This window comes from Nostoc cycadae WK-1 (assembly GCF_002897135.1).
In the GTDB taxonomy this organism is placed as follows: Bacteria; Cyanobacteriota; Cyanobacteriia; order Cyanobacteriales; family Nostocaceae; genus Nostoc_B.
On sequence record NZ_DF978441.1, the window covers coordinates 1 to 101,346 of the forward strand.

The following is a 101,346-nucleotide window of genomic DNA, read 5'->3' on the forward strand; positions in this document are numbered from 1 at the left end:
ACCTGTAAATTTTTCCACCGACTTACTTAATATGGGAACTCCCCGCACAGCAAAAAATCGATAGCTACCATCAGCCACTCGCACACGATGTTCCAGCTTATAAGGACTTTTCCATTCCTTAGCCTGATTCCATAAAAACTGAGAAAAATCCCGGTCTTCAGGATGAATTGCATTCAGCCATCCCCATTTTTCAATTTCTTCCTGACTTTGCCCGGTTAAAGTTACCCAAGAAGAATATTCTTTGGGAAATCCCCTTGCATCAGCTAACCAAACTGCTTGAGATGTCGCAATTACCAATGAACGATAGCGTTTTTCACTGTTTTCTAAAGCCAGTTCTGCTAATTTGCGGCGCGTGATGTCTTGAAAGAAAATTGATAACCCTTCTCGACTGGGATAAATTCGATTTTCAAACCAACGCTTCCACGGTGGATAATACTCTTCCATCTCAATTACCTTCTGTTCTGCCACAGCTTGGTAATAAGCATAATAAAACTTTTGTCCTACACCTTCGGGGAACTCTTCCCAGATATTTTTACCAATCAAGTCTTCAGGACGACGATTGAAAATTTGTCCTGCCCTTTGGTTAACGTAGGTATAACACCAATTCACATCTAAAGCGACAAAAGCATCAGTGACAGTTTCTAGAATATTTACTAGTTTTGCTTTTGCTGCTTGCTGTTCTAAAAGAATAGCTTCTGCTGACAAAACTTTATTAATCCGAATTTGCTCTTGCAGTAGCAAATAAACCACTACTATCAAAAAAAAACTCAAGCCATATCCTAACGCTACTACAAAAATAATTTGACTAAAACTATCATCTGTATTGGCTATCCGCTGCTGTAATAAAGTTTTTTCTTCACTTTCCATTGCTTGAGTGAGATTTTTAAGTTGTGCGTCTATATTAAAAGCCATATTAGTTTGATCAATTTCCACGGCTTTTGACAAACCTTGTTTCTCAAAAATATCAATGGATTTCTGTAATAAATCAAATTTATATATGAGTCTGGTTTCCAGTTGCTGAATCTGGGCTTGTTGCTTAGAGTTGTCCCTAGTTAAATTCCTGATTAATTGAATTTGTTGAGTTACCTTTTGCTTTTCCTGCTCATAAACTATTTTATAAACTGCCTTTTTTGTAAAAATGTAATTACTACGGGCATTTTCTACATTACTCAAACCAAGATGCAGATGATCTAAGGCTTCTATAACTTGATGAGTATGAATTACCCATTGCTTTTCTTGTGTTAACCTCTGGAAGCTGGTAAAAGATGTTATCCCCACCCCACACAGCAGTAGTAATGCTACACCAAAACCACCTGCAACAAACTTTTCCGAAGGTTTATTCATAAGCAACTCGCAGAAGTTCAGTTGAGAACTAAATAATATATATTCTTAATAGTTAAACAGCAAAAGATATCAATCAGATGATACTTCCACTAAATGGAAAAAAACTCAAACTTTTGCTTATATTTAATATTTATTAATAGCTAAATCTCGAATTAATTAGATTATCAAAATTTATCAAAAGCAATAATTTACAAAAGCTATGCCAATTCTTGGATGACATAGTATTTTAAATAATCAATATATGCCTATTGATAGATGACAGAATTAGTTATCAATATTTTTTTAATTATTTATCATTACAAATTAGTCTCAACTATGTAGGATAGAACTTACGCAACGCCGATATTGTCATTGCGACCGGAACGAAGTGTAGGGAAGTAATCTCAGCGTCAGGGGAGATTACTTCCCTGTCGCTCGTAATGACGGAGTTACTCTATTTTTTCGTAAGTCCTGCTATAAAAATTGAGTGGGTAATCATGCTTTTGCTGGCATCACCCACTCAATTTTTACTGACTAAAAATCGTTAAATAATTTTTACCAAATTATTTAGGCTCTACACATCTGAATAAAATTAACGTGATTCAGTACCTTGATTAGGGCTACCTGCTACATCATCTTCTCCAGGTGCTTCTGGTGTAGCTGTCTTTCTCGCATCAGACTGAGAAGCATCTCCAGTTTTGCGAATATCTTCTTGTAAAGGGGTTTGATAGCCACCAGAAGCTGTAGGGGTGGTATCTTGATTGTTAGAAGATTTTTGTTTTTGTTCTTCAGCCATAACTATAAACTCCTACGTTTTATTCTTGGCTTTATTGTAGAGATATGAAGAATGTAAAGTTATCTATCTAAAATCTGGTTCTGACTAAATTTTTACTCTCTCGGAAGTACTAGAACAACCGAACTCAGGAGCTAGTCGTCAGAATTTAAACACAAACAGCCCCAGTATACTGAATGTATTCAAACAATTTATCATTACCATCTGGATGTATTTTGCGTCAGGCAACTTCGGCTGATAAGTGGTCAATTCGTTCATTAGTATTTTTAGCTAAACTTGACCCTACCCAATTACGTTGGCAACAGTTCTTTGTTGTTGAATGTGAAGGTAATTTAATTGCTTGTGGACAATTACGTAATTTTGTAGGTGTACAAGAACTAGGTAGTTTAGTTGTTACACCCACTTGGAGAGGACGTGGTTTAGGCAGTTTGCTGACGCAGCATCTCATAAGTCAAGCAACAGAACCACTATATTTAGAATGCTTGGGTGAAAATTTATCACAGTTTTATAGTCGCTTTGGTTTTGTCACAGTTGATTTTGAAAATATTCCGCCATCTCTCAAGCATAAATTTGGTATCTCTCAATTTGCTAAACAACTGTTCAGAGTGCCTATAGTATTTATGAAATATTGCCAGGAGTGGGAAGCAAAAGGTAAAGTTTAATTAATAAACTGAGTTACACGCTGCCAAAGTTGCTCTATCAAATCAGGATCATCTGCATTAAACCACTCAATTTGCGGATATGCTCTAAACCAAGTACGTTGTCGCTTGGCAAATTGCCGTGTATGTAAAACTGTTAATTCTTTAGCTGTATTTAAAGTAATCTCACCAGCCAAATATTGCTTGATTTCCTGATATCCCAAGGTATTTAACAAAGATAAATCAGTACCATATTTTTGACAAAGATATTCAACTTCAGATACTAACCCATCAGCAATCATCTGTTCAGTTCGCTTGTGAATGCGTGCATCTAATTTATCAACATCACAATCTAAGCCAATCTGTAAAATTGGATAATCTGGTGGGTTTTCTCCTTGTTGAACAGAGATAGGAATTCCAGTTATATAAAATACTTCTAATGCGCGTAAAGTCCGCACGAGATCGTGAGGATGAATTTTATTTGCGGCAACAGGATCAACTTGTTGCAACATACCATACAGTTGATTTTGTCCCAGAGATGCTAATTGCGATCGCAATTCATCATCAGGCGCAACTCTGGGAATTTTCATTCCTTGAACTATGGAACGTATATATAAACCAGTTCCACCTACTAATAAAATTGGCTCGACACCCACCGACTCAATCAAAGCTTGTGCCTGCTCTTGATAATCTGCTACCGTCATAGTGTCTGTTGGCTTGCAGATATCTATTAAATAATGTGGCACTAATTTTTGTTCTGCTAACGTTGGTTTAGCTGTGCCAATATTAAACTCACGGTAAACTTGACGGGAATCTGCACTGAAAATCACAGAACCCAATCTTTTAGCTAAACTTAGCCCTAAACCAGACTTACCTGTTGCAGTCGCCCCACAAATAACAATTAATTTGGTCATTGGCTAATGGTCAATTGTCAATGGTCAATTGTCAATAGTTCATCTCCCTAACCCCTTTGTGTTAACATGGTATACTAGTATTTTTGTACTATATTCTCAATAGATGAGAACCGTGTTAACCTCTCAAAGAAGTATTTTTATTGAGGTTTAACAAAATCATCTTTAAAAATACTCTGCGTCCATTAGTGCTGAAAAAAGTGATTTCGGAAAAAATTAGATGATCTATCGGGAAAACTTATGGGGATACATCCCCTAGATAAACTTCTCATAGAATTGCCCTACAGTCGTCACTAAGGCTTTTGTGTTAGAATTTTGGTGTGTTTTTGCTTTTTCAGCCTTTGGGCGATTTCAACCCCACGCATCAGGAGAATTTTCATGACGAGCAGTTACAGTGCCGATCAGATTCAAGTTCTGGAAGGTCTGGAAGCCGTCCGCAAACGACCGGGGATGTACATTGGTTCTACCGGGCCGCGAGGACTCCACCATTTAGTTTATGAGGTGGTAGATAACTCTGTTGATGAAGCATTAGCAGGATACTGCACCCATATAGAAATAGAGATTAATGCAGATGGTTCTGTGAGTGTAACAGATGACGGTCGGGGTATTCCTACCGACACTCACTCGCGGACTGGGAAATCGGCTTTGGAAACCGTAATGACAGTGCTGCACGCTGGTGGTAAATTTGGCGGTGGTGGCTACAAAGTTTCTGGAGGATTACACGGGGTTGGGATTTCTGTAGTTAATGCTTTATCAGAAGTTGTCGAAGTTACAGTTTGGCGGGATAAAAAGGTTCATACCCAACGTTATGAGAGAGGTGTTCCCGTTACTGAACTGGTAGCAAAGCCTTATAAAGAAGCGAGAACCGGGACTTCCGTAACTTTCAAACCAGATACACAAATCTTTACTACTGGGATTGAGTTTGATTACATCACCCTAGCAGGCCGTTTGCGAGAATTGGCTTATCTGAATGCAGGGGTGAAAATTACTTTCACAGACAACCGTTTAGAACTCATCAAAAGCGATACACCCAAGGTTGAAACTTACGAATATCGGGGTGGTATCAAAGAATATATTGCCTACATGAACCGCGATAAGCAGCCGCTACATGAAGAAATTATTTATGTACAAGGCGAACGCAGCAATGTGCAGATAGAAGTTGCGTTGCAGTGGTGTACTGATGCTTATACAGACAACGTGCTGGGTTTTGCAAATAATATCCGCACCGTTGATGGCGGAACCCACTTAGAAGGTTTAAAGGCGGTACTGACTCGGACGTTAAATGCGATCGCCCGCAAACGCAATAAAATCAAAGAAAATGAACCTAACCTCAGCGGTGAACACGTCCGCGAAGGTTTGACAGCAGTAATTTCGGTTAAAGTACCCGATCCTGAATTTGAAGGACAAACCAAAACCAAACTCGGTAATACTGAAGTACGGGGAATCGTTGATTCTCTTGTAGGAGAAGTTTTAACTGAGTACCTGGAATTTCACCCTGGTATCGCTGATTCAATTCTCGATAAAGCTATCCAAGCATTCAAAGCCGCTGAAGCAGCACGTCACGCACGGGAGTTAGTCAGACGCAAATCTGTACTGGAATCCTCTCCTTTACCTGGTAAATTAGCAGATTGTAGTTCCCGCGATCCCAGCGAATCAGAAATTTACATTGTAGAAGGTGACTCAGCAGGTGGTAGCGCTAAACAAGGACGCGATCGCCGCACCCAAGCTATCCTGCCTCTACGTGGTAAAATCCTCAACATCGAAAAAACTGACGATTCCAAAATCTACAAAAATAACGAAATTCAGGCGTTAATTACAGCCTTGGGTTTAGGAGTCAAAGGAGAAGAATTCGACTCTACCCAACTGCGCTATCATCGCATCATCATCATGACTGACGCTGACGTTGATGGAGCGCACATCCGCACATTGCTGTTAACATTCTTCTATAGATATCAGCGATCGCTAATTGAACAAGGATTTATTTATATCGCTTGTCCTCCTTTATATAAGGTAGAACGCGGTAAGAATCATGAGTATTGTTATAGCGACAGAGAACTGCAAGAAGCCATTGCTAAGTTCCCAGCTAACGCTAACTACACCATCCAACGTTTCAAAGGTTTGGGTGAAATGATGCCAGCACAACTCTGGACAACTACAATGAATCCAGAAACCCGCACTCTCAAACAAGTAGAAATTGAAGATGCTGCCGAAGCTGATCGCATTTTCACCATTCTAATGGGCGATCGCGTTGCGCCCCGACGTGAATTTATCGAAACCTACGGTTCTAAACTCAATTTTGCCGAGCTAGATATATAATATCAAGCTAATATCAATTATCCTGATGTGCAGTAATGGTGGGTAATGGGCGATCGCTCGTTACCTTTTTTCTTTTAGGCGATCGGCTATTAACTGCATCGCTTCTAGCTAGAAACATCAAGCAAATTTTTTCTAAGTATTATTTCCTTCATCAGGAAGTTGTTTGATAAAATACATAATTATTAATTACTAAGGTGATTAGTTTTATTTTTAGTTAGTGCATAAAAGCTTTTTCTTGTCAAGCTATAAAAAATTTGGGTTTAATTCATGAATATCACTGGGGTTGGCGTTTTTCCAGAGTTAATCATTCCAAATCAATAATTTGTGTATCCAAATTTCATCCAAGCTAGAAAAGCATTTGTTATCCTTGAGGTGCCAAACTGAAGATTATCTACCTACAAAGTTGGTTAAATATTTGAGGATGTTGAAGATTACACTAAGCGACAATTTTCTGCATAAACCAGTAGTATATTTAACATATTCGTACGTAATCAGAATTAACTAATACATTCTCCACCAATGCTATAACTGCTTTATGTCCAACTTACTAGTGACTAGCACCAGAAATTTGTGGGAGCAAATATCCAAACATCTTGATGTTGCTTTAGCTAAAATTGACAATTTGTCTGTATCTAATAAACTTTTGCCCTAGGCGGGTAAATATCTAAATTATCAACTGTCAAATTCTTTATAAATTGATTAAAATATCTTTGTATACAATAGGAGCAGTTTGTCAAGATTCATAGGGTTGAAATCTCATCTGTGCGCTAATGTGTGAATAAGACCAACTCAGTTAACATTCCATTGAACGCCATCTGGCAGATTCTGCCACAACCTCAACTCCTTAGTTAAGGCGGATGGTATCAACTCAAGTTCAGTGTGTTTAGACAAGCAGTATCGCTCTTGCTGCTCTACCTAGTGAGACTTGCTGCATCACTGTTTGGGATGAGTCATTTATAAAGGAAATGTAAAAATATGCCTCTAAATACTTCTCACCCAAGTTAATATAAAACACGAGGATTCTAGGTAATTAATGTTGTAGTTAATACCTAAGATTGTGTGAAGTGGGATTAATTTCCTTTGAATGTAAAGATGAGTCCACTGTAATTTCAAAAAGGTTTATAAAAAATTTAAGGGAACACCTACCCTTTTTAATATCTTTTTGATAATAGTGGCTTCAACTTACTTAATGACTTCATGATTAACACACAAAAAGAGTGCAATTTTTGTGAAACAGGCTACAATCGGAACAGTCTTTGTAAGAAAATATGCCAACGCTCATAATTGTTTATATGGAGTGGTTAATTTTTGATCAAGACAAAGACAAGCCCTGTTTTAAACAAAGAAGTTAAAAGTTGTGTGCGACAGCAACACGCGACTGTTAATAAAGTGAGTAAGTCAGCAGTAAACGCGACTTTTCACACTTCAATAAATAACTACTCCAAAATGGAGTAAAACTACCGAAAAACTTTCAGGGAAAACAGCCTAAAACCCGATTTTCGGTTGTTAACTAGCCCTCATAAAAAGAGCGCTAAATACATCTTGAGTAATTGAAGTAATTGATTCTGCAAGGAGCATGAGGAACGCGGCATGAACCAGGCTAACAACGTACTCGAAAGCAATTTTCAGCCTGACCTAGAAATAATAAATCAGCCTGATTTTGAGGAGTTAGAAGACCTCTTAATTGAAGAAGAGGATGACTTGCTTCTCGTTGATGATGGCGAAATGGATGAATTTTTAGAGCCTCAGTCTGATGAGGACGACGCAAAGTCTGGAAAAGCCGCTAAATCGCGTCGTCGCACACAAAGCAAGAAAAAGCACTACACCGAAGATTCAATTCGTCTTTACTTGCAAGAAATCGGGCGAATTCGCTTGTTGCGGGCTGACGAAGAAATCGAATTAGCGCGAAAAATTGCAGATTTACTGGAATTAGAAAGAGTCAGAGAAAGACTCTCAGAACAGTTAGACCGCGATCCTCGTGATAGCGAATGGGCAGAAGCAGTACAATTACCATTACCTGCTTTTCGCTATCGCCTGCACGTTGGTCGCAGAGCCAAAGATAAAATGGTGCAATCGAACCTACGGCTTGTGGTTTCTATTGCCAAGAAATACATGAATCGTGGTTTGTCATTCCAAGATTTAATTCAAGAAGGTAGCCTTGGTTTGATTCGTGCGGCTGAGAAATTTGATCACGAAAAGGGATATAAATTCTCCACCTACGCTACATGGTGGATTCGTCAGGCTATTACCAGAGCGATCGCTGATCAGTCTCGTACTATCCGCCTACCAGTTCACCTTTACGAAACTATCTCCCGCATCAAGAAAACCACCAAGCTACTTTCTCAAGAAATGGGTCGCAAACCTACTGAGGAAGAAATCGCTACTCGGATGGAAATGACCATCGAGAAACTGCGGTTTATTGCTAAATCTGCACAGCTACCCATCTCATTAGAAACACCCATTGGTAAAGAAGAAGATTCTCGATTGGGTGATTTTATTGAATCTGATGGTGAAACCCCAGAAGATCAGGTTTCTAAAAATCTGTTGCGTGAAGATTTAGAAAAAGTCCTCGACAGTCTCAGCCCCCGTGAACGCGATGTTCTGAGATTGCGCTATGGCTTGGATGATGGTCGGATGAAAACCCTAGAGGAAATTGGTCAAATCTTCAACGTTACCCGTGAACGCATTCGCCAAATTGAAGCCAAAGCCCTCCGCAAATTACGTCACCCCAACCGTAACAGCGTCCTCAAGGAATATATTCGGTAGTTAATAGTTAATAGTCATAAGTTTCTGACAAATGACTATTGATCAATGACAAATAACCAAAAATAAATAACCTGGTAGTTTTTCAACGCTACCAGGTTTTTATTTTTCATATTCTTAGATAATTTACGTTACTTAAAACTTAAAGAATCCCCCAGAAATGCAGGAAGCCTTGACCAGAGAACAATTCAATCAATGCAGCAGATAAAAAGCCAATCATTGCCAAACGACCGTTCCAAATTTCTGCTTGAGGAGTAAAACCCCAACGCCAAGCGTTGCGATCTTCAACTACAGGAGCAGTGATTTTTGTGGTTGTGTTAGTCATTGTTGGAACTCCAAACAGGATTTACTAAGGTTTATTGCCCTATGTAAATTAATATAACAACTAACTTTAAAAAATGTAACGTTAAATTTTATTTTTACTATTAAAGCTTGACATATTTGAAAAAATCTAACTTTGTCTGATTTTTTGTAGTTTCAGCATAGCAATGCAGATAGTCAGCCAGAGAAACCCGACTCCGTAACCTGCAATGACATCTGTAGGCCAATGTACCCCTAAATATAGACGACTAATTCCAATAAACGCGATCGCCATAACTGTCACACTGTAAATAAATTGAGCAAATCGAGGATAGTGAGTTGCTAACAAGTAACCGAGAAATCCATATAGCACCAAAGAACCTAGAGCATGGCCACTGGGAAAACTAAAAGATGTTTCAGAAATTAACTGAGGCCAAAGTTGGGGACGAGGTTTAGTAAATAGCAACTTCAGTCCAGTATTCAGAATCAAAGCTCCCAAACAAGCGATCGCAAATATTTTTGCTTCTTGAAAGTAACGCCGCCACCAAAGTATGGCTAAACTAACAACTACAACCAGCACCACCACACTCGGATTGCCCAGGTTCGTGATTGTCAGCATCACATTGTCTAAGCTGGGGTTAGCAAACTGATGCAACCACAACAAAAAATAGGTATCAAATGCAAAAGCTTCTCGCTCTAAAACTTCTTCAAAAAGCTCTGCTAAAACAAAAAGAATAAATAGACAACTAGCTAACCCAAAAATACCAAATGAGGCAATTAAAGGAGCTAGACGAGGATGTATGTGTCGCAACCAAAAATTGGCAATTTTTCGGAGCATCTGCACTAACGTACTTCAGCAACAGCAATAATTTTTTCATCTCGGTTGAGTTGCAGGATAATTTCACCTGTAGCATCTCTACCTAAAATGGGTACTGTGTCTACATTTAGCCGGACTACACGCTCTTTATTTGTCACCAGCGCCACTTCTGGAGTAGTCGCCTTTACCATACTGGCTAAGTTGTCAGTTTTAGCTGCAAATTTCAGTGCTTGCGTGCCTAAATCACCTCGATTAGCTGCTCTTAATTGACTTGCCGCCATACGCTTGGCATATCCTTGTTGAGTAACTAATAGTAAATGATCATCTTTACCCACCGTGGCACAGCCAACCATTTGCTGATTTCTCAACAGTCGAAAAGCTTGTAAACCCATAGCTGTTCGACCCATAATTGGTAGTTGTTCGTCATTTACGGCAAAACGCAATAAACGTCCACCAGAACTAGCCAAAATTAAATGCTCACCTGGGTTAGTGGACTGGGTAAATAATAATTCATCATCGTCTTTGAGCTTGACAATCGTAATTCCGCGACGAGTCAGGTTGGTAAATTCTGCCAAAGATAAGCGCTTAATTCTGCCTTGTTTTGTCAGGAGAATCATTTGCTTAGAGTCTAAATCTTCTGGTAATAAAAAGCGACTGACTACAGGTTCTTGACTACCTTGAGCAGTAGTTGTGAGTGTAGTGATCAATGGAGTTCCCCGTGGAGAACGGCCAGTAGTTAAGGGAATATCCCCCACACGTACCGGGTAGACTTTGCCACCACTGGTAAGGATGAGTAAATCTTTGTTGGTATCGGTTAATTCAGTTTGGATGAGGAAATCATTATCGGGGAGACCATTTTCTGCTTTTGGTTTTTTCCCAGAGGTTGAAAGGCGGCGTACATAACCTCGTTGGGTAAACTCTAGAATTGCTTCTTCAGCTGGCTGTTCAAGTGGGTGATTTTCCTCCATTTCTTCTGTCTTGCGACTTTTGGCACCCTCTGCGGCTTTGCTCTTCAATTCTTCGGTAATACCGGAGAGTAATTTGGTTCGTCGAGGATCGCCATATTTGCGCTTGAGCGATCGCAAATCTTTTTTCAGTGACTTTAATAATTCGCGGCGATCGCTCAGTAAGTTTTGCAAGAGGGCAATTTGTGTAGTTAGTTGCTCAAATTCCTGCTGCAAATTCTGTTGTTCTAAACTCGTAAGCCGACGCAAAGGCATTGCTAAAATAGCATCTGCTTGTGACTCACTCAAATTTAGCTGGCTACTCAAATTAATTTTGGCTGTGCTACCATCAGCCGCTTGGCGCAAAATGCTAATTACTTCATCCACTTGAGATAAGGCTTTTAGCAACCCTTCCACTATGTGCAAGCGACTTTCAGCTTTACCCAATTCGTAACCATAGCGACGGTTTAAGGTTGCTTCTCGGAAATTTAAAAACTCTTGTAATAATTGCCGCAAACTTAATTGTCGGGGTTGTCCTTCAACAATTGCCAGCAGAATTGCCCCAAAATTACTTTGCAAAGCGGTTTGGTGATACAAATGTTGCAGCACTTCTTGGGGGTTAGTATCGCGTTTGAGTTCAATGACTACCCGCATACCTTCGCGATCGCTTTCATCTCGAATATCCGAAATTCCTTGCAAGCGACCTTGATTAACTAATTCTGCGACTTTTTCAATCCAGCCAGCCTTATTTACTTGATAAGGCAATTCCGTAATCACAATTGCAGTCCGGCGCTTACTTCCTTTCCCACCAGCAACTTCTTCAATTTGGGCAACTCCTCGCAGAACAATTCCACCTTTACCTGTGCTATAAGCCTCCCGGATACCAGTATCACCAACGATTTCGCCCCCAGTGGGAAAGTCTGGCCCAGGAATTAACTCTAATAACTTTTCATCAGATAAATCTGGCTGGTCAATTAAGGCAATTAAGCCATCAACAATTTCCCCCAAATTGTGCGGTGGAATATTTGTCGCCATACCCACAGCAATCCCTGCACAACCATTGAGTAACAAAAAGGGTAACTGTGCGGGTAATACCGTGGGTTCTTGTTGGGAATTATCAAAGTTACCGACAAATTCCACAGTTTCTTCACCGATTTCTGTCAGCATTCCCTCATGGCTAATGGATGCTAAACGAGTTTCGGTGTAGCGCATTGCTGCTGGTGGGTCATTATCAACACTACCAAAGTTGCCATGCCCTGCCAGTAAGGGATAACGACTAGAAAAGTCCTGCACCAGCCTAACTAAAGCATCATAAACGGCTTGATCCCCGTGGGGGTGGTATTTACCAAGTACATCCCCAACAACACGCGCACATTTACGATAAGGCCGATCTGGCGTTAAACCTAGTTCGTGCATGGCATACAAAATGCGGCGATGCACAGGCTTTAAGCCATCACGCACATCCGGTAATGCCCGCCCAACAATCACACTCATGGCATATTCTAAGTAAGACCGTTGCATCTCGGTGTGCAGGGCTGTTGTAATTACCTGTCCCGTTGAGAGAAGGTTTAACTGTTTTGCCATGAGTTTTTTCCCTGAAAGTTAACTACACAAAAATCTCTATAACTGAACAATGCAGCAAACACAGCATAACGGATGAAAAGGGATTCCTAACACAATCTTGTTAGTCACTGGATAAACGGCAGTAGTATTATCCTTGATGACGGGAACATACATTAATGATTAAAAAAGAGCTAGACAACTTTGCTGCTCAGTGCGTTCTCCCCTTCACCTCTATTAATAAAATTCTCATGAAAACCGTTTTAATTGTTGAAGACGATCTAATTAATGCTCGCGTTTTTTCCAAAATTTTGACTAAACGCGGTGGCTTAGATGTCAAACATACCGAAAATGTCGAAGAAGTGATTCAAATTGCTCAATCGGGGAAAGCAGATCTAATTTTAATGGATGTTTCTTTGTCTAGAAGTGTTTATCAAGGTAAGTCTGTTGATGGCATCAAAATTACCCAAATGTTGAAGTCTGATCCGCAAACAGCAAATTTACCTATAATTTTGGTGACTGCACACGCGATGGAAGGCGATCGCGAAAACTTTCTCAAGCAAAGTGGTGCTGATGGTTACATCTCCAAGCCTGTTGTTGACCACCAACAATTTGTTGACCAAATAATGGCACTTCTTCCCCATTAATCACCACTAAAAATTAACTAGACTCTCTGAGGAATATTCCCCCAAAAGTATTTTTGGGGGAATATTTGCTCTTTGCCTAGTATAGATGTACTATAAGATACGGTTTTTCGCAAGTAGTTAAAGAAGGCAAAAGTAAAAAGTGAAAAGTCAAAATTCTTTTACCTTTTGCTTTTTCCCTTCTTACAAAGTTAGGCGAAGAGCAACGCTGTGCGGGGGTTCCCCCGCACGTGACTGGCTCAACTTTGCGCTTTTGACTTTACTGTGGTGCAGGCTGTTGCTGTAGAGCTGCTTGAATACTTGGCAGTTCTAAAAATTTCTTTGTATCAGATAATAGACGTTCACCCCAAAGATTTTCCTTCAGAAAATCTACATCAGCATAGCGCTGATCGATGCGTAAAGCAGTTGCTCCCAATGTCAGACTTTGCTGACGATCGCCTTTAGTATATAGTGCCACGGCTAAGGCCAGTAAAGGTTCAGCCGCTTGTTTATCGATAGATACAGCCGTTTGCCATTGCTTAATAGCGGCATCAGCATTACCCTGTTCGTATTGAATTAAACCAATGTTATTAATTGCAGCCCAGAATTTTTTATCTTGTGCTACTGCCTGATTGTATTGGGCGATCGCCTCTGGTAATTTACCCTGCATATAATAGGCGTTACCTAAATCAAACAAAGCTTCTGGGTCATTGGGTTTCAGCTTTAAACCTGCTTGATAATTAGCAATTGCCGCATCATACTTTTTCTGTTGAAAATTAGCCGAACCCATAGCAAAAAAAACGTCTGCATTTTTGGGATTCAGCGATTGTGCCTTTTTCAAAGCAGCAAGCGCTGGCTCAAATTCCCGATTTTGTAAATGCAAACCACCCAAAAGCAGCCACACTTTATCATTTTTGGGAGCCAGTTGGCTGGCCAACCGCGCTCGTGGTAAAGCTAAATCAATCTGCTGAAATTGAGCTAGTTGGGCTGCTTCTTGTGCTAAAGTCAGCCCTTGCTTCTCCAGTTTTGCTGGATCTAATTGCAGCGTATGGGGAATTAGTGCCTGTGCATGAGCAACTTTGGGTATACTCAACAAACTACAGGCAACCAGAAACGAAATCAAATGAACGTGTTTCGGCACACTACCGCCTCTTACCCACAAATCAGTAATCTGTCAGATAGCTTAAACGATCTCTACTTTAGTCTAAAGGTAAAGTTTACAGTCGTTAGCACTAGCTGTATTCATCACCTTAGCTTAATTGAATGGAAACTGCTGTTAGCGGTAGCGGGGCGTTCAGCCCGTGCTGAGTCATCAAGAATTTTCTATTCCCCACTCCCGACTCCCTTTGTCACAAGTCTTGACATGAGCATTAACCAATAATAAATTCATCAGTGTGTAGTTACTAATTTATGGCTCGTAAACCTAAAATTACTAATCAGCAAATTTTAGAAGCTGCCCGCAAAGTTTTCCTTCAGCAAGGTTTTGGTGGTTCAACTATAGAAATTGCTCAACTAGCTGGTATTTCTGAGGCTTCAATTTTCAAGCGCTTTTCTACGAAAGAAGAATTGTTTTTTGCCGCTATGGGTCTTCCAGAAAGACCTTTGTGGATGAAAGAACTGGAAAACTTATGCGGTACAGGTAATCTCAAAGAAAATCTGATTCAGGTATGTCTTCAGATTTTAGAATTTTACAGTGAAGTACTGCCCCGCTTTATGATGCTGCGTTCCCGTGGTAGTGCTTTTCCCGAACCTTGTAACAGAAAAGAGCAGGGATTAATGCAGGATGTTAAAGTACTAACTTCTTTTCTAGAGCGAGAAATTAGCCTCAGTAGATTACGTCCTGTAAATGCCAAAATAGTTGCTCATATCTTAGTAGGAACTCTGATGAATTATGTTCTTTCGGAGCAAAAACCCTTTTCTCAAACTAGTTTTACAACTGAACCTGTTAAAGACTTTGATTTAGAACATCAACCAAAAGTTGTGTTTTCATTTGTGCAGAGTCTGGTAGAGGCAATTTGGTTAGGCATCGCACCTATTTAAATAGCAGGAAATTTTTTACTAAATAAATGTATGGATTTATGAGTTATGAAGTATCAAACTCTGGCCCTTTCCCTATTATCCGTTCCCTGTTCCCTGTTTCCTGTTACCTTTTAAAGCGATCGCCCTGTGCCGAATTCTACCTCTTAGCAGTTAACATAAAACAGCTGTTGAACTGAGTATACTGGGGCAAAATAGAAAGCATGGCAATTGAATCTAACTCTCCCAATCCACCAAGCCGAGAACCTTTAACTGAACAGGAGCCAGATGACTTCGATGGTGGCTCTAGGGATAGTCATTTAAGTCCAGAAGCACTGACAGCACAACAAGCGCTGGCGGCAATTTCCTCTTTGCAATCGTCGCAGAATGCCGCCGTGATGCAGCAAGCTCGTTCTAATATGCAGCAACGCCCTACTCATCAATTCACGGTTAAGCCCAGGGCATTAATGCTAACAATAGCGGCGATCGCTGTGATTTTTCTGGGAGTTATCGTTAATAACTGGATTTTGGGAATTATCGGCACCTTGCTAACTTTGGTATTGTCTTTAGCTATGCTATTACCTTGGTTGCAATATATTCTCAAAGAATGGTTTACACCAGAAGACAGAACCTTGTTTGTCGGCTTCTTCGGACTAATAGCAGCCATTGTGGGCTTGATCAAATTCTCTGGGATTGGCGATCGCCTACTGATGTTAGGACGCAAAATCAACTGGGAAGCCTCTGGGACTTTAGCAGAATGGTTTGGGGCATTGGGGCAAATTTTAATTGCCATCATTGCCGTTTATGTCGCGTGGCGACAATACGTTATTTCCAAAGACCTAACAATTCAACAAAATTTGCTGACAGTTCAACAAAATATCATTACTCAGCAGCAAACCATAGATTCTTATTTCCAAGGCATTTCGGACTTGGTGCTAGATGAAGAAGGCTTATTAGAAGACTGGCCACAAGAAAGAGCGATCGCCGAAGGCCGCACAGCCGCAATTTTTAGTAGTGTTGATGGCAGTGGTAAAGCCAAAATTCTCCGCTTTCTCTCCCGTTCTAAATTACTTACACCCTTAAAACGCGATCGGCGCTTAGGTCGAGCGATTCTCAATGGTATGGGTGGTTATGCAGAAGACCGTTTAGAAGGTGTACGCGTCATTGACTTAGGTGTAATGTTAGCCACCGCTGACCTTGCTGGTACAGATTTGCGTTGGACTGACTTGAGTGAAGCTAATCTTGTTCGTGCTAACCTAAGTGCCTGCGACTTAGTCAAAGCCAACCTCTCCCGCACCATTTTATATGATGCCAATCTTAGCGGTGCTGATATGAATGGAGTGCGTTTATTTTATGGTTCTGTCGAGAAAGCTTCGCCCCGTAGTCGTACAGAACCACCCAACTACGAAACTGGTGAACACACAGGGGCTGTGATTGAAAATGCCGATTTCACAAATGTTCAAAGAATGTCTGAGGCTAACCGTTACTACTGCTGTGCTTGGGGCGGAGAAACAACTAGAGCCACTATTTCCGGTGGTTGCGAAGGTATCCCCAATCTGTTGGAAAGATAATTAAGAGTCAATGTTTATTAGTTTTTCCCTTACACCCTCAAACCCTTACTCTCCCACACCCATGCCCCCCTGACCTCTTCCTCCCTTGCTCCCTAAGCCGCCTTGTCGTTCACAGACAAAACCTTGACGTTGCCAACGTTGCATATCCACATCAGTCAGTTGGGTAATATGTGAACATTGTGGTTGAATAAATTGACTGACCACCGCCCACAATAAACTGCGTGTGATGTCAAATGCTGTTTTCCACCAATATTCCCGATTAGCCGGACGACCTTTTTCTTTAACGACCTCTGGTTCTACCCAAATACCTTGCGCTCCTAAAAGAATCTGAGCCATCCATTTAGCTCTAGGGAAATGACTGGGAGAGCTAATTAACTTTACTTTATGTACTCCCCAGCGTTTCAGAATGGGAATCCCATAGTAGAAATTATCAAAAGTAGAATTCGCGCAGTTTTCTAACCAAACGTTTTGTAAATCTGCTGCCTCTCTTTGAAAAATCAGCCATATACAGGGGTCTAGAGAACCACGAGAAATTAAAATGGGAATTTGGGGATTTTGTTTTGCTTGTTGGGCAACATAGATTTCACGGCGAATACTGCCACCAAGTACAAACAAAGCATCAACCGGCTTGGAAGAAGCAGAAACTAAGGTTATAGTTGTGAAAATTAGCCAGCAACCCAAAACTAGGCATAAACCACGTAAAATTTTTTGTAGCAATTGCAACGTTTTATTTAATTTTCTCTTGTCAGAAATTGATGAATTGTGAGTAAATTTATGTCTCATGTCATAGCTGAAAAAAGCTGAGTTAAAGAATATAGAAAATGCCAGCAGTCCAGCCAACAAAATGCTATCTTATAAAATTAATATAGGGTGTAAATATGACACCGTTAAAAGTGTCACAATACTTGTATGGTGCGAGATTAGACTGCTAACTTATTTAGCAGATGTATGGTTACAACACTAATGGGAAGTAAGTCCAAATTTTTAGGGTAATTTCGAGGGGAAAATAATGAAGAAAGCTTAACTGAAAATAGATTATAAAAACTTAAAAGTCTCTGAAAAGTCTGATTGCTAAACTTTCAATAAAACAACCATTCCAGCTAATATACATGAACCAATCTGCGAAACATTACTCGCCGCTCCAACTAGCCATGATTGGTGGAGCGATCGCCACAACCGCCGCTGTATCCGTATTTGGCCCTGCTTGGACTCGCTGCGTTCGTGCCGCCCTACAAGATAGCCCTAAAACCTTAATTGACCAGGTATGGCAACTGGTAAATCGTGAGTATGTTGATGGAACTTTTAATCAACAAGATTGGCAAGCAACTAGGCAGAGCCTATTAAGTAAAGATTATTCTTCTAAGCAAGAAGCATACATAGCTATCCGCGAAGCTTTACAAAAATTGGGTGATCCGTATACCAGATTTATGGATCCCAAACAGTATGAGGCTCTTACCAATCAAACCTCTGGGGAAGTCTCAGGTATTGGTATTCGGATGGAACTGAACGAAAAAACTCAGCGCCTGACGGTTGTGGAAGCCATAGATAATTCTCCAGCATTGAAAGCAGGGATTAAAGCTGGGGACGAGATATTAGCAATTGATGGGAAACCCACTGTAAAACTGAAGGTGGATGATGCTTCCAAACTAATTCGTGGTCAAGCAGGTACTCCAATCACTTTACGTTTGGAAAGAAGCGGACAGGGTGCGTTTGACTTGAAACTGACACGGGCAACAATTGAAGTGCCAACAGTTAGTTATAACCTCAAGCAAGAAGGTAATCGCCGTGTAGGTTACATCCGCTTAAGAGAGTTTAGCGGCCACGCCGCAGATCAGATGCGTCGAGCAATTCGTGATTTGAATGGTAAGAAAGTTGATGCTTTTGTCTTAGATCTGCGTGGGAACCCTGGTGGTTTATTGCAGGCTAGTATCGAAATTGCCCGGATGTGGATGGATAATGGTGCAATAGTCCGCACAGTTGACCGTCAAGGTAGCAGTGAACAAACCAAGGCGAATCATACTTCTTTGACAAAACTCCCCTTGGCAATACTGGTAGATGGTAATTCAGCTAGTGCCAGCGAAATTTTAACAGGTGCGCTCAAAGATAATAAACGTGCAGTAGTTATTGGTAGTCAAACCTTTGGTAAAGCTTTAGTACAGTCAGTGCATGAATTATCAGATGGTTCTGGTTTAGCTGTCACTATCGCCCACTACTACACCCCATTGGGAACTGATATTAACCATAAGGGAATCGCACCAGATATCAAGATAGATTTGACAGAAGCTCAAGAGCGTCAGTTAGCATCTAACCCTAATTTAATTGGTACTCCCAGCGATCCGCAGTATGCTGGAGCGATCGCAGCTTTATCTAGCAACAGTTTCGCTCAGTCTTCTGTGATTCAAAACATCCCACCTGTGAGTGCTAGTACTGAAACTTTGAAGTTCTAGAACACCGATTCATGTATAAGGGTTTGTAACTCAATTGCTGGAGTGAGAAAAACTGCCTGATTAAATCTTTATAGGATTTTGGGATTGGGAATAATAATGAGTAATCCCATTGCCAAATTCCCTAATCTTATGAATTATCAGCCAGTTGACACAACCACCGCCGCCAGATTTTTGCCAATGGTGTCGGTGGTTGTTCCTATTTATAATGCCGAGACAGATTTATCCGCTTTGATTGCTTGTTTGTCGGCGCAAACCTACCCTAAAGACTGTGTAGAATACTTGTTGGTAGATAATAACAGTAGCGATCGCACTTTAGCCTTACTCCAAGAAACTGCGGCAAATTCAGCAATTAAAATTAGTGCTTTGAGCGAAAATCAAATTCAAAGTTCTTACGCAGCGAGGAATACAGGAATTCGCGCTGCAACTGGAGAAATTATCGCTTTTACTGATGCTGATTGTCATCCCCAACCCCAATGGCTAGAATCACTTATTCAACCTTTTGTAAATTCCGAGGTGGTAATTGTTGCTGGGGAAATTACAGCACTCCCCGGTAACAGTTTATTAGAACAATACGCTGAACTTCAGGATATCTTATCGCAAAAGCATACTTTAGCGCACCCCTTTTGCGCCTATGGACAAACTGCTAATTTAGCAATTCGCCGCACTGCTTTAGAAAAAGTCGGCTTATTTCGTCCTTATTTAACTACTGGTGGTGATGCAGATATTTGCTGGCGGATTCTACAGCAAAATCTTGGGCGTTTAGAGTTTGCACCCCAGGCGACTGTACAGCACCGCCACCGTACCACACTCAAAGAACTGGCGAGTCAATGGCGACGTTATGGACGTTCAAATCGCTATTTGCATGAATTACATGGGATAGAACTGATGCCAGAATTGAAGCTGGCAGAATATGGACATCGATTAGCACGTTGGATGTTCAAAGAATTACCCAAAAATACTGTAAAGGCGATCGCTGGTAAAGCTACTCTTGTAGATTTATTCAATACTCCCATTACTGTGTTTGTCATTCAAGCCCGGATGGCTGGGCAGAAAAACGCCAAATTACCAGAAAATGCCAAGATAATTGCTTGGTTGTAAAATGAGAGTGACTTTTACCCAATCCTTGAATAATCAAGTTCTGAGAGGATTGATTTTACTCCGTATAGAAACCGATAATCTTTGTACTGAAACTTGGACATCATCTACATTCGATCCATACCAAGAATTGTACATTTGGTTAGGGCAAATTCGAGATTTGCAACTACCTACTAAAATGATTATAAGTAAAGTAGGTTATGGAGTAGAGCTAATAGCTGAGAATTTAAGCGATTTATTTGTGCAATTTCGAGTTGAGCAGTGGATGTCTGATAGAAATACTACAACACGCCTTAATATTACGATTGAACGTTGCGAATTAATTAAGGCTTTTCATGATGGAATAATCAAATTTATTCAAGATGAATATCAATCATCAAAATGGTCGTACATTGATAATCTGAATAATACAAATTGGGGTGCTTTGCTCAAGCCAAATAATAGTTCTGGTCAAAATTGGCGAACACGTTTAGCAATGTATGGAGGAGGACATAGCAGGATTCCTGAAACCGGACGTGAAACCATATCGAACCAACTAACTCTAGAACAACAATGGTTATTAACTTTACATGATGTACTTTTATGGATAGCAAATTTAGCAGCTAACGGTCAAATTAGAGAAGTCTACGCACTTGTTAGTTTATACAAAAATGTACCAATAGATATTGCCTTAGGTGAATTAGATGCTAGTTGGTATGAGCAACGGAAAATTGAGTTATATCAACAATTATGAACTACGTGAGAACTCCATCACCAGACGAACAATTCATAATCGTAGCCGTTTAGCAAAGGCAAGACTAAAAACACTTAAGCTTGGTCAAATTATAGATGGCAGTATCAGTAAAATTAAGCCGTATGGTGTCTTCGTTGATATTGGAGGATATTATGCACTACTACATATCTCCGCAATTTCTCAACAACCTGTTGAACATCCAGAAAAGGTCTTTCAAATTGGTGACTGGATTAGAGCAATAATTATCTGGATGGATGTGGAAAAAGGGCGAGTGTCTTTATCAACTAGCGATTTAGAAACTGAACCAGGTGATATGCTAAAAGACCCGTTGATTGTGTATGAAAAAGCCGAAGAAATGGCTGCTAGATACTATCAAAATGTCTTGTCAAAGCTACAATAGTATTAAATAAAATCCTAATTTATTTCCCACATTCTTAAGGTTTGTGAGTGGCGATATATTCTCTTACCCACTGACGAAATGCTCTCAGCGTTAGCGTAGTTCCTGTAGTTTTTGCCATCTCTATAAATCGGGGAATTTCTTCAATAACTCCAAAATTGGGAAAAATCAAACTTGTCTCAGACTTAATATATTTATCCCCTTGAAGTAAATTGATTTCTAACTTGCCTTGAAAGTACCGCCAAATTTCTGGAACTTTTAATGCTTGATAGGCACTTGCTTTAGTTTTTGAAGTGATATCAATTTCAATTGCTAAATCAGGTGGAGGGTCAACGCTTAAGTCAATGCGTTCTTTACCAATCATCAATTCATAATTTTGAATGTAAAAGCAATCGTCTGGTTCGATCCCCGCAGCCATATCTTCACGCTTAAAGGTTGTTGAACCAAGAGATTCCCAGTACAAATCAAGTTCATCAAGGAGGATTTTTACTAAGTCCCCAATAATGACTTTAATTTTCTCATGCTCTGGGAGGGGAACCATAATTTCTAGTATGCCTTGGTTGTAGGCAATACGACTGTTACGATGCTCTCCTAATTCATCAAGAATTGCCTCAAATTCTTGCCAAATTACATCTTCCAGTATCACGCGCTGACCTGGCGTAAATCGAATTTGCCTGAGTCGCAGTGTAACCATACAATTGTTGATTTTTAGTACTAATATTTTAGCATTGCGTATATTTCTTAAAATTTTTGTAGTTCTTTACAAGCGATTTTTACTGGGTATAACAATCATGGCAAAATAAGGTACTTCAGCCGGGTCAACTTCATTTAATGGGACAATTCTCTGTTGTGACATTGTTGCCCGTTCAATATACAATGCCCGTGATGCTAATCCTAACTGCTCCAAAATGTCTCGCACTTTTGTAAAATGGCGGCCTAATTTCATAATTGCAGCTGCATCGGTAGTTAACAGTTGTGTGATTAATTCTTCTGCTGGTAGTGGGGCTGGTAAAACGGTGAGAATATCGTTGTAGTAGGTGAAGGGTACGCCTAAAGCGACTGGACAAGCCATGAGTGAGGAAACACCGGGAACTACTTCGGTATGGTAATGCTGAGATAAGCGTGTGAATACATACATGAAGGAACCGTAGAAAAACGGGTCTCCTTCACACAAAACTACGACATCGCGTCCAGCGGCAAGGTGTTGAGCAATTGGCTCAACTTCTTGGTCATATATAGCCTTGGCTTTTTCTGGTTCTAGGGCGCGGGGGAGGTGAAAGGGGACTTCAATTTGTTCGCCAGTTAAATACTGCGAAACGATCGCCCGCGCTATACTCTCTTTATCTGTGGCTGATTGATAGGCAATTACAGGTGCAGCCTGCAATAACCGCAGTGCTTTGACTGTCAATAGTTCGGGGTCGCCAGGGCCGACACCAACTCCATATAGACGGCCTTTGGTTGTCATAATTATTCTTCCTCCGTTGCCAAGGCGTTAACTGCGGCGGCGGCGATCGCACTTCCACCCCGCCGACCATGTAATGTCATAAATGGTACATTCCGACTATCTGCTGCTAATGCGGCTTTTGATTCGGCTGCACCCACAAATCCAACAGGGAAACCTAAAATCACCGCTGGTTTCGGCGCTCCTTGGTCTAACATTTCGAGTAACCTAAATAGGGCGGTGGGTGCATTACCAATGGCAACGACTGAGTTTTCTAAGTGCGATCGCCATAATTCTAAAGCGGCGGCTGACCTTGTATTACCCAGTTTTTGAGCGAGTTCTGGGACTTCTGGATAATTCAGGGTGCAGATAACTGCGTTATTGGCTGGTAGTCGCCGCCTCGTGACTCCTTCGGCAACCATCCGACAATCACATAAAATTGGCGCACCTGCTGTTAATGCGGCGCGTGCTGATTGCACTGCTGTGGATGAATATCCCAAGTCAGTTACAATATCCGTCATTCCACAGGCATGAATCAGACGTACAGCAACTTTTGCTACATCAATTGGCAGCACATCTAAGTTAGCTTCTGACCGAATGATAGAAAAAGAATTACGGTAGATTTCGTTAGCGTTTCGGATATATTCGGACATTTTCAATTACAAACCGCAGATTAACGCAAATTAACGCAGATTTTGGGACTCTTCAATAAATCTTTTAGTTGGGTAATACTATAACGATTGACAAATTCTAGAAAAGATTCGTCATGATTAAAGCGATAAATTTTATACACTTTGAGTATTTGTTCAATTAATGCAGGTAGTTCTGCAAAACTAACGTATTGATAAATTTTTCGACCGAATTTGGCGTGATTTTCTCTATCCCCAACATAAACGTGATAACTTTCTATATTGCGATCGCCTACGGCGGGGCGCAGCCCATCGCTCACACCTAGTAAGGTGATGTCACTGTTGTGATGTTGAGCGCAAGATTTTTCACAGCCGCTAAAGTGAATATTAATTGGGCTATCTAGCTTAACATGAGTTTCTAGGTAATCGGCTAACGCCAAAGCATGACCTTTGGTATCTGTAGCAGAAGCAGCACAACCCCGTTTACCAGAACAAGCAATTAATGAACTTTTAATATTTGTGACTGTAGAATCTAATCCGAATTCAGCTATTTTATTTTGAACATCAATAACGCTCTTTTGGTGAATATCCGTAATGAGCAAATTTTGCCAAGGTGTGAGTCGAATAGTCCCGCTACCATATTTTGCTGCTAAATCGCCCAAACGCCGTATTTGCTGACTTTCAAGCCTACCCAAAGGCAAAACTACGCCGATATAAAATAAATTTTCCTGTCGTTGGGGATGAACACCAATATGGCTGAAACATTCTTCCTTCTTTGTTTGAGAAGATGTGTTGATAAACTTCTCACAGCGTTGCCAAGAAAAATTTAACCGCTGTTCAACTTGCTGAAGATAATTTTCCCATCCCAAACTGTTTACTATTTCTCGCAAACGTGGCTTACGCTGACTATTGATATCAATATGATGTAAATAAACATCTGCTAAAGCTGCCAAAATAGACAAACATTGTTCTGGTAACAAGATAATTCCTGTATCAATGGGTGGTTTGCTTTTAATTAATCCCAGATGCAGGCGCAAGTAAACTTGAGTGTCGATTAACTCAGTAGTAAACAGAATATCATTGAGGCGATCGCTTACCGCAACTTTTCCACCGCCATCAAAGCAAACGCTAAACTTGGCTGATAGTCCTGATAGTTCAGGATGCGCTGCTATATAGTCATCCCAGTTTTTAACTAAAGGGCGAGTATCGATTAATTCATCTGGGTCGATACCTGCTGTGGGGCTAGTCATAATATTGCGGATGTGGTCTACAGCCGAATTGTGAGAACCTAAACCCAAATTTTGCAATTGCTGGAGAACTCCGCTGTTGATACCTTGACTAATTTCTCTGATTTGCAGGTTAGCGCGATTTGTGACATCAACGTAGCCACCACCGTAATTATCTGCTATGTCTGCGATCGCCTGACATTGTTGACTATTAAGTATCCCACCAGGTATTCTCAGGCGAGACAAAATGCCATCTTGAGCCGATGTAGCATAAAATAAGCCTGGACAGGCAGTAAATCCCGAAAACAAAGTCCTAACTCCTTCTCTGTGCGACGCAGAGATTAGATCATCATTGTGTCTTCTAGACACACCCGGAGTTGGCATTCTGACTTGGGATTTCCCTTCACAGCTGCGGCACAGTCCCGGAATTTCACCGGAGTTTCCCAACTCCAAGCCTTAGTAATTTACCATGAGACGGTATTTGCAATGCTCAATACTTCACATTTTTCATTAATCATCAGACTGACGCACAGAGGAATGAAAGTTTGAGAGTGTTTTTCTTACCATGAATGTAAGTTACTACCAGATGCGATCGCACTTTTGCTCAAGGTTATTTTGATTACACCTAACACTCCATTTGATTGTTGCCAAAAATTCTGTCATCAGCGATGACTGGGATATTTTTTGTATTTGACAGTCTCTGGTCACGGTAGCAACTGCTAAGATGATCGTAGTTGCCGACAGTCATTAAAATTTAATGATTGACTCTAACTATAGATAGATGTAACATTTAAGTTAATCGAAGGGGAGTAGCTACTGGCATAACTTTTTCAGTTAAAAGCCAGTTCATCTGAGTCAACATACTGGTGATAAGCCTGGTTCAGATGTCAAATGCTAAGTATTTGAAAGCGAGACCTTCACTAAGTTCACAAACAAGATGTGAGCTTGGTGAGGTCTTTTGGCTCTCTTCAAGCTCACATCGCTACGAATTTTTCAGGAGCTTGAGAGAGTGTTAACAGCTTTTACCGCAGGTTTATTATTAATTACCGTTTCTGAGCTTGGTGATAAAACTTTTTTTATTGCTGTAATTCTGGCAATGCACCATTCGCGGCGCTTGGTGTTTATTGGGGTAACAGCCGCCTTAGCAGCAATGACTATCCTCTCGGTAGTATTTGGACAAGCAGCATCTTTACTCCCAAAAATTTACATTCATTATGCGGAAATTGCTTTGTTTCTGGCCTTCGGTATGAAGCTGTTATATGACGCGAGTAAAATGGCGGCGGCGAGTTGTGATGCAGATGTTGTAGAAGAAGCAGAAGCCGCTGTGAAAAAAGCAGATGCACAGCTACCAAAGCGCAAAACCCCTTGGGCAATTTTAACAGAAGCCTTCTTATTAACATTTATGGCAGAGTGGGGTGATCGCACACAAATTGCCACCATTGCTTTAGCGGCGGGTAATAATCCAATTGGGGTAACAATTGGAGCCGTTTTAGGACATAGTATTTGTGCAGCGATCGCAGTTATCGGTGGTAAACTCATCGCCGGACGCATTTCTGAACGCCAACTTACCTTTATTGGTGGATGCTTATTTCTGATTTTTGGCGTGGTTGCGGCTGTAGAAGGAGTGTAAAGAGAAATAGGTTGACCTCTTTCCCTAGTAGGGAAGGAGGTTTTTGATTAGTGAATTGATGCTCTAGTACTTGCCAAAATTAAAGATTTTCTCAAATTAAGATAATTTTGAGCGCAAACAAGGGATAACTAAAAATAGTTCCATCTCGGTAACTATTCTTTGAATGCTTCTATGACCTATTGTCTGAGAATTGCCGACATCCCCACAAATGAACGTCCGCGTGAACGTTTGATGACTCATGGCCCCAAAATTTTAGCAACAGCGGAGTTAATTGCAATTCTTTTAGGCACTGGTCAAGGGCCAGGAAAACTCTCAGCAGTGGGTTTGGGACAATATCTTTTACAAGAATTAAGCAAACACCAACGTGACCCATTGGCAGTTTTACGAGAAGTTACCCCAGCAGAATTAATGCAAGTTCCTGGTATCGGCCCAGCAAAAGCCACCAGCATTTTAGCTGCGGTCGAACTAGGCAAACGTGCCTTTCTCTCCCGCCCTTCAGATGGCGCTGCAATTGATAGTCCAATGGCGGCGGCGGCGGCGCTTAGTCAAGATTTAATGTGGCAAACCCAAGAACGTTTTGCAGTATTGTTATTGGATGTTAAAAATCGTTTGTTAGGTACACAAGTTATTAGCATTGGTACTGCTACCGAAACCCTAGCTTCGCCACGAGAAATTTTTCGGGAAGTAATTCGTCAAGGTGCAACACGAGTAATAGTCGCCCACAACCATCCTTCTGGGAACATTGAACCTAGTCAAGAAGATATAGAATTGACTCGTCAATTATTAGCAGGAGCGCAGTTATTGGGTATTCCGTTGCTAGATCATGTAATTTTAGGTAATGGAAATCACCAAAGTTTGCGCGAAATAACAACTTTATGGAATGACTATCCTCAATTTGATTGATGTAGGGCAGGTAGAGAGTTTTGGTATTTATACAAACTTGACATCACTGCTCCCCTGCTTTATCTCGAAAAATTGTCTATTGACAACAAAATTAATCTATGTATTCGTAAAATTTGTATCTTATTGCCAGATTTTTTTCCTAGCCAAAGGCATAATAAAAGCACCCATTTCTCACTCTGGTGACTCTGCTGACTTCTCAAATCATGACAGGGAGAGGAATTGTCGATGAAATGGGGAAAATCAACACTGTTTTCAGAAGAGGTTTAGCAAGAATTATCAGATAAACCTGACACGCTCCCAAGTCAAGATTTATCAGAAAACCTTTCTGGAAATATATCCTAGACAATTGCGTCTGTAACGCTTGGATATATTAGTGCATCGAATGTTTTGATCAAGCGTATGAATTTACTAGGATATCTCCGCACATCTAAGTTGGAAGACAGATGGAAATTTCTTACCGCAACATCAATTATTCACTCAATTCTTCTTCTTTGGCAGATTTTCCAGTCCTGCAAACCGATAAGTATATCTTGCGGCTGGCCTCAACTGAAGAAGAATTAGAATCTATCTTCCGCTTGCGGTTTGAAGTCTTTAATCGGGAACTAGGTTTAGGATTTTCTAGTTCTAGCCTAACCCAGATGGATAGAGACAAGTTTGATGAAGTTTGTCATCATTTGATGCTGATTTCTCAACAGACTGGTCAAACAATTGGCACTTATCGGATGCAAACTTATCAAATGGCATCTCAAGGGTTGGGCTTTGATGCTGCTGATATGTTTAATCTCAACACAATTCCTGATAATGTGCTACAAGCATCTGTGGAAGTTGGACGTGCGTGTATTGCTAAAGAATTTCGTAACAGTCAAGCGTTACTATTGCTATGGGAAGGATTAGCTAATTATCTGATTTGGAGCCAAAATAAATATTTTTTTGGCTGTGCTTCGTTAATGACACAATCTCCTAGAGAAGCCGCTTGTACATATCATTTTTTTCAAAAAAATCATTTCACACATTCAAGTATTTTAGTTTATCCCAATTCGCAATATGGTTTAGAAATTGATCAATATTGTTTAGATAAATATGAGGTAAATATTCCGAATATTGTGCAAGCTTATTTAAGTATTGGGGCGAAAATATGTAGTTTGCCTGCGATTGATCGGCAGTTTAAAACAATTGATTTTTTAACAATTTCCAATCTAGAAAACTTCACAAGATGGCATTTACCGAAATGTTTTGCCAAAAAACCGAGTTTGCCTTGAGCAAAAAAGATTTTAGTGGAAGTTGAGTAGCGATCGCCCTCATATATTCATAATTTATCTAACTATGCAGCAGAACACAATCATTCCTAGTTGGTTGCGGTTTTTAATTATTGTTTTGCTGGTGATGTCTGTATTGTTTCGCTTTTTTAACCTAGATAGCAAAGTTTATTCCCATGATGAAACATATACATCATTGCGAATTTCTGGTTATACAGTTGCAGAAGTCAAACAGCAATTATTTAATGGTCGTGTAATTACCTCCGAAAGTTTTGCTCAGTTCCAAGGTATTAATCAACAAAAGGGACTGAGTGATACGATTATGTCGTTAGCGAAGGAAGACCCCCAGCATCCACCGCTTTATTATGCGATCGCCCGATTTTGGTTAGGAATTTTTGGCAATTCTGTTACAGCCATTAGAAGTTTATCGGCTTGTATTAGCTTATTAGTATTTCCTAGTATTTATTGGTTATGTCGGGAATTATTTGTTGTCCCATTATCATTACCTTGGCTAGCGATCGCAATTACCGCTGTCTCGCCAATTTACTTAATATATGCCACAGAAGCCCAAGAATATATTCTTTGGTTAGTCACTATTATCATCAGCAGTGCTGCACTCCTGCGAGCCTTACGTTTAGAATCAAAACCTCCAGGTAAACTACCTCCAGACCAGTTTACTATTTGGAGCCTTTATACAGTCACTTTAGTATTAAGTCTCTATACCAGTTTATGGAGTGGATTTTTGGCGATCGCACATAGTATTTATGTCATCACAATTTTCCAATTTCAGCTAAATAAAACTGTTAGAGCTTATCTATTAGCCTCCATTGTCGCTTTTTTTGCTTTTATTCCTTGGATGATCATTGGATTAGCTAAATTTTTTCAGTTTTTGCTGTCAAATCAGGGAATACAAACGCAGTTAGCACCAATACCTTTATTCCCATTTTTACTAAGGCAAATCAGTAGAATCTTTTTTGATTTAGATTTGGTATTAGATAACAATTTCAATTATTTAATCTGTGCATTTTTGGTAATTTTAATAGGATGCGCGATTTATTTACTTTGTCGCACTACGAACTATAAAGTTTGGTTATTTATTGTGATTTTGATTGTAGTACCATCACTACCATTAATCTTACCAGCCTTAATATCTGGTGAAATTAAGCTAGGTTCTGAACCATATTTTTTGCCGTCTTATTTAGGTATGCAGATTGCTGTTATTTATTTATTAGCTACACAACTTTATAATGGCAGTTTAACAAGGCGAAGAATCTGGCAAACAATTATAGCGCTATTAATTATTGGTGGACTAGTTTCTTCGCGGGTATATTATCAAGCTGAAACTTGGTGGCATAAAGGAGTAAGTTACAATAATCTCCAAGCTGCTCAAATTATTAATCGCTCTAAACGTCCATTGTTAATTAGCAATGCTGAGGGGATTAATTATGGCAATGTGTTTTCTTTAAGTTATCTTGTAGAGCCACGAGTTCGGTTTAAATTGGTCAACAATCAACTTATTCCGAATATTTCTGATACCTATAGTCAGGTTTTTTTCTTGAATATTTCTCACACTTGGCGACAGCAATTAGCAACTCAATACCAATCCCCAATAAATCTTGTTTATCGAAATGAATATTACTCACTTTGGGAATTACGTAAATCTCAAAGCTCACGTTAAAGTATAATTTGTCCGCACCATCCATTTTCAGTACATTGAAACTATATGAGTCTATAGCAATCTAATTTAATGTTTCAAAAATTAAATCTGACTGTTGTACCAGCATGGAAATTGACATAATAGTGATTTTATTGATGTAATCTGGGTAACTAATTAAGTAATCGATTATATACAAAGTTAGATAACATAAATTAGTTAATATGGTAATGTTTATCTAAGAGCAAAAATAGCTAAAATTGTCGTTAAACATACAATTTAGAAAGTATTTAACTCAATTGCGGATATTAAAGATGTACAGTAAATAACGTTAAGTGAATCTAGGGATGAGTGAAATTGCTAAATTCATGGTGATAAAAATTATGTAGGTAAGGTTATTTTTTAGTGAAAGTATTATTGGTAATATCACTAAGTCCTACTTACCTTTTATGAATTAGGTGTTATGAATTGTACAAGGTAAGCATTTTCCTGTTTGCCAATTGTGCAATTTTTAATGCGATTTAAATAGAAGAATTTGTCTTAAAATCACACCACGGGTATAAGGCAGAAGAATGGTTAACTCTTGCAACACCAGCCGGGAAATATTATGGCGACAAGTTTGGGGATTAGCGGCTTTACTAGCAGCAATCATCCTCAGTTGGATGGTATATGCTTTTTATCAACCAAAAATATTACAAGAACTAGAATTAGTTGAATTAGCTGGTTGGCTGGGAATAGTGCAAGGGTTAATCGCCGCAGTTCTTGAACCTTTGAATGGGGGAATTTCCGATCGCATCCAGCAGCGCTTGGGTAGTCGTTTACCCATGATTAGCTTTGGGGTGGTGTTAGCTGGGTTAATGTTTGTCGGTGTTTCGTTGTTAGCTGACTACAATTTACCCACAGGTATTCGTTGGATTATTCCCGTGCTGATGACGGCTTGGGTGATCGCTATGATTATATTTCGTGGCCCGGCGATCGCACTTTTAACTCAGTTTGTCCCCGCCACAGAACTACCCCAAGCAAATGCCATTCTGGTATTAGTGTTTGGTACAGTGGGAGCGATCGCCCCATTATTCAACACTTTACTTTCTAGTCTAGGTGCATCGATTACCTTTATGTTAGGCGCGATCGCTTTAGTCTTGGGCGCATATATTTTGCAAATATTCACTCCCAAACAGAATTTTGTTCCGGCTATATATCATCAAGATAAATCTGCAACTGCGCCGAATGTGTTGTTAAGCTTGATTTTTGTCATCGGTTTAGCCACAGGATTTGAAATTAACCTGTTATTTGCCATTTTTCCCCAAGAATTACAAACTCAACTCCCAGGATTGCAAGTAGAATTTATCGCCTCTGAGATACTGTTAGTCTCAGCAATTGCATCTGTACCTTTAGGAGATTGGACAGCAGATTTAGGTGCAAATAAATCGATGTTGCTGGGTCTGGGAACAATGACAGGCTTGATGGGGTTAACAATATTAAACGATAATTATATTTTGGCGATCGCCTTAATTCTGGCTTTCGGGATGAGTTTTAGTTTAGTGTTGATCAGTATGATTCCCTTCGCACTAGGCAAACTACCCACAACTCAGGCTGGTTTGGGTACAGGTTTATATTTTGGTGGTAGTGCTGGCGGAACGGCGATTGTTTCACTATTAATCAAACAACTTGGTCTAACATCTGTCGGTGCATTTTTATTGGCGGAAGTTGCTTTTTTAGTAGTAACTTTGTGTATTCTTTTGTGTAAGAAAGTTTCTCGAATCGGGACTGGGGAATAAAACATTGAAATGGCTGTCTATTATAGGTATTGGCGAAGATGGATTACAGGGTTTAAGTGCGATCGCCCGTTCTATAATTGCTCAAGCTGAGGTTATTATGGGAGGCGATCGGCATTTGGCCATGCTTCCCAGTGATGACCAGCACCAAAAAATTTCTTGGACTTCTCCTTTTACCGCATCAATCGCAGAAATTATCAGCCGTCGTGGTCAGCAAATCTGCATCTTAGCCAGCGGTGATCCTCTATGTTACGGCGTTGGTGTCACATTAACCAAACATATTCCCATCTCAGAAATCACAATTATTCCCGCACCTTCAGCTTTTAGCCTTGCTTGCGCCAAACTGGGATGGTCATTAACTGAGGTAGAGACTTTAAGTTTATGCGGTCGTCCTGCGAGTTTGCTTCAGTCTTATATTTATCCCCAAGCCAAGTTATTAATTTTGAGCGCTGGTAAGGAAACCCCGCAAATTGTGGCAGAAATCCTCAAAAGTCGGGGTTACGGTGAGAGTAAAATGATTGTCTTAGAACGTATCGGCGGGATTCACGAACGGATAATTGTCAGTACAGCCGCAGCTTGGAGTGAAACAGAAATTGCTGATTTGAATACCATCGCCGTTGATTGTATTGCTGATATTGGCGTTGTCGCTTTACCAAGATTACCAGGATTGCCAGATCATGCCTATCATCACGATGGACAATTAACCAAACGAGAAGTCAGAGCGATTACTTTATCAACCTTAGCACCCTTACCAGGAGAACTTTTGTGGGATGTCGGCGCAGGTTGTGGTTCAATTTCCATTGAATGGATGCGAAGCCATCCTCGGTGTCGAGCGATCGCCATTGAACAAAATTCATCTAGACTGCAATATATTGCCGATAATGCCACAGTTTTGGGTACACCCAACCTAGAAATTATCGCCGGAAAATCGCCATCAGCTTTACCAGGCTTACCCACCCCAGACGCTATTTTTATTGGTGGTGGAGTTACAGCAACTGGATTATTTGATATTTGCTGGTCAGCACTACCCCCTGGTGGTCGTTTAGTTGCGAACGCCGTCACCATCGAAAGTGAGCAAACCTTATTTCAATGGTACGAAAAAGTTGGTGGCAGTTTTACCCGGATTGCTATTCAAAAAGCAGAACCCATTGGTAAATTCCTCGGATGGCGTGCGATGTCTCCTGTTACCCAATGGATAGCAGTTAAATAATTTTCGATTCAACCCACCTGCGTGAGTTTTCCAGTCATTTTGCTTAAATTAACTTAATATCAATGTGATTAAAAAGCCTCACCAATTTTAAGAAAATTCACCCGAATATTACGACACATTAACGGTGTTCACATTTGGTAAATACACATAGTAATTAAAATTGCCGCGTGCTAAATTAAATTCAAGGTACAAAAAGGTTAAGTTTAAGTGAAATAAAAAACTTGAAATTAGAGCCTGTACCTCCTGCTCTAAGATTCACGCGATCGCAACTCAACTATCACATCCTATGGAAGTGTTTTCGCCTTAATTCTATTGATTTTATTGGAGGTTTTTGAACATACAGCCAGAAATGCCTGCCTATTTAGAATCAAGGATGTTGAAGTCTGAGAACAACGATTGCATTTGTCCACCTTATTTGAGTTAATTCTTCTGTTTTTTCAATCTTCTCGAACGATTGCATATTGTTTAATAAACCGCCTGTAGTTACTGATGTTGATCGGTCGTAACTTAGGCGGTTAATAGTTTTTAGCAAAGAATTAACAACAAATTACTATTGACTATTGACAAACTAGAGTAATCACCGTAACTTCCGGTGGGCAAAACAAGCGTCCTGGTCGATAAGTTCCTAAACCACGATTAACATATAACTGATTATTTGCTACTTTGTGAAATCCTTGCGCCCATTCCCAATATCTTACTACTTTAGAACAATCATCAAATAAAAATGGCACCCGTCGGCGCAGTTTTTTTGGTAATTGCTTGAGTAACTTCTTGTAATAAAAAACCGCAGGGCCAAAACCGGGAATGACAATATGACCCCCATGCGTATGACCTGATAGCTGTAAGTCAACGCGCCACTGTTCTAATATCTTGGCAGTATCAGGATTATGAGAGAGAACAATCCGGGGTGTTAGTGGGTCTAGTTGCTGCATCACAGGTACAGGATTAAACTCCCGCGACCAATAATCAGCTAAACCGACTATAGGTAATTCTTCGCCGAGAGGATAGGCGATTTCATTCCACAGAACATGAACTCCAATACTAGCGAAAGCATTTGTAACTTCTGCTTGGGAGTGGTTGTAGTGGATGTCATGATTACCAAGTACAGCATAAATCCCGCAGCGACTTTGCAGATGTTTGAGCCGCATCACCAGTTGATGAATTGGGCTAGGATCATCAGTGACATAATCACCCGTTAAGACAATTAAATCAGGTTCTACTTCATTTGTAACTGCGATCGCTTCTTGCAACATTTCTTCCGAAAGGCGCATTCCATCATAGTGAAAATCTGATAACTGTACTAATGTTGTACCTGCTAAAGATTGCGGCAGTCCGGCAATCTTAACCGTTATTTTATCTACACTTAAACGTCCCGTAAACAACCAGTGCATAGTGCAGAAACACTCCTCATAGCAGCGTTTACAGCTTATCAAATAACAAAAACCATCTTAAAAAATAGTAAAAATTTAATCACAATTTATTCTCTTTGTAGGGTAATCAATGTCACTTCTGGCGGACAAAATAGCCTTCCTGGAGAATAAGTTCCTAAACCACGATTGACATATAGCAGATTGCTTCCTACACGATGTAAACCCTGCGCCCATTCCCAATGACGGAGGACATAATTTTCTCGGCGTAATAATGGAAAGTAACGGCGGATTTTGTAGGGGATTTTTTGGACTATTTTTTTGCGATAAGCTATAACCGCCCCTAAGCCAGGAATCACGATTTGACCACCATGACTATGACCAGATAACTGCAAATCTACCCGCCATGCTTGTAATATTTCCGCCGTATCAGGGTTATGAGATAACACAATTCGGGGTATATTTGGGTCTAGTTGCTCCATTACTGACCCAGGATTGAATTCTGGTGAATAACGATCTGCGAGTCCCACTAGCGCTAATTCATTACCAAAAGGATAGACAACTTCATTCCATAAAACATGCACACCAATGTTAGTTAAAGCTTTGGTAATTTCTGTTTTTGCATGTCGGTAATATATGTCATGATTACCGAGTATGGCATAAATACCAGCTTGAGCTTGCAATTGCTTTAATTTTAAAACTAGTTGATGAATTGGTTGCGGACTAGTTGTAACATAATCACCTGTTAAGATTACTATATCTGGTTTTAGTTGGTTGCTAAATGCGATCGCCTTTTCTAACATCTCATCAGACAAAGCCACACCATCATAATGAAAATCCGACATCTGCACCAACTTCTTACCTTGTAAAGATGCAGGTAGACCCGCAATCTTAACCGTTAATTTTTCAACAGTCAACGGCCCAGATAATAACCAGTGCATAATAGTTTGAATAAACTTCAATAATAGCGTTTAAAGTCTAGCTAACAATCCGCCATTTGAAAGTTGCAGGTTAAACACTTTTGAGAAACTTGATAAATCTTGATTCAACCCTGTGTTTCTGTGTTTAGTATAAAAAATCAATTATATGAGCAAATCAAGGAATAATTGCTGACTTAGGGAAACAATTACCAAGTAAATTTAACAACAAAGTGAAAATAATCACAACATTAGTAGAGACTTTCGCTGATTTACTGATAAATGAGGGTGAAGTGCGATCGCCAGCAGATAAATACATCCGATAAGAGGTTGTTTGAAAAGTATTTTTGGTAACATCAAAGCCTCTCTCCGAAACGGAGAGAGGTTTGGAGAGGGGTTGTTGGTATACTTTACGACTTTTCAAACATCCTACAAGTTTTCTAGACAATAGAATCTCCACCTTCTTGATTAAGACTTAAGCGTAAAACTGACAGTCCTAAAATTATTAAAAATAATATCAACCCAATTGTGCAAGCATAGCTAATATCTAAATTACTAAAAGCTTGTTCGTATAAATAATAAACAATAGTTTTAGAACTATCGAGTGGCCCGCCTTGGGTCATAATATAAACTTCTTCAAAAACCTTAGTTGCAGAAATAGCCGAAATTACTGCTACTAAAGCTAAATAAGGTCTCATCAAAGGTATTGTAATATCCCAATGTTTGCGAATACCATCCGAGCCATCAATAGCTGCGGCTTCATACACATCAGCGGGGATGGATTGTAACCCAGCTAAATAAATTACCATGTAATAGCCTAATCCCTTCCAAATAGTCACAGCCATCACACTGGCTAAAGAAATGGGAACAATCCCCAAAATTTTATCTGGACTAGTTAGCCAAGGAATTCCTTCAGGGAAAATTCCCAAAGTTTTTAGCCACTGATTAAGTAAACCGTTTTCTGCATACAACCATTTCCAGGCTATACCTGCAACTACCATTGAAATTACCACTGGTGTGTAATATGCGGCTCTAAACCAACTAACGCCCCGGAGTTTTTGATTAACCAAAATTGCTAACCCTAAAGGAGCAATCACCAAAATTGGTACTACACCCACCAGATAAAGAAAAGTGTTTTCTAAAGTTTTCCAAAAAACTGCATCCTTCCACAAACGCAGGAAATTAGTAAAACCTATCAACTGTGGCGGTTGGGAAATATCTTCGTAGCTGGTGAAACTGAGGTAAAAGGCTTGCAATGCAGGCCAAAATACAGTTAACCCCAACAGCACTAAAGCAGGTAGCAAAAACAAGTACGGGGTGAGTCGTTGTTGGATGATAATCCAATCTTTAGATGTCAGTTGACTCATAACAGTATTGGTGAGACGGCAAAGCTAACTCATATTACACGAACAGATGGGGTTGGAGAGCGATCGCTCAAACATCATCTAAGTACTTTTGGGTATGTAGCTGTATTAATCACTTAAATTGATTAATTTAAAAAATAATAATATTTGTACTTATCAGAGGAACAGCATAAATTAAACCCATAGACAAAAACACAGACAGCAATCACCCACGGAGGTAAATTATGAATCCAGTAGTTAGACCAAAATCAGAGCCACATCAAATGACACCTGAAGAATTAACTCGTGGACAACACCTGGCTGATAAACTCGCATCTCAGGTAGGTTCTTGGAAATTTCTGATTTGCCAAAGTACCATTTTAGCTGGATGGGTGGGAATGAACTTAGCGCCAGGAGTTCCCCATTGGGATGAGTCGCCATTCATTATGCTCAACTTGGTTTTTTCATTCGCTTCAGCTTACACAGCACCCATAGTTTTGATGAGTCAAAACCGTCAGTCTGATACTGACCGCCGCAACGCTGAAATTGACCATCAAGTAAACTTACGCGCCGGACAAAACATCGAATTACTTCATGAAAAGTTAGATACCTTGCACTCGCAACAAATCGCTGAACTAACTCAAATCGTCAAAGAACAACAGCAAATGCTGCGAGAAATGAAAGTAAATTTAGCAGCTACTTCTAAAGAAATTAAAGATAATCGAGTCGCCTTAGCACCAGGACTGATTGTACAAATTAACGATAAATTTCCTAAAGCAACACCTGTTAAACAAGCCAGCAAACACGATAAATCAATTGTCGATAATGCCAAAGTTATTGATCAATACATTCATCGATAATCATGAATTACCAACAGTGAGAGTCTAAATTTTAAATATCTCGATCCTGTTCTAGAATAAAATCTTGACTCTGCCACTCAAACGTATAACTAGCATTATCATACAATCACATATTTGAATTGCTTCAGCAACTCAATTAACTTGCAAGGCTACAACTCCACATTTAACAAAGTAGCAACTTACCCAGTATTTGCAGACATCAATCAAGCATAACAGACACAAGCTCAATGTGTAGATAAAGGAGAAAGATAAATGAATGGAATCATGTCGGGAATTCCTACGGGAATAACAGCTTTTACCGCTACAAACTTAGATGATTTAGTCATCCTAACGCTGTTATTTTCGCAAGTAAATGCCAATTTCCGTCGTCGGCACATTGTGATTGGTCAATATCTTGGTTTTATTACATTGGTAATTGCTAGTTTAGCTGGTTTTTTAGGTGGTTTAATTTTGCCATCGCATTGGATAGGTTTTTTAGGTTTTGCACCCATCGCTATTGGCTTAAATCGTCTACTAAATCCAGATAAAGATACTTCTTCAACAACAGAATCAGAGCAAGAGTTAACTAAATCTTCGCCCTTCGCTGGCTTATTATCTCCCCAATCTTTTAGTGTGGCTGCTATTACTATTGGCAATGGTAGTGATAACATCAGTATTTATATGCCATTGTTTGCAAATGCTGATTTTTCTAGTTTACTAATTATTATTGCAGTATTTTTAGCACTCGTTGGTGTTTGGTGTTATGGAACATATAAACTTACCTGTCAACCTGCTATTTGTAATTTAATTTCTCAATATGGCAATAATATTGTTCCCTTTGTGTTAATTGGTTTAGGAGTATTCATCATTTTAGATAGTGCTTCTTTACATCCCATTGCTTTAGCATTTAGCTGTTTAGTATTGATGGGATTAGTCAAACTGTATGGCATCAACACACAGATAGAAACATCTGCCGATGTTGACTGGTAAATTTAGTTATCAATGTTTGTTAACAAATTTTGTACACTCAAGAGGATAAATATCATGAAACTACTCCGCATTGCTCTTGTTTCTTTAGTACTTTTAGTAAATTTAGTCATCGCTCCACCTTCTTGGGCTAGTAAACCAAATCTGACACAAAGTACTGATTACACCGAAGTTACCCAAGCAATTGATAACTTGGTGAAATTAAAAGAAACTCCTGCTGACTCGCAATATACACCAGAACAAATTGAACGGAAATTAGGTGATTTGAAATTACAAAAATATATTTTAGAAACAGCAAGAAATTGGGCGCAGTGTCGTAATGAAACAGGTAAAACTCTTGCTGTCTATGGACATAAACCCAAAAAAATAGCGCAAGGCAATACTCTCTACTTTTTAGGTAATGGTCAAGTTACAGATGATGATTGGGATTGTGATGGTGTTTATCTACCAGTTGGGACTAAATTACCTGGTGATATTGAAGGCTTAACAGAACCTTTGGCTATTAAAGTTGTGGATGGTACTCAATTAGTTGCAACAACTAATCCAGAAACAGGTGTGGTTGAATTTAATGTGACCCCAGCCAATGTTTTGAAAGCAGGTGATATTAATTGGTTAATGCCTAACTTGACTCAAGCTGATATTGATGCCAAAGTTCCTGATGCACCAATTGAAGATTAAAGTTAGTTGAATTTATGTGTGAATGACCATATACCCGACTTCTTTAAGAAGTCGGGTATATAAGTTTATTTATTAGCCTGAAGCATATTTAAATTTATACGGCAGAAATGGCACAAACTTGTAAACCAACTGGTGTTTGAATAATTACAGCTTCCACACCAAAAACTTGAGCGATCGCCTGTGGTGTTAAAACTTCTGCTGGTGTACCAACTCCCCAAAGTTTTCCTTGTTTTAATAAAGCAATGCGAGAACTATAACGTGCAGCTAAATTTAATTCATGTAACACTGTGACTATTGTTAATTCCTGTTGTTGATTTAAATCTTTTAGCAGTTCTAATAATTGCAATTGATAATTAATATCTAAATAAGTTGTAGGTTCATCTAATAATAAAACTTTTGGTTCTTGTGCCAATGCCAGAGCTAAAAATGCGCGTTGTCTTTCACCACCAGATAGTTGTTCGACTGGGCGATCGCGCTTATCTTCTAGCTGTGTTTTTTCAATTGCTACATCAACTTTTTGCCAATCTTGTGCTGTTAATTCCCATTGCCACCAAGGTTGATGAGGTGTTCGTCCTAAACTCACTAATTGTCTAACATTTAAGCCCACTGGCACAGTTTGTTGTTGTGGTAATAGTGCCAATTTCTGCGCTACTACATTCGGCGGTTGAGAATGAATTGCTTTACCGTCAAGCAAGACAATTCCCTGTTGTGGTGCCAGAATTCGACTTAATAATTTGAGTAATGTTGATTTACCAGAACCATTAGCACCGACTAAACTTAACCATTCTCCTGTTTGCAAGGTGAGGTTAATATTCTGCACAATTGGTTCTGCGGTATAACCACCAGTGAGATTTTGCAGTTCTAGAGGCATTTTAAGACAGACGTAAAATTCGAGAAATTAGATTTGACTTTTCTTCAACTACCGTATACACACAAGTTTTTGAGAATTGCTACCCAATAAGATAAATTAATTCTTACAGTTAATACATTAATCATGTGAGACGGCGCATTAACAATGTAACTTGATAGATCAATAATGTGAGACAACACATCAACAATGTAACTTGATACATTAATAATTTGCAGCACCGCACTAACGATGTAACTTGATACATTAATAATGTGAAGCGACGTTATTACATTGCCAATTAAGCAACTTGTGTGTACATCATAGCTTTTAGGAAAAATAGGTTGGAAGAGAGATTTGTCTTACTAAAATTAAGACTTACCCAATCCAGATGAACGACGATATAGCAACCAGATAAATAAGGGTGAACCTAACAAAGCAGTCACAGAACCGACGGGTAGTTCTACCGCCCCTAATCTAGAGAGTAAATCTGCAAAGGTGAGTAACCATGCACCCGCTAGGGCTGACAGTGGTAAAACAAAGCGGTGATCTGTACCCACTAGTAGCCGGACTCCATGCGGTACTACCAAACCAACAAAGCCAATCAAACCACTGATGCTAACTGCACCAGCGGCGAGTAAAGTTGCAACGCCACCAATTAACAAACGCGATCGCGTTAATGATACACCCAAGCCAACGGCTAAATCATCTCCTAACGCCAGCACATTCACCGACCGCGCCAGCAACCAACCGCCCAGCAACGCCACAATAATATAAGGCCCCGCAGTCGTAATTTCTTTCCATCCCCTAGCGTTTAAGCTACCCACCAACCAACTTAAGGCTACTTGAATTTGACCATCTTCGGCGAGTAACAATAATGTACTTTGTACTGCACCCAATAAAGAACTAACCGCCACACCGCCTAAAATCAACCGTTCAATGGAAATTCCCGAACCTGCACGACCGAGAAAAATCACTATAGCTGAGGTCAAAATTGCCCCAAGCCACGCGGCTAAAGGAATAGCAATGGGAAAGACGTGCAAAGTGATCATCACAATCACAATTAATCCTGCACCTGCGGAAATTCCCAAAATAAAAGGGTCAGCTAGACTGTTGCGTAACATTCCTTGCAGTAGTGCGCCAGACATTCCCAAAGCTGCACCCACAATTACAGCAGCGATGATCCGGGGAAGTCGCAAATCCCAGATAATAGTTTGGTTAGTGGGATCGCCTCGATGCAGAATCGCTGCCCACAATTGCGAAAAACTTAGGGGTACTGCGCCTTGAGACAGGGACAGCGCTAGAGTAATAATTAGCGCTGTACTAATGAGCAAAACAGCCCAGAGTATGCGGTTTTGAGTAACAGCGGCTAGTAACGGGATTTTCATTCACAGACGTTAATTTCTGGTGCAATCGCTGTTATTCTACCTTACGCACCAACTTAAACGGCGGTTGGATCTTCACTGACTTTCACAACTAACTTGCCAAAGTTTTCCCCCCGCAATAAACCAATAAAAGCACGGGGCGCATTTTCTAAACCAACTACAACATCTTCTTGATATTTCAATTGACCAGATTTTAACCAACCCGCAACATCGCTGACAAATTCATTAGCGCGGTGTTGGTAATCACTGACTAAAAAACCTTTGATTAAAGCGCGTTTAATCAACAGAGGTCTTAAATTAGGGCCAGGAGGCGCAGATGTGGCATTATATTCGGAAATTAACCCAACTAAAGGAATCCGCGCCCCCAGGTTGATTTGCTGCAACACAGTTTCTAATATCACCCCGGCGGTATTATCAAAATAAACGTCAATGCCATCAGGTGCAGCTGCTTTCAATGCTGCATCAAGTTCTTGAGTTTTACGATTAATCCCCACATCAAAACCTAATTCTTTGACTATATAATCTCGCTTGTCATCACTGCCGACAATGCCAATGACTCGACAACCTTTGATTTTGGCAATTTGACCGGCGACTGCACCTACAGCCCCAGAAGCAGCGGAAACTACGACGGTTTCACCTGCTTTGGGTTGACCGATATCCAAAAGCGCCGTGTATGCAGTTAAGCCAGGCATACCCAACACACCCAAACTATAAGATAAAGGTGCTTGGTTGGGATCAAGTTTCCGCAGTGTCTCGCCTTTAGCTACGGCGTAAGTTTGCCAACCGTTCCGACTCAGGACGAAATCTCCGGTTTGAAATTGTGGATGATTTGATTGAATAACTTGGCTGACTGTACCGCCGACAACTACTGAATTTAATTCCACATTTGCTGCATAAGACTCACCCTCGCTAATCAAACCACGCATATAAGGGTCGAGAGATAAATAAATTGTCCGGCTGAGAACTTCACCTTCACCGGGTTGAGAAATTGGTGCTTCCGCTAAGGTGAAATCACTTTCTTTTGGTTCACCGACTGGGCGGCTTTTGAGCAAGATTTGTTTGTTAATTAAATCAGACACAAGTTATTCCTTTATAAATTAAATTACTCTCTGGAGTTGTTGATCAACTCGGCAATTTCTATCCGGTTTCCACCAGGATCACGAATAAAAAAGCGATTAAATCCCGGAATTGGTGTTCCTGGCAGAATTTCTACATCATAGGCTTTTAAATGCTCGGCAAACCCATACACATCATTGACTCGAAAACAAATATGTCGTCTAGATGCTTGATTGTTAGCGTTTGCTTCTCGACTAACATGGATTTCTGTGTTTCCTAACAGATACCACCCGCCAGAATCACTCGCTTCAGGTGGATTAATTGCTTGTAATCCTAAAACTTGGCTGTAGAAAAATAATATTGCCTCCTCAACTTCAAGTGGATAAGTCATTTGTATATGATGAACTGCCTCAAGTTTCATATTCATTCTCCCGTTGGTAGAAAATTACCATTCACCTTTAAACTCGGTTAATTCTGACAAGGGGCTTGCCTTTACACGAGGTTTGTGGAATACTACTTTTAAAATACGGCAAATCGGTAAAGATTTAGTAGTATTTATCAAGAAACATCATAAAAATCTTGTCCTCAAAGGAATTGCGGACTAATCCTTAAGATGACAAACACAGGAATTCGGACTAATCAAGTTAAAGTCCCAAATGGAGATTTGCAGATTGATGCTTATCTAGCGCAACCTGCAAAAGAGGGTAAATTTCCCGCCGTCATTGTGATTCAAGAAATCTTTGGAGTCAACATCCATATTCGGGAAGTTGCGGAAAGATTGGCTAGTGAAGGGTATGTGGCGATCGCACCAGCGTTGTTTCAACGAACTGCGCCTGGTTTTGAAGCGACTTACACCCCTGATGATATTCAACGAGGTCGCGCCGCCAAGGATCAGACCAAAGCCGAAGAGATATTGAGTGATATTCAAGCGGCGATCGCCTATTTGAGAACTTTACCAAATGTCCTAGGAGATGCGATCGGTTCTATTGGTTTCTGTTTTGGTGGTCATGTTGTTTACTTAGCTGCCACCTTACCAGATATCAAAGCCACAGCTTCTTTCTACGGTGGAGGAATTCCCAACTCCACACCCGGCGGTGGAGAACCCACAATTACCAGGACTCCAGAGATTAAAAACCCAATTTATGCCTTCTTTGGGACAGAAGATAAAGGCATTCCTTTAGAACAAACCGAACTAATCGAAGCGGAATTAAACAAACACCGAATTCCCCATACAATCTTCCGCTATTCTGGTGCAGAACATGGCTTTTTTTGCAATCATCGCGCCAGCTACAATGCTGAAGCTGCTGCTGATGCGTGGAACCATGTTTTAGAACTGTTCCAAAAAAATTTGCAATTGCAGCCAGTCTAAACCTGAATCGCTTGTTCAGCATCACTTCCTACCTCCAACTCCTCCAATAACAACCTCTGCCATAAATTTGATGATTGGTAATTATTAATTACCAATCTTTACTTGTGTAGAGTTTGTCATATTTAGTTCACATTTAAATCATCCCATTAACTCATTTTTTGGGAAATTTATGAAGTCAGTTTTTACTGGCTTTGATTTATCGTGTCTACCTTTTGATTCATCTTTTTATAACCATGACCACATCTGTTAAACAACCAAAAATCAATATTTTTCAGCGTGTTTCTTTATTCATACTTCCAGGAATATTTACCATTTCAACAACCTTAGTTAGTTGTTCAGTTGATACTCCAAAAGCAGAAAATAAAACCGCAGGTTTTACAACCAAAGTTGTCCATCTGGGCTATCAAAGCTCTGGAGATTTGGTGAGGTTAAAAGGTGTAATTGAAAAACGTTTGCAGCCCTTGGGTGTTAGTGTAGATTGGGCGCAGTTTGCCGCTGGGCCACAACTAATGGAAGCAATGAATGTGGGTAGAGTTGACATTGGCTCTGTGGGGGAAACTCCACCCATATTTGCTCAAGCGGCTGGCACAGAATTAGTTTACATTGCCAGTAATAAACCTAGTACTGGTCAAGGCAGTGGAATTATCGTGCAGAATAATTCTCCAATTAAGACTTTGGCAGACTTGAAGGGTAAAAAAGTAGTTTTTCAAAAAGGTTCAGCATCACATTATTTATTACTCAAAGCCTTAGAAGAAGGCGGGTTAAAATATAGTGATATTCAACCAATTAGTTTGCCACCAACCGAAGCAAGAGCAGCATTTATTCAAGGAAAAATCGAAGCTTGGGTAACTTGGGATCCTTACTTAGCATCAGCCCAAAAAGTTGCCAATGCCAGAGTTCTGAGAGATGCCAGCGGTATTGCCACCCAAGGGGGATATTATATGGCATCACGCAAATTTGCCACTGAAAATCCAGAGTTAGTGCGAGTAATTCTCGAAGAAATTAATAATGTGGGTAAATGGGCAGAACAGAACACCGACGAAGTGGTAAAAATCACTGCGCCGCATCTCAAATTAGATCAAGACATTTTAACCACAATGATTAAACGGCGGACTTATGGTTTAAGACCAATCACGCCAGACATCATGGAAGGTCAACAAAAAATAGCTGATTTATTTGCCCAAGAAAAAGTAATTCCTCAACCCATTGATGTCAAAGCCGCAATGTTAACTAGCGAACAATATGCAGCTATAACACCAAAAACTATTAGCCAACGATAAGACTATGGAAATATTTTGGTACTTACCAACTCAGGGCGATGAGCGTTATTTAGGCACAACAATTGGCAGACGACAAGCTAATTATCCCTATATGCAGCAAATCGCCCAAGCTGTGGATAAATTAGGCTACGGCGGGATGTTAATTGGGACTGGACAAAAGCAGGATACATGGATTGTGGCTGCTTCGTTGATTCCGGTTACACAAAACCTGCGGTTTTTAGTTGCCTTTCGTCCGGCGATTATGTCACCTGCATTATCTGTGAGGATGGCTGCAACCTTTGACCAACTTTCTCACGGTCGTATTATTTTAAACGTAGTGACTGGTGGCGATTCTCAAGAATTAGCCAAAGATGGCGTTTTCTTAGATCATGATCAGCGTTATGAACTGACGGATGAATTTTTAACAATTTGGCGATCGCTCATGCAAGGCGACGAAGTAACATTCAATGGTCGTCACCTAAAAGTTGCCGGCGCGAAACTGCAATTTCCAACCGTACAGAAGCCTTACCCCACATTATATTTTGGTGGTTCTTCTGATGCAGCTTTGCAAGTTGCAGCTAAACACATTGATGTGTATTTAACCTGGGGCGAACCACCAGCCCAAGTAGCCGAAAAAATTAGTAAAGTCCGTAGATTAGCCGCTGAACAAGGGAGAACAGTCCGCTTTGGTATTCGGATGCACGTTATCGTTCGGGAAACTACTCAACAAGCTTGGGATGCAGCTAACGAACTGATCAAATATCTAGATGATGAAACAATAGCATCTGCCCAAAAACGCTTTTCCCAGTCGGAATCGGCCGGACAACGGCGGATGGCGCAGCTACACAGTGGTAGCCGCCACAACTTAGAAATTAGCCCAAATTTATGGTCTGGTGTGGGTTTAGTGCGGGGTGGTGCAGGTACAGCCTTAGTCGGAGATCCAGACACAGTAGCAGCGAGAATTCTGGAATATGCTGATTTAGGAATTGATACCTTCGTATTCTCCGGCTATCCCCATTTAGAAGAAGCTTATCGGGTGGCTGAATTACTATTTCCCCGCTTACCACTCCAAACTACTCAAATCGCCATACCACAGCAGTTACCAACACCCTTTAACGAGTTTGTCACCAAGACAGACTTACTCAAACCCCAACCTGTGTAGTTGCAGGCGATCGCACTTGTGTTTTTACCATGATGTACAAACTCCCGTTTCTCCAAAGCTGGGCAAAAACAATATTGGAAAACAGCTTGATGTCTAATGTTTAATCTCAAATTGCTCTTTACCACAACTAAGATCGGTATTTTTAATTTGCGGATCAGTGGGTTTATTTTGGCTTGGGGAATTAGTCTCACATGTAATTGTTATTGTTAATATGTCATTATTTTTCGAGTTTACATCTGGTATAACAGCGACAGCACTAACATAACTTTTCAGTCCTGATAAACTCGAAACTGCATAAAAATATGTAATTTCATGTTTTTTAGGACTATTTATAGTTTTGACAAAAAAGTTGTATTTACCCATTTTAGGTTCAATATTTGTTTGCAATTCACTTAAAGATGTAGAGAATCTTTCATGGTTTAAATAATAACTTTGTTGAGCTTGATTAAAGCTAGAGGCGGTACTCGTTCCTAATGCTTGAAACGCTTTACAACTCATGCCACAACCAAAAAACATATCATTAAATATAAAACACAGTAGTATCCCAATTCCAAGAAGAATTGCGGAACCTCCAATTAATCCTAAAAAGCATAGACCTAATATTAACCTCTGTTCAAAGTTCCGATACATAGGAATAAATATGCTAACAAAATATTAATTACTAAGTAGAACGGTGCAAATAAACAGAACTATGTAACGAAAAGTAAAGTAGCTTGAAAACCTCTACCCTCCTGCCTTGTCATAACGACAATTTTTAACACCGACCTACTTACTTTAAGATTACCCACAAACAATCCAAAGGCTATCATTACATAGCGTTAGTCAGATATATTAGGACAATTTGAAAGCTTGAATGCCAGGAATAGTAAGACTTTTTCTCTAGAAAGCTGCCTTCTGCTATATTTTATGTATTTCTAGATTCGCTATGATGCAGCATTATAGAGTGCATCCACTTTCGGCAAATAGCCCTGCGCTAAGGCGCACGCTACGCGAACAGACTGAAGTCTGGAGCTATACAAACTAAACCCGTGCAGGCGGGTTTCAGAGAGTCCGCCTTCGCGGACTTCGTTTGTGTAGCCGCGATTTCTAATCACCCGGTGTTTCTTACAAAAGTGGATGCTCCCAATTAAACAGATCACCAATGCTGATAATTCCCAGAGTCATGAGGTCAAAACAGTGGTAAATTCAACCGAGAACCGCTATATAATTTGTGATTTTTTCTCTGTTGAGAAACTGTTATGCTCAGGAAAATAAGTATAATCTCGGAATATTATTGTTAAGTTATGGAACCAGTAACCTTAACAGCCGTAGGAACTGCGATCGCTACTATAGTTTTAACTAAGGCTTTAGAAAAAACAGGCGAAAAGCTGGGAGAAGCAGCATTAGAAAAAAGTAACGAGTTAATTGCACAGCTACGCCAGAAAAATAAGCTGCCCTTGTTAGCGAATACTTCACAGGAAAACACACAGCAGGCGTTAGATTATGGTCAAGCTGTGTTGGAGTTGAAAGCAGCAGCCGATACAGATACCGAAATTGCTCAATCGGTGCGGGAAGTAGAAGCAACAATCAATCAAGATCAGTCCCAGACTGGTGAGAAAATTCAAAAATTAGCCGCAGAAATTCAAGCGCAGCCAGCAATTGTTAATAATTTTGCCAAGTTAGCAGAAAGTATCCAAGCTGAAAAAGGGTCAATGGTTGCCCAACAAATCATAATTAATAATCCACAAAACACATACAACTGACTACAGTCGCCCGAACAGGAACGGGTAAAGTCAAATCCTGAAATACCGCAAAATTTACCCTTGAGTGGGGTAGTTAAATTTGTGGGACGTGATGAAGAACTGGAAGAACTCCATAAACTATTGCAGGAAAATAACCAAGTTGCCATTGCGGCTATTTTGGGAATGGGTGGACTGGGTAAAACAGAACTCGCCTTGCAATATGCCATAAGACAGCGCGAAAACTACAAAGGGGGACTGTGCTGGTTACGCGCCAGAGAAGAAGATATTGGGTTTCAGATATTGAAGTTTGCCATAGCTAAGTTAGGACTAAAACCGCCAGAAGACCCGGATGTACTAAAGCCAGTTGATTTTTGTTGGTCACATTGGCACGATGGGAATGTTTTGGTAGTGCTGGATGATGTCAATGATTACGCCAAGGTAAAACAATATTTACCACCACAATCACCCAGGTTCAAAGTACTAATTACCACCAGGTTACAGTTAGACCTTCCCCAGTCATTACATCTACCTGTTTTCAGTGAACCCGCAGCACTGGAACTTTTACAAGAGTGGGTGGGAAGAGAAAAAGTGGCACAGGAATTAGTTGATGCAAAAGAAATTTGTCACCGTTTAGGTTATTTGCCTTTGGCGTTAAATTTGGTGGGGAGGTATGTAAAGAAGCGGAAACTCACTTTGGCAGAAATGTTGCGGCGGTTAGAAGCAAAAAAGGTAAGTCATGAGTCTTTAGCACGGGATGAAAAAGACCGCACTTGGACGCTAAATGTTGAACGGGGTGTTATTGATGCTTTTGAATTAAGTTGGGACGAATTAAGTGATAATGCCAAAGAATTAGCTGTTTTACTGAGTTTGTTTGCTCTAGCTCCTATTCCCTGGACACTGGTAGAAAGTGTAGAAACAGGTAAAGATGCTGAACAGTTGGAAGATAGCAGAGTTGAGTTAGAAGATTTGCATGTGCTTCAAGGAGAAGATAGTTATCAACTACATCAACTCATCCGGGAATTTTTTCAACTCAAGCAGGCTGAGTTTAATCGGGTTGAGGAATTTAAGCGATCGCTTTCTCAGGTAATGGTAGCAGTTGCTAAGGATATTCCTTATACTCCAACCCTTGAGCAAATTAAAAACTTCGCCCCAGTAATACCTCACATAGCTGAAGTAGCTAACAATTTCATTGAATATGTTAGTGATGATAATGTGATTATGCCTTTCATCGGTAATGCTTGGTTTTATAGTGGTCAAGGATTATATGATCAGGCTTTCCCTTGGTGTGAGGAGTGTTTAAAAGCTACTATAAAGCGTCTAGGTGAAGAACATATTTATGTTGCTACCAGCCTCTACAATTTAGGAGGACTCTACCATTCTCAAGGTCAATGCAAAGAAGCAGAACCCCTGTATCAGAAAGCTTTGGCACTCAGACAACATCTTCAGGGAGAAGAAAATCTTGATGTTGCCCAAATTCTCAACAGCCTGGGATTACTTTACACTTATCAACGTAAATACAGAGAAGCCAAATCAAATTGTTATAAAGCTTTGATAATCAGACGACACCTGCTGGGAAAAGAAAATCTTGATGTTGCCCAAAGCTTCAACAATTTAGGATTACTTTATGCTTCCCAACGTCGATATAGAAAAGCAGAACCTCTATACCAGAAAGCTTTGGCACTTAGACGACACCTGCTGGGCGAAAAACATCTTGATGTTGCCCAAAGCCTCAACAATTTGGCGTTACTTTACAAATCCCAAGGAGAATACTACAAGGCAGAACCTCGGTACCTAGAAGCGTTGGAAATACAACAAGACTTGCTTGGCAAAGAACATCATACTATTGCCACTACCCTCAACAACCTAGCTGGACTCTATGACTCCCAAGGCAGATACAGCGAAGCTGAACTATTGTATAGCCAAGCTTTAGATATTTTTGAGCGGCGTTTAGGTGCAAATCATCCTAATACTGTTAATACTCGTGATAATTTAGCAAATGTGCGCGATTATCTCTCATGAGAACACGAAATTTTACCTTCCCAATCTCATCACTCTAGCTTTTATCTCCAAGTTTCCTGTTTTGAACTCCAAGTTTCATGTTCTAAACCTGAACATTCGTGTTGCAAACGAGAATGTTCCTGTTTAAAACGAGAACCTTCCTGTTTCCAGTGAGAATGTTCCTGTTTCAAACGAGAATCTTCTAGTTCTGAGGTCGAATGATGATGTTATGAAGGTGTAGGGGGAGCATCATCAAGTAAATTTACGGACGATAAGTTGAGTATAACGGGTTTGTTTTGAGTGTGGCGATCGCTTAAAACAAACACTATGAGCGATCGCTTGTGAGAATTGAGAGATATAGCGGTAGTCAGTTTTTATTCAAAATCCCAATACCTGCATTGATTTTTCTAGTACTTCTTTAGGGCGAAAAGGTTTAGTCAGATATAAGTCAGCACCAACTTCAATTCCTTTCTGCTTATCAAATTCTTGCCCTTTTGCTGTCAACATCACGATATAAACTTCATTCATTTTGAGGTCATGTTTCACTATCTGACAAACTTCCAAACCATTCATTTTTGGCATCATTACATCAAGAAAAACTAGGTTTGGTTGTTCAGTTTTAATAGTTTCTAGTGCTTCTTCTCCATTTCTCGCAGTTAAAAGTTCTACACCTTCATCTTCTAATGCTTCTAAAGCTTGTTCTAATAAAATTACGATGTTAGGTTCATCATCAACAATGAGAATTTTTTGCGTCATATAGTCATCCGATGCGATTTTTAAAATTATTTGTAAAAGTCTTTAAGAAAAGTATGAAGGATGAAGTTGAAATTTCATCCTCCTGCCTTGTTAATATTACCGATCAGACAGCATGATAAAAAATACATTTTCTAACTCTTTTTCAAACCGGAGGGTTTTCACCAGGTCGGTTTCATGGGAAAAGATGGAATCAATAATGATCATGTCAGGTTTAGCTGAACGAGCTTTGTTAATACATTCTTGCGGATCGGAGGCTTCAATCACGCTGTATCCTTGAGTTTGCAGAACATCTGATAAGGTTTTTAAGGTTGAGGCATTTTTATCAACCACCAATACTTTTTTGCTGGAAGTACCTTGAGAAAGTAGTGAACCAATTTCATTACGGAGTTGTTCTGTATTGATGGGCTTGGTGAGATAGCGATCGATGCCAATGTGATAGCCGCGTTCTTTGTTTTCAATAATTGACAGAATGATAATGGGAATATCTGCTGTGTTGGGGTCATTTTTGAGGACGGCTGCCACATCAAAGCCGTTGATTTGGGGCATCATCACATCTAAGAGAATCAAATCAGGCCGGGCGATTTTGATTTGATGAATTGCATCCATACCGTCTTTTGCTTCTCGAACTTTGTAGCCTTCGTTTTCTAGTTGCTGCCGCAATAATTCTCGAATATTGGCATCATCATCGACTACCAGAATGGTTTTACGGTTTTCGTGAAGTACTTTGTTGGTGGTAATGACATGTTCTTTGAGTTGCTTGACCAAAGCATCTAGATTGATTTGTCCATTGCTTTTGTCATCCTTGGCGTATATGGGAATCAGGAATGAGAAGACGCTGCCTTTGCCTGGTTCACTTTCTACCCAAATTCTGCCACCATGATGTTCAACAATTTGTTTGCAAATGGGCAATCCTAACCCTGTACCTTTGGGTTTGTCGGTGAGAGTGTCGCCAACTTGGCGGAATTTCTCGAAGACTTTGGGTTGGTCTTCGGGGGCAATACCGATACCTGTATCGATGACGCTGACACATACACCGTCGTTCTGTTGTTTGACACGACAGGTAACAGTCCCGGATTGAGTGAATTTCACCGCGTTAGAAATCAAGTTAATGAGGACTTGCAACAGTCGGTTGCGATCGCCTACTATTTGCGGTACTCCCGGTTCTATCTCGCTGACTAGTTGCAGGCCATTGGTTTCAAACAATCCGGCGGTAGAAGTCGTAGCCCAATCTAGTAACTCACTCGGATCAAGTGGTTGCATTTGCCATTCCACTTTCCCGGCTTCCATTTTGGCAATGTCTAAAACATCGTTAATTAAGGATGTCAGTCGTTCTGCTTCTGAAACAATAATATTTAAATTGTCACCCACCCGCTTAATTGTTTTTTGCAACTTGCGGTCTTCGGTAATCACCATTGGGAAGACATCGGTTTCCAGCTTTTCTTTAATAATGGAGGCAAATCCTAATACTGAAGTTAAAGGTGTCCGCAGTTCGTGGGAGACTGTGGAAATGAAGTCGGTCTTCATTTTGTCCACTTCTTTTTCTGCTGTTACATCCCGAATTAAAAGTGCTGAACCAAAGCAAGTAGCAGGTTCTTCCGCTGTGGTCTGTTTAAAGATAGCGGTCGCTACAGCCTGACCAATGCGTTCCTTGACTAAGGCAATTTCGGCGGCAAATGCTTCTTGGGGATGGGATTGAGTTTGTTCAATTAGATGTGCTAAACCTGGAATTGGTAGTTCCTGATAGTTGCCTTTGAGATCTGTCGGTCTTAATCCCTGCATTGCTAAAAAAGCCGGATTGAAGTGGGTAATTTGCCCTGACATATCCACTACTAACAAACCATCTGCTAAGTTATCCAAAATTGCATTTAACCCTTGGGCTTCAGCGAGGGTATCTTTGACTGCGGCTGTCCGTTCGGCCACTCTGGCTTCCAGTTCTTGATTGAGTTGGCGTAGAGCAATTTCGGCTTGTTTCCGGGCAGTAATATCAGTATTGATTTCCAATACCGCACAGGGTTCACCAGAGGCATCCCGTTGCAATGTCCATCGGCTCTGGACAGTAATCAGTTTGTCATCATGGGTAATATGTTGGACTTCACCTTCCCAATTACCTTGCTGTAATAACTCTGCGGTGATTTCTTCTTTGGGTTTGGGAAAGATTTTTTTGAGAAATGTGTAAATGTATTGGTCTTTAACTTCCTCCCGCGTCCAATGATAGAGCCTTTCCGCGCCTTGATTCCAGTAGGAGATTTTGTCAGTCATATCGCGGACAATGATGGCATCACCGGAATGATTCAACATATCCAATAAACGTTGATTTTCGGCTTCGGCGAGTTTGCGATCGTGAATATCGGTACAAGTACCAATCCATTCCCGGATGCTACCGTCTGCGGCTAAAACCGGAGTACCACAAACTGAGAAATAGCGGTAGATGCCATCTTTACGCCGCAACCTATATTCCGTTTGGTAGATACTGCGGTTTGCCACTGCTACATTCCAAGCTACTTGTGATTGATCACGATCATCAGGATGAATTGGATCAACCCAACCCCAACCAGCAACTTCTGCTTCAGTCTGACCTGTATAAGCTATCCAAGTCAGCATTTCACTGCTAATGCCCATACCTTCGGGAGTTGCGCCCCAAACAATTTGAGAAGTAGCAGTTACTAAAGAGCGATAGCGTTCTTTCAGTCTTTGATTTTCGGCTTCTGTTAGTTTGCGATCGTGAATATCGGTACAAGTACCAATCCACTCTCGCACATTACCATCATCTTCAATTACAGGTGCGCCCCAAACCCAAAAATAGCGATAGTTGCCATCTTTGCCGCGAATACGGTATTCAATTTGATATTGACTGAGGTTAGCGACAGCAATACCCCAAGCTTCTCCGGTGTAGCCGCGATCGTCAGGATGAACGGCATCAATCCAGCCTCCGTTCTCCGCTTCCGCTAAACTTTGCCCTGTGTAGGCTATCCAGTCGGTGAGTTCAAAGCAAATTCCTTCTGGTGTACTCACCCAGATAATTTGCGTGTTAGTTTTCACCAGAGAACGATATCGTGCTTCGCTCTTTTTTAAGATTTTTTCCGATTGTTGGCGTTCTTGTTGGGCTTTTCTCAGGTCGCTAATATCCTCGACACTCGACCAGATCAGCTTTTCCCCCTGATGTTCAATCATCACTGTGGAGATTTTAACTGCAACCAAATGCCCATCTTTATGGATATACTCTTGTTCATCAGATCTGTAGCATCCAGTTTTTTCAAGGTCTGCGATGATGGTTTGCTGGACAGTAACGTAGTTTTGAGAAATAATTTGCCAGTAGTTAAGGTGGAGAGTTTCTGGAACAGTGCGCCCCAAAATAGCTGCACAGACAGGGTTGATGTCAATCAAAGTTCCATCTATGCGCCACAGTATCAGACCAACGGGACATTTTTCTAAGAGATGACGATTCAATTCGTCAAGTTGTCGGCTAGACATATTGATAGTTTCCTGATGTTAATGGTGGATTTGGGTAGGGTTAGGGCAACAAAACCAGGACAACAATGTGGTGTAAAGCTTTAATAAAATTGGATGACGTTGAAACATTTGATAAATTTCATTTGGTGAAGTTGTGTCAATATCTGGATTCTGCTGTGAAAGTCTCCGGATCAGTTGACTATGGCGAATTAGTAGTTCAGTTGGGTTGAAGATGGGGGTTGTGGATGAAATAAAGCCTTCAGCATCAGATGTATAAGCTGATGGGGGAATGCTGGCGATCGCAGCCGCAGCAGAACTTTGACTATCCTCGCCTACTTCAGGGTTTTCTACGGCAAAATTCACCGGTATCTGTATCCAGAATTCTGTGCCTTGACCTGGTTGAGAACGACATTTGAGAAGTCCTCGGTGTCTATCCACAATAATTTGATGGCTGATGGCCATACCCAAACCAGTTCCCTTACCAATCTCTTTTGTCGTGAAAAATGGATCGTAGATGCGTTGTACAATCTCTTCCGGCATTCCTGGGCCGTTGTCAGCGATGCGAATTATCACCCACTGATTGTCTAGATTTTGGGTGCGAATGGTAATGGTCGGGCATGTCATTTTTTCTATGTCATTTGTCAATGGTGATTCCTTTAAGACTAATGACTCTTCTAAAGCATCAATGGCATTGGCCAAGATGTTCATAAACACTTGGTTTAACTGTCCGGGATAGCACTCAATTAGGGGAAGTTTGGCATAGTCTTTAATAATGGCAATTTCTGGGTGATTGGTAGTCGCTTTGAGGCGATGGCGGAGAATCATCAGCGTCCCGTCAATTCCATCGTGGATGTTGACTGCTGTCATTTGGGCTTCATCGTGACGAGAGAAGTTTTTCAGGGATTTGACAATTTCTACGATGCGATCGCTCCCTAGTTTCATTGAATCTAGGAGTTTGGGCAAATCCTCTATAATAAATTCCAAATCGATATTGTCTAATTCTGATTCCAGTTCTGGAGGAGCTACAGGAAAGCATTTTTGATACTCTAGCAGCAGATGCAATAAGTCTTGTGCATACTCGGAAACACACCGCAAGTTGCCGCAAATAAAGTTAACTGGATTGTTGATTTCATGGGCAACTCCGGCAATAAGTTGTCCCAAGCTGGACATTTTTTCGCTTTGGATTAATTGAGTTTGTGCTAGTTGCAAATCTTGCAGAGCCTGTTGGAGCCTTTCTGTTTGGGCTTTAGCTTGGGCTGTTGCTTGAATGCTTTGCTCATACAGCACAGCTTTTTCAATGGCTACTGCGGTTTGAGAGGCAAAAATACTCACAAGTTTGAGATGTTCGGCTTTATATGCGTCGATTTTGTTTGAGCCAATAGCGATCGCTCCTAGTATCCGTTCTTTGGCTTGCAATGGTACGCAAATTAGCGCATCAACGTTTTTTTCCCCCCATAATCGCGGATCTGCTTGCACATCATTAACGAGTTCTGCACGACCAGATTGCACAATGCTGCCAATAATGCCTTTAGCTGATGCTATTTGACTGTGGTCAAAAAACTTGCCAAAATCGGCAATAATTTCCAAGGTAGTTGCATCAGGGCTTAAGAGCATTAGCACCCCCGCAGATGATTCAATTAATTGACTCATTTCCTGAAGCACGAGTTGGGCAATTTGTCGCGTATCCAAACTCGTCGTTAGTTGAGTCGAGATGTCCTGAAACAAATCAATTTCCTGATATCGCTCTAGTAGTTCTTTCGCTAGTTCTTTTTTCTCGACTTCTTGTTTTGCCAGCAACGAGAGCAAGGTTGCGACTGTGTTTGTCTGTTCTTCTCCAACCACCCAACCGATTTTTTCGCCTGAAACCTCGATGGGATAGCGGTTTTTGCTAGTTTGTTCTCCAATACTAATCAGTTGTGTGCCATCTATCAGTTCAATCTCAATGGCGCTGTTGATTTGGCTGGCTAAGTTCTGAAGCAAAGAGGATAAATCTTTTTTACTCAGAATTTTTCTGAGGCTAACTATGGACATACAACACCTCATCCATAGAAATTTCCTCCGCCCCTGCTACTAAGTTTTTGCTTTGTAGCTGTTGCTGTTGAATATTTTGTTCAAATTGTACATTTTCTAGGAGAATCCTACCTTGAATGGACAACCTCTTGAGAATTTCTAGGCGATCGCGTGTAAATAATTCCATAAACTGTTTGAAGACAATGGGGAATTTGTCAGCATAATGAATACCCAATAAACTAAAGTCCGACCCCCAGAATAAATCTTCCTGGTGATGAGATAGCCAGAAATTGGCACAGTTGCATCAGCGCAACTATCCATTTTTCTCGCTGCTTTGTCACAGGAAACAATTGTCATCACAGTCTAGGGATCTAATCTTGATCAATTAAGACTAGTCTTCCCAGAAATATTAGCCGTATAACTATAAATGGATGTTGGTGATTCTCTCAACGCGTCAAGCTCTGGCCTAATCACCAATGTCTAAGTTTCAATATTTATTAAGCAACTCTATGTTAAATTTATCTGTCCACTGACCAATTGCTTGACTACACTTAGAAATTAGCAACTGCATTGCTGTCCTTAAGCGTAATTATTATGAATTTATCTTTGAAGCAACTGGCTATTTATTTATCTTTACTGTTGGTTGGTGGTGGTGCAGGTCTGTTTGGTAGTCGCTATCTCTTGACGCAAAATCACTCATTTCGAGAGTTAAGAAATGTGACGGCGGCTTTACCTCCAGAATCTGTCACCCCCTTAGCCCCTAGCGGTACTATTGGAGCTACTGGTGGAGATAACGTGAATTTTATCGCCACAGCAGTGCAGAAAGTAGGCCCGGCAGTAGTACGTATTAATGCGACTAGAAAAGTGGCAAATCCTATCTCGGAAGCTTTGAAAAATCCCCTATTACGCCGCTTTTTCGGGGAAGAAGAACAAGCAATTCCCCAGGAGCGAATTGAGCGCGGTACAGGGTCAGGATTTATTTTGAGCGAAAATGGTGAATTGCTGACAAATGCCCACGTTGTAGCTGATACAGATACAGTCCAAGTTACCCTCAAAGATGGTCGAACTTTTGAGGGAAAAGTATTAGGTATTGATACGATTACAGATGTGGCGGTTGTGAAAATTCCCAGTGATAACTTGCCGACAGTGAAACTGGGCAATTCTCAAAATTTGATTCCCGGACAGTGGGCGATCGCTATTGGCAATCCTCTAGGTTTAGATAATACTGTTACCATCGGCATTATTAGCGCTACAGACCGCACTAGCGCTCAAGTTGGTGTCCCAGAGAAACGTGTGAGTTTCATCCAAACTGATGCAGCTATTAACCCAGGTAACTCTGGCGGGCCATTGCTAAATGCCCAAGGTGAAGTAATTGGCGTGAATACAGCAATTCGCGCTGATGCCCAAGGATTAGGTTTTGCCATTCCTATTGAAACCGCCGCCCGTGTTGCTAAAGAACTATTTACTAAAGGGCGGGTAGATCATCCTTTTTTGGGAATCGAAATGGCAGATTTATCTCCCACAAAAAAACAACAAATTAATCTCGAAAACAAGCTGAATATCAAGCAAAATACTGGCGTGGTGATTAAGGGAGTTCTCGATAACTCGCCAGCAAAACGGGCAGGACTGCTCCCTGGAGACGTAATTCAAAAAGTGAACGCAAAGCCCGTTAAAACAGCCGCCCAAGTGCAGAAACTAGTAGAGTCCAGCACAGTTGGAGATATCCTCGTACTTGAAATCAACCGCAGTGGCAAAATACAGACTTTAAAAGTGCAGTCAGGTATTTATCCCAAAAAATAGTCATCAGTCAATAGTTAATAGTCTCAAGTATTTTTGACTGTTGACTATTGACTATTGACCGTCAGATAAATAATCTAACTGCATTCTTTGTTCCATCTGCCGCAAGAAATACCCCGTCATCATTGCCGATGCTAATAGCCCAGCGAGATTCTCTCGATCTGTGGTAATTTGCACATTGAAGTTTTCTGCGGGAAGCATCCCCACCAGCCCTTGGACGTTTTGGGAAATGATTTGCTTAATTTCGGGGCTGACAGACTGGGCGACACGCGCTAGAACATCAGGAGACTGATGCTGCAAATATTGGAGTAACTGATTGGGGTTTTCCTCAAAGTTCTCGCTTAGAAGTTGATTCGGGTGTTCCTCGGAGTTGTCATTCAAAAAGTCAGGATCAAACACCATTGGCAGTCTTTTTTAGCTTAGTTGCTAATTCTACTCTAAACCATAGTACAAGGGTAGCGTCTTTTCCACAGGTATGGGTTTTATATCTACCTGAAAGAAGGCGTTCTAGAAAATAGTGGCAATTCCCAAAATCTTTTTCCTAGCTTCTATTCCTTAACATCTTCTAATTCATCTTCGATAGTTAGGTCTAGTTCTAGTTGTTGTTCTTGAATATCAAATGGTTGGGGAAGTTGCTCTATTTGGAAGTACTGATGAAATTTGGGTGTTACTTGTAGGGAGTAAGAACGGGATTCGTTATCTCGGCGTTTTTTGACAAAACCCAGTTCGACTAATTCAGGAACGTGTTGATAAACACCTGAACCCCGCAGGTTAATTAAATCGCTTTGCAGGATGGGACTATTGAGAGCGATCGCCGCTAATGTCCGCAATGCACCTACTCCTAATTCTACCGGAATCAGTGTTTGCACTAAGTCTTGAAAATCAGACCTCAGTTGTAGGCTATAACCATCCGTGGTTTCCACCACTTCTAAGGCGCTGTCTCTGCGGGCGTAATTGTCGATAAGTTCAATTATGCCTTCTTGGGCAGTCGCGCGATCGCAAGCGGCATACTCGGCTATTTCGCTGAGGGATAAGGGTTTACCCTTCAAGTAGAGAATCGCTTCTATTTTAGTTGCTGTCTTGGTCGCGGTGGCTGTTTTCATTGGGTATTAGTCAATAGTCAATGGTCATTAGTCATTAGTCATTAGTCATTAGTCACTTTTAACTGACAACGGATGACTGATAACTGACAATCAACAAGTGTGTGGGATTATACTTTGTTTTGTTGCTAAAGTCAAAGCAAAGCTTAATAAGTCGTAATTATCAAAAGTGGTGAGTAAAAATAAAGTACTAGCCCCTCGCTCTTTCTCGATGACTCAGGATAAATTCTGCGATCGCTAAATCTTGGGGAGTGGTAACTTTTAAATTTGTCTCTTCACCTTCCACAATCCGAACTTCTATACCGCACTTTTCAAATAAAGCCGCATCGTCTGTCACTTCCCAACCTTGACGTATACCTTCGGCGTGGCACTGTTTCAATAACTGGACATTAAATCCTTGGGGAGTCTGTGCAGCCCACAAATACTTTCGGTCAGGGGTACTTTGAATTATGCCACTGTCATCAACAACTTTAATCGTGTCTTTCACAGGTATGGCAGCAATTAAACCACTACAATGGCGAATTGCTGCCGCACAAGCATTAAGTAAATTCGGTGTAGCTAAACATCTCGCACCGTCGTGAATTAATACCTGCTCTGCCTCTGGTGGTAACGCTTGCAAACCGTTGTACACCGATTCTTGCCGGGTAGCACCGCCAATAATAAATACCACAGGTTTAGTTAGGGGCAAATCAGCAATGATGTTCTTAAAATCAGACCAATCACTAGGTTGAGAAATAATTCCAATCCATCTGATAGAACTCGCCGCTTCCGCCGCTAACAAAGTCCAAGCAATAATTGATTTTGAGTGTACTTCAAGAAAAAGTTTATTCCGGTTACTACCCATTCTTTTGCCGACACCAGCAGCAGGAATTAATAAATACACAAAATTCCTCACTTAAAAAACTAATGAAAAATAAAGGTTGAAGTAGACACAAAAAGACTTACAGCAGTCTCCAAAGATACAATTTCAGACTTCAGACTTCAGACTTCAGACTTTCGTTAAATATCCAATACCTATATTCCCCTAAAATAAGGAGCGAGTAAGCGTCAATAATTATTATGCGAGTAGTAGCCCTTGTACCTGGCGGAATTGGCGACCAAATTCTCTTCTTTCCGACTCTAGATGATCTGAAGCGTTATTATCCCAACGCCAAAATAGATGTCGTTACGGAACCCCAGTCAAAGGCTGCCTACCGGGTGAGCAAGTCTGTTCACGAGGTACTGACCTTTGATTATAAAGATCGCAACAGTCTAGCAGATTGGGGTAACTTGGTAGGCACAATTCGCGATCGCGAGTATGATGTCGCCATTGCTTTTGGGCAAAGCTGGTTAGTGGGACTGATGCTCTGGTTAACCGGGATTCCCATGCGTGTTGGCTTTCAAGGCAAAGGAGCAGCTTTTCTGACTCATACCGTGCCGTTTAATCCATCTCAGTATGTAGCGGCGGCGTATCACGAGTTGCTCAACCCATTTGGTATGAACACGCCTTTGCCAGAGTTAGCCGTAAATGTGCCAAAACCAGATATTGAATGGTCACAAAATGAACAAAAACGTCTGGGGGTAAATGAAACAGGCTACGTCTTGATTTATGGAGGTGTTGATTCAGCCTTGCGAGCTAAGGGTGCTGATAAAATTTATCCTGTTGAGAATTGGCAGCAGATTATTCAAGAGTTTCACCTGAAGCAGCCAGATATGCCTGTAGTTATGATTCAAGGTGTGGATGATGAAAAGTTTGTGCGATCGCTCCGAGCATCCTGTCCAGAAATTAAGGTGACATCGCCTGATAATGTAGGTAAGTTAACAGCCATGATTGCAGGTGCAAACTTAATGCTGTCTACCGAAAGTGCAGCATTACAGTTGAGTATTGCAGCCCAAACTTATACCATCGCTCTACTTGGCTCTTCAGATCCAGGCAAGTTGTTACCAAAAAGTGAAAAATTCCTCGCCATTAAATCCCCCACTGGGAAAGTAGCAGATATTTCACCAACAACAGTTTCTGAAAAAATTTGGGGCGGCTGATTCAATTTTGGATTTTGGATTTTGGATTTTAGATTGGGAATCGTCTTCTAAGTCTAAGTTCTGTAAATCTGTTTGTTGCGATCGTTATTTTTATTGCTATCATCAGCAATCCTACAAAATAAAATGGTGTGGTGAAAACTGACCAACTAGTGTCAGCACCACACCATTTTTATTTATCACGATTTCTACTAAATCTAGCAATTAATTCCTCTCGTGATAATTGCATCAGTAAAGGAGTGAATTCGGCTGGTGGTAACTCGAATATTTGCTCAATAATTGCTTGTAACTCATTGTCTAATGAGCCAAAGCGTACTTGTAGTAAATTTTCTACAACCAGACGCTCTCCTTGTTTAATTCCCTCTTGTCGGCCTTCTTGTCGCCCTTCTTGTCTAACTTGTTCTTTATCTTGTTGATACAACGGTGTCAGTCGCATAATTAATTCCCTGTCCTCTTCTTCTGGAGTTGGGGATATTACCAAGTTTTGCTGCAAGTTGTACAGCAATTCTAACGTTGCCTGTTTACAGACGAAAACGCAAAATTCGCCTGTAAATCATTATTTAAAACATTTCAAACAAACCGTCATCTAATTCATAACCCAGCATTTGCGCCATAGATTTGAGCCGCGATGAACTGGGGATTTCTTGTTCTTTTAACCAATCAGTCAAAACAAATATTTTGTGCATTAAAAATATTTCTAATGCTTCAGGATTATATTGAATGCCTTCTTTAGTACTGAATTGATGTGGTACAAGCATGGCGGTGTAACGAGCTAATTCCCCGGCTTTCCAATCTAGTAAAAAAGGTAGCCAGGGATATTTAGCATCTAAGCGAATAAACCATAGTCGTAACTCAGGAACTTCGGAAAGTTCGCGGGGATCTCCAGGGTCTAGAGGATAATCGAGATTAAAGCTTAATTGCTGTTCATAAGAGGCGGCTCCCTCTTTTAGCAGTGGTTCAATTACTGTTAAAGCGGGTGACAAATCTAAGTTGTTAATCGAGTCTGTATTGAGTGCGATCGCAATAGTCATAGTAATTTGTGAATGGTAATTGCTACGTCTATAAAAATTAGGAATGAGAAACTTTACTCAGCACTCAGTATTGTACTCAGTTGTGGTATCAACGCTGCAAAAGCATTGCCACGATGACTAACCGATTTTTTCACCTCTGGTGACATTTGGGCAAAGGTTAATTGCTTTTCGGGAACGTAGAACACAGGATCATAGCCGAAACCACCATCACCACGGGGTGCATAAAGAATTTCACCTCGACAAATCCCTTCGCATTGTAAAACTATTTCACCATCAGGACGGGCGATCGCTACTGCACAGGCAAATTGTGCTTGTCTGTTAATTTCGTCACCTAGTTCTTTAAGTAGCCTCGCAATCCTGTCTGCGTCGGTTTTGCCATAACGCGCCGAATATACTCCTGGTACACCATTCAAAGCATCTACCTCTAAGCCAGAATCATCAGCGATCGCCCATTCTCCTGTAGCTTTAGCAACTTCGGAGGCTTTAAGACAGGCGTTAGCTGCAAATGTATCCCCTGTTTCTTCAACTTCTAGTTCTTCTGGTTTGAGCGTTAATTCCCAACCAGAATCAGCCAGATAAGCTTGCATTTCCCGCAATTTACCTGCATTGCTTGTAGCGACTACGAGTAATTTGGTCATCATTAGTCAATGGTCAATGGTCAATGGTCAATAGTCTATAGTGTTTTCTTACTGAAGATAAACTTTTGCCTTTTTGACTATGGACTCTTGACCCTTGACTAAATTTTACTCTGCCCACTGTCTCGCCCAATCAAGGGTGTGATGTACTTGTTCGATGGTTGCGGCTTCGCAGTAGAGGCGCAAAACTGGTTCAGTACCACTAAAGCGAATCATTAACCAACTTTTGTCAGCGAGGCGGAATTTATAACCGTCGATTGTTTGACAATCAATGACAGCTTTCCCAGCAATTTCTGTTAAGGGTTGGGTTTGCAGTTGTTGCAAAAGACGCGATCGCACTTCCATACTAGCTAAGGGTAAATCGATGCGATCGTATGCAGAATTAAACCCTGTTTGTTGTTGCAAGTCAGAATAATATTCGCTCAAATCTCGCCCAGATTCGACAATCGCTTCTAAGACATACAATGCTGAAAGTAGCGCATCTCGTTCGGGAATGTGGCTACCGTAGCCGATACCACCAGATTCTTCGCCGCCCAAAAGTACTTGTGCGACTAACATTCTATCGGCGATGTATTTGTAACCGACTGGTGTTTCAAACAGTGACAGATTGTGCAGTGCTGCTACAAGGGGAATCAAGTCGGAACCACTGACTGTTTTGATGATTTCACCTGTAAAACCACGTCGCAAAGTTAAATGGTCAATTAATATCGGGATTAATATCTGCGAACTTAAGAAGTTAGCGTCTTGATCTACCGCCGCAATGCGATCGCAGTCTCCATCAAATACTAAACCAACAGTTAAACCAGATGGATTGGTTTGTTTGTGACTTTTAATAACTTCAAATAAGCCAGAAAGATATTTTGGTAATGGTTCCGGCGCACCGCCACCAAATAACGGGTCACGGTTGCTGTTGATTTCTTTGACTTGATCACCTAATAATCTTGCTAGTCCGCCAGCTGCTGCACCGTGCATCACATCAGCGAATACTGTCAGCTTACCAGAGGCGATCGCTTCTCGAATTTTGGCAATATCAACTTTCCCTTCCAGGCCTGTGGTGTAACTAGGCCAAGGGTCAAACTTTTCTAATTTTCCAGGAGTAGCCGCTTTTGGCACCCCCTCGGATAATAATGCTTCTATATCTTTAGTAACTTCTGGTGATACCGACCCACCAAAGTATCCTTTGACTTTTAAACCTAAATATGAGCCAGGATTATGACTAGCTGTAATTACTAACGCCCCCAAAGCATTGAGTTGTTTAGCAGCCCAGCTAAAAGCCGGAGTTGGGGCGAATGATTCACTCAGCAAAACATCAAATCCGACGGCGGTAACAGCATCAGCAACAGCACGAGCGAAGTCTTCCGCCATAAATCGGCGATCGTAACCGACTATAATAGTCCGGCTACCAACTGTAGAGAAATAAGTATCATATAAGACTTTAGCGGCTACTGGCGCTACCAGAGCAAGACGTTCAAAGGTGAATTCTTCACCAATTACGCCTCGCCAGCCATCTGTACCAAATTTGATTGCGTTAGCTACAACTGGCATTGGGATATCCTAACTGTCCATCTGAGGATTTTAGCACTTGTTCAGTAAATCGAGTAAAAAAAGAGTCTATTTACTAGCGCTGATTGCTGAGGAATTACTGTCGAAGTGTGAGTATCGTAATTCTCTTTATCTCTCAACCCTGACAAGCGATCGCACATCATTTTATAATTTAGCAGGAGCGATCGCCCTCAAAACACCATCATTCCAATTGAAAACACGACACTTCGAGTAAAAAGCTCAAGCGATCGCCCCTTCTATCTTGGAACACTAGGCTTCATTTTGATACGCTTTAATTTTGGTATATAAGCTGGCAACTGTTTCTTGAGCAAATAGTTTTTCTTTTAGTTGCAAATAGTCGCCTTCATTTAATTTACAAGTTGCCCAAAATTTCATCACCTTTGATGGTTCTAGGTGAGTGAGTAACACCTGCATTACTTCTTGTAAATTTTCTTGCTCATTAATAACTTTAATTTCCATTTTATACCTCTAAAATAAAATTATTGGGGTTGAGAACTGTGAGTGATAAATTTTGACATCGGTTGATTAATCTTTTGTCACAGGTGATAAAGTAATCACTTTGAGAAGCTTCGGCACACGCTACATGAAGTGCATCAATAGGTTTAACACCTTGTTGTTCTAGTTGTTCTGCCCTAATTCTAATATTTTCATCTACTAATATTCTCAATGTAGCTATTTGTAGGTATCGCTCCATTGATTGCTGATTGACGACAAAAGGGTTACGACTATTTTCATATTCTAAAACTGAAGAACTAACTAATTCTATCAATCTTGCTTCCACCATTTGTAAAATTAAGATAATCGCTTGTGTCTCTAGAAATACTTTTGGCTGTGTTTGGTCGTCAAATGGACGATTATAAATACTGGTATCTAGATAAACCCTAGTCATATAGAATTTTGTAAAATTTTCCCTTAAAATAAGCGATCGCCATCACAATTATCTCTCAACTATCACAGGCGATCGCACATCATTTTATAATTTAGCAGGAGCGATCGCCTCCACAACACCATCATTCCACCTACAAACACGAAACTTCGAGTCAAAATCTCAAGCGATCGCCTTCATACCACCATCATTCCCCCTCAGAACAGAAACATTCTCGTTTGGAACCAAAACGTCCTCACTTGAAACAAGAACGTTCTCGTTTGAAACAGGAACATTCTCACTTGAAACGAAAGCATTCTCGTTTAGAACCAGAACGTTCTCGTTGGGAACAGGAACATTCTCGTTTAAAACAAGAAACTTCGAGTTCTGAACATGAAACTTGGAGATAAAAGCTTGATTGATGAGGTTGGGAAAGTGAATTTTACTGTTGTGAATTGAGGCGATCGCGCAAATATGCTAAACCTTGACGCACATCCACAGTATTGGGATGATTCACCTCTAACCGTCGCTCTAAAATATCTAAAGCTTGAATGAGAAGGGGTTCAGCTTCGCTGTATCTGTCTTGGGAGTCGTAGAGTAATGCAAGGTTGCTAAGGCTAGTGGCGACATCTGGGTGTTCTTCTCCCAGCAGCTTGCGCCTGAGTTCCAAAGCTTGGATATACAAGGGTTCAGCTTGGTCATATCTTCCTTGAGAACGGTAGAGTAATGCCAGGTTGTTGAGGCTAGTAGCGACTAAGGGATGTGATTCACCTAGCAGTTTGCGCCAGAGTTCAAAAGCTTGGATACACAAGGGTTCAGCTTCGCTGTATCTGCCTTGGGAGCCGTAGAGTAATGCCAGGTTGTTAAGGTTATTAGCGACACTAGGATGTTCATCGCCCAGCAAGCGTTTATGGAGTTCTAAAGCTTGGAGATAGAGGGGTTCGGCTTGGTCATATCTTCCTTGAGAACGGTAGAGTTCTGCCAGATTGTTGAGGCTAGTGGCGACATCAGGATGTTCATCGCCCAGCAAGCGTTTATGGAGTTCTAAAGCTTGAAGACATAGGGGTTCAGCTTGGTCATATTTGCCTTGTGATTCGTAGAGTAATGCCAGGTTATTGAGGCTTTGGGCAATATGGGGATGATTCTCTCCTAACAAGTGTTTTCTCATTTTTAAAGCTTGGAGATATAGGGGTTCAGCTTCGCTGTATCTGCCTTGGTCATTGTAGAGTCCTGCCAGGTTGTTGAGGTTTTGAGCAATATCAGGATGATTTTCTCCCAGCAGGCTTTTATGGAGTTCTAAAGCTTGGAGATATAGGGGTTCAGCTTGGTCGTATCTGCCTTGGAAACGGTAGAGTTCTGCCAGGTTGTTGAGGCTGAGGGCAACACGGGGATGATTTTCTCCCAGTAGGCGTTGATGGAGTTCTAAAGCTTGGAGAAATAGAGGTTCAGCTTCGCTGTATCTGCCTTGGGATTTGTAGAGAGATGCCAGTGTGTTGAGGCTTTGAGCAATATCAGGATGATTATTTCCCAGTAGCCGTTTTCTCATTTCTAAAGCTTGGAAATATCGAGGTTCAGCTTGGTCGTATCTGCCTTGGAAACGGTAGAGTTCTGCCAGGTTGTTGAGGCTGAGGGCAACACGGGGATGATTTTCTCCCAGTAGGCGTTGATGGAGTTCTAAAGCTTGGAGAAATAGAGGTTCAGCTTCGCTGTATCTGCCTTGGGAATGGTACAGCAATGCCAGGTTGTTGAGGCTGAGGACAAAATGGGTATGATTGTCTCCCAGTAGGTGTTGATAGAGTTCTAAAGCTTGGAGATATAGGGGTTCGGCTTGGTCATATCTTCCTTGGGAACGGTAGAGTTCTGCCAGGTTGTTGAGGATGAGGGCGATACCGAGATGATTCTCTCCCAACAGGCGTTTATAGAGTTCTAAAGCTTGGAGATATAGGGGTTCGGCTTGGTCGTATCTGCCTTGGTTATTGTAGAGATATGCCAGATTGTTGAGGCTATTGGCGACATCGGGATGATCTTCTCCCAGTCTGTTTTGCACTGTTGATAAACACTGCATATCCCAAGGTTCGGCTTGGGTATACAAACCTTGTCCTGTATAAAATCTGCTCAAACCGAGGAAAGGCAAAAATAAATCTTCATCACTGATGTATTGAATGAGATGATTTGCTACTTCAGCAAGATGAGGTACGGTAAAGGAAATAGCGTTGATTTCCTCAAGTGTGGGAGTGTCCGAAATTTTTTCAGCAGCTGCTACCACGACTACGCAAAAACTTCGCTTAAATTCCTCTGCCTGTTCTAAAGCTGTAAGCTTATATTGAAAAAACTCCCGCAGCAGAGGATGTAATTGATAAATTCCCTCACCTTTATGCTGAAGTAAATGTAACTGTAACAACTCACGTCTGGCTTGTTTCCAATTTTGAACCTCATTATTTATTGTTATCCCCTCCACCAACTCCCAAGGAATCGGAGCTAAAGCAAATAAACTCAGAACACAGCCTAAATGTTGGGCATTTTCTCGCAACCGTCGCCAACTTAACTCAAAAGCAGCCGCAACACCCAATTCAGTCTTCATTTCTTGTGGAACTTCGACTAAAGCCTCATGCTTCAAACGCTCATTTTCCAAGTCTTGCAGCATTTCTGCTAGGGATAACTCTTCATCACCCAACAAATAACGCCCGACTAATTCTAAACCCAGTGGCAAATATCCCAACCACTTACAAAGTTTTCTCGCAACTAACGGTTCACGTCGCAGTCTTTCCCTACCAACTATCGATTTTAATAACTGCATCGCCGCGAGTGGTGTCAGCACATCTAAATCTAAACGTACTATCGGCGGTTGTAATTTCTCCCGCGTGGTAATTAACTGCTTAAACCGAGCCGGAACCGACTCTAAATAACACCTAACTTCTTCTCGATAGTTAATGACGTTATCAATTACCAGTAAAACCTCACCTTCATGCCATTTTGTGAGACAGTATTGCACTCTCGCAGCTAAATCTAAATCATCTGGGATGTTCAATAGCAGCTTATTACGAGCAAAATCCACCAGTTGCACTCCCACATCCTGCAATGCAGACAACCAGCAAATTCCGCCTTGATAAGTAACGCGGTGAGAATTGGCATATTGCAAAGCGAGTTCTGTTTTCCCGACTCCACCCATCCCCGCAATCGCCGCAATGGCTACCTGTTGATTTGACTGCAACAGCCGATGCAGGTTTTGTAATTCCCTTTCACGTCCAACAAATTCCACTACCCCACTCAAGGGAATATTTTCGTAACGGGTAGGCTTGGGTTGAGTTTTTTTACTTTTCTCACGCTGCACACCGGGTAATTCTTCTCGTCGGCGTTGCCATTCTGCATCAAATTTCTGCAAATTCCCTTCTTTGTCGCTTTTATCATGCCAAAGCGTCAGGCGAAAGTGCCAGTTTTCGGAACCCTTCTCATGTTCGCGCTCATCCTTCAGAATGCCTAAAAAATCCTCAAGTCGTTTTAATGCTTCTCGGACTTGTTCTTTAGTCAAACCACTAAGTTCCGCCAGAACTCTTAGCTGTGTTCTGACTATTACTTGCTGTGGCGTTTCCCAATTGAGAGCAATTTTATAAAGTTCACCGTCTTCTAACTCATCATTGGCATAAGCCAAAAACTTTTCTAAAAGTGTTCTTACCCGCGCTTCGACTTCTTCACCATAGCTAGGACGCGCCATAGGTTATTCTTGCCCAAATTTGCGACAAAGTTTCGGGATTCCCCAAACTTAATCTAGCATCCCCAAACTCGAACCTCAGCAGATTCACGCATTACAGCAAACAGACAACTGGTTTTGCTTTCTGTTACTACCCCAAATTTACCTTTGCTTCAGCGTTTGAGGCAAAGTACATGAAAGCTAAGAAACTGATGGCGATCGCATTTTTTCTGATTCCCCTAATTGCTGACTTGTTCATCCCAGGTTCAGGACTGGTGATTGAACTTGCATTATTAATTTGGGAATTGCTGCAAACAGAAGAAGATGATTTGAAGCGATCGCTCTAAATTTATCATTTAGACTTAGATCCCCGACTTTTTGAAAAAGTCGGGGATCTGAAGAGTTTCAGGAATTGAATCATGTTAGGCGATCGCGCTGATAAAAATTAATAATCCTTAATAGTCTGCACTACTAAGGATTTCTCAAAAATAATAATACTCACAATCCGAACCGTCTCTTAAAAATCATCTAAGAACTGACTGAGACGACTAATAACAGGGTCAACATCTTCAGGAGGTGTAGCAGCGTAGGTAGTGTTAACCATTTCCATTACTGGGACTGTTGACACTACAGGCGCTGGCGCTGGTGAAGTTGGAGGCTGATGGTGAATAATCGGCGGTCGCTCTGTCACCAAAATGGCTAGATGCGCCATTTGTTGCGTGAGTTGCACAATATGGCGTTCCATCGCCTCCAAACGATTCGATTCCTTAGCGAAAAAACGTTCCTCTAGGTCAGCCACTTGGCGTTGCAGTTCATCGATTTTCTGTTCAACCGACTCTGCGGCTATTGGTTTGGAAGCAGGTTTGACAGCTTCCGGGACACATAAAAATTGCCATAGGGCTTCTTTACAGAGGTCGCTAAAAGACTTTTCTGGTTGAGGCTCTAAATGGCTTTCTACCAGCGACAACAAGCTTTCGTCTGCAACTTCTGGGTTGAACGTGACCGATTTAACTACTTTTTTTGACCATTGGAACATTGGCTTTAAGACCTAGCAGCGCGAACGGCGGATAATTGCGCCTCTCCATAAATATACTGCCCCAAGGCGTTAGCTTGGCGAGATGGTGCAGCTAAATGGGCGTTGATTTTGGCATCTTTCAACAGACGTTGCACATCTTCCCAGAAGAATTCGCCACCGCCACCAGTAATAATCACATCAGTCACACGCTCAGGGAGCCAAGCGAGGACACGGCTGCAAATATCACGAGAAAACATTTCAATCAAGTTGGGGAGAAAATCATCAAGGTTAGCGGGCTTGCTAGAGCCTTTAGGACGATAAAAACGCTCTCCCTTGGGTTTGTTAACAGCAGAAATGAGCGCCAGAGATTGGCTGTCTGCGCCCTCAATTTCTTTAGCTACCATTTCGTAGAATTTGCTCATCCCGAAGTCTTCACTCTTAGAAGCTCCTCGTGCGAAGCGGAAATTATCTACCATCAACAAATCGATTGTTTGATGTCCAATGTCCACAATGGCTGCCGATACTTTGGTAAAGTCGGGGCTACCAGGGCCTTTTTTAGGTTGAGCTTCACACCAGAGAAGACTACCGTAGCCTTCAGGCATTACCCAAACTTTATTGATATTTAGAGAGACTGTTTCACCTCTAAAGTTCATTATGTGCGGGCCAGTCAGCTGACTGATGATTTGAGCCTTTTCTTTTTCAAACTGCTCTAAAGAGAGGAAGGGTAAACCCAACACAATGGAAATTTCGTCTTTTAGCTTGAAATAGCCAGCACAAGCCAAAACTTTAGCCAGTGCATCTTCTACCTTAGATTTACCGACTCCGAGGTTTGCGCCAAAGTCGGCGGCTAGTTGACCGATGGCAAAGCCACTGCCTTGGTATTCCATCCACAAATCCATTAAAGGATCAGTAGCACGGGCTTCAAAAATACCGCCCCGGACTTCCTCCATTGACATTTGTTTGACATTGGCGGGGATGAAAACCACGTTACCGGGTTCGCGGCTAACAGAAGTCTTGGTAGAAGTTCTGCCTAAGTCCACACTGAGAATTGATTTGCCAGAACCGCCATTAGTTTTAGCGGTAGTAGCAGTATTAATTGGGGTAGATGCTGAAACCCTGTTGAGAGGGATAGCAGCAGCATTCATTGGGGTAGCGGCGGAAGGTTGGTCTGTCATGAAAGCTCCTAGTCCTTTCTTAACTGTCAAAATTTAACTTGCTCATCTTACATACAAACATGCGAGATACCAGAAATTCTAGGTTTCGTCAAGTGTAGCTACGAATACGCCTAACGCTGAGTTAGGCGATCGCAAATTCAGCATTATTTGGCATAGTGTAGGCGAATTTTTACCAGATGTAACCCCCCAACTTTAAAACAACTTTAAATTAGGGTTGTGTATTTTAGTGTCTAGTCTTTTTTCGCCTACGCTTGAGTACCCAGACCACAAATGCCAAAACCAAGCTCCCAAGCACAATTTTTGATACTGGCGCAAGGTACTTGTCCACAAGTTCATACTGGCTACCCAACACGTATCCTGAGTATGTTAACAAACCTACCCAGGCAGCACTACCCAAGGTTGTATAAAATAAAAATGGTAGCAAAGGCATATTACTAATGCCTGCCGGCACGGAAATCAAAGTACGAACTCCCGGTACAAGACGACCAATTAACACTGCTTTGCTACCTTGAGAATCAAACCAGTGCTTTGCCTTGGTAATATCTTTGCTGGATATGGTTAACCACTTGCCGTACTGATCAGCCCACCTTTTTAAGCGCTGTTCGCCCAAAAACTTACCAGGATAGTACCATACAAGTGCGCCAGCTACAGAACCGACAACTCCGGCAAAAAAGACCCCAAAAAAATTTAACTTGTCTGGATTTGCTCTAGCGGTAAATCCCGCCAAGGGCATAATCAATTCTGAGGGAATGGGGGGAAATAAGTTCTCTACGAACATTAACAGCGCAATACCTACGTAACCCAAGGAACTGATAGTATTAGTAATCCATTCAAGCATTGAGTCTATTCCTAAAATTGCTGCACAAGTTTAATTGCCTAATCTAGGGTTAATCTTCTTAAAACTTTACTGATAATCAGTACACACTGGGAATAAAATCAGCAAGATTGTTTCCGCGATCGCCACGTTAAAAAGCACGGCAGCAGGAAGAGAATAAATCCTCCTTCAATCCGGTTTTAGTTCCCAACACTAGGAAAATCAATTTCCCCTACCATCACCTGTCACCTGTCACCTGTTACCTGTAATTACCGCCAAATTTTAGGGGCGCAATTATTACGCCCCTAAACATTTTATGTATTCAATTGAGCAGAACTGTTAGATTGTGGAAGTTAAAGATTGGACTCTGGACTCAGATTCCCAATCTAATGGGTTAAAAACTCTCTCTTCTAAAGCCATTTGCTCAATTAAGCTGGCTAATCTGAGGGCTTTGAGAGCTTGTTCACCACCAACGGAAGGTTGATTTCCACCGTGGACACAATTGACAAAATGCTCTAATTCTGCGCTTAAAGGTTGAATATTGGTGGTGTAGACTTTTTCAATCAAACCGTCTTGTCTGTAAAGTAACTGACGATTGTCAGTTAAATTGGTGGTTGTTTGTCGATGAACCAGAATTTCGTTCTTGAGAAAGTCTGCTTCTGTAAAGGAGTTTTTGCAATGGGCAACAATGCGCCGAATTTTTTTGTGAGTGACTTTGCTGGCTGTGAGAGTAGCAACAATGCCATTGGCAAATCCCAGGGTGGCTGTCACGTAATCTAAATAACCAGAGTCTAAAGCACGCGTACCGCTTGCTGTCAGTTTGACCACTGGGGAGGCGGCTAATTCTAGCATTAAGTCAATGTCGTGGATCATTAAATCCAATACGACGGAAACATCATTGGCCCGATCTGAGTAAGGACTCATCCGGTGAGCTTCCAGCGCCAGCAATTCTTCAGTTTTCAGGACTTTGCTTAGTTCCCGAAATGCAGGATTGAAGCGCTCAATATGCCCTACTTGCAAAATGCACCCAGATTCAGCCGCTGCATTGACTAGAGATTCTGCTTCCGAAATACTAGCAGCGATCGGCTTTTCGATTAAAACGTGAATTCCAGCTAATAGACAATTAATGCCGACAGCATAATGTAGGCGAGTAGGTACGGCGATGCACACTGCTTCCACATGGGGTAGCAAGTCACAATAATCTTCAAAAAAACGCCCCTTGTATTTGCTGGCGGTTTCTAAGCCTCGTTCAACATTGATATCTGCCACCCCGATTAGTTCAACATCTTTCATTGAACTCAATACGCGGGCATGATGTTGTCCCATGTTACCCACCCCGATTACGCCTACGCGAATCGGTCTTGGTTGATTGCGCTGTGTGTATGAATTTGATTCTGCCACTGACATGCTATTTTGCACTATTGTTCTCTCCTCAACCACCAAATTTAGAGACGCTGCGGCCGTTGGCATTTATACTGAACAGCCAGGTATGATCCGTCTAAAACCATCCAGATGGTAACATAGAGGCTCTGTTTATGAAGAATTTCAAAGTTTGCGATAGTTCCCGCAATCTGGCTGTCTTTTTTTATGTTCAGTTTTAAATCAATCAGTTTTTTGCTCTTTGCACAATAGCTAATGTGTTTTTTTATTAACTTTAAACATAAACTAAATTGTAAGTGAAAATTTATCAATGTCAGTTAGGCATTTGTTTAGCAGTAGATTTACCAACTTAAAACGTTGTAAATAAATAATTTTTTGGTCTGCAAACTTACAAAAAAAGCGACAATCATACCGAGATAATAGTCCAGTTTATAAACTGGTACAGTATGGAAGAAAAAAGATGAGTGAGGCTGATTTGTAATTTTTTAATATGATGATTTGGCAAGTTAAAATCTAAAAATTTGGCAGCCGAGATGAAAGCCGTAATTTTGTTGTCTGGGGGATTAGATTCTTCTACTGTACTGTATCAAGCCAAGGCTGATGGTTGTGAATGTTACGCAATTTCTTTTGATTACCAACAGAGACATCGCCGAGAGTTAAACTCAGCTAGGCACGTAGCCCAAACAGCACAGGTAGTAGAACATCAGGTAGTCAATTTTGACTTACGACAATGGGGTGGTTCAGCACTGACTGATGACAAAATCGATTTACCCGAAGCGCGTTCTTTGGCTGAAATGTCGCAAAATATTCCTGTAACTTATGTACCTGCCCGGAATACGATATTTTTAAGCTTTGCCTTGGGCTATGCAGAAGCGATCGCCGCTGAAAGAGTTTACATCGGTGTGAATGCCTTAGATTATTCCGGTTATCCTGATTGCCGCCCTGACTACATCCAAGCAATGCAGGAAGTGTTTCGCCTCGGAACCAAGCAAGGCCGAGAAGGCAACCCGACTGCGATCGTCGCCCCTTTAGTGAATCTGAAAAAAACTGAAATTATCCAGCTTGGTAATACTTTAGGTGTTCCTTGGGATTTAACTTGGTCTTGTTATAGCGGCGGTGATGTGGCTTGCGGAGTTTGTGATTCTTGTCGCTTGCGGCTGGCAGCTTTTGATGAATTGGGATTAACAGACCCAGTTCCTTATGCTTAGTGGGCAATAGGAAGTAGGGATTTAGATATTCCTTCTCCCCTGTTTCATCCCTGCGGTAAGCGTTGGACTTGAATTTGATGCAGCCTTGGCCCGAACACTGAGACTATGGTGAATTGAAGATTCTGGTATAAAAAGATTTCACCTTTGCTAGGCATTTTCTGTAATTGATAAAGTAAAAAACCGCCCAAGGTTTGATATTCCCTCATTAAAGGCAAACTGAGATTTAAAACTTCGTTGAGGTCTTCGAGATTAATCTGTGCTTGTACTAAAAAGGTGTTTTGATCCACAATCTCAATTAACAAGTCTTCGCTATTTACTGGTTCTCCTGTATTGCCAATAATTTCGCCAATCACATCCTGAATGGTCACTAAACCTACAGTCCCGCCAAATTCATCTACGACGATGACCATAGCTGGCTTTTCTTGCTGCATCATGGGCAATAGTTCACTCAAGGGCGTGTTTTCTGGAACAAATCGGGCAGGACGCATCCACGGTTGAAGATGGGATGTAAAAGTGAGTTTCTCCATAGCTAAGGGTTGCGCCAAATCCCGAAAATAAACAATGCCGCGAATGTCATCTAAAGATTCGCCAATAATGGGATAGCGGGAGTGACCTGTAGCCGTCATTTCTTGAAGTAAATTCTGGAACGTAGCATCTTTGGGTAAGCCAATAATCCCATTCCGGGGAATCATCACATCTTGGGCGGTGACATCACCAAATTCAAAGACGTTATTTAGCAGTTGACGTTCGGAATGTTCTAAGCCAGTAGATTCTCGTTCTGTGGCAATGATCATCTGTAATTCTTCTGAGGTAACTGGTGGTCTCCAGCTTTGACCTGTGTATTCAATACCAAAAATTCGTAACAAACAAAAAGTTGATTGGTTAAGAATCCAAATGAAGGGACTGAAAAAACGGACGATCGCTTTTACGGAAGGGCCTAAAAATCGCGCTAGTTGTTCGGAATAAAGCAGCGCTAAGGATTTTGGGCATAATTCCCCTAAGACAATTTGCAGATAGGCTACCAAAAAAAAGGCTATAGGAATTGACAAGGAATGAGCGATAAAGTTTGTTGTTGTGGCTGGTAAAGGCCAAGATTTCAACCATGCGTTTACCAGCACCACAATTGTACTTTCGCCAATCCATCCCAGTGCCAGACTAGAAAGGGTAATACCTAACTGTGTTGTAGATAGCAGTCGATCAATACTGCGTTGCAATGTCTCAACGGCGATCGCTTGGATATCACCAGCCTTAACTAACTGATGAATCCGCGATCGCCGCACTGTCACCATCGAAAATTCTGCTGTCACAAAAAAGGCATTGATGGCAATCAGCAGTAGTACTGATAATAATCGCAGCCCTACATCTGCCCAAGTTAAACCAGGAAAACCAATCACTGCCAAAGCTCGTGTAAATTCACTTAAAGTAAAAAGTAAAAATTAAAAAGGTAAGTCCAGCACTGCGAGAGGGTTTCCCTCCGCAGGTGACTGGCGAACCCGAAGGGCAAAAGTTTCTTTTTACTTTTACCTTTTACCTTTTTACTTTCCCATCCCTACCTTGCTACAGGAATGTCAGATACATCTAACTTGAGTTTTTGTGCAGGATAATCTGTCAGAGACAGAGATACTTTGTTCACATCATCCAGTAAAGCTGTAGGAATAATCACTGTACCGGAAAATGTCGGGCCATTGGCAGGTAATTCTGCTGGTAAACCTTCTGTACTGGCGCTCAAGGTTCTACCTTTGTCGTCTGTAACATCTAAAAAACTATACAAGAAGCGCACAGAATCTTTCCCTTTGTTCTGCATTTTTACTTTCAAAAGTAAATCACCGCCAGAATAACGCGCCGACTGCACTGCAAAACTTACACCTTCACTTTCGGCATTTACAGGAAATCCTGGTTGGGGTTTTTCTTCAACTACTTCCTGTGGTTTTTCTTGTGGCTTCTTTTTGTTGTTAATATCTTCGTCGTCGTCTAATTTTTCTGATTTGGCAGCTTTGGCCTTACCATCAATCCGAGACTTAACAATTTTTAATATTTCTTCTTCTTTTAATAACGTTACTCCTGGCTGTTGGGAGTTATTGGTCTTAGCGCTGGCGAATTTGGTGGTCGGGCGACCATCTGGGGTTGATACTCCTTTGAGAGCCAAACTTCCCAAATTAAACCCTAAAAACGCACTTACAGACCCTGCGCCCAACATCAGGATTAACAGAATCAACGTCAGTATTACAGTAGAATTTATTTTCATCGCTGATAAGCTGTTGCTGAAGAATGCTGGTCTATATTAAGAGCATTGAAGTTATGTGCCTCAATCCTTAAAAGAACTTAATCAATCATAGTGTGCATCATTTCATAATTAAATTATGTAGTATAAAAATCTGATAAACTGTGGTACAAGGGTAGACAAATAGTAAATTTGAGATAAAATTAATATTCGACCAGGGTTGGCCGAGCGGTTGAGGCAGCGAACTCATAATTCGCCCAAGGCAGGTTCAACTCCTGCACCCTGGATTTAATAAGTGCTGAGTTGAAAGATCTGAGTGATCAGTTTTATCAAGCAGAATTTAGAATTGAATAGGAGTGTGACACTTCGGAAGCTTCTAATCACTTCTTTTAACCACTCAGCATTCAGCACTCAGCACTCAGCACTCAGCACTCTAAAAGCGGAATTCTGTACCGACTTTGAGCTTGTTACTATTTAAGCGAGGAGATGCAAGTAAAGAAGTATCATAAGGATTGGGTAAATCTGGTGTACGTAGATAAGGGTCATTACCGACTTGCTGAGTCATAACATCTCGATAGAGCGTGTTCATCAATTCAGCATCACGGGCAATTTCATTTTCTGGAAAAGAATCCTTGAAACCGGAACCATTACCCAGAAAATTTTGTAGCTGACGCTTAGGAGTGTTATTTTCGTAAAAATTGCGATCGTGACGAAAGTAAGCTCGCTCAAATGCTTCATTAGCCGTTTCATAATTAGGTGTTGCCGTCTCAGCAAATGCCATAGAGGGAAAAACGAACCCTGTAGTTAAAAGCACTAAAAAACCACCAAAGGGTTTAAACTTTATACCCATCTTGCTTAACTCCTCAATTTTGAGCAAATCTTAACTTATGCTTAATTGCAGAACTCTGATGAGTTCAACCTTTGGTGTAGCACAACTGATAATCATTTGTAATGACGCATTCTACTGAAACCCTTACCCAGGCTGATATGTGGTCAGCCACTGCTGACTTAGCTACTTTGCGCCACAAGCTACTAGACTTGTTTTGCCAACTCGCCTACCAAGAAGGTGATTTTGTGCTGGCTTCAGGGCTACGTAGCACCTATTACATTAATAAAACCCAGGTGACTCTTCATCCCCAAGGTGCTTTAGCCGTTGGACGCTTATTATTTCCCTTACTACCTGCGGATACTCAAGCTGTGGCAGGTTTAACATTAGGTGCTGATCCCATTGTGACAGCAGTCAGCGTGGTTTCTGTTTATGAAAATCGACCCATCCCAGCACTAATTATTCGCAAAGAAGCCAAAGGTTACGGAACAAAAGCTTATATTGAAGGCCCCACTTTGGCAGAAGGTGCAAAAATTGTAGTTTTAGAAGATGTAGTGACAACTGGTCAGTCTGCCTTAAAAGCGGTGAATCGCCTTAAAGATGCAGGATATATCGTTGAGCAAGTAATTGGACTTGTAGATCGCAAGCAAGGAGGTGCAGAATTGTACCAATCTGTTGGTTTAAAGTTTGAAGCGCTGTTTGAAATTGCAGAAGTTCAACAACGGTATCGGGAATTAGCCGGTTAAGGTGCTAAGTTAACCGCCAAACATTGAGAAAAGCAGCTTTTGGGTGTAAAAGTATCGGGGTGTAAGAGTTTTGCATACTTACACCCCGATAATCGTTTATGAGTCTGAACAATTGCCAGGCATCACAGCATCAGGTTCATTTATACTTTTTTGTCAGGATCTGCTTGGGGTAATATCGATTTATCTTCATCTAAAGTTGGTACAGGTACACCTAGCATTCTCCTTGCAGATTCCTCTGCCAATTGTCGGTCTTGCTCATTGTCAAACTGGTTTTCATCTAACAAATATTTGTGTCTAATTGCTTCGTCTCGATTTGGTCGAGCGCCGTTTTTCCATCGGTAATTAAATGTCATAAGTTGCAATGCACTGAAATTGTGCTTGGGTTTGACTGTATTGATCCTATGTGGGTAGTTGATGGTTGCACTCTACCAGAAGTTGAAATAAATTCGCCTTTTGATTGTTAAGAATGTTCATAATTGTCATTTAAGCTTAATTCTTCTAGTAGAGGATAGGGTTAATGAGAAATGCCTATACTGCAATTACCAAGCAATGAATTAATCAGCCCATAGCTTCACAGCAGCTATGGGCTTTTTCTTGAGTTTTTACCTATATTGATTTCGGCATACCTCCAAAGAAGTTACAGCCATTCAACTACCCCTTCAGGCTACGAATAATTAATTCTGATGATAGATTGGCTGAACTTACTGAACTTGTTAATCTGTAATTGTCAGAAAAAACATTAACTACAAACAAAAAACAAATGAACATTCTTGCTTGGATTATTTTAGGTTTAATTGCTGGTGCTATTGCTAAAGCTATCTACCCTGGTCATCAAGGCGGCGGCATACTGGGAACAATTTTGTTAGGTATCATAGGTGCATTTGTTGGTGGTAGCTTAGGAGTATTCTTCAGTACGGGAAATTTTGCACTGGCGGCTCCAACTCTTAGCATTCCTGGTATTTTAGTAGCGGTTTTAGGTGCTATTGTCGCCGTCTTCTTGTGGAATTTGCTAACTCGCCGTAGTACCGTTTAATAGATGTAATTGACTTTAATTTATAGTAAACATCAGGGAGATTTTGTTAATATTTTATCCCTGAACTTATTTAAAAAATAGCGTTAGTTCACTGAGAAACTAACGCTATTATTATAGTTTTTATTGACAGGGAGTATACAAATAAGAGCAAACAGATGTTTACCTTTACAGTAAGTTCTATCTCACCAATCTAGAATCCGCTATAGTTTTTACCTAATTATTTCTTTCTGCTGTTGATAACGTTGTTTAAATTGCTGTTGTCGTTGTTTATGATCCACAATGGGTTCAGGGTAGCCAACAGCGCGACGTTCTAGAGGTGTAATTTTACCAGTTACTAAATATTCGTTATCAAGAGACCGCAATTCTGGCAACCATCGGCGGATATATTCGCCATCTGGATCAAATTTCTGCGCTTGACTGGCTGGGTTAAAAATTCGCAAGGGTTTGGGATCCATTCCACTAGAAGCACTCCATTGCCAACCGCCATTATTGGCAGATAAATCACCGTCAATTAGCTTTTGCATAAAATATTTTTCGCCTAATTGCGGACTAATTAGCAAGTCTTTTGTCAGGAAACTAGCAACAATCATCCGACAACGGTTGTGCATCCAACCGCTTTCATTTAATTGGCGCATGGCTGCATCTACTATGGGGTAGCCTGTTTTGCCTTCGCACCAAGCTTGAAAGTGTGTATCGTTAGTTTCCCAAGGAAAGTTTTTAAAGGCATCACGGTAAGCACCTTCAGCTAATTCGGGGAAACTATACATAGCGTGTTGATAAAATTCGCGCCAAGCTAGTTCTTGCTGCCAAGTGCGGATACTATTTGTTGTTTCTTCACTACGGCTATTTTCTTGCGCTTCTGTTGTAGCTTGCCAAACAGTGCGAATGCCAATTGCACCAAATTTCAACGCAGCACTCAATTGTGATGTTCCATCTGTCGCGGGAAAGTTGCGCTGTTCTTGATATTCGGTAATGGCTTTATAGGTAAATTCTGCTAATCTTGCTTGGGCGGAGGCTTCCCCTGGTGGGAGAATTAAGTCACCATCCCAGATAAATCCTAAATCTTTGGCAGTGGGTAATGGAATTGCACCTGCGTTTTGGGCAATTTCTTGTTCGCCTGGTGTTAATCCTTCTATGGTTTGTAAGGTTTCTACTGGGGGCAATTTTGGTTTGCTAATCCAATTTTTCCAAAATGGGGTGTACACAGTGTAAGGTGCATTGCTACCTGTGCGAATTTCTGCGGGAGAGTGGAGAATTTGATCCCAATTTTCGTTGAGGAATTGAATGCCTTTTTCTTTGAGTGCGTCAATTATATTGCGATCGCGTATTTGAGAATATGGTTCTACATCCCAATTCCAAAACACAGCTTTGGCATTTAAAGCTTCAGCCAAGGCGGGAATTGCCTGCATAGGATCGGCATGGAGAATCAGGAGTTGGCTACCAATTTGGGCATATCGCTCCTGTAATGCCTGTAAGCAGCCAATCATATATGTTACTCTTACAGGCGCAATATCATCACGTTCAAGAATATTGCGATCTAGACAAAATACACCCACAACTTTTGGGCTTTGACTTCTTGCCGTAGCTAGTCCAGTATTGTCAGAAATGCGTAAGTCACGGCGATGCCAAAACAGAATTAACTCAGACATTTCCTACCTATTACAGTTCACTTGTACTATGCTAAATCCTATCAGTAAGTTGCCATTATGAACTACGTAAACTAGTCGGTATGAAAAAGAGTCTAGAAAACTAGATACTAGTGATTAGAAAATAGCGTGTTTTACTCAGAACTTTCAATGCCGAAGACTAAAAGACGAAATTTCACACCTCACACTTCATCTATTTCTTTCGGGTTAATTTCACACACTAGTTCATAGACTACTGTTTTTGGTGGCTCAACAAATAAAGGCATCATTTTTTTCAAAATGTGTTGGTAAACCTCATTTTGGTTAGCTTCCATATCTTCTACACTTTCCCAAAAAATGATAGATATGCCTCTGTCAGTTCCTGGTTCTTGTAAAAGATAGGCTCCTTTGAAACCTTTTGTATATGTTAATACAGCTTCTTCATAAAGTTGTTTGGCAGCTTCAAATTTACCAGGCTTGAATTCGCCCATTGCCACATGAGTAAATTTATGTCTGAGAAAATCTTGAAAATCCATAAAATTTTTCTCCGTAAATTCAGATTTATTTCAGCTTTAAATTGTAAAATAAATTACAATTTATTGTTATATTCCTTTTTTTATCTGAAAAACTAAAATATCACTATAGAGTGCCTTAATGGCAAAAATAAGTAAAACTTAAAATTTATTGTATTTAATTTTAATCTGTCTTTTTACCTGCTTTTTGGGAATTCAATTCTCAACAATTCTCGAAATTGCTTGATTTTTGTTAATTAAGCAGTAAGTTAAAAAATTTAATATTTTCTATAGATTTATTACAGAATAGATTATGTAGCTTTTAAAACTCAATTACTTAATATGAAATTTTAAAAATGCTTGAAAACAATGGATATTGATAAGTTTAATAGTTTAAACCAAAGAATAAAAAGTTACATTTGGGAGATACCAAGCTGCAATAAACTCATAATCCAGACAATTTATTTTTTCAATCAATAGATCATCTATCCAGCATTTGACAATAAAATGAATTTGACTACCCTCAAATTAGCTAAATAGTCTGAGACTACATATCCATCAAATCTGGAAGCTATAGCTAAATTATAATTAAGAAAAAAATGCCATATTTGCAGTTAAAATTGCATAATACTCTATTAAATTTAAATAAATGATATTTAACTCTTGTTTGCTATAGCTTGCATTCTCTATCTTGTTCTGAGGTTAAGAACATAAATTTAATTGATGAATTAACTATGCCATTACAAAATCAGCTAATTAATTGGCCGACTTTATATCATCTAATTAATCATTCTCCTTTAACGATTAACCCTGATAGTTATCTAGTCGATGCTATTATCTTGATGAGCCAGAAACAATCTCAAAGTCTGTCTCTGCCTAGCTTAAATAGATATTTCAATGCTGATATCTGTAATCAGCAAAAAAATAGTTGTGTCTTAATTGTAGAAGCTGGATATTTATTAGGGATAATTACAGCAAAAGATGTAATAAATATCATTGCATCGGGAGTTGATATCACCCAAACAAAAGTGGCTGATGTAATGGTAACAGCATTAATTACTCTCAGGCAAAGTCATGCAACAGATATATTTACAGCTTGGTCACTGTTACGTCACTATCAAATTAGTTATTTGCCAATTGTAGATAACCAAGGCAAATTAACAGGTATTATTACTGATAGTATTTTAGTACAAGCTTTCAACCGGGACATAATAGTTGGTATCAAAACAGCCTGCCAGAAACCAAAAAATAATTATCGCAAAATCAATGGTATAAGTTGTTCTATCCACCATAATCTTCAGCTAGGAATAGAACAAAAATCATCTACATTTCTATCAACTCATCAAGAACTTCAAGAAACTCGTAAAAAACTTCAGATGGTAGAAGAAAAACTCCACCGAACTCAGGATGAGTTAGAAAAACTAGTGGCAGAAAACCAGCGTTTGCAGCAGAAAATATTTAAATACCAAAAGGCTGAAGCAGCTTGGCAAAATAGAGAGAAACTTTATTGTCAACAAAAAGAAGAATCATTGCGTGAGAGTGAAGCCAGACTCAGTTTAGCTTTAGAAGCTGCTCACATGGGTATTTGGGACTGGAAAATCCAAACAGATGAAACCCTTTGGTCGGCTAACATGGGTCTACTGTATGGTTTACCTAACAGGACTGCGTGTCCAACAAAGGAAGACTTTTTGGAGTTAGTTCATCCTGAAGATCGGCAAGTTTTTAGTCAGGCTGTGACAGCGACTATTCAACAAGGAGTGAAATTTGTTGTTGAATATCGTGCTGTTTGGCCAGATAGCAGCATTCACTGGCTGAATTCGACAGGTCAACTTTACTACAACGAAGACGGTCAGCCAAGTAGGTTAACGGGGACAACTAGAGATATTAGCGATCGCAAACAAGCTGAACAGAAAATTCTCGAACAAGCAGCTTTGTTGGATATTGTCACAGATGCAATTGTCGTGCAAGATTTGCAAAATCGGATTCTTTTTTGGAATCAAGGTGCTGAACATCTGTATGGTTGGTCAGAACAAGAAGCAGTAGACCAAAACGCCGATGAACTTTTATTTAAACAACCCTCACCAAAAATCTTAGCGGCGATAGAAAAAGTAATTGATAGTGGTATTTGGCAAGGTGAATTACATAAAGTTACCAAATCTGGCAAAGAAATTATTGTCGCTAGTCGTTGGACACTCATGCAGGATAGTACAGGAAAACCTAAATCTATCTTGATTGTTGACACTGATATTACCCAAAAGAAACAACTAGAAGAACAGTGTTTCCGCACGCAAAGATTAGAAAGTCTTGGGACTTTGGCTGGTGGCATCGCCCATGATTTGAACAATATTTTGACACCAATTTTAGCTGCATCTCAACTGTTACAACTAAAGTTTCCCCAAGACACAGAGCGCTATTATCAGCTAATGGCAATTATCGAAAATAATGCCAAACGTGGTGCAGATTTGGTGAAACAAGTATTATCGTTCGCGCGGGGGTTTAAAGGAGAACGCACAATTATTTTGATTAAGCACTTAATTTCGGAAATGCTGCTGATTGCCAAACAGACATTCCCGAAATCTATTGAATTTGCGATCGCCATTCCCGATAATCTGTTGGCTGTGTCTGGGGATGTTACCCAGCTGCATCAAGTGCTAATGAATTTGGTAGTTAATGCCCGTGATGCCATGCCGGATGGCGGTAAAATTGAAATTTTCGCAGAAAATAGATTGATTGATGAAGCCTACGCCCAAATGAATTTGGATGCTCAAGCTGGGCATTACATTGAGCTAACTGTAGCGGATAATGGGATGGGGATGCCGCCAGAAATATTAGATAGAATTTTCGAGCCATTTTTTACGACCAAAGACATAGGGATAGGGACAGGGTTAGGTTTGTCAACAGTTCTAGGCATTATTAAAAGTCATGGTGGTTTTATTAATGTATCTAGTAAAGTCGGTAAAGGCACGAAATTTAAATTGTTCTTACCCGCCGTAGAAGGTTGTCCAGCAATCAAAACCGAAAACTTAGCAGTACCTTTAGGGGAAGGAGAATTAATTTTAGTTGTTGATGATGAAGCAAAAATGCTAGAGATTGCTACCATCGTCTTAGAAAACTACAACTACAAAATTTTGACGGCTAGTAATGGGATTGAAGCGATCGCACTTTATGCCCAACATAAACATCAAATCAAAGCTGTGTTGATGGATATGATTATGCCGGAAATGGATGGGATAACTGCCATTCGCACCCTACAAAAAATGAATCCTCAAGTGAAAATTATTGCTTGTAGTGGGTTTAATCCCCAGGAAAAATTGACAGAAGTTGTCAATGCCAATATTCAGCTAGTTTTGCCAAAATCTTTTACTGCCAAAGATTTATTGAACAGTTTACAGTATGTATTGAGAAACCAAAATTAGGTTTTTTTAGGTATAAGTTTGACTTTTAAAAAAATCTTAGGTGCAGCCTAAACCCTGATTTTTCTAGTTCAAAAATCAACTAGAATTCTGAATAATATAACTACCCATTACTCAAGAAATAACATGGCCAAAGAAATAGAACGGAAATTTTTAGTTAAAGGCGATGCTTGGAGAAACCTAGGTGTAGGTGGAGTCTATCGTCAAGGATATATTGCTACTCAAAAAGCAGTGACAGTAAGGGTACGTATTGCTAACGACCGAGGTTATTTAACAATTAAAAGTCCTAGTGTGAATTGTTCACGGTCTGAGTTTGAGTACGAAATTCCCCTGGCTGATGCTCAAGAAATGTTAGATACATTATGCGATCGCCCATTAATTGAAAAAGTGCGATACAAGGTAAAATTAGGTGATTTAACTTGGGAAATTGATGAGTTTGATGGTGACAATAAAGGCTTGATAGTGGCAGAAGTTGAACTGAGCGATGTAAACCAACAAATTGAACTACCAGAATGGATTGGTGAAGAAGTTTCTCATGAGAGTAGGTATTTCAATAGTAATTTAGCCAGATTTCCCTTTTCAAAATGGTAAACTATATCCAATAAAGGAGGATATCTAAAAAGTATAATATATTTCTCTTGCTCCCCCTAAATCCCTTAAAAAGCTACCCATTACTCGGACTTTTCTCAACATTTACGAGAGTATTCAATTACGCTTTTTCTAATCCTGATTATTTCGTCCTTAATTCTCAATAAAACGTCAATTTTAGCGAGAATATAAAGACCGAATTTATCAAGTAGGCTTAAAAAAATTAGTGTTTAAGATGATTACATAACAATCCTAAAAGGCTTGTTAAGAAAGATGTAATTAATGGATAGCTTTTTAATGTAGGACTGTTTCATTTAACAATTTATCTCAAAGTTCCTCGAAGTAATACAAGGTATTCTCAGATAGGCATAAACATCACTCAGTTGAACAGCCTCTGGTGGTAAGTGCAGAACTACACAGCATTTATAGACAGCAGCTTGATATTCTCGCCATTGCTTACGGATAGCTGTACTTACCGCATCTTTGCCTAAATCTGTAAATTTTAGCCCAGCCCTAGCCAGCCAAACTTCGACATCAGTGGTTTCTCCAACTGGCTGGGATATAAAAGTTGAGTTATTCATAGTTTCAGTATTTTTGATGAAAAAAAAGTTAAATAAATCCTCACAATCAAATATTTGTGTCTTTTTCAATATTTAAGCTTTGAAAAGACTGTTTTAACTGTTCCCAGAGTATTTCAATTTGCTTGTAAGACTCGTCAACAGAAAGTTTTCCCGCAGTCTGAAGATTGCAAATATAGCTGACTCGTTGTGAAAATTCTTGAAAATTAGCATTAAACACCAAATTGTTCGGTGTGAATTCACCTGAATATTGGTAGTGTGGATAAATAAAATTGTGTTTGTCTATTTGAGAACGGTTATTCATAGATTATTGGTAATGAAAAAATAAGTAATATTATTGAGTTAGAAAAAAATTATTAGGCAAATTTGAGATTTTTTACCTCTATCTAACAGCATATATTGATTAAAAACCAGTTAAAAGGTATACATTCTCCTCAGTGTTGTAGGTTCAGTATATGCAGTAGATTTAAAATCTGCAATTTGGTTTAGTTGTCTAATTAATAAAATTAATTTATGTATAAACTTCTTCAAGGGACAGAATCCATACCATTTTGGATAATAAATTGGGAATTGATCTGTGCATCTAGTACAGCACAGCCTAAATAGCATCAGCTATTTTCTAGTAGAGAAAGATTCCAGCTAGTCTAGGGATATTCCTGAAACATACGTAAAATTTTTGTATTAGAAAACACATTTTCTTGCCTGTAAAACTATTTAGCAATTCTCTAAAAATGTGCGCTTAATGATTATCTCTATGGGAATTAGGGGTGTTGATTGATGAGTGTTACTATTTTGGCAGTACTGATAAATATTTTGTGCGTATGGGAATACTAAATCTGAGATTTAAGATTTGGTATTATGGTAAGTATTCCCGGATATCGGTTGAGTCAAGAACTTTACAATGGCTCTAAAACCTTGGTTTATCGGGCTATTCGAGAGACTGATGCTTCATCTGTAATTATTAAACTGCTAAAAAATCCTTATCCTAGCTTTAGCGAACTAGTGCAGTTTCGTAATCAATACACCATTGCTAAAAATCTCAACTATCCTCAAATCATCCAAACCTACAGCCTGGAAACTTATCAAAATGGCTATGGGTTAGTGATGGAAGATTTTGGAGGGATTTCTCTGCAAGAATGGAGAGCCAGGGTCAACGTAGAATTCCTTATAGAATTTTTGCAGATTGCGATCGCAATCTGCAATTGCTTAGAAATACTTTACCGAGAGCGAATTATTCATAAAGATATTAAACCCAGCAATATTTTAATTAATCCCGAAACCAAACAAGTTAAATTAATAGACTTTAGTATTGCATCTTTGTTACCGCGAGAAACTCATACTATCCTGAATCCTAATGTACTAGAAGGTACACTGGCTTATATTTCACCAGAGCAAACTGGGAGAATGAACCGGGGAATTGACTATCGGACTGATTTTTATTCTTTAGGTGTCACTTTTTACGAATTACTAACAGGCGAGTTACCTTTTCAGTTTTATGATGCAATGGAATTGCTGCATTGTCATATTGCCAAGGTAGCTCCTTTAGTACATGAAATTAATCCTCAAATCCCCGCGGTACTTTCAGAAATCGTCAACAAATTGATGGCGAAAAATGCCGAAGACCGCTATCAAAGTGCATTAGGACTAAAAACAGATTTACAAAATTGCTTATATCAATTAAAGTCAACAGGTGAAATTCATAGCTTTGCAATTGCTCAAAGAGATGTGTGCGATCGCTTTATTATTCCTGATAAACTCTATGGCAGAGAACTAGAAGTAGAAATTCTCCTCAAAGCATTTGGTAGAGTTAGTGCTGGCGCAACAGAAATGGTCTTGGTTGCTGGATTTTCTGGTATTGGTAAAACTGCTGTTGTCAACGAAGTTCATAAACCAATTGTGCGCCAACGCGGTTATTTTATCAAAGGCAAATATGACCAATTTCAAAGGAATATTCCTTTTAGTGCCTTTGTGCAAGCATTTAGAGATTTAATGGGGCAATTGTTAACCGAAAGTGATGTCCAAATTCAGCAGTGGAAAACCCAAATATTAGATGCAGTTGGCGAAAACGGACAAGTAATTATTGAAGTTATCCCTGAATTAGCCAGAATTATTGGTGAACAACCAGCAGCAGTAGAATTATTCGGGACAGCAGCCCAAAATCGCTTTAATTTATTATTTCAAAAATTCACTCAAGTTTTTACCAGTCCAGACCATCCCTTAGTGATATTTTTAGACGATTTGCAATGGGCTGATTCAGCATCATTAAATTTAATGCAAATATTAATGGCTGATACAAATTATCTTTTGTTAATTGGTGCTTACAGAGATAACGAAGTTAATCCAGGTCATCGTTTGATATTAACTTTAAATGAAATCCAAGAAAAAAAAGTACCGATTAATACAATTACTTTAGCTGCACTGGGGCAGGAAACTATAAATCAATTAGTTGCTGATACTCTAAAATGTGCCACAAACTTGGTATGGAATCTTTCTCAATTAATCTATCAAAAAACCCAAGGAAATCCGTTTTTTACAACCCAATTTCTCAAAGCATTATATCAAGATTATCTCATTAAATTTGATTTAAATTTAGGCTGTTGGCAATGCGATATTACTCAAATTGCTGCTCAAGCGATTACAGATGATGTTGTAACTTTTATGAGTTGGCAACTGCGAAAACTCCCGAAATCAACTCAACAAGTGTTACAGTTGGCGGCTTGTATTGGTAACTCTTTTGATTTAGCAACATTGGCAATTGTTTCACAGCAATCAGAAATTGAGACGGCGGCTGCTTTATGGAAAGCATTACAAGAAGGGTTGATTTTACCCATTAATAATATTTATAAATTTTATCAACAAGAGTCATTGGTTAATGGTGATTTGTCATCTGTAGAAGAACTGCAACAAACAAGCAATGACCAAGCACAAATGACCGTTTTTTATAAATTTTTACATGACCGAGTACAGCAAGCAGCCTATTGCCTAATTCCCGATGATCAAAAACAGGCGACTCATTTGCAAATTGGTAAATTACTTCAAAAACAATTTTTGGAACATGAGCAAGAAGAAAAACTGTTTGATATTGTCGGGCATTTTAATCAAGGAAAGGCATTAATCACCCAAACAAGCGATCGCCAAACCCTCGCCCAACTCAACTTAAAAGCTGGCGAAAAAGCGAAAACAGCTACTGCATACAGCGCCGCCATTGCCTATTTACAAATTGCGATCGCCCTTTTAGAGTCAGACTGCTGGCAAACCCAGTATGAATTAGCCTCAAACCTATATGTAGCAGCGGCCGAAGCCAGTTATTTAAATGGTGATTTTGATGGGATGGAAAAGTTTGCTGCATTGGTATTACAGCAAGCCAAAACCATTCTTGACAAAGTGAAAATCTATGAAATTCAAATTGCAGCGCAAACATCTAGAAGCCAAATGTTAGCGGCGATCGCGGTCGGTAGAGAAGCTCTAGGGCAATTGGGCGTAGAATTCCCCACAGAATTAGACGAATTTCATCTTCAACAAGCCTTAGCAGAGGTAAACCAGCAACTAGAGGGCAGAGAAATTACCCAACTTATTGACTTACCCCCAATGAGTGAACCTACGGCGCAAGCCGCAATGGAACTGTTAGGAATGTTATTTGCACCAGTGTTTCTGGGTAATCCGGGTTTATTACCATTGCTAGGCACAACAATGGTGCGCTTGTCCATCCAGTTTGGGAATGCTCCCGCCTCGACGGTAGGATATGTGACTCAGGGTGTAGTACTGTGTTCCTTTTTGGGCGAAGTTGAAACAGGCTACGAGTTTGGTCAATTAGCACTCTCTCTACTAGAGCAGGTGAATGCTCAAAGCCGAAAATGCTGCACTCTCACCCTGTTTGGCTGTTTCATTCAACATCGCCGACAACCACCTTTGCCAACTTTTTCCACATTGAAAGAAGCCTATAAGACGGGCATGGAAACTGGTGATTTTCTCTATGCTGGCTACAGCATAGTAATTTACGCCTTTACTTCCCTGTTCATGGGTGTAAATCTGGACACATTGATACTGGAATTTCCTACTTACAGTTCTGTCTTAGCTCAAGTGAAACAAGATTCAGCGCATATTTATTTGGATATGATGCAGCAAACAGTCGAGCAATTAAGAGAAACTGTCAGTCAACCAGATCGCTTAATCGGTAAGGTCTATGATGAAACTGTGATGCTACCGAAGCACCAAAAAGATAATGATCTCACAGGAATTGCCTTTGTTTACATTTACAAACTGCTGCTTGCTTACTCTTATGGTAATTATGCGACTGCTCTCGACTACATTACCCAAGTCCAACCCTATTTAATGGCATTATCTGGACTAATTCATATTCCCATTTTCCATTTCTACACTGCCCTCACCCATTTAGCAATCATTACCACACAACCAGAATCAGAGCAAAGTAAAATTCTCATTGAGGTAGAAACTCATCAAACAACTCTGCACCAATGGGCGCAATATGCTCCAATGAATCATCTGCATAAATGGCATTTAGTGGAGGCAGAAAAGTGTCGAGTTTGTGGTAAAAAATTAGCAGCAATAGAACATTATGATCGCGCCATTGCGCTGGCTAAAGATAACCAACTTCTCAACGAAGAAGCCTTAGCCAATGAACTAGCGGCTAAATTTTATCTTGCTTGGGGCAAACCAAAAATTGCTCAAATTTACATGATTGATGCGTATTACTGTTATGTACGTTGGGGCGCAAAAGCCAAAATAATCGATTTAGAAAGTCGCTATCCCCTACTACTGCTGACAATTCTGCACAAACAGCAAATACCTCTGAACCCAACAGAGACGATCATTTCTACATCTTTTGAGACAGTTGATAATACCAGTTTTAATCAAGCTAGTCTTTCCAACAGCCTCGATTTGTCCAGCATTCTCCAAGTTTCACAATCCCTATCCAGTGAAATTGAGTTAGAGAAATTACTCTCCACTTTACTTGATGTCATACTCAAAAATGCCGGAGCCGATAAATGTGCATTGCTCATGCCAAAAGGCAATTCTTGGTTCATTGAAGCACTTTGCCAACTAGGACAACCTACCATTGTTTTGCGATCGCTGCCCTTTGAAGATCATCAAACAGTACCCGTTAGCCTGATAAATCAGGTGAAAAATACCCATTCCTTAGCTGTAATTGACAATGCAACCATCGAAAAAACCCTAGCGGCTGATCCATATATATTGCAATATTCACCCAAGAGTCTTCTTTGTGCGCCAATTCTCCATCAAGGTAAATTGATTGGCATTTTATATTTAGAAAATAACCTGACAGTCGGAGCATTTACGCGCGATCGCCGAGAAATTTTGCATTTATTAATTTCTCAAACCGCCATCTCTTTAGAAAATGCGCGATTATACGCTCAATTAGAAGATAGAGTCAAAGAACGCACCCAAGAATTAAACCAAAAAAATGAGCAACTGCAAACAACTTTAAAAGAATTACATCGTACTCAAACACAGATGATACAAAGTGAAAAAATGTCAGCTTTGGGACAATTGGTAGCCGGTATTGCCCACGAAATTAATAACCCAATCACCTTTATACATGGAAACCTCAATTATATTCATCAATATACACAAGACCTATTGCAGATATTAAATGCCTATCAATTTCACTATCCCCATCCGCCACAATCTCTGCAAGCAGAAATAGAAAATATAGAATTTAACTTCTTAAAAGATGATTTACCTAATATTCTCAAATCAATGAATATGGGTTCCGAGCGCATTCGACAAATGGTTGTATCTTTACGCAGCTTTTCTCGCTTAGATGAATCAGAATATAAAGCTGTGAATCTGCATGAAGGCATTGATAACACCTTAGTTATGTTGCAATATAGACTGCAAGCACAGCCTGAGCGTCCAGCCATTAACATCATCAAAGAATATGGTGAGCTACCGTTAGTAGAATGCTATGCCAGAGAAATTAACCAGGTATTTATCAATTTGATTGTAAATGCGATCGATGCCTTGGAACAAAGTAATCAGGGTCGTAGTTTATCAGAAATCACCGCCAACCCAAATCAGATTCTGATTCGTACTACGAAAACACAACAAAACCAAGTAGAGATTATCATCGCCGATAACGGAATCGGTATTCCAGAACATATACAATCGCGCTTATTCGATCCTTTTTTCACTACCAAACCTGTAGGTAAAGGTACAGGCTTAGGCTTATCAATTAGCCATCAAGTTATTACTGAGAAACATAATGGTTCAATTCACCTCAATTCTATATTAGGTCAGGGAACAGAATTCATTATCACCTTACCCATCAAAGCAAATTAACATCCTCTGGTTTCGATATACTTGATTAAATAACGCTTTGCTACTTCATTGATAAAGACTTAGCAAAAAAGAATTCTTAAGTATGGACGTTTAACATCTAATTGCGATATAAAGTATTTACCCAAAAAAAAGTAACTCCAGTACAAGCAATTTTTCCACAACTTATAAGGTTGATTTCTTTGATTGCATAACTGCTATAGCAATCCTAAATTATTTGTGATGTTTTGCTTCTTCTTTTTATTCTCCTTATTAGCGTCCTTTGTGGTTCGTTAAAAAGAATATTGTTTCACAACTCACATAGGATTTTTATATCAAGGACTTAATATCAATGGGTAATTAATTTATGAATACTAAACTTCGACTAACAGTAGTTGCACCATCAGGGATTTTAGATAAAATTAGAGGCAATCAATTGCATAGCGACATTAGTGACCTGATAAATAATGGCACTAATATTATATTGATTGATATGAAAGACATTAAATTTATAGATAGTTCTGGCTTAGGGTTGTTAATGTCTATAATGCAAATGGCATCCAAGGCTAACGTCAAATTCTTTATTTGCTCTATTAATGAACAGGTTAGAATGTTATTTGAATTAACTAAAGTAAATAAATTTTTGCAAGTTTTTATTGATCAGGATGACTGTAAACGTTATATATTAACAAATTTATACCGGGTTCATCACAAGTAAGAAAAATCATTTTCACCCGCCAAAGTAAGATAAAAAATACTTGAGCGCAAAAATATTTATCAAAATAAATTAGCCCTACCTTTTTAAGTAGGGCTAATGGCTATGTTTTATCTCTTTTTTAGCGTGGTTATTTTAGCTAAACCACAAAATTAGGCGATGTTTAAATCAACGCGGACAACTAAATCGTTGAAGTCGCGATCGCCTCCTCTTGGCAAGTCTTCAAAGCCAAAGATATTATTTCCTAACAAAGCAATTTGGTCGGTTTGTCTGGTATTAGCACCTAAGACGGGGAAGTAAACCGCAGGATTTCTGGGGTTGTTATCTAAAATTGCTTCTGGTGTACCATTGGCAATAATAAATGGTGCATAGATATAACCTCCTTGTAAGGTTGCAGAGTAAGTTGTTATCCCACGGTTGGCTGTAAGATCAATCCCAGGAACGCGGTTGCTGACAGCAGCCTCGGTGTAACCAGCTTGTCCGGGTAAGATATCTGCTTGACCATCACCGTTGAGGTCAATACCACCATTCACATCGGTGACTCGATAGAAACTGGCGTAGTTTCTATAACCTGCATCTTTGCTAACGACAAAATCAGCCGTGACTAATTGTGTAACGTTACGCAAGTCGATGAGTTCGGCTTGTGATTGACCTTGTAATGCTGTACCAATTGGTAAAACTGTGTCGGTAGATTGAATGTTCACTACCAAATCTTGGAAAAGTTGACCATTTCCTGGTTGAAATTCCCAAGCGAGGGAGAATTTATCGTTACCTAAGTCGGTGATTCTTTGAGTGTTGGGATTAGCAAAGATGACGCTGTTGCTGGGGATATTACCAGCGCGAACATCATCACTCGTACCATTGCTGACTACATAGAATCTGAGGCGATCGCCTGAGTCAAATTCTAGTAATCTGGAAACATCGGCAGTGTTCAAGCCACGATTCACCGCCGAGAAAATGGTTTTTGCCCTTTCTAAAGCAGCTGCGGTGTAACCTGCTTCGCCTGGGGCGATACCATTGATTCTACCTGCGGCATCATCTACAGTAAACACACCAAGTTCATTGGTACGGTTTGCACCGCGTCTGGTGAGGTCTACTTGCAGTCTGGTTTTAGCACCACTGCCTTTGATGGTAAAGATATCACTGTTGGGAGTTTGGACGAGGGGGCGATCGCTATCGGTAATAGTAACAGTTGCAGCTGTGTTAGTTGTACCAAGGTTGTAATTATTACCATCAACCAAGCTCAAAGTCACAGTTTCATTGCCTTCGACCAAATTATCATCAATTGGTTTAACGGCAATATCCACGTAGGATCTACCAGCAGCGATGGTTGCAGTCCCGGTGAGGCTGTCGTAATCACTACCATTAATAGCAGTACCACCAACGGTGTAATTAAAGGTCAAGGCTGTATTAGTATTACCGACCCGCGAAATGCGGAAAGTTCCAGGAGTGGAATCACCTTCTGTAGTATTAGGAGTCGTGCTGGTAATGCTAACCACACTGGTAGCCAAATTTAACGGTCTGTCTAACTCCAGAAGAATTATTTCGTCGTTGTCGATGTCTCCTGGTCTACCTTGAGAGAAGGGATAGTTATTATCATTAGCAACCAAAATGGTGTTTGCATCCAACACCAAGACATTTTCAATGGTGACAAAGGGAAAGGTAAATGTTGTGCTACCGTCTCGATTCAAGTCGTTGGGGTCTTGAATATTCAGCAAATCTGCAATTTCTTGTTTTTCAACAAAGCCATTTGCATCGCGTTTTGAGAAGTCAACTTTGAAGATTTTTTTGAATTGGGCGGCGCTACCTTGGTTTTGATCCCGTTCAATTACCAGATACTCATGGTCGTTAACTACTGTGAAGTCACCAATGGAGTAACTAGGGTTATCCAAATGGTAATAACCAACCAGACCTTGATATTGTTCTGAGGCGACATCAAATTTATAAATCCGCAGTGAACCAGCAGGGTCGCCAGCCACAGTACCTTCTAATAATGGATACAAGGTTTGTCTATCTGGGCTGATGGCTAAACCTTCAAAACCCCTGGAACCACCAAGGTTAGCCACGGCTGGTTGTCCGACAAATTGGTCACGGACTGAATCACCAACACCGGGGAAGTCGGTAAAGTAGGCATCCACACCCAAATTGATGAACTGTCTGTATTCTGCCAAGGGGTCGCCGTTATAGCTTGGTGACAAGAAAAAGCTTTCACTACGGAAAGTGTAAGGATGTACCTGTAAACCTGCGGCGTGGGCATCTTGGATTAATGTTGTGGGAGTGCCGATAATGCGATCGCCATCACTAATCTGTCCATCACCATTGAGGTCATCTGGTCTGCCATCACCGTTGCGGTCTACCGTTGTAGCAGGAACAATTAAGCGTTTATCTGGGCCAATACCTGCTGCGTAAGTGGCGATCGCGGCGAGTCCTGTCGGTCTAATTAAGTCGCCATAGGTGCGAGTATCACCGCTAACCACAAAGTCATAGGGTCTACCTGCTGCACCACCAATTAACTGAATCAAAGGTATATTAATGCCAGCTGCGGGGAGGATGTCTTGCTTTAATTCCCGCAGATTACCCACCTCAAAGGATTGAATAAAGATGCGGCTGGGGTCAGTGAAATTTTCCCGAACTAATGTGTCAACCAGTAATTGACTGATATTAGTGTTGATGGGTGTACCATCAAGGCGTGTACCAACTGAGTCAAAGTAAACTGGGTGCTTAGTTTCGGGATAAATGCCAATTTTCCGCCCAGTTTCGGCTTCGACTTGCTTGACTAAATCAATGATTTCTTCAAGGGTGGGAATCTTCAACCCATCATTGTTGAATCTGGTTCCGCGCAGTTGCGGCAAACGTTCAATCGCATTGAGGGTTTTTAGTTCTGCTAGGGTAAAATCTTCGACAAAGAAGCCATTCTCCGCTACACCATCAACAACTTTTGTGGTGCGGCGATTAGCAAACTCTGGATGATTTAAGACATCGGTAGTGGCAATGATGTTAGGTTCATGACGCGCCACCAAATGCCCATCTTTGGTAACTACTAAGTCAGGTTCGATAAAATCTGCACCAAGAGCGATCGCTAATCGGTAAGATTCTAAAGTATGTTCGGGACGGGAACCACTTGCGCCACGGTGTCCAATAACTAATGGTGCATTACCACTTAAAGTATTAAACTCTTGCAAATTGCGGACATCGGGGTTTTGGGGAGACCGGACAAACTCTCCGGTTAATTGGTCACGCACTAAATCACCAGTACCGGGGAAATCGGTAAAGTAACCATCCACACCCAAATTGATAAACTGGCGAAACTCTGCTTGAGGATCACCGTTGTAATCTGATGCCAAAAACCCGCCTTCGTTGCGGAATGTGTATGGATGCACTAACAAGCCTGCATCATGGGCATCATTTACCAAGGAGGTTGGGGCTGTTAAGGTTTTATCTGCGTCATTAACTAATCCATCACCGTTGACATCATCAGCTTGACCATCACCATTAGCATCCACACCGCGAACCGATACAATCATCCGCTTCCAAGGGCCGATTCCTTCGGCGTAGGTGGCAATTTCTTGCAAACCTTCGGGGGTTCTTAAATCGCCATAGGTGCGAGGATCGCCACTAACTTGGAAGTCAAAAGGTTGATACTCAATCAGCGAACCATCAAGATTGACATCACGGGCATCTAACAACTGGATTAACGGTAAGTCAATCCCAGCCGCAGGTAAGATTACATCATTAAGTTGCTTAAGATTACCAACCTCAAAAGATTGAATAAATACTCTAGATGGGTCAGTAAAATTATTGGCAACTAAGAGGTCAACTAACTTTTGACTGATATCTTGATGAATTGGTGTACCATCCAGACGTGTACCCACTGATGCAAAGTAAGTAGGATGCTTGGTTTCAGGGTAAATGCCGATTTTCTTACCTGTATCTCTTTCTACCTGATTCACCAAATCAATGATTTCTTGCAAGGTAGGAATTTCATACAAGTTGTCGAATCTGGTTCCTCTTATACCTGGCAAACGTTCAATAGCGCGGAGGGTTTTGATTTCCGCTAGGGTAAAATCTTCAACAAAGAAACCATCTTCTGCTATGCCATCAACTATTTTAGTTCTGCGGCGATCGGCAAATTCAGGATGATCTAAAACATTGGTAGTAGCAATGATATTTGGTTCGTGACGGGCAATCAACACACCATCTTTTGTCACTACCACATCGGGTTCGATGAAGTCTGCACCCTGTTCTATCGCCCGCATATAAGAACCAAGGGTGTGTTCTGGTCGTTCGCCGCTTGCGCCTCGGTGGCCAATCACAATTGGTGCTTGACCGTTGAGGGTGTTGAGATCAACAATGTTGGGTGTGGGAATGGGTGCATCTAACAGTTTGCCCGTTGCATCAAAGTGCAGTAAGTAAGGGCCAAACTCATCACCAACCCAAAAAGTTCCATCTTCCGCAATCACAAAAGATTCAACATCGAAATCTGCACCAGTGAGAAGGCGTTGACTGGTGTTTTCATTCACAATCTGGAAAGGAACTTTATTATCTGGATCAGATAGCTGGATAAAATCTAAGATATTGACGCTACCGTTACCCCCTTGTTCTGCACCCCGGAAACTCGGATCAGCACGATAAATCCGCAACAGGTAGTCAGCACTATTATTTTGACTACCAAAACCGTTGTCAGATAAAAAGTAGAAGGAATCATCATCCGCCACTTGCACACCACTAAAACCTTGCACCGGTTGGGCGGCGAAGGGGACATTCCGTCCGTTGGTTCCAGTAATTGCACTACCAGATGGTGGCCCCTCAGCAAAGGTATCAGCAGGAAGTGAAGCAAAACCTTTGAGGGTGACTCTGGGGACAAACTGGGAAGTATCGGGATTGCGGGGATTGTAACTGGTGGTGTCGATGGTTAAAGCATCGGGGAAGGCGTTGGCGATGTTTTCCCAAGGGACAAATTTAAAGTTACTGCTGATATTCTCCCCATCAGCAATTACTCCTGGTTCATTAGAACCATCTTGGGTAATAAACACACCAGAGGGGAAGTTAGCACCTAAAGGCACATTGATCACATCTGCGCCATCAGATTCTTGTACGCTATCAATTGACCCGTTATTCCCGACAGCAAAACTACCTATATATTGGTTATTACCTGCACGGTTATAAGCCACAAAGGTGTTATCGCCTTGGCTGGAAGCTAAGAGATAGCCTTGACCATCGCTACCATAGTAAATAGTTAATCCTTCTACATCATCGGTGAGATTACTACCGCCCAAAGCCCGGACGCGATCAATCAGTGTACCTGTATTGTTTCCAAAAGGTTCTGCGTCAAATTTCCAGATACCGACATCTTCTTGACCAATGTAGAGATAGCCTGTTTCTTGGTCAACTACCATCCCTTCGGTTTGGGGCGATCGCCCTTCTGTAGTTGGAATAGTAAATTCCCGCACTAATTCAGCACCAATTTGACCATTACCTTTGTCGATTAATTTCAACTGGGCTACGTCTCCAGTTTGGCGACGGCTAACAAAGGCGTAGTAATCATTAGTTTGGGGGCTACGGTATAGCGCCAAACCGTAAGCACTGCGTGATGAAGATGAGTAAGGCGGGTTAAAAGGCGCTGCTTGGAAGATAGTACTGATGCTGCTGTCGGTAATATCTTCTAAATATTCACCGGGAGTTGTGGGGTTAGGATTAATTTTAAAGATTGCTAGTTGATCATTTTCGCGATCGCTGGCTACGGCAATATCAATTGTGCTATCACCCAATTTGAAGCCATATTGCAAATCTATATTGTTGTAGCGAATGTCCCCAGGATTGAAGGTTTGCAACAGTTCCCCAGACAAGTTATAAACTCGCAACCCACCATTTTTCACTGAGGTTAATACCAAGCTGTCGGCGGAATTGGTGGCGTTGACATAAATAGCTGGGTCATCTGCATCCGCATTTTGGATATCATCATCCAATAAAGCAGGGCTAGTTTCAACAGTTGGTGCAACGGTGGGAATTAAATCTGTATCCAAAGTGAGAATTTGGTTGAATCCAGACAAACTATCCACTTGAGTTGGTGTACCATTGACGATTCCGGCTACATCAGCGGGAATAAGGCCTGTAGCAAAAATTTGCTGTCCTAAAAATCCGACGTTGGTGATAGTTTTACCAGCTTGCATATTTTTGGGTGTGGATAAAGCAGAATAGGAGAAAGCGATTTTCACTTTTACTCACTAAAAATTTGTGAGTTTGCACAATGTGCAACTGATTTTTGCAACCCCTCTCCAAACCTCTCCCCGATGCGGAGAGAGGCTTTGAATATTACTCCCCTTCCCTACAAGGGAAGGGGTTGGGGGTTAGGTTTGAGAGAAAGTTGCACACGACGATGCCCCTGGCAAGCCGCTTCGCGTCTACGCAAATTTGGCAAGACAATATAAACTGCAAAGATGCACTTTACAGCTTGGGCGATCGCACCATGAAATAACTGTTAGATTCAGTGCTTCAGGCTATCCCAGCTAGGTTAAGGAATGTCTAGCAAAAGGTTAATTAAACAAGGCAGGAGTTAAACTCTCGTTTCGATTAAGATTATTTTTAGCTGTATTCTGAAATCTGCAACAATGAGTTTTAGAGACTGGGCAACCAGGGTGCTATTAATTTCTCTAATGTTCACCGCTTTGAGTGTGGCACTCTTGATTGGCAAAATTAACCAATCAAAAATTAATTCCACCACGCCATCAAATCAACAAATTACTACAAATTGGAGTGAATATCCCCAAGCACAATTGCAATCCTCTAAAAATCAACCAGCGAAATCTTCAGTCACCACCAGACAAAATGCTGGCAGATATAGAACTACAGAGGCTTTTGCTAAATATCTACCCAGATATGAAATTGCGGCGGTAGACCCAAGTAATTATGGCGATCGCTATACTCAAGACATTAATGGTGTAAAACTCACTAATCAACCAATTATCGTCATACATGAAACTGGTTATTCTGCCGATAGTGCAGTTAATTTTTTTCAGACACCCCATGAAGATGAAAGTGTCCAAGCAAGTTATCATACATTAATTAAACTAGATGGCACAGTTGTTTATTTAGTACCACCAGAAAAGCGAGCTTTTGGGGCAGCTAACTCAGTATTTGAAAGCTTTAATGGCGTTGAAACTGTCCAGACTAATCCTAATTTAGCGCCATCTGTGAATAATTTTGCCTATCATGTTTCTTTAGAAACACCACCCGATGGACGCGGTGATAATTACATCCAAGCTCATAGCGGTTATACAGAAGAACAATATCATTCTTTAGCTTGGTTAATTGCTCAAAGTCAAATTCCCGAAGATCGCATCACTACCCATCAACAAGTTGATCGTTCTGGGCAAAAAATTGACCCAGTAAGTTTTGATTTTGATAAGTTCCTGACTTTACTTAATACCTATCGTCAAATCAGTCCAGTTTATCGAGCGCAGGGGTAATAATATAACAGTTCTTGGTTGGGTGCAGTACATTTTGACCTCTCTCCAAACCTCTCTCCTACAAGGAGAGAGGCTTTGAATCTTACTCCCCTTCCCTTGTAGGAAAGGGGTTGGGGGTTAGGTTTTTCTTTCCTTCTCTCCATCTTTCACTTTCTTTTGTTGATGCCAAGCTTGATAAAAAGCAGGGTAGGGCATAGTTTGGGCGCACTTCCAGATAACTTCGTAGCAATTATTAAATCGCTCAAAGTCATTTTTGTAAGTTTCAGGTGATAAGTAATCCTTCAGCATAGTGACAACACTCAGCATTTTTTCCTCTGACAGAATCTTACCTAAGTTTTCTGCCGTTAACCTTCGGGTAGAATCATGCAGTTCTGGTTTGCAGATTAACTCAATCAAAGCATTAATCGCTTTTTGGTTGCCAGGATCAATTTGCTCTAAGCTTTCTGCCGCTTGCCTTCGAGTAAAATCATCCAGTTGTGGTTTGCAGATTAACTCAATCAAAGCATCAATTGCTTTTTGGTTGCCATAACCAATTTGCTCTAAGCTTTCTGCCGCTAACCTTCGGGTAGAATAATCCAGTTGTGGTTTGCCGATTAACTTCACCAAAGCATCAATCGCTTTTTGGTTGCCTGGGTCAATTCGCCCTAAGCTAGATGCAGTTTCCCATCGGGTAAAATCATCTAGTTGTGGTTTGCAGGTTAACTCAATCAAAGCATCAATCGCTTTTTGGTTGCCTGGGTCAATTTGCTCTAAACTAGATGCCGCTTGCCATTGGGTAGAATAATTCAGCTGTGGTTTGCCGATTAACTCCACCAAAGCATCAATCGCTTTTTGGTTGCCATAACCAATTTGCCCTAAGCTAAATGCCGCTTGCCATTGGGTAGAATAATTCAGCTGTGGTTTGCCGATTAACTCCACCAAAGC

General features: G+C 40.6%; 87 protein-coding genes, 1 tRNA gene and 1 riboswitch. Of the genes, 38 read left to right on the forward strand and 50 right to left on the reverse strand.

Features of this window, described 5'->3' with window-relative positions:
* Together NCWK1_RS24405 and NCWK1_RS24410 are read right to left on the reverse strand one after the other, a co-directional pair.
* On the reverse strand, nt 1-1,344 hold a 1,344-nt coding region (locus tag NCWK1_RS24405), incomplete at its 3' end, for a PAS domain S-box protein (protein WP_146034039.1).
* A gap of 571 nt (nt 1,345-1,915) precedes the next feature.
* Nucleotides 1,916-2,119: a hypothetical protein gene (locus tag NCWK1_RS24410; protein ID WP_096582895.1), complete on the reverse strand. Its 204-nt coding sequence runs from the start codon at nt 2,117-2,119 to the stop codon at nt 1,916-1,918.
* A gap of 173 nt (nt 2,120-2,292) precedes the next feature.
* Here NCWK1_RS24410 and NCWK1_RS24415 point away from each other — a divergent pair, with 173 nt between their 5' ends.
* On the forward strand, nt 2,293-2,778 hold the full coding sequence (locus NCWK1_RS24415; protein WP_103126500.1) for a GNAT family N-acetyltransferase: 486 nt from the start codon (nt 2,293-2,295) through the stop codon (nt 2,776-2,778).
* On the opposite strand, the gene miaA is transcribed toward NCWK1_RS24415, so the two are convergent.
* Nucleotides 2,775-3,668, reverse strand: coding sequence for a tRNA (adenosine(37)-N6)-dimethylallyltransferase MiaA (gene miaA, locus NCWK1_RS24420; protein WP_103126501.1), 894 nt, complete (start codon nt 3,666-3,668; stop codon nt 2,775-2,777). The two genes, NCWK1_RS24415 and miaA, sit on opposite strands and share 4 nt — an antisense overlap.
* Before the next feature lie 375 nt (nt 3,669-4,043).
* On the opposite strand from miaA, the gene gyrB reads away from it, so the two are divergent.
* Both gyrB and rpoD read left to right on the forward strand, forming a co-directional pair.
* Entirely contained in the window at nt 4,044-5,981 is a 1,938-nt protein-coding gene (gene gyrB, locus NCWK1_RS24425) for a DNA topoisomerase (ATP-hydrolyzing) subunit B (protein ID WP_103126502.1), read from the forward strand.
* 1,590 nt (nt 5,982-7,571) lie between these two features.
* Nucleotides 7,572-8,747, forward strand: coding sequence for an RNA polymerase sigma factor RpoD (rpoD, locus tag NCWK1_RS24430; protein ID WP_096582886.1), 1,176 nt, complete (start codon nt 7,572-7,574; stop codon nt 8,745-8,747).
* 139 nt (nt 8,748-8,886) lie between these two features.
* Here rpoD and NCWK1_RS24435 read toward each other — a convergent pair whose 3' ends face one another.
* The 3 genes from NCWK1_RS24435 to gyrA form a co-directional block, all read right to left on the reverse strand.
* The gene (locus NCWK1_RS24435) at nt 8,887-9,069 is read right to left on the reverse strand and encodes a chlorophyll a/b-binding protein (protein ID WP_015111343.1); all 183 of its coding nucleotides are present in this window, start codon (nt 9,067-9,069) and stop codon (nt 8,887-8,889) included.
* Nucleotides 9,070-9,195: 126 nt separating this feature from the next.
* Nucleotides 9,196-9,882 carry a phosphatase PAP2 family protein gene (locus tag NCWK1_RS24440; protein WP_103126548.1) on the reverse strand — a complete coding sequence of 229 codons (687 nt, stop codon included), beginning with the start codon at nt 9,880-9,882 and terminating at the stop codon, nt 9,196-9,198.
* A 5-nt stretch (nt 9,883-9,887) separates the two neighbouring features.
* Nucleotides 9,888-12,389, reverse strand: a complete 2,502-nt coding sequence (gene gyrA, locus NCWK1_RS24445) for a DNA gyrase subunit A (protein WP_103126503.1) — start codon at nt 12,387-12,389, stop codon at nt 9,888-9,890.
* A 227-nt stretch (nt 12,390-12,616) separates the two neighbouring features.
* On the opposite strand from gyrA, the gene NCWK1_RS24450 reads away from it, so the two are divergent.
* Entirely contained in the window at nt 12,617-13,012 is a 396-nt protein-coding gene (locus NCWK1_RS24450) for a response regulator (protein WP_096585573.1), read from the forward strand.
* A 256-nt stretch (nt 13,013-13,268) separates the two neighbouring features.
* Here NCWK1_RS24450 and NCWK1_RS24455 read toward each other — a convergent pair whose 3' ends face one another.
* On the reverse strand, nt 13,269-14,129 hold the full coding sequence (locus NCWK1_RS24455) for a tetratricopeptide repeat protein (protein ID WP_096582882.1): 861 nt from the start codon (nt 14,127-14,129) through the stop codon (nt 13,269-13,271).
* 269 nt (nt 14,130-14,398) lie between these two features.
* Here NCWK1_RS24455 and NCWK1_RS24460 point away from each other — a divergent pair, with 269 nt between their 5' ends.
* Both NCWK1_RS24460 and NCWK1_RS24465 read left to right on the forward strand, forming a co-directional pair.
* Nucleotides 14,399-15,028, forward strand: a complete 630-nt coding sequence (locus NCWK1_RS24460; RefSeq protein ID WP_096582880.1) for a TetR/AcrR family transcriptional regulator — start codon at nt 14,399-14,401, stop codon at nt 15,026-15,028.
* 200 nt (nt 15,029-15,228) lie between these two features.
* Entirely contained in the window at nt 15,229-16,575 is a 1,347-nt protein-coding gene (locus NCWK1_RS24465) for a pentapeptide repeat-containing protein (protein ID WP_103126504.1), read from the forward strand.
* Nucleotides 16,576-16,620: 45 nt separating this feature from the next.
* On the opposite strand, the gene NCWK1_RS24470 is transcribed toward NCWK1_RS24465, so the two are convergent.
* A complete protein-coding gene (locus tag NCWK1_RS24470) occupies nt 16,621-17,358 on the reverse strand; it encodes a YdcF family protein (protein WP_103126505.1) in 738 nt (245 codons plus the stop codon).
* 326 nt (nt 17,359-17,684) lie between these two features.
* Between NCWK1_RS24470 and ctpB the strand changes: the two genes are divergently transcribed.
* The 4 genes from ctpB to NCWK1_RS29965 all read left to right on the forward strand — a co-directional run bounded on the left by ctpB (nt 17,685) and on the right by NCWK1_RS29965 (nt 21,250).
* Nucleotides 17,685-19,022, forward strand: a complete 1,338-nt coding sequence (gene ctpB / locus NCWK1_RS24475) for a carboxyl-terminal processing protease CtpB (RefSeq protein WP_103126506.1) — start codon at nt 17,685-17,687, stop codon at nt 19,020-19,022.
* A 129-nt stretch (nt 19,023-19,151) separates the two neighbouring features.
* Nucleotides 19,152-20,120, forward strand: a complete 969-nt coding sequence (locus tag NCWK1_RS24480; RefSeq protein WP_103126549.1) for a glycosyltransferase family 2 protein — start codon at nt 19,152-19,154, stop codon at nt 20,118-20,120.
* Between the two features lie 7 nt (nt 20,121-20,127).
* Nucleotides 20,128-20,850: a hypothetical protein gene (locus tag NCWK1_RS29960; protein ID WP_222838816.1), complete on the forward strand. Its 723-nt coding sequence runs from the start codon at nt 20,128-20,130 to the stop codon at nt 20,848-20,850.
* Nucleotides 20,828-21,250, forward strand: coding sequence for a S1 RNA-binding domain-containing protein (locus tag NCWK1_RS29965; RefSeq protein ID WP_222838817.1), 423 nt, complete (start codon nt 20,828-20,830; stop codon nt 21,248-21,250). The genes NCWK1_RS29960 and NCWK1_RS29965 overlap by 23 nt, the downstream gene beginning before the upstream one ends.
* Before the next feature lie 34 nt (nt 21,251-21,284).
* On the opposite strand, the gene NCWK1_RS24490 is transcribed toward NCWK1_RS29965, so the two are convergent.
* From NCWK1_RS24490 to cobG, 4 genes are all read right to left on the reverse strand, one after another.
* On the reverse strand, nt 21,285-21,941 hold the full coding sequence (locus NCWK1_RS24490) for a Uma2 family endonuclease (RefSeq protein ID WP_103126507.1): 657 nt from the start codon (nt 21,939-21,941) through the stop codon (nt 21,285-21,287).
* A gap of 66 nt (nt 21,942-22,007) precedes the next feature.
* A complete protein-coding gene (locus NCWK1_RS24495) occupies nt 22,008-22,712 on the reverse strand; it encodes a precorrin-2 C(20)-methyltransferase (protein ID WP_103126508.1) in 705 nt (234 codons plus the stop codon).
* A 2-nt stretch (nt 22,713-22,714) separates the two neighbouring features.
* Nucleotides 22,715-23,341 carry a precorrin-8X methylmutase gene (locus tag NCWK1_RS24500; RefSeq protein ID WP_103126509.1) on the reverse strand — a complete coding sequence of 209 codons (627 nt, stop codon included), beginning with the start codon at nt 23,339-23,341 and terminating at the stop codon, nt 22,715-22,717.
* Between the two features lie 20 nt (nt 23,342-23,361).
* A complete protein-coding gene (gene cobG, locus NCWK1_RS24505; protein ID WP_103126510.1) occupies nt 23,362-24,852 on the reverse strand; it encodes a precorrin-3B synthase in 1,491 nt (496 codons plus the stop codon).
* Between the two features lie 61 nt (nt 24,853-24,913).
* Nucleotides 24,914-24,997: riboswitch (adenosylcobalamin-variant (AdoCbl-variant) riboswitch) on the reverse strand.
* A 555-nt stretch (nt 24,998-25,552) separates the two neighbouring features.
* Between cobG and NCWK1_RS24510 the strand changes: the two genes are divergently transcribed.
* From NCWK1_RS24510 to cbiE, 6 genes are all read left to right on the forward strand, one after another.
* Nucleotides 25,553-26,173 (forward strand): TMEM165/GDT1 family protein, encoded by a 621-nt coding sequence (locus NCWK1_RS24510; protein ID WP_096582860.1) that lies wholly within the window; start codon nt 25,553-25,555, stop codon nt 26,171-26,173.
* A gap of 171 nt (nt 26,174-26,344) precedes the next feature.
* The gene (radC, locus tag NCWK1_RS24515) at nt 26,345-27,076 is read left to right on the forward strand and encodes a RadC family protein (RefSeq protein WP_096582858.1); all 732 of its coding nucleotides are present in this window, start codon (nt 26,345-26,347) and stop codon (nt 27,074-27,076) included.
* A 443-nt stretch (nt 27,077-27,519) separates the two neighbouring features.
* A complete protein-coding gene (locus NCWK1_RS24520; protein WP_103126511.1) occupies nt 27,520-28,335 on the forward strand; it encodes a GNAT family N-acetyltransferase in 816 nt (271 codons plus the stop codon).
* 64 nt (nt 28,336-28,399) lie between these two features.
* Nucleotides 28,400-30,010, forward strand: a complete 1,611-nt coding sequence (locus tag NCWK1_RS24525) for a glycosyltransferase family 39 protein (protein ID WP_103126512.1) — start codon at nt 28,400-28,402, stop codon at nt 30,008-30,010.
* A 548-nt stretch (nt 30,011-30,558) separates the two neighbouring features.
* Nucleotides 30,559-31,764, forward strand: coding sequence for an MFS transporter (locus NCWK1_RS24530; RefSeq protein ID WP_103126513.1), 1,206 nt, complete (start codon nt 30,559-30,561; stop codon nt 31,762-31,764).
* Between the two features lie 4 nt (nt 31,765-31,768).
* Nucleotides 31,769-32,971 (forward strand): precorrin-6y C5,15-methyltransferase (decarboxylating) subunit CbiE, encoded by a 1,203-nt coding sequence (cbiE, locus tag NCWK1_RS24535; RefSeq protein ID WP_103126514.1) that lies wholly within the window; start codon nt 31,769-31,771, stop codon nt 32,969-32,971.
* Nucleotides 32,972-33,528: 557 nt separating this feature from the next.
* Here cbiE and NCWK1_RS24540 read toward each other — a convergent pair.
* From NCWK1_RS24540 to NCWK1_RS24550, 4 genes are all read right to left on the reverse strand, one after another.
* Nucleotides 33,529-34,362, reverse strand: coding sequence for a metallophosphoesterase (locus tag NCWK1_RS24540; RefSeq protein ID WP_096582848.1), 834 nt, complete (start codon nt 34,360-34,362; stop codon nt 33,529-33,531).
* A gap of 86 nt (nt 34,363-34,448) precedes the next feature.
* The gene (locus NCWK1_RS24545; protein ID WP_103126515.1) at nt 34,449-35,279 is read right to left on the reverse strand and encodes a metallophosphoesterase; all 831 of its coding nucleotides are present in this window, start codon (nt 35,277-35,279) and stop codon (nt 34,449-34,451) included.
* Nucleotides 35,280-35,433: 154 nt separating this feature from the next.
* Nucleotides 35,434-35,679, reverse strand: a complete 246-nt coding sequence (locus tag NCWK1_RS29235) for a hypothetical protein (protein ID WP_222838818.1) — start codon at nt 35,677-35,679, stop codon at nt 35,434-35,436.
* A gap of 16 nt (nt 35,680-35,695) precedes the next feature.
* Entirely contained in the window at nt 35,696-36,622 is a 927-nt protein-coding gene (locus NCWK1_RS24550; RefSeq protein ID WP_015111962.1) for a carbohydrate ABC transporter permease, read from the reverse strand.
* Nucleotides 36,623-36,843: 221 nt separating this feature from the next.
* Here NCWK1_RS24550 and NCWK1_RS24555 point away from each other — a divergent pair, with 221 nt between their 5' ends.
* The 3 genes from NCWK1_RS24555 (at nt 36,844) to NCWK1_RS24565 (ending at nt 39,102) form a co-directional block, all read left to right on the forward strand.
* Complete coding sequence (locus NCWK1_RS24555; RefSeq protein WP_103126516.1) at nt 36,844-37,458, forward strand: DUF1003 domain-containing protein; 615 nt, start codon at nt 36,844-36,846, stop codon at nt 37,456-37,458.
* Nucleotides 37,459-37,710: 252 nt separating this feature from the next.
* Nucleotides 37,711-38,427 carry a cadmium resistance transporter gene (locus NCWK1_RS24560; RefSeq protein ID WP_103126517.1) on the forward strand — a complete coding sequence of 239 codons (717 nt, stop codon included), beginning with the start codon at nt 37,711-37,713 and terminating at the stop codon, nt 38,425-38,427.
* A gap of 54 nt (nt 38,428-38,481) precedes the next feature.
* On the forward strand, nt 38,482-39,102 hold the full coding sequence (locus NCWK1_RS24565; RefSeq protein ID WP_096582838.1) for a hypothetical protein: 621 nt from the start codon (nt 38,482-38,484) through the stop codon (nt 39,100-39,102).
* A gap of 94 nt (nt 39,103-39,196) precedes the next feature.
* Here NCWK1_RS24565 and NCWK1_RS24570 read toward each other — a convergent pair whose 3' ends face one another.
* The 4 genes from NCWK1_RS24570 to NCWK1_RS24585 all read right to left on the reverse strand — a co-directional run bounded on the left by NCWK1_RS24570 (nt 39,197) and on the right by NCWK1_RS24585 (nt 42,811).
* Nucleotides 39,197-39,973, reverse strand: coding sequence for an ABC transporter ATP-binding protein (locus NCWK1_RS24570; RefSeq protein WP_096582836.1), 777 nt, complete (start codon nt 39,971-39,973; stop codon nt 39,197-39,199).
* A 347-nt stretch (nt 39,974-40,320) separates the two neighbouring features.
* Complete coding sequence (locus NCWK1_RS24575; RefSeq protein ID WP_096582834.1) at nt 40,321-41,337, reverse strand: FecCD family ABC transporter permease; 1,017 nt, start codon at nt 41,335-41,337, stop codon at nt 40,321-40,323.
* Nucleotides 41,338-41,390: 53 nt separating this feature from the next.
* Nucleotides 41,391-42,413 (reverse strand): NADP-dependent oxidoreductase, encoded by a 1,023-nt coding sequence (locus NCWK1_RS24580; protein ID WP_103126518.1) that lies wholly within the window; start codon nt 42,411-42,413, stop codon nt 41,391-41,393.
* Between the two features lie 23 nt (nt 42,414-42,436).
* Nucleotides 42,437-42,811, reverse strand: coding sequence for a VOC family protein (locus NCWK1_RS24585; RefSeq protein WP_103126519.1), 375 nt, complete (start codon nt 42,809-42,811; stop codon nt 42,437-42,439).
* A 192-nt stretch (nt 42,812-43,003) separates the two neighbouring features.
* Between NCWK1_RS24585 and NCWK1_RS24590 the strand changes: the two genes are divergently transcribed.
* The 3 genes from NCWK1_RS24590 (at nt 43,004) to ssuD (ending at nt 46,180) form a co-directional block, all read left to right on the forward strand.
* A complete protein-coding gene (locus NCWK1_RS24590; protein ID WP_103126520.1) occupies nt 43,004-43,759 on the forward strand; it encodes a dienelactone hydrolase family protein in 756 nt (251 codons plus the stop codon).
* A 233-nt stretch (nt 43,760-43,992) separates the two neighbouring features.
* On the forward strand, nt 43,993-45,039 hold the full coding sequence (locus NCWK1_RS24595) for a sulfonate ABC transporter substrate-binding protein (RefSeq protein ID WP_096582826.1): 1,047 nt from the start codon (nt 43,993-43,995) through the stop codon (nt 45,037-45,039).
* Nucleotides 45,040-45,043: 4 nt separating this feature from the next.
* Nucleotides 45,044-46,180, forward strand: a complete 1,137-nt coding sequence (ssuD, locus tag NCWK1_RS24600) for an FMNH2-dependent alkanesulfonate monooxygenase (protein ID WP_103126521.1) — start codon at nt 45,044-45,046, stop codon at nt 46,178-46,180.
* Between the two features lie 93 nt (nt 46,181-46,273).
* Here the strand turns inward: ssuD and NCWK1_RS24605 are convergent, their stop codons facing one another.
* Nucleotides 46,274-46,810 (reverse strand): type IV pilin-like G/H family protein, encoded by a 537-nt coding sequence (locus NCWK1_RS24605; protein WP_103126522.1) that lies wholly within the window; start codon nt 46,808-46,810, stop codon nt 46,274-46,276.
* A gap of 653 nt (nt 46,811-47,463) precedes the next feature.
* On the opposite strand from NCWK1_RS24605, the gene NCWK1_RS24610 reads away from it, so the two are divergent.
* Together NCWK1_RS24610 and NCWK1_RS24615 are read left to right on the forward strand one after the other, a co-directional pair.
* A complete protein-coding gene (locus tag NCWK1_RS24610; RefSeq protein WP_103126523.1) occupies nt 47,464-47,922 on the forward strand; it encodes a hypothetical protein in 459 nt (152 codons plus the stop codon).
* 81 nt (nt 47,923-48,003) lie between these two features.
* The gene (locus NCWK1_RS24615; RefSeq protein WP_245894985.1) at nt 48,004-49,920 is read left to right on the forward strand and encodes a tetratricopeptide repeat protein; all 1,917 of its coding nucleotides are present in this window, start codon (nt 48,004-48,006) and stop codon (nt 49,918-49,920) included.
* A gap of 357 nt (nt 49,921-50,277) precedes the next feature.
* On the opposite strand, the gene NCWK1_RS24620 is transcribed toward NCWK1_RS24615, so the two are convergent.
* From NCWK1_RS24620 to NCWK1_RS29240, 5 genes are all read right to left on the reverse strand, one after another.
* Complete coding sequence (locus NCWK1_RS24620; RefSeq protein WP_103126525.1) at nt 50,278-50,655, reverse strand: response regulator transcription factor; 378 nt, start codon at nt 50,653-50,655, stop codon at nt 50,278-50,280.
* A 96-nt stretch (nt 50,656-50,751) separates the two neighbouring features.
* Nucleotides 50,752-54,126 carry a PAS domain S-box protein gene (locus NCWK1_RS24625; RefSeq protein WP_103126526.1) on the reverse strand — a complete coding sequence of 1,125 codons (3,375 nt, stop codon included), beginning with the start codon at nt 54,124-54,126 and terminating at the stop codon, nt 50,752-50,754.
* 18 nt (nt 54,127-54,144) lie between these two features.
* The gene (locus tag NCWK1_RS24630; RefSeq protein WP_103126527.1) at nt 54,145-56,136 is read right to left on the reverse strand and encodes an ATP-binding protein; all 1,992 of its coding nucleotides are present in this window, start codon (nt 56,134-56,136) and stop codon (nt 54,145-54,147) included.
* Nucleotides 56,123-56,302, reverse strand: a complete 180-nt coding sequence (locus NCWK1_RS24635; RefSeq protein WP_096582812.1) for a hypothetical protein — start codon at nt 56,300-56,302, stop codon at nt 56,123-56,125. Before NCWK1_RS24635 ends, NCWK1_RS24630 begins: the two co-directional genes overlap by 14 nt.
* A complete protein-coding gene (locus NCWK1_RS29240; RefSeq protein WP_187308239.1) occupies nt 56,275-56,436 on the reverse strand; it encodes a hypothetical protein in 162 nt (53 codons plus the stop codon). The genes NCWK1_RS24635 and NCWK1_RS29240 overlap by 28 nt, the downstream gene beginning before the upstream one ends.
* A gap of 273 nt (nt 56,437-56,709) precedes the next feature.
* Here NCWK1_RS29240 and NCWK1_RS24640 point away from each other — a divergent pair, with 273 nt between their 5' ends.
* The gene (locus NCWK1_RS24640) at nt 56,710-57,915 is read left to right on the forward strand and encodes an HhoA/HhoB/HtrA family serine endopeptidase (RefSeq protein WP_103126528.1); all 1,206 of its coding nucleotides are present in this window, start codon (nt 56,710-56,712) and stop codon (nt 57,913-57,915) included.
* 51 nt (nt 57,916-57,966) lie between these two features.
* Here NCWK1_RS24640 and NCWK1_RS24645 read toward each other — a convergent pair whose 3' ends face one another.
* From NCWK1_RS24645 to ispD, 3 genes are all read right to left on the reverse strand, one after another.
* Complete coding sequence (locus tag NCWK1_RS24645) at nt 57,967-58,314, reverse strand: DUF760 domain-containing protein (protein WP_096582808.1); 348 nt, start codon at nt 58,312-58,314, stop codon at nt 57,967-57,969.
* 146 nt (nt 58,315-58,460) lie between these two features.
* Nucleotides 58,461-59,015, reverse strand: coding sequence for an SMC-Scp complex subunit ScpB (gene scpB, locus NCWK1_RS24650; RefSeq protein ID WP_096582806.1), 555 nt, complete (start codon nt 59,013-59,015; stop codon nt 58,461-58,463).
* Nucleotides 59,016-59,202: 187 nt separating this feature from the next.
* Nucleotides 59,203-59,895 carry a 2-C-methyl-D-erythritol 4-phosphate cytidylyltransferase gene (gene ispD / locus NCWK1_RS24655; protein WP_103126529.1) on the reverse strand — a complete coding sequence of 231 codons (693 nt, stop codon included), beginning with the start codon at nt 59,893-59,895 and terminating at the stop codon, nt 59,203-59,205.
* Nucleotides 59,896-60,071: 176 nt separating this feature from the next.
* Here ispD and NCWK1_RS24660 point away from each other — a divergent pair, with 176 nt between their 5' ends.
* Nucleotides 60,072-61,031 (forward strand): glycosyltransferase family 9 protein, encoded by a 960-nt coding sequence (locus tag NCWK1_RS24660; RefSeq protein ID WP_103126530.1) that lies wholly within the window; start codon nt 60,072-60,074, stop codon nt 61,029-61,031.
* Nucleotides 61,032-61,200: 169 nt separating this feature from the next.
* Here the strand turns inward: NCWK1_RS24660 and NCWK1_RS24665 are convergent, their stop codons facing one another.
* From NCWK1_RS24665 to NCWK1_RS24680, 4 genes are all read right to left on the reverse strand, one after another.
* Entirely contained in the window at nt 61,201-61,464 is a 264-nt protein-coding gene (locus NCWK1_RS24665; RefSeq protein WP_340641214.1) for a hypothetical protein, read from the reverse strand.
* 124 nt (nt 61,465-61,588) lie between these two features.
* The gene (locus NCWK1_RS24670; protein ID WP_096582800.1) at nt 61,589-62,059 is read right to left on the reverse strand and encodes a CRR6 family NdhI maturation factor; all 471 of its coding nucleotides are present in this window, start codon (nt 62,057-62,059) and stop codon (nt 61,589-61,591) included.
* Nucleotides 62,060-62,112: 53 nt separating this feature from the next.
* Nucleotides 62,113-62,697: an RdgB/HAM1 family non-canonical purine NTP pyrophosphatase gene (rdgB, locus tag NCWK1_RS24675; protein ID WP_103126531.1), complete on the reverse strand. Its 585-nt coding sequence runs from the start codon at nt 62,695-62,697 to the stop codon at nt 62,113-62,115.
* A 105-nt stretch (nt 62,698-62,802) separates the two neighbouring features.
* Complete coding sequence (locus tag NCWK1_RS24680; RefSeq protein ID WP_103126532.1) at nt 62,803-64,239, reverse strand: phosphoglucomutase/phosphomannomutase family protein; 1,437 nt, start codon at nt 64,237-64,239, stop codon at nt 62,803-62,805.
* A gap of 37 nt (nt 64,240-64,276) precedes the next feature.
* Here NCWK1_RS24680 and NCWK1_RS29245 point away from each other — a divergent pair, with 37 nt between their 5' ends.
* Complete coding sequence (locus tag NCWK1_RS29245; protein WP_146034042.1) at nt 64,277-64,471, forward strand: hypothetical protein; 195 nt, start codon at nt 64,277-64,279, stop codon at nt 64,469-64,471.
* A 35-nt stretch (nt 64,472-64,506) separates the two neighbouring features.
* On the opposite strand, the gene NCWK1_RS24685 is transcribed toward NCWK1_RS29245, so the two are convergent.
* Both NCWK1_RS24685 and NCWK1_RS24690 read right to left on the reverse strand, forming a co-directional pair.
* A complete protein-coding gene (locus NCWK1_RS24685) occupies nt 64,507-64,716 on the reverse strand; it encodes a hypothetical protein (RefSeq protein ID WP_103126533.1) in 210 nt (69 codons plus the stop codon).
* 1 nt (nt 64,717) lies between these two features.
* Nucleotides 64,718-65,146: a PIN domain-containing protein gene (locus tag NCWK1_RS24690; RefSeq protein WP_103126534.1), complete on the reverse strand. Its 429-nt coding sequence runs from the start codon at nt 65,144-65,146 to the stop codon at nt 64,718-64,720.
* Nucleotides 65,147-65,361: 215 nt separating this feature from the next.
* On the opposite strand from NCWK1_RS24690, the gene NCWK1_RS29750 reads away from it, so the two are divergent.
* On the forward strand, nt 65,362-65,532 hold the full coding sequence (locus NCWK1_RS29750) for a hypothetical protein (protein ID WP_187308240.1): 171 nt from the start codon (nt 65,362-65,364) through the stop codon (nt 65,530-65,532).
* A gap of 32 nt (nt 65,533-65,564) precedes the next feature.
* Here NCWK1_RS29750 and NCWK1_RS24695 read toward each other — a convergent pair whose 3' ends face one another.
* On the reverse strand, nt 65,565-68,834 hold the full coding sequence (locus NCWK1_RS24695) for a tetratricopeptide repeat protein (protein WP_103126535.1): 3,270 nt from the start codon (nt 68,832-68,834) through the stop codon (nt 65,565-65,567).
* Nucleotides 68,835-69,004: 170 nt separating this feature from the next.
* Here NCWK1_RS24695 and NCWK1_RS29755 point away from each other — a divergent pair, with 170 nt between their 5' ends.
* Nucleotides 69,005-69,157 (forward strand): hypothetical protein, encoded by a 153-nt coding sequence (locus NCWK1_RS29755; protein WP_187308241.1) that lies wholly within the window; start codon nt 69,005-69,007, stop codon nt 69,155-69,157.
* A 170-nt stretch (nt 69,158-69,327) separates the two neighbouring features.
* Here the strand turns inward: NCWK1_RS29755 and fcmC are convergent, their stop codons facing one another.
* The 4 genes from fcmC to NCWK1_RS24715 all read right to left on the reverse strand — a co-directional run bounded on the left by fcmC (nt 69,328) and on the right by NCWK1_RS24715 (nt 73,233).
* On the reverse strand, nt 69,328-69,846 hold the full coding sequence (fcmC, locus tag NCWK1_RS24700; protein ID WP_103126536.1) for a filament morphology membrane protein FcmC: 519 nt from the start codon (nt 69,844-69,846) through the stop codon (nt 69,328-69,330).
* Between the two features lie 5 nt (nt 69,847-69,851).
* Nucleotides 69,852-71,000 carry a filament morphology actin-like protein FcmB gene (gene fcmB / locus NCWK1_RS24705; protein WP_096582781.1) on the reverse strand — a complete coding sequence of 383 codons (1,149 nt, stop codon included), beginning with the start codon at nt 70,998-71,000 and terminating at the stop codon, nt 69,852-69,854.
* Between the two features lie 223 nt (nt 71,001-71,223).
* On the reverse strand, nt 71,224-71,838 hold the full coding sequence (locus NCWK1_RS24710) for a DedA family protein (protein ID WP_096582779.1): 615 nt from the start codon (nt 71,836-71,838) through the stop codon (nt 71,224-71,226).
* A gap of 315 nt (nt 71,839-72,153) precedes the next feature.
* Nucleotides 72,154-73,233 carry a Gfo/Idh/MocA family protein gene (locus NCWK1_RS24715; protein WP_096585570.1) on the reverse strand — a complete coding sequence of 360 codons (1,080 nt, stop codon included), beginning with the start codon at nt 73,231-73,233 and terminating at the stop codon, nt 72,154-72,156.
* Between the two features lie 494 nt (nt 73,234-73,727).
* Between NCWK1_RS24715 and queC the strand changes: the two genes are divergently transcribed.
* Complete coding sequence (queC, locus tag NCWK1_RS24720; RefSeq protein WP_103126537.1) at nt 73,728-74,402, forward strand: 7-cyano-7-deazaguanine synthase QueC; 675 nt, start codon at nt 73,728-73,730, stop codon at nt 74,400-74,402.
* Nucleotides 74,403-74,446: 44 nt separating this feature from the next.
* Here the strand turns inward: queC and NCWK1_RS24725 are convergent, their stop codons facing one another.
* Entirely contained in the window at nt 74,447-75,796 is a 1,350-nt protein-coding gene (locus tag NCWK1_RS24725) for a hemolysin family protein (RefSeq protein ID WP_096582775.1), read from the reverse strand.
* A 155-nt stretch (nt 75,797-75,951) separates the two neighbouring features.
* Complete coding sequence (locus NCWK1_RS24730) at nt 75,952-76,647, reverse strand: hypothetical protein (RefSeq protein ID WP_103126538.1); 696 nt, start codon at nt 76,645-76,647, stop codon at nt 75,952-75,954.
* A 190-nt stretch (nt 76,648-76,837) separates the two neighbouring features.
* On the opposite strand from NCWK1_RS24730, the gene NCWK1_RS24735 reads away from it, so the two are divergent.
* Nucleotides 76,838-76,910, forward strand: a tRNA-Ile gene (locus NCWK1_RS24735).
* Nucleotides 76,911-77,056: 146 nt separating this feature from the next.
* On the opposite strand, the gene NCWK1_RS24740 is transcribed toward NCWK1_RS24735, so the two are convergent.
* Complete coding sequence (locus tag NCWK1_RS24740; protein WP_103126539.1) at nt 77,057-77,473, reverse strand: hypothetical protein; 417 nt, start codon at nt 77,471-77,473, stop codon at nt 77,057-77,059.
* A gap of 101 nt (nt 77,474-77,574) precedes the next feature.
* Between NCWK1_RS24740 and pyrE the strand changes: the two genes are divergently transcribed.
* Entirely contained in the window at nt 77,575-78,195 is a 621-nt protein-coding gene (gene pyrE, locus NCWK1_RS24745; protein WP_096582769.1) for an orotate phosphoribosyltransferase, read from the forward strand.
* Nucleotides 78,196-78,335: 140 nt separating this feature from the next.
* Here the strand turns inward: pyrE and NCWK1_RS24750 are convergent, their stop codons facing one another.
* Complete coding sequence (locus tag NCWK1_RS24750) at nt 78,336-78,548, reverse strand: bromodomain-containing protein (protein WP_096582767.1); 213 nt, start codon at nt 78,546-78,548, stop codon at nt 78,336-78,338.
* Nucleotides 78,549-78,955: 407 nt separating this feature from the next.
* Between NCWK1_RS24750 and NCWK1_RS24755 the strand changes: the two genes are divergently transcribed.
* On the forward strand, nt 78,956-79,228 hold the full coding sequence (locus NCWK1_RS24755; RefSeq protein WP_096582765.1) for a GlsB/YeaQ/YmgE family stress response membrane protein: 273 nt from the start codon (nt 78,956-78,958) through the stop codon (nt 79,226-79,228).
* Between the two features lie 209 nt (nt 79,229-79,437).
* Here the strand turns inward: NCWK1_RS24755 and NCWK1_RS24760 are convergent, their stop codons facing one another.
* Together NCWK1_RS24760 and NCWK1_RS24765 are read right to left on the reverse strand one after the other, a co-directional pair.
* Entirely contained in the window at nt 79,438-80,877 is a 1,440-nt protein-coding gene (locus tag NCWK1_RS24760; RefSeq protein WP_103126540.1) for a deoxyribodipyrimidine photo-lyase, 8-HDF type, read from the reverse strand.
* Between the two features lie 179 nt (nt 80,878-81,056).
* Entirely contained in the window at nt 81,057-81,389 is a 333-nt protein-coding gene (locus NCWK1_RS24765; RefSeq protein ID WP_103126541.1) for an antibiotic biosynthesis monooxygenase, read from the reverse strand.
* 710 nt (nt 81,390-82,099) lie between these two features.
* Between NCWK1_RS24765 and NCWK1_RS24770 the strand changes: the two genes are divergently transcribed.
* Nucleotides 82,100-84,781, forward strand: coding sequence for a PAS domain S-box protein (locus tag NCWK1_RS24770; protein ID WP_103126542.1), 2,682 nt, complete (start codon nt 82,100-82,102; stop codon nt 84,779-84,781).
* A 123-nt stretch (nt 84,782-84,904) separates the two neighbouring features.
* Nucleotides 84,905-85,369, forward strand: coding sequence for a CYTH domain-containing protein (locus NCWK1_RS24775; protein WP_103126543.1), 465 nt, complete (start codon nt 84,905-84,907; stop codon nt 85,367-85,369).
* Between the two features lie 311 nt (nt 85,370-85,680).
* Here the strand turns inward: NCWK1_RS24775 and NCWK1_RS24780 are convergent, their stop codons facing one another.
* Together NCWK1_RS24780 and NCWK1_RS24785 are read right to left on the reverse strand one after the other, a co-directional pair.
* On the reverse strand, nt 85,681-85,947 hold the full coding sequence (locus NCWK1_RS24780) for a hypothetical protein (protein ID WP_096585567.1): 267 nt from the start codon (nt 85,945-85,947) through the stop codon (nt 85,681-85,683).
* 46 nt (nt 85,948-85,993) lie between these two features.
* Nucleotides 85,994-86,248: a DUF7219 family protein gene (locus NCWK1_RS24785; protein WP_103126544.1), complete on the reverse strand. Its 255-nt coding sequence runs from the start codon at nt 86,246-86,248 to the stop codon at nt 85,994-85,996.
* A 554-nt stretch (nt 86,249-86,802) separates the two neighbouring features.
* On the opposite strand from NCWK1_RS24785, the gene NCWK1_RS24790 reads away from it, so the two are divergent.
* Together NCWK1_RS24790 and NCWK1_RS24795 are read left to right on the forward strand one after the other, a co-directional pair.
* Complete coding sequence (locus NCWK1_RS24790; RefSeq protein ID WP_103126545.1) at nt 86,803-92,265, forward strand: trifunctional serine/threonine-protein kinase/ATP-binding protein/sensor histidine kinase; 5,463 nt, start codon at nt 86,803-86,805, stop codon at nt 92,263-92,265.
* Nucleotides 92,266-92,608: 343 nt separating this feature from the next.
* The gene (locus NCWK1_RS24795; RefSeq protein ID WP_103126546.1) at nt 92,609-92,959 is read left to right on the forward strand and encodes an STAS domain-containing protein; all 351 of its coding nucleotides are present in this window, start codon (nt 92,609-92,611) and stop codon (nt 92,957-92,959) included.
* 149 nt (nt 92,960-93,108) lie between these two features.
* Here the strand turns inward: NCWK1_RS24795 and NCWK1_RS24800 are convergent, their stop codons facing one another.
* On the reverse strand, nt 93,109-99,171 hold the full coding sequence (locus tag NCWK1_RS24800) for a phytase (protein ID WP_245894986.1): 6,063 nt from the start codon (nt 99,169-99,171) through the stop codon (nt 93,109-93,111).
* Between the two features lie 393 nt (nt 99,172-99,564).
* Here NCWK1_RS24800 and NCWK1_RS24805 point away from each other — a divergent pair, with 393 nt between their 5' ends.
* The gene (locus NCWK1_RS24805) at nt 99,565-100,422 is read left to right on the forward strand and encodes an N-acetylmuramoyl-L-alanine amidase (RefSeq protein WP_103126547.1); all 858 of its coding nucleotides are present in this window, start codon (nt 99,565-99,567) and stop codon (nt 100,420-100,422) included.
* A gap of 117 nt (nt 100,423-100,539) precedes the next feature.
* Here NCWK1_RS24805 and NCWK1_RS24810 read toward each other — a convergent pair.
* On the reverse strand, nt 100,540-101,346 hold an 807-nt coding region (locus NCWK1_RS24810; RefSeq protein WP_146034043.1), incomplete at its 5' end, for a HEAT repeat domain-containing protein.

Bases quoted from the DNA above. Each gene is read 5' to 3' on its own strand.
- miaA (WP_103126501.1), bottom strand. From the start codon at position 3,668: ATGACCAAATTAATTGTTATTTGTGGGGCGACTGCAACAGGTAAGTCT.
- NCWK1_RS24480 (WP_103126549.1), top strand. From the start codon at position 19,152: ATGAATTATCAGCCAGTTGACACAACCACCGCCGCCAGATTTTTGCCA.
- NCWK1_RS24550 (WP_015111962.1), bottom strand. From the start codon at position 36,622: ATGAGTCAACTGACATCTAAAGATTGGATTATCATCCAACAACGACTC.
- NCWK1_RS24795 (WP_103126546.1), top strand. From the start codon at position 92,609: ATGAATACTAAACTTCGACTAACAGTAGTTGCACCATCAGGGATTTTA.
- NCWK1_RS24470 (WP_103126505.1), bottom strand. From the start codon at position 17,358: ATGAGACATAAATTTACTCACAATTCATCAATTTCTGACAAGAGAAAA.
- NCWK1_RS24760 (WP_103126540.1), bottom strand. From the start codon at position 80,877: ATGTCTGAGTTAATTCTGTTTTGGCATCGCCGTGACTTACGCATTTCT.
- NCWK1_RS24520 (WP_103126511.1), top strand. From the start codon at position 27,520: ATGGAAATTTCTTACCGCAACATCAATTATTCACTCAATTCTTCTTCT.
- rpoD (WP_096582886.1), top strand. From the start codon at position 7,572: ATGAACCAGGCTAACAACGTACTCGAAAGCAATTTTCAGCCTGACCTA.
- NCWK1_RS24780 (WP_096585567.1), bottom strand. From the start codon at position 85,947: ATGAATAACTCAACTTTTATATCCCAGCCAGTTGGAGAAACCACTGAT.
- NCWK1_RS24670 (WP_096582800.1), bottom strand. From the start codon at position 62,059: ATGACTATTGCGATCGCACTCAATACAGACTCGATTAACAACTTAGAT.
- NCWK1_RS24545 (WP_103126515.1), bottom strand. From the start codon at position 35,279: ATGCACTGGTTATTATCTGGGCCGTTGACTGTTGAAAAATTAACGGTT.
- NCWK1_RS24530 (WP_103126513.1), top strand. From the start codon at position 30,559: ATGGTTAACTCTTGCAACACCAGCCGGGAAATATTATGGCGACAAGTT.
- NCWK1_RS24665 (WP_340641214.1), bottom strand. From the start codon at position 61,464: ATGCGACTGACACCGTTGTATCAACAAGATAAAGAACAAGTTAGACAA.
- NCWK1_RS24435 (WP_015111343.1), bottom strand. From the start codon at position 9,069: ATGACTAACACAACCACAAAAATCACTGCTCCTGTAGTTGAAGATCGC.
- NCWK1_RS24785 (WP_103126544.1), bottom strand. From the start codon at position 86,248: ATGAATAACCGTTCTCAAATAGACAAACACAATTTTATTTATCCACAC.
- NCWK1_RS24790 (WP_103126545.1), top strand. From the start codon at position 86,803: ATGGTAAGTATTCCCGGATATCGGTTGAGTCAAGAACTTTACAATGGC.
- NCWK1_RS24680 (WP_103126532.1), bottom strand. From the start codon at position 64,239: ATGCCAGTTGTAGCTAACGCAATCAAATTTGGTACAGATGGCTGGCGA.
- NCWK1_RS24560 (WP_103126517.1), top strand. From the start codon at position 37,711: ATGAATGGAATCATGTCGGGAATTCCTACGGGAATAACAGCTTTTACC.
- radC (WP_096582858.1), top strand. From the start codon at position 26,345: ATGACCTATTGTCTGAGAATTGCCGACATCCCCACAAATGAACGTCCG.
- NCWK1_RS24575 (WP_096582834.1), bottom strand. From the start codon at position 41,337: ATGAAAATCCCGTTACTAGCCGCTGTTACTCAAAACCGCATACTCTGG.
- NCWK1_RS24660 (WP_103126530.1), top strand. From the start codon at position 60,072: ATGCGAGTAGTAGCCCTTGTACCTGGCGGAATTGGCGACCAAATTCTC.
- NCWK1_RS24500 (WP_103126509.1), bottom strand. From the start codon at position 23,341: ATGTCCGAATATATCCGAAACGCTAACGAAATCTACCGTAATTCTTTT.
- NCWK1_RS24710 (WP_096582779.1), bottom strand. From the start codon at position 71,838: ATGCTTGAATGGATTACTAATACTATCAGTTCCTTGGGTTACGTAGGT.
- scpB (WP_096582806.1), bottom strand. From the start codon at position 59,015: ATGAAAACAGCCACCGCGACCAAGACAGCAACTAAAATAGAAGCGATT.
- NCWK1_RS24540 (WP_096582848.1), bottom strand. From the start codon at position 34,362: ATGCACTGGTTGTTTACGGGACGTTTAAGTGTAGATAAAATAACGGTT.
- NCWK1_RS24740 (WP_103126539.1), bottom strand. From the start codon at position 77,473: ATGGGTATAAAGTTTAAACCCTTTGGTGGTTTTTTAGTGCTTTTAACT.
- NCWK1_RS24775 (WP_103126543.1), top strand. From the start codon at position 84,905: ATGGCCAAAGAAATAGAACGGAAATTTTTAGTTAAAGGCGATGCTTGG.
- ctpB (WP_103126506.1), top strand. From the start codon at position 17,685: ATGAACCAATCTGCGAAACATTACTCGCCGCTCCAACTAGCCATGATT.
- NCWK1_RS24635 (WP_096582812.1), bottom strand. From the start codon at position 56,302: ATGGAATTATTTACACGCGATCGCCTAGAAATTCTCAAGAGGTTGTCC.
- NCWK1_RS24450 (WP_096585573.1), top strand. From the start codon at position 12,617: ATGAAAACCGTTTTAATTGTTGAAGACGATCTAATTAATGCTCGCGTT.
- pyrE (WP_096582769.1), top strand. From the start codon at position 77,575: ATGACGCATTCTACTGAAACCCTTACCCAGGCTGATATGTGGTCAGCC.
- NCWK1_RS29240 (WP_187308239.1), bottom strand. From the start codon at position 56,436: ATGGATAGTTGCGCTGATGCAACTGTGCCAATTTCTGGCTATCTCATC.
- NCWK1_RS24805 (WP_103126547.1), top strand. From the start codon at position 99,565: ATGAGTTTTAGAGACTGGGCAACCAGGGTGCTATTAATTTCTCTAATG.
- NCWK1_RS24690 (WP_103126534.1), bottom strand. From the start codon at position 65,146: ATGACTAGGGTTTATCTAGATACCAGTATTTATAATCGTCCATTTGAC.
- NCWK1_RS29755 (WP_187308241.1), top strand. From the start codon at position 69,005: ATGAAAGCTAAGAAACTGATGGCGATCGCATTTTTTCTGATTCCCCTA.
- NCWK1_RS24685 (WP_103126533.1), bottom strand. From the start codon at position 64,716: ATGGAAATTAAAGTTATTAATGAGCAAGAAAATTTACAAGAAGTAATG.
- NCWK1_RS24465 (WP_103126504.1), top strand. From the start codon at position 15,229: ATGGCAATTGAATCTAACTCTCCCAATCCACCAAGCCGAGAACCTTTA.
- NCWK1_RS24695 (WP_103126535.1), bottom strand. From the start codon at position 68,834: ATGGCGCGTCCTAGCTATGGTGAAGAAGTCGAAGCGCGGGTAAGAACA.
- NCWK1_RS24755 (WP_096582765.1), top strand. From the start codon at position 78,956: ATGAACATTCTTGCTTGGATTATTTTAGGTTTAATTGCTGGTGCTATT.
- NCWK1_RS24730 (WP_103126538.1), bottom strand. From the start codon at position 76,647: ATGAAAATAAATTCTACTGTAATACTGACGTTGATTCTGTTAATCCTG.
- NCWK1_RS24410 (WP_096582895.1), bottom strand. From the start codon at position 2,119: ATGGCTGAAGAACAAAAACAAAAATCTTCTAACAATCAAGATACCACC.
- NCWK1_RS24590 (WP_103126520.1), top strand. From the start codon at position 43,004: ATGACAAACACAGGAATTCGGACTAATCAAGTTAAAGTCCCAAATGGA.
- NCWK1_RS24495 (WP_103126508.1), bottom strand. From the start codon at position 22,712: ATGACAACCAAAGGCCGTCTATATGGAGTTGGTGTCGGCCCTGGCGAC.
- NCWK1_RS24595 (WP_096582826.1), top strand. From the start codon at position 43,993: ATGACCACATCTGTTAAACAACCAAAAATCAATATTTTTCAGCGTGTT.
- fcmC (WP_103126536.1), bottom strand. From the start codon at position 69,846: ATGTTCCAATGGTCAAAAAAAGTAGTTAAATCGGTCACGTTCAACCCA.
- NCWK1_RS24610 (WP_103126523.1), top strand. From the start codon at position 47,464: ATGGAACCAGTAACCTTAACAGCCGTAGGAACTGCGATCGCTACTATA.
- NCWK1_RS24625 (WP_103126526.1), bottom strand. From the start codon at position 54,126: ATGTCTAGCCGACAACTTGACGAATTGAATCGTCATCTCTTAGAAAAA.
- NCWK1_RS24770 (WP_103126542.1), top strand. From the start codon at position 82,100: ATGCCATTACAAAATCAGCTAATTAATTGGCCGACTTTATATCATCTA.
- NCWK1_RS24565 (WP_096582838.1), top strand. From the start codon at position 38,482: ATGAAACTACTCCGCATTGCTCTTGTTTCTTTAGTACTTTTAGTAAAT.
- fcmB (WP_096582781.1), bottom strand. From the start codon at position 71,000: ATGACAGACCAACCTTCCGCCGCTACCCCAATGAATGCTGCTGCTATC.
- NCWK1_RS24585 (WP_103126519.1), bottom strand. From the start codon at position 42,811: ATGAAACTTGAGGCAGTTCATCATATACAAATGACTTATCCACTTGAA.
- NCWK1_RS24605 (WP_103126522.1), bottom strand. From the start codon at position 46,810: ATGTATCGGAACTTTGAACAGAGGTTAATATTAGGTCTATGCTTTTTA.
- queC (WP_103126537.1), top strand. From the start codon at position 73,728: ATGAAAGCCGTAATTTTGTTGTCTGGGGGATTAGATTCTTCTACTGTA.
- NCWK1_RS24460 (WP_096582880.1), top strand. From the start codon at position 14,399: ATGGCTCGTAAACCTAAAATTACTAATCAGCAAATTTTAGAAGCTGCC.
- NCWK1_RS24645 (WP_096582808.1), bottom strand. From the start codon at position 58,314: ATGGTGTTTGATCCTGACTTTTTGAATGACAACTCCGAGGAACACCCG.
- NCWK1_RS24555 (WP_103126516.1), top strand. From the start codon at position 36,844: ATGAATCCAGTAGTTAGACCAAAATCAGAGCCACATCAAATGACACCT.
- NCWK1_RS24415 (WP_103126500.1), top strand. From the start codon at position 2,293: ATGTATTCAAACAATTTATCATTACCATCTGGATGTATTTTGCGTCAG.
- NCWK1_RS24570 (WP_096582836.1), bottom strand. From the start codon at position 39,973: ATGCCTCTAGAACTGCAAAATCTCACTGGTGGTTATACCGCAGAACCA.
- NCWK1_RS24620 (WP_103126525.1), bottom strand. From the start codon at position 50,655: ATGACGCAAAAAATTCTCATTGTTGATGATGAACCTAACATCGTAATT.
- NCWK1_RS24765 (WP_103126541.1), bottom strand. From the start codon at position 81,389: ATGGATTTTCAAGATTTTCTCAGACATAAATTTACTCATGTGGCAATG.
- gyrA (WP_103126503.1), bottom strand. From the start codon at position 12,389: ATGGCAAAACAGTTAAACCTTCTCTCAACGGGACAGGTAATTACAACA.
- NCWK1_RS24525 (WP_103126512.1), top strand. From the start codon at position 28,400: ATGCAGCAGAACACAATCATTCCTAGTTGGTTGCGGTTTTTAATTATT.
- rdgB (WP_103126531.1), bottom strand. From the start codon at position 62,697: ATGACCAAATTACTCGTAGTCGCTACAAGCAATGCAGGTAAATTGCGG.
- NCWK1_RS24630 (WP_103126527.1), bottom strand. From the start codon at position 56,136: ATGTCCATAGTTAGCCTCAGAAAAATTCTGAGTAAAAAAGATTTATCC.
- NCWK1_RS24750 (WP_096582767.1), bottom strand. From the start codon at position 78,548: ATGACATTTAATTACCGATGGAAAAACGGCGCTCGACCAAATCGAGAC.
- gyrB (WP_103126502.1), top strand. From the start codon at position 4,044: ATGACGAGCAGTTACAGTGCCGATCAGATTCAAGTTCTGGAAGGTCTG.
- NCWK1_RS24490 (WP_103126507.1), bottom strand. From the start codon at position 21,941: ATGGTTACACTGCGACTCAGGCAAATTCGATTTACGCCAGGTCAGCGC.
- ssuD (WP_103126521.1), top strand. From the start codon at position 45,044: ATGGAAATATTTTGGTACTTACCAACTCAGGGCGATGAGCGTTATTTA.
- NCWK1_RS24640 (WP_103126528.1), top strand. From the start codon at position 56,710: ATGAATTTATCTTTGAAGCAACTGGCTATTTATTTATCTTTACTGTTG.
- NCWK1_RS24440 (WP_103126548.1), bottom strand. From the start codon at position 9,882: ATGCTCCGAAAAATTGCCAATTTTTGGTTGCGACACATACATCCTCGT.